A 115343-nucleotide genomic window follows, 5' to 3' on the forward strand; every position below is an offset into this window, starting at 1 on the left:
TGTTGAGAAAACCCGTTCCAAAGGTGCGGATGTGTTGGATCACAAAGAGTTGGCGCAATTGCTGATCGTTCCGTTCCGGATTTCAGCAGAACAGATTGGACCTGCCTTTAGCGAAGAGATGCAGAGTCGCATTTTGACGTTCCGCCAAAGTCATTCTACCCGGCTGATGGCAACGTTGGGCGATCTTTTCGTACCCTTGAGCATTGATCAGTTCGCACCTGGGCTGACGGTTATGGAAAACGCTCTGTTTGGCAAAATCTCTGACCTGGCCGGGGCCAAAGGGGATGAGCTACGCAAACTGGTGGCAGAGCTGTTGGTGGATCAGGGTGTTCGTGATTTGGTGGTTGAACTGATCTTTGATTTACCGATTGCGCTGGGTGGGCAGGGGTTGGCTGCCAGCTTTGCTGAACCGCTGGCCTTCTCGCGTGCCACAGTCAAACGGCCGGATATACTGATCCTAGATTCAGCAATGTCGAGTTATGATCTGGATACCCGCATATCGGTCCACAAGAACCTGCGTCGGTTGTTGCCGGATACCACTCTGATCTATCTTAGCGACAGTTTCGAAAGCCCCGAGGTCTTTGACGTCTACTACGAGTTGCGTCAGGGGCGGTTGGTCACTGATGAGGTCGAGGATGCTGTGGTTGAAGATGGAGCCGCCAGCGCCGATCTGGCGCGCAAGCTCCGGGCATTGGAACAGACCGAGCTGTTTTCAGGCTTGAATCGCCGTCAGCTGCGGTTGCTGGCCTTTAGTGCACGCTGGTATCATGCTGACGTTGGAGAGGTTGTTTTCCTGAAGGACGACGAGGCCAGTGACGGTGCCTATATGATCCTGGAAGGTGAGGCTGGGCTGTACCTGCCTGCTGAAGGGCAGGCGGACCGGTTGATTGCGACGGTTGGTCCCGGACGTTTGGTTGGTGAATTGGGCCTGATCCGTAAAGAACCCCGGTCGTTGAGCATGATCGCCCAAAGCGATTTGACCTGTCTTCGTATCGGAGAAGAGGAATTCTTTGCCGTGGTCGAGAACGACGCGGCCACTGCGTTCAAATTGCTGCAGGTTGTGGCTGGGTATGTATCAAACTGATTGTGGTTTGTGATCGTGGCCCAGCTAGATCTCTACTCAGAGCTGCAGAACAGGCCATATAATAGATTGATCATCTGTTCGGTATTGCCGTCATTTAGTGAGTAAAAGATGGTCTTGCCATCGCGCCGGGTAGCAACCAGCCCATCGTCGCGCAATCGGGCCAACATCTGGCTGACAGCGGCCTGACGAATATCCAGCAGGGCCTCTAACTCTCCAACAGATTTTTCACCTGCGCTCAGGTGGCACAGGATCATCAATCGCCCTTCGTGTGCCAGAGTCTTGAGAAAGGCGGCAGCTTGAGCCGCGCTCTGGGACATGTCTGTTGGCGGATCTGCCGCAATCTGTTCGGGGGGCTGGGAGGTCACGTCACGTTGGTCCTGCTGAGGTTGCTCGCTATATAGTGCCTCAACCGGAATAGGGAAGTCACCCCCCTTGTCATTCCCCTATTCGTCCAATGGTGGAGCGCCTCCAGCGAAACTGTTTGGTCCAACATAACTGCAGGGGGCTTCTTGCATATTGAGATGAAGATCAGCGCCAGTGAAGGGGTGGGCGCGGGCCAATGCCTCGTCCACCTCAATACCCAGTCCCGCCGCCGTGGGCGGGGAAATGAAACCTTCTTCGACTTGGATCGTGCCTTTGATCAGCTCGCTATGAAAGGGTGTTTCGATGCTTTCCGCCATCAGGATGTTGGGGATCGAGGCCGCCAGCTGGATGTTGGCCGCCCATTCAATGGGTCCCGCATAAAGATGAGGGGCGATCTGGGCGTTGTAGACTTCGGCAAGGGTAGCGATTTTCTTGGTTTCCCAGATACCACCAGAACGGCCCAAGGCCGGTTGCAGGATGCTGGCGGCACCTGACCGGAGAACCGGTGCAAACTCGGCTTTTGTTGTCAGCCTTTCGCCGGTTGCAATCGGGATCTTTGTTGCACTCGCAACTTTCGTCATTTCGTTGACATTGTCCGGTGGGACAGGCTCTTCGAACCACAAGGGTGCGTAGGGTTCGATGGCCTGTGCCAGCCGGATGGCACCAGCGGTGGTGAACTGGCCATGGGTGCCAAACAACAGATCGGCGCTGTCCCCGACCGCCTCGCGGATGGCTTTGCAAAAGGCGGTGGACGTCGAGATATCTCTCATCGCAGGCATATGGCCGCCGCGCATTGTATAAGGTCCGGCTGGATCAAATTTTACCGCTGTGTATCCCTGCTCAACTAGTCTGGTTGCGCTCTCTGCGGCCATCTCGGGTGAGGCCCAGAACTCTGACATGCTGTGGTGGGGGAGCGGGTAGAGATAGGTATAGGCGCGGATGCGATCATTCATCCGGCCGCCAATCAGGGCATGCACGGGACGATCCCGGTCCTTGCCCAATATATCCCAGCAAGCGATTTCCAACCCGGAAAAGGCCCCCATCACCGTCAGGTCTGGACGCTGTGTAAATCCCGATGAATAGGTCCGGCGAAACATCAACTCGATGTTTTCAGGGTTCTCGTCTGCCATGTGGCGGTCAAAAACGTCCCGGATGACATGGGTCATGGCCTCTGGCCCAACCGAGGCAGCGTAACACTCGCCCCAGCCGGTGATGCCGGTATCAGTGGTGAGTTTGACCAATATCCAATACCGCCCCCCCCAACCCGGAGCTGGTGGCGCGGTGACGATGACATCGAGATCTTGCAGTTTCATGGGCTGAACTCTCGTTTTGCGTAGGGTGTGTGCTTGCACGCACCACTGCGGGAAAAGGTGCGTGCAAGCACACACCCTACAATGGAAACAGGTTCAGCGATTGAACAGGATGACATTGCGCTTGGCGCTGCCGGTTTTTGTATCCGCAATTGCTTCGTTGATTTGTTCCAGCGACCAACGACCGGAAATCAATTCATCCAGTTTTAGCCGACCTTGTTGATACAGGTCGATCATCCAGGGAATGTCCCGTTGGATAACCACATCCCCCATTTTGGAACCAATCAATCCCTGACCCACGGCAGCCAGCATCACGGGTTCATAGCTTGCCTTGGCGCCGGAATGCGGCATGCCAATCATGATGGCCTTGCCGCCACGAGCAAGATATCGCGGCGCCTGCTCGTAGGCTGGAATCGCGCCAACGGTGATCAGCACCGCGTCTGCGCCGCGCCCGCCAAGCGCCTTGTAGGACGCGCGCCAGGGTTGGTCCTGGGTGGCCAGAACGCCATGGGTCGCACCGAATTCCTTGGCAATCGCCAGCTTGTCTTCGCTCATGTCTACCGCAACAATGCGGCGCGCCCCTGCGATACGGGCCCCCTGAATGGCATTGAGTCCCACACCGCCAGCGCCGATCACCACGACATCCTGACCTGGGCGCAGCTGGGCAGCATTGACCACAGCACCAACCCCCGTGATCACCCCGCACGAAATCAGTGAGGCGACGTCTTTGCCCAGATCATGTGGGATTTTCACGATCTGCCGTTGGTCCACCACGACCTTTTCGGCGAAGGCTCCACAGGCCATGGCCTGCTCCAGCGGTTTACCGTCGGAGGTCTGTAGGGGGCCTTCGCCGTTGTATGATGTTTCGCAGATTGTAGGCTTGCCGCCCGCACAGCTGGGGCAAGTGCCGCAGGAGCGGATCAGGGTGACCACAACGGGATCACCGGCAGAAAAATCCGACACACCAGAGCCAACAGCGCTAATGACCCCGGCGGCTTCATGTCCATAAACTGCGGGCAACTGCCCCCCCCATGCTCCTTCGGCATAGGAAATATCGCTGTGGCAGATCGCAACCGCATCCAGGGTAACCTCGACTTCACCCATGTCAGGTGCCGCCAGTTGCACCTCCTCGACTACCAATGGTGCGCCAAATTCGTGGCAGACTGCGGCCTTGATGGTTTGCATGAAATTCTCCCGTTTGTTGCCAATACGGTGACCCGCAACCGCGGATGCCGCAAGACAGAAAACGTCAAGAACAGGTCGTTATGACGCTACGGAGGTTTTGGTGCGCAGAAAAATAAACAACCCTATTCCCATCAATCCCAATGCAACTAGAAACGGCGCGCCGGGGAGGTAGATGGGGGCACCTTCGCGACTGAACTGAGCAAAGACCGAGGCCATCATCATTGGGGAAATTATCATCGCCAGCGCGTTGACGGCGGTCATAACGCCTTGCAATTCACCCTGTTGATTGTCGTCGACCATTTTCGACATGATCGCCTGTAATGCGGGGGTCACCACGGCACCCATCGCGGTGATTGGGGTCAGGATCAGCGCCAGCACGCCACTGGTGATGAAGGCCAGAAAACTGAAACCGACAAAATCAAAGATCTGACCGTAAATGACGGCATTGCGTTCGCCGAAGCGGCGGATCACATGGCGCAGCAATCCCCCCTGCACAAAGGCCATCATCGAGCCAAAAATGGCTAATGACACTCCGATCATCTGTGGCGACCAGTTAAACCGTTCTTCGGTGAAATAGGACCAGATGGCCGGATAGACATAGATCGAAACGGAATACAGGAAATAGACCCAAAGCAGGCGTTGGATGCCGGGGATACGCGCCATGGAGCGGAACGCACCAAAAGGATGTGCACGACGCCAGTCGAAGGCGCGTCGGGTTTTGTCGGTGACGGTTTCGTTCATCACAAACCAGCCAAGGGTGAAGTTCATGGCGGCCAATATGGCGGCGGCGTAGAAGGGCGCGCGGGTGCCCAATTCGCCCAATAGACCGCCAACCAGTGGACCCAGCACAAAGCCAACACCAAACGCGGCGCCCAACATGCCAAAGTTGGCGGCTTTTTCTTTGGAATCAGAAACATCCGCCATGTAAGCCCCAGCCGTGGCATGGGTGGCCGCCGTGATGCCACCGATCAGACGCCCCAGAAGGAGCAGCCACATGGTATGGGCCAGCGCCATCAGCACATAGTCCAGCACCATGACAAACAGGGACAATAACAGCACAGGTCGACGGCCATAGGCATCAGACAGGTTGCCAAGGATCGGGCTGAACAGGAATTGCATCACCGCAAAAGAGGTGGCCAGAATACCTCCCCATAGGGCTGCATCGGCCAGGCTGCCGCCCTGCACCTCAACAATCAGGCCAGGCATGATTGGCATGATCAGACCAACGCCCATAGCATCGATCATCACGGTGGTCAGGATAAACAGAAAGGGCAGGCGCATCGTTGGTCATTCTCTGGTTAGATTGGACGCAACCGTAGCGGCGGCCTGCAGCAGGGGGAAGGTGTCAGGAGGCGGGATCTGCTAGAGATGCCGCAACGTCGGTGGCAAAACGCCGGGCTTCGGTTGGGGCCTGTCCCAGTTGTTGGCCAGCATCAAAGAGAGCGGCGGAATCCAGTTTTGGATAGTCGCGTTTTACCAGTGTGCGCAGGGGGGTATCCGTAACTGCGGCTTCTTTGCACAGCGTTTTGGTGATGGCCTGCGCCTCGGGGCGAGGCAGGGTTTCGGCCAACGCAAAACTAAGGGCTTCGGCGTGGATCATGTCGAGCCCGGCGTTTAGTGCAGAGTGCATGGCGGCAGAGTTGGGCGTGATACCGGCAGACAGCTCGCGGCTGACCCGTGCTGCGCTTGCTGAAGCAAGAACAATCTGCGGCAGGCACAGCCATTCGCTGAACCATGCGGCGCCATCGCGTTGGTGTTGGTGCATGGAGGCAGAGTGCAGTACAGACATCAAGGCAGTGTTCTGCCTGGCCAAGGCAATCAGAACGGAAGGCGCTACCGGGTTTTGTTTTTGCGGCATGGTCGAAGAGGAACCGGACCCACCCAAAACGAGTTCTCCAATGCCGGTCTGAACCAGAGCGGTGCAATCTTCACCAATTTTGCCAAGCGCCAGATTTACGCGCAGCATCCAGTCCGCAATGCGCAGAACCGGACTGCGGTCAGTGTGCCAACTACGGCCCGGATCCCCCAGTGATAGGGCCTTTGCAAGTTCCGCACGCAGATCTGCGGATTGCGCGCCCAAAGCCGCTGCCGTGCCCGCCGCGCCGGACAATGAAACCAGCAAGCAGGTGTCGCGCAGGCTGGGAAGTTCTTGCAAGAGCGCCAACAAAGGCGCACCCCAACTTGCGGCAACCGCGCCAAAACTGGTGGGTGTCGCATGTTGACCGTAGGTGCGGGCGGGCATCGGTAGGGCGGCGTGAGCGTCGGCCAGCTTAGCCAACGACTGGGTTGTGGATAGAAGATCGGCCTCGATCAGCATCAGCGCCTGACGCAGACGTAACATCAGGCCCGTGTCCATGATGTCCTGTGATGTGGCGCCCCAGTGGACATATTGCGCGTGTTCGGGAGCATTCATTTCTGCACGAAATGCGGAGACCAATCCCGGCACCGGCACGCCGTTTTGACCAGTTGGTTTGTGCAGGTTGGAAGGATCTACCTGCACCTCCATCACGGCGCGTGAAATGGCAGCGGCGCTGTCTGCGGGGATCACCCCGGCGGCCCCTTGAACCTTGGCCAAGGCCCCTTCCACCAGCAACATGGCGCGGACCTCGGCGCTATCGGTGAACAGCCTGCCAGCATCGCCGCTGGTAAAAAGGTCGCCATAAAGCTGGCTGTCAAAAACGGAGGCTGCCATTAGGTGTCCTTTGCAATGTGGCCGGTTTCATCAAGAAACCTGGACAAGAGGGCTGCATATTCAGCAGGCTGTTCAACACAGGGCAGGTGGCCTGCCTTGCGGATCAGAGAGAAGGAGGAGCCGGGGATCAGGTCAATTGTTTCGCGCACCAGATCGGGTGGTGTGGCGCCATCCTCAGATCCAGCGATGCCCAGTGTGGGCAGACGCAAACCGCTGGTTGGGGTGTAGAAATCAGTGCCGGCAACGGCTGAACAACAGCCCGCATACCCAGCGGCGGATTGTTGAACCAACATATTGCGCCACAGGGTGATGTCCGGAGAGGTGCGAAACCCGCGAGCAAACCAGCGCTCCATGATCGCATCGGCCAGCGGCTCTATACCGTTTTGGTTCACAGCCTGGACGCGCTGCTTCCACATATCGGCGGTGCCAATTTTTGCTGCGGTGTTCGACAAAACCAGCGCGCGGATTTGGTCCAGCCGTTTCACGGCCAGGCCCTGTGCGATCATGCCGCCAATGGACAGCCCGACAAACATGCAGTCCCGGATGTTTAGTAAATCCAGCAGTTGCTCGGCATCCCGGATCAGCGCACCCATGGAATAGGGCGCGGGTGGCTCCGAGGAAAGCCCATGGCCGCGCAGGTCATAGCGGATCAGCTTCAACCCGGCTGGCAGCAATGGCAGCACTGCATCCCACAACCTCAGATCGGTCCCCAGCGAGTTGGCAAAGACAACCGGCGCGCCATCCGGATCGCCATCAACCCGATAGTGTAGCTGAACATTTCCCAGATCTGCGATGTGCATGGTTTGCCTCTTTGTATTGTTTGGCGCACATGTAACCGGGGAGGTGCTGGGGGGTAAAGGGCGAAGCCACAGGCTAGATGCGTCAAGTGAAACGTTGAAGCGCCTCGGTGAACATTGCGGGGTCCACATTGCCGCCCGTGGCAACCACCATCACCGTTTCGTTGTTCAGTTTGTCACCGTGAAACAGGGCTGCGGCCAGGGAAACGGCACCGCCGGGTTCCAGCACGATCTTCAACCGCGAAAATGCCAGCGCAGTGGCGTGCAGGGCTTCGTCTTCGCTCACAACCAAGCCAGCGCCGCAGAGCCGCTTTAGGATGGGAAAGGTGATTTGCCCCGGTTCGGGTGTCAGAATGGCGTCGCAGATCGAACCAGCAGTCTGCGTGTTGCGCTCAATTTGACCTGATGCCAGAGAGCGGGTGACGTCATCAAACCCATGTGGTTCACAAGGACGGACCTGCATCTGTGGAGCGCGGGACTCCAGCGCCAGCGCTATGCCCGAGGTCAGACCGCCGCCGCCGCAATTGACCAGAACCTCGCCTTCGGTGACGCCCTGTTCGGCCGCTTGGCTGGCAATTTCTAGTCCAACGGTGCCCTGACCGGCGATCACCAGTGGTTCGTCAAACGGCTTAATCAGCGTCAGGTCCCGTTCGGTTGCAAGGCTTTGACCAATGGCATCACGATCTTCGCTGGCGCGATCATACAGCACGACCTCGGCACCCAAAGCGCGGGTGTTGTCGATTTTCAGCTTTGGCGCATCGGCTGGCATCACAATCACGGAAGGAGCGCCATGCAGGCTGGCGGCATGGGCAATACCCTGTGCGTGGTTACCGCTGGAATAGGCGATGACGCCTTTCTTGCGTGCAGCCTCATCCAGTGCAGACAGGGCTGACCAGGCGCCGCGAAACTTGAACGATCCGGTATATTGCAGGCATTCCGGCTTTACCAGAACGCGACGCCCGGCGATGTCATCCAGAAAGGGAGAGGACAACAGAGGCGTTTTCCGGGCGTGGCCCTTTAGTCGCGCTGCGGCGGCTTCGATCATGGCAATGGATGTCATGGTGCAGACTTTCTTGGGTAGTGTCTTGGAGTTCTTGTTCAGGCTATCTAGCCAGCGGCCAGTTCCGGAATTGTCGTGAGGTCAGACAGAATATGCCGGGGTGTCCAGGGGAGCCTGTCGACGGGTTCGTTTGCGCGATTGGCCCAGGCGGTGATGAACCCATACCCAGTGGCAGCCGCGGCATCCCAACCGTTAGAGGAGACAAACAGCACTTCGTTCTTGGTACAGCCAAAACGAGCGCCGACCAGATCGTAGACCCGTGCATCAGGTTTGAAGATGCCGACACTTTGAACCGAGAGCACATCGTCCAGCACATTGCCGATGTCGGCAGATTGCACCGCGCCGTCCAACATGGCTGGAGACCCATTGGAGAGGATCGCGGTGTTTAGCCCGGCCGCTTTCAGGACCTTTAGCATTGCAGGGACCTCGGGATAGGCTTGCAACTGCCAATAGAGATCCAGCAGCCGTTGTCGCAGTTCGTTGTCACCATTCAACCCGGTGGCCTCGAGCGCCCAATCCAACCCGTTTTGCGTGACCTCCCAAAAATCGGCATGGGCGCCAGTGATTGCACGCAGCCAAGTGTATTGCAGTTGCTTCTGCCGCCAATGGTTGGCCAATTCAATCCAGCTGTCGCGCAGTTGCGGGAAGTCCGGCTCTGCAGCGGCCTGTCGGGCGGCGGCTGAAACGTCAAACAAGGTGCCATAGGCATCAAAAATACAGGTTGTGATTGGCATGTCGTTCTCCCTTGCGGGAACAGTGACACAGGCCTGTGCAGGGGGGAAGCAGGATATTGTATGCCACACAAAGACCTGAACCGCTGTGCTTGGACTTTACATTTTGCGGTCAGGGACTAGGTTAGCGCGCTTTGAAGTTCCAGACAGATTGGACCCCCTATGACCGAGGTCAAAACCGGCGACACCGTACGCATCCACTACACCGGAACCCTGCTGGATGGCAGCGTGTTCGACAGCTCCGAAGGTCGCGATCCGCTGGAATTCACTGTTGGCAGCGGCATGGTCATCGAAGGTATGGATGCAGAAATGCCGGGCATGGTTGCTGGTAGTAAGAAAACGATCCAGATCCCCTGCGCCAAAGCCTATGGCCCGCTGAATCCGGACGCTCGTCAGGCCATCCCACGTGAAGGTATACCGGACGATATCCCGCTGGAAATTGGGACCCAATTGCAGATGCAGTCGCCCGAGGGTCATGCACTGCCGGTGACAGTGGTGGAAGTTGACGAGGCGACTGTTACGCTGGATGCCAACCACCCGCTGGCAGGCAAAGACCTGACATTCGAAATCGAACTGGTCTCGATCAACTGATCTCACGGGGTTGCGCACTCGTTTAATCCGGGTTTTGTTTGCCGTTAACAGGCAGGGAGACGTGGAATGGGTTTGGTGCAAAACGAATTGACCAAGAAGATCGGCCTGCGCTGGCCGATCTTTCAGGCCCCGATGGCTGGGGTGAGCACTCCGGCGATGGCTGCCGCAGTCAGCAATGCTGGTGGATTGGGCGCCGTAGGCATTGGCGTCGCCAGTGTCGATCAAGCCCGTGCAATGATCCACGAAATCCGCGCGGCCACAGATAAACCTTTCCACGTCAATGTGTTCTGTCATCCGCCGGCCCAGGCTGATGCAGAAGTCGAGGGCGCGTGGTTGGCAAAATTGGCACCTCTGTTTGAACGGTTTTCTGCTGCTCCGCCAGTTGAACTGCATGAAATCTATAAAAGTTTCAGCGCAGACACTGATATGCAGGATATGTTGGTGCAAGAACGCCCAGCAGTGGTGAGCTTTCACTTTGGATTGCCACCTGCTGCTGTCATTTCGGCACTGCACAACGCAGGTGTGTTTCTGTTGGCCAGTGCCACCTCCTTGGCTGAGGGTCTGCAGGTTCAGGCTGCGGGCATAGATGGTGTGGTGGCGCAAGGCTGGGAGGCGGGTGGTCATCGTGGTGTGTTTGATCCCGAAGGCGCGGATGACCGACTGCCCGCATTGGAGTTGACGCAGACGCTGGTTGCGGCTTTGGATATCCCAGTGATCGCGGCTGGTGGGTTGATGGATGGGGCTGATATCGCGACGGCGTTATCAGTCGGGGCGTCGTCGGCGCAGTTGGGCACGGCGTTTATTGGTTGCCCTGAGAGCCTGGCCGATGCGGGCTATCGTACTGCCCTACATTCGGATGCGGCTAAGGACACCATGATGCTGGCGCAGATCTCTGGGCGTGCCGCGCGCTGTCTGGCAAATGATTTCACAGTTTGGGCGGCACAAAATGGCGATGTCCAAGTGCCAGACTATCCGATTGCCTATGACGCAGGTAAGGCGCTGAATGCGGCCGCAAAGGCGGCGGGTTCAACAGGGTTTGGCGCGCAGTGGGCTGGGATGGGGGCGCCGCGCGCGCGCAGCATGCCAGCCGCGGATTTGGTTGCGGATTTGGCAGCTGAAATGCAGATTGCGATGGCGGGCTAATCAAATGAAAAGGGCACCCATAGGGTGCCCTGATGTAATGTCTGAGGTCGGTAGTTTACAGGTGATCGGGCTGCGGCATACCCAGCACATGGAATCCACCGTCAACACGGATGATCTCGCCTGTGGTACAAGCACCGGCATCAGAAGCCAGATAGACAGCGGTGCCGCCCACAGCTTCAAGCGTTGCGTTTGACCGCATTGGTGCGTTTTGATCGGTGTGCTTGTAGGTTTTGCGCGCACCACCAATCGCGGCGCCAGCCAGAGTTTTCATCGGGCCGGGGGAGATTGCATTGACGCGGATACCTTCGGGACCGAGATCGTTGGCCAGATAACGGGTGGCGGATTCCAGCGCCGCCTTGGCCACCCCCATCACGTTGTAGCTGGGGCAGACCCGGTTTGAGCCCTGATACGTCAGGGTCAGCAACGTGCCGCCATTATCAACCATCAGCGGATGCGCCCGACGGGCAACTTCGATGAAGGAATAGGCTGAGATATCCAGCGAGTTCTTGAAGTTGGCGCGGCTAGTGTTGAGGAAACGACCTGTCAGCTCATTCTTGTCAGAATATGCAATCGCGTGGACGACAAAGTCGATGGTGAGCCAGCGGCTGCCAAGTTGCTCAAACGCAGTATCCAGCGAGGCATCATCGGTGACATCGACGTCGACCATGAAGTCGCTGCCGACGCTTTCAGCCAGTGGCTGCAGGCGTTTGCCAAAGGCTTCACCCTGATAGGTGAAGGCCAGTTCGGCACCGGCCTCGGCCATAGCTTTGGCGATGCCCCAGGCGATAGAACGCTCGTTGGCAACGCCCATGATCAGGCCGCGCTTGCCCTGTAGTGGTCCAGACATATCCGATTACCCTTTGTACTTGCTCAGGATCATCGATCCGTTGGTACCGCCAAAACCAAAACTGTTGGTCATGACGCTGTCCAGACCGGCGTTTTCTACATAGGCCGTTGCGATCTCACCTTCGTTGATCGCCGGATCCAGCTCGTCGACGTTGATTGATGGCGTAATAAAATCATTGTCCAGCATCAACAGGCAGAAGATGGCTTCCAATGCGCCAGCAGCGCCCTGTGCGTGGCCGGTCATCGACTTGGTAGACGAGATCGGCGGTGTGGAGCCTTCGCCAAAGACACGGCGCACCGCTTCGACTTCGCCGACATCGCCAACTGGGGTCGAGGTGCCGTGGGCGTTGATATAGGACACTGAACGACCTTCTGGCAGGCTTTGCAGGGCCAGACGCATGGCGCGTTCACCGCCTTCACCGGAGGGGGCGACCATGTCGTGGCCGTCGGATGTTGCGGCAAAGCCGGTGACCTCGGCATAGATTTTCGCACCGCGCGCAACGGCGTGCTCCAGATCTTCCAGAACCACGATGCCGCCACCGCCCGAGATGACAAAGCCATCGCGGTTGGCGTCAAAGGCGCGGCTGGCCGCTGCCGGGTCGTCGTTTTTCTTGGACGACATCGCACCCATGGCGTCGAACAGGCAGGACAGGGTCCAGTCCAGCTCTTCACCGCCACCGGCAAACATCACGTCCTGCTTGCCCATCATGATCTGCTCGGCCGCGTTGCCGATGCAGTGCAGCGAGGTCGAACAGGCCGAGGTGATCGAATAGTTGATACCCTTGATCTTGAACGCGGTTGCCAAGTTGGCCGAGATGGTTGAGCTCATGCATTTTGGCACCGCAAAAGGCCCAATGCGTTTGGTGGCGCCAGTTTTGGCAACAACCTGGTGGGCTGTCAGCATGGCGCTGGTTGACGGGCCACCAGACCCGGCCACCAGACCCGTACGGGTGTTGACCACTTGGTCGTCACTCAGGCCTGCATCGGCAATCGCCTGGCTCATGGCGATATGGGCATAGGCCGCGCCGTCGCCCATGAACCGCAGGGTGCGTTTGTCCACCAGTTCCTTGGTGTCGATTTTCAGCGTACCGGCCACCTGGCTGCGAAAGCCGTGTTCGGTCATTGAAGGGCTGGCTTCGATGCCAGATTTACCTGCCTTGAGCGAGGCCAGAACCTCGGCGGCGTTATTCCCGATAGAGGAGACAATTCCCAGTCCGGTGACGACGACACGACGCATACGTGCACTCCCTTGTTTGCTTATGTCTTACTATGCACTGCAGAGGTGAGGTGCAAGATAGGTTGCAGTGGCGTTGGCTTTATGTGTTGTTTGAAAGTTGGGGCAAATGTCGGCTGATAGGGTCGTTTGACCTTCACTTTGATTGCAGCATAGACAAAACAGAGTGGCAACAATGCGCAAATTTAGATTTGCCCTTCGAACCTGTTCAGTACAAGTGGCCTGGCCCAGCTATTGGTGACAAGATGCAGCGGGGACAAACCAGACTTGCGCGGCCAGTTGGGGCGTTCCCCCTAGGCGGCGCCCTCCGAGCCATACTCCAACCATTTGCGGTCCTCAGGAGACAAGTATTCATCCATTATTGCGTCGTAGGCCGCCAATTCATCATTCGTCAGTTTGCCATGCCATTTGCCACTGGTGCCGCTGTGGAAAAACTCAGCATCTGACTTGAAAAAACCCTTGCCGCCGGATGGAGCAAAACGTTCGGCTTTGCCCTTCATGTTGTTGAACGTTGCGGCCTGAATAAGTTGCTCCATGTCTGTTTCGGTGTGGGAAATGCCCAGCAAATCTGACACTCTGGTGAACGTACCTGCCAAATCCCTAGTCATATCCGCGTAGTGAAAAAGTGACACGTTGGGCCGCTCAGCAAGGGCCGAGGCGGTCTTGTAATGCTGAAGGATGTTTGCGAGCGGCATCGCATCTCCATCGAAGCCCTCTGCGCCGCCGTCCAGAAAATGGCGGATTGTGATGCCATCCGCATCATCCTCGGGAAACCATGTATCGAACCATGTCATCGGAATGTTGTGTACGTGTTTGCGATACGAGAAATGCGCGTCAAGAGGGTGGCGAAACACGCAGATGTACTGCGCCCGATCGTCGAACGGCAGCCCGTCCATCGGTGTATGACTTTTCATGCTGCGTCGATGCTGCATGGCTTCGAGCCGCTCAGCAACTTCTGGCATCTCGCGGATACGGATGTCGACTCATGGCATTTTGACAGACAACTCTGTTTCGACCTCAGGATCACCGGAAAAAAGCAGAGACACGATGGTTTGCATCCAAGTGGTTCCACATTTCGGAGGGGATCACGACGAATACATCATCGGCGCGGATGTCGACCTTATCCCAACGTCTGTTGTCGGTTAGAGGCCCGAGGTAGAGCTTTCGGTTCGTCATGTCTGGCTTCTCCTGCTTGCGGTCTTAGTCAGGAAAGTTGGGATGGAAGCAGAACGCAACTAAAAATACGGCTCATCACAAGCAGAGGAGCCTAGAAATTGCTTTCTGCAAGTTTGAAATGGGTCCGTGTTGGGCTTGTAGGTGTCGCTTGAGAAGACGAAATTTAATAGAAAAGAGACGCTAAGGGCTCTTCCCATTCAACGACGTTGGATCGCTTTAGGTCTCGCAGGTGACATTTCGGGCTTAACCTCCGGTATAAGAGACAATCCCGGTGCGGTGATGACGATAAGTCGCAAAGGTGCACTCCCCTGTTTGCTTATGTCTTGCTAGGCATTGGGGAAGGTGCAAAGGGGATTTGGTTTTTGAAGGGGACACCAGGGAAGTCGCGGAAAGAAGGAACGAATGTCTACTAAGGCGCTAATGCGGCTTCTCTATGAAAGTTCCAAGTTCTTGGCTATCATCATTGAGAAATTGTATGTGGTTAGTTTGTTTGGGAAAGGTGTTTTGTCATGGGATGGTTCAATAAACTGAAATCTTTCAAGGCGTTGGCCTTTGGGGTGATCGTAGCTTCGACAGGTCAGGCTGAGGAGTTTGACGCATCGACTGCCAGCTTTGCAGACCGCATGAACTACTACCGAGCGGTTGATGCGGCCGTATGGGCCATGCCACTGATGAACTTCAAGTTCTATCGTGACGCACTTGCCGAAGCCGGGGTCGGTCCAAACGTTGTCGGGTACAACTCGCAGGTTCAGGACTGGCGCTTCCAGACAGCGACGCCGAACAATACAACGCCCTATATCCATGCTTACTGGAACATCAAAGACGGACCGGTGGTTTTTGAAATGCCGCCCTCTGCGGACGGTATTGGCATATTTGGAACGATTATGGACGCGTGGCAGCGCCCACTTGACGATGTTGGGTCCAAGGGGCGCGACCGGGGGCTTGGTGCAAAATACATGATGGTGCCAGCGAATTACGACGGCCCTCTTGTTCCTAACGCATTGGTTTACGAACAAGACACCAACTTCGGCTTTGCGGTGCTGCGCCCAATCCTTGCTGGAGGTGCAACTGAGGAGAACCTGGCCAAAGCTACAGCGTTGACCAAGCAAATCAGGGTCTACGCGCTTTCCGAGGCAGATGGTGAGATTGCAACGGATTACGTCGATGTATACGGTTTGCCGTTAGAGATGACGCCCAAGATGGATGGTGAGATCTACGGACATATTCATGAAATGATCGGTGAAGAGGTGGTGTTTGACCGTGACCTGGCGATGATGGGTGCGCTGGCGCGTATAGGTGTCAAACGTAATGGGCCATTTGAGCCGGATTCCACTATGCAGGCCATATACGATGCTGCGGGCCCCGATGCTTTGGAATACATGATCGATCAATATCACCGTGTGCTGAACCCATTTGTTTTTGAGGGTAGAAAATGGTCGGCGCTTGTACCCGATGGGTCGCGCGAGACGGAGTGGAGCTATGAGTACCCTTCGTATTACGATTACGTGGCGCGGGGTGCTCTCTATTATGCGATCATCACCAGTGTGAAGAACTATGGAACCGCCACTTATTATCTTGATCTGGCGGAAACTCCTGACGGGGAGTGGCTCGACGGTAGCCGGAACTACAAATTGAACGTACCCGCCAATGTTCCGGTTCGAGATTTTTGGTCAATCACGACCTACGATTTGGTCACCGCGTCCTACTTGCGCGACATAAATCCCAGTACCATTGATTCTACGATGCCGGATGTGGTCAAGAACGATGACGGATCGGTCGATATCTACTTCGGTCCAGACGCTCCGGCGGATAAAGAGAGTAACTGGCTGCCAACTGACCCCAAACGCCGTTTCTTCTTACTGGCGCGCTTCTACGGTCCCGAGCCTAGCCTTCTTGATAGCAGCTTTATATTGAATGACATGGAGCGCATGGACTAGGTGGCTTAAGTGCCTGGATATGTCTTCAGGCAGCAACTAGAGATAAGAGAAATCTGCACGAAAAAGAGGCCCTTGGGCCTCTTTCCATCTTTACACAATGAGGTTGCAATCAGCTCTTGCTGAGCGCGATTTTCATGCCTTTGACATCGCACGTGACATTTCCGGCTTAAGCTCCGGTATAGGAGAAAATCCCAGTCTGGTGGTGACGACACGACGCAGAGGTGCACTCCCTTGTTTGCTTGTGTCTTACTAGGCATTGCAGAGGTGAGGTGCAAGGTGGGTTGGGGTTTATGAGATTCCGATGGCTCAATAAAGCGCGGTCGAAAGTCTCACAGAAAAGAAGTAGACCCCGCAATTGTGAATGCACTATGCTGCTCCAATGAGACATGGGAAACTCCACGGAATTGCGCATAACTTTGCTGACTCAATTGCGGGTGGGGCGAGCTTCATTTTTGGCTACTGTTTTGTTCCTATTTTCGAAGAAGCTTCTGCATCAGAAGACCGTTCGCTAGTGGTAGATTTCTTGCGTGGCACTGTTGAAGGAGCCGATTCTGAAAGCGATCTGGCGAAAATAATCCCTATGTTTAAAGAAGGGTTTCCCGAGTTTTGCGCTAAACACGAAGCAGATGTTCAGGATTTTAAGGAATTTATTGTTCGTTACATCGCCGATCACACCGGCATCAGTTTTACCGTAACTATTTTAGACAAGTTTGGAAAAACAACGTCGCGAGAATACCTAGGCAATCCAGGAAAGCGCGTTAAAATTTTAGATGAGTTTGGAAGACGGCGGCGCAAGGTGGTTTTGCACCACCAATGAGACGATGTTCCCCAAATTGAAGGTTCACAGCAGAAGTTCGCACAAGGCCAAAATTACAAAGAAAGAGGCCCGCGGGCCTCTTTCTAGCTCTTCGTTTAAATGACCGATTTAGCTCTCGCTGAGCGCGACCTTCATGCCTTTGACGTCGTAGATCACTTCGCCGTCGGCTTCGACGATGCCATCAGCAACGCCCATGGTCAGGCGGCGGGTTTGGATCGCCTTGGTGAAGTCGATTTTGTAAGTCAGCATCTTGCGCTCGGGGCGGACCATACCGGTCAGTTTGACCTCGCCTACACCCAGCGCATAGCCGCGACCCTGCCAGCCGCGCCAGCCGAGGTTGAAGCCGGTCAACTGCCACAGACCATCAAGGCCCAGACAGCCGGGCATGATCGGGTTGCCGGGGAAGTGGCATTCAAAGAACCACAGCTCGGGATTGATGTCGAACTCGGCCACAATGTGGCCCTTACCGTGGGCACCGCCGTCTCCGCTGACTTCGGTGATACGGTCCATCATCAGCATCGGCGGGGCAGGGAGCTGCGCATTGCCGGGGCCGAATAGCTCGCCACGGGCACATTTCAGCAAGTCGTCTTTGTCAAAGCTGCTGGGGTAATCGGCCATACTGGCGCATCTCCTGCCTGATATATCAAATGGTGTTAAGTCCATGTAGCACCCTGTGAAAGGGTCCTGCAAGTGCAGGTCGAGTGCGTGACACAAGTGGTTCAGCGTAGTTGCGAATGAATTTCATTTGAAATTGGGGGTGACTTTCCCCTATATATGCAGGCAGCAACACGATGCAGGATCTGCTGATGACGCCAAATAGCGTGAATATCGCAACCAACTGGCTGGAAACAGCCAACCTAAGGCCGACTCGGCAACGGGTTGCGTTGGCAGAGCTACTGGTCGGCGATGGCAATCACCGCCATGTCACCGCTGAAAGCCTGTTCGACTCAGCACAGACCGAGGGCGCGGCGGTCTCCCTTGCAACAGTCTACAATACGCTGCGCGCGTTTTGTGAGGCTGGGGTGTTGCAGGAAATTACCGTTGATGGCTCTAAGAGCTATTTTGACACCAACACCCATGATCACCCCCATTTCTACTGGGAAGACGAAGGGCGGCTATCGGATGCTCCGGCAGATCAGCTGGTGATACAGCGTTTGCCCAAGGCCCCAGACGGGGTTGAGATTGCCTCGGTTGATGTGGTGATCCGCTTGCGCAGGGTTTGACGCGAAGCTACCGGGACGCCAGGTATTTTGGCAATTCTTTGGACAAAGCAGACAAAGCGACGCCCAGTGGGCTGCCTTTTGGCATTTGACCGTGGCTGATCAGAACGATGGGTTCACGCGCTTGTGGGTCGGAGATGGGGGTAGCCTTGAGAGGTTTGCCGTCATAGCTGAGTGACCCGGGTGGCAAGCTGTAGCTAATCCCAATGCCCTCGCCGTTGGCAGCAAGGCTTCTGAGCAATTCTAGCGACGCTGCGCGGTGGGCGATTTTTGGCATCAGACCCTGTGCCTTAAACAGGGATAACATATGCTGCACGGATAGCCCTTCATGTGACAGTGTCAGCGGAAACTGGGCCAGTTCAGCCAGTGTGACAGAGGCTTGTGCAGATACTGGGTGGTCCGGTGTCACCAATGCATGTGGTGTGAGACGGCAGAGTTCAGTGCGGTTGAAGCTGGCATCCAGGCCAAGGTCGTAGCTGATAGCCAGATCTATTTCGCTTTTGCCCAATGCCGAGATCAGCGGATCAAAGGGATCAGCCCGAAAATCGATGCGGTGCCCGGGAAGGGCTGCACGCAGGGTTCTGAGCGTTGGGGCTAGTAAAAAGGGCGCTAGGTCGGAGAAGCAACCAAAACAAAGAGGCTGCGCGCTTTTGGGGGGCAACCTCGGGTTTTCCAGCAATGCTGCCTGTTCAAGCAGTGTTTGTGCTCGGGCCGCAAAGTCACGCCCCTGTGGGGTCAATATCAGGGCGGCACCGCGACGGCGTAAAAATAGGGCGTGTCCCAAGTGCTCTTCGATTCGAGCCAGCGCAGTCGACAGAGCAGGCTGGCTGACGTGTAGGGCCTCAGCTGCTGCAGTCAGCCCCCCGTGCTGGGCAACACCTGCAACATATTCATAGTGGCGTAGGGTGAGATATAACATGAGATTAAGGGTATAGTTAAAACATATTATTTGAAAGCATATGTCTGGCGGGGCAGGTTGCAGGCAAGGACATACCAGCTAGTTAAAGGAGCCCACTATGGTTCACCCTCTCATCACTCAGGACCACATCGACCAGTATCAACGTGACGGGGTCGTGTTGATCCGTGGGCTTTTTGCCAATCAGGTGGAGCAGCTCCGCGCTGGCGTGGCGGTTAATATGGAAGATCCTGGTCCCTATGCGTCGAACAACGACAAGGCGGGCGAAAGCGGCAGGTTCTTTGACGACTATTGCAATTGGACCCGGATAAGTGAGTTCAAAGACGCAATAGAAACCTCACCGGTGGCTGAGGTCGCTGCTGATCTGATGGGATCCAAGTCCGTACAGATGTTCCATGATCATGTGTTGGTCAAAGAGCCGGGGACCTCTATGGCGACGCCCTGGCATCAGGATGGGCCGTATTATTTCGTCGAAGGACAACAGACCATCAGTTTCTGGTCGCCGCTCGACGAGGTGACCAATGCGGCGCTGCGCTGTGTTGCCGGGTCACATAGGTGGGAAAAAGAGGTGTTGCCAACGCGTTGGGTGTCAGAGCAGGATTTCTTTGCCGATGATGGGCAGTACATGCCTGTCCCGGATCCTGATGCCGAGGACATGACGGTGCTTGAATACCCAATGCAGCCCGGTGATGCGGTCGCGTTTAATTTTAAAACTCTGCACGGGGCGCGTGGCAATACAAGCACATCCCGTCGTCGCGCATTTTCCCTGCGGTTGGTGGGGGATGATGCGCGCTATGTCGAGCGCCCGGGCCCCACATCGCCGCCTTATCCGGGGCATGAGATGGTACCAGGTCAACGGCTGCGCCAGGATTGGTTTCCGATGTTACTGCAGCGTTGAACAAAACTGGGGGCGCTGCCCCCGCCACCCTTTGGGCGGCTCCCCCGGGATATTTAGGGCTAGATGAAGACCGGATCAGAGAAGTAGTGGTGTTTTAGAACCACTGTCCCGGTTCCATCAATCCCAAATCCAACAATTGGCGTGAGTGCCATTCAAACGGGGTGGAGTTGTGCCAGCGGAAACTGTCGATATCAAACGAAGACCCTGGGTTTCGCTTTAGTGCTTTGGCCGTTCTGAAGGAGCAGACTGCAGCAGTCAGGTTGTGATGCCAGGGGCAGGCGTAGGTGTTGTACTCCTGATCATCAAAGCGGTGATCAGGCAAAAGCTTCAGGTTCGTTTTGGCGCGAAAAAGTGAAATTCGGTCGATCTTGCGGCTGCTCTGGGGGATGTGTTCTTCGTACCGCCAGCGCACGCCCCCAAAAAAATCAAGCTGTCGATCACGGGGGTGACCCGTTTCCGGCTCTGGCCTTGCCTGGGCGTAATAGCCGGACTTGTCCAGATAGGCCTGTTCCAGTGAGACTGCGCTGGGCGTGGCCTGTAGGTCCCCAGCGTAGAGGTCAATCACATAGGTCAACATTGCGTCACGACGTTCTTCGGTGTGAAAACTGAGCATTTCGGCGATGCTGCGTGTCTCGCAGAACGGGTAGAACAGGTATTCGGCGTTGTAACAGTAGTAGAACCAGCACCCGGGCTCTGCGGCGGAGATGACTTTGTTGACCGCGTTGAACACGGCTTGCGGCCGTGTTGCATCATAAGGCACCCGATGCACCTTGGACATGATGTCTTTGGGCAGATCGAAAGCATCCGGCATCAGCGCCAGCACAGTATTGAAGCCCGTTTGTAGATGGTGGCGCAGGGTGGTGGCTATTTCGACTTCATCCTCTACGAAGATCAGAGCCACCGGCCCTTTGACCAGCAGGTCTTTGCTTTGGTCAATAAAATCATCCAGCGAAGTGTACATCATGCCTGCTTGTCCCTGCCGTACTGGCGTTTTGTGTCAAAATCGGTTAATTGCGTCGGCATTGCAAGCGGTCGCTTTTGCCCTTATGGCAGGCGGCTACTTCCCTCCCGTGCTGAAAGGCTGACCTAATGAGCGCCCCGAAGAAGCTGTTTATCAAGACTTATGGCTGCCAGATGAATGTCTATGACAGCGAGCGCATGGCCGAAGCGCTGGGCGAGAAGGGGTATGTGGAAGCCAAAACTGCCGATGATGCGGATATGATCCTGCTGAATACCTGCCACATTCGCGAAAAAGCGGCTGAAAAAATTTACTCAGAATTGGGCCGTTTCAAGGGATTGAAGGCGGCCAAGCCCGATCTGAAAATTGGTGTTGCTGGCTGTGTGGCACAGGCCGAAGGCCAGGAGATCATGCGCCGTCAGCCGATGGTGGATCTGGTGGTTGGTCCGCAAAGCTATCACCGACTGCCGGAAATGGAGACTAAGATCCGGCAGGGAGAAAAGGCGCTCGACACAGATTTTCCGGAAGAAGACAAATTCGAAAAGCTAAAAAGCCGCCCAAAGGCCAAGCGTGGCCCGACCGCTTTTCTGACCGTTCAGGAAGGATGTGACAAGTTCTGTGCTTTCTGCGTGGTGCCGTATACCCGTGGTGCCGAAGTTTCGCGCCCGGCAGATCGTATTTTGACAGAGGCGCGTGATCTGGTTGAGCGGGGCGTGCGCGAGATCACCCTGCTGGGTCAAAACGTCAACGCCTATCACGGCGCCGGTGAAAACGGAGACCTGACGCTGGCGCAGTTGATCTGGCAGTTGGATAAGGTCGACGGGTTGGAGCGGATCCGCTTTACCACCTCACACCCCAACGACATGATGGACGACCTGATCGAGGCGCATGGCACATGTACCAAACTGATGCCCTATTTGCACCTGCCAGTGCAGTCAGGATCTGACAAGATCCTCAAGCGGATGAACCGCAGCCATACAGCCGAGAGCTATCTGCGTGTGGTAGAGAAAATCCGAGCCGCGCGGCCGGATATCTTGTTGTCTGGCGATTTCATCGTTGGCTTCCCCGAAGAGACCGAGGCGGATTTCCAGGCGACGCTGGATTTGATCGAAGAAGTTAATTACGGCACCGCATACTCCTTTAAATACTCTACCCGGCCGGGGACGCCCGCTGCTGAAAGGCCTCAGGTCGATGATGCAGAAGCTTCCGAACGGCTGCAGCGCTTGCAAGCCTTGTTGAGCCGACAGCAGCGTGAGATCCAGGAAAGCATGGTTGGACGCGAAGTTGGTGTCTTGCTCGAGAAGCCTGGCCGTTTGCCGGGGCAGATGGTTGGTAAATCAGACTACCTGCATTCTGTTCATGTGTCTGACTGCAACAGAGAAGTGGGTGATCTGGCACGGGTGCGCATCATGGCCTCTTCGACCAATTCGCTGGCCGGTGAGCTTATCCGTTGAGAGACTCGCCTATGAGATATCAATTGATGGCGCCCCTCCTTTAAGCGGTAATGCCGATTTAGGGGGTTAAATTGAACACAATCCGGCTAAAAACGCTTGAGTGTTCAGTGATCTGGCATAATTTAATTTGTAAAGCATATGAATACGCAGGTTAAATGTCTAAAAGTTGGGTAGAATATATTTATTGTGCGCGTCGCGTTGTGGGGCTTTGCGGCGTTGTGGGGGAACTTAGGTGAAGGATATCTCGTTGTGTTGAATTTCAAAGCGAAGGGTGCACTTGCCACGCTGGCCGCTGTCGCGACCACTCTGGGGCTGCTGACCGCGCCGGTGCAGGCGCAACAAACACGAACTGTTGTAGGGGAACGCTATGTGCCAACAATCTGGGTTGACCCGGATGGTTGTGAGCACTGGGTGATGGATGACGGTGCCGAAGGCTTCATGTCGCCCCATGTGACGCCAGATGGCAAACCTGTGTGCCGCCGTGGTAACATTTGCGGCGTTATGCCCACTGATCAGTTCTTTGCGACTGACCGGCATTCAATTAATGCTGCCGGCAAGCAACGTCTGCAAGAGTTCTTCAAGACGGCCAATGCGCGTACCTTCGTCGTTGTCGGTCATACCGATAGCCGGGCATCCGACGAGTATAACATCCGTCTGTCTGAACGGCGTGCAAATGCAGTTGCGCGGGTTGGTAGCTCAGTCGGAGCGCGTATCGCTGACGTCCGTGCCTATGGTGAACGTGATCCTGCCGTGCCGAACACCAGTGCCGCTAACATGGCGAAGAACCGCCGTGTTGAAATTTATTGCCTGCGCTGAGGGAGATAACTCATGCAAATATTCAAAGCCGCTGCGCTTGTCGCTGCTGTAGCTATGTTGTCCGCTTGTTCCGAAACAGGCAATAAAACTGTTGACCAGCATTTTGGTGATGCCAGTTCTGGCGATCTGTCTCGGATGCAGGCTGGGATCTGGGTTGATCCCCAAGGCTGTGAGCACTGGTTGATCGACGATGGCCTTGAAGGCTACGCCGATCTGCGCCGCACGCCTGATGGCAAACCCGTCTGTAACAGTGAGTTGCCACGTAATACCGCCACTGGCCCATATAAAAGCGGATCCTCTTTCCCCGACTCGCTGTAGTCTTATTTGGCATTGATCTTTAAGCGGCCGCCCCTATGGGCGGCCGTTTTTGTCTCAATTGTGTAAAAATACTGCGCTGGCGCTTGCACCCCGGCTCACGCAGAGTCACAGTATAAAGGTAACGCCCAAAACAGGAGATCAGTTTGGCCCTTGGCATCCTGAACCCAACAGAAGATCAACCCTCAGATCTGGATGTACTGCTGGAATTTCCCGACAATCGCCTGCTGATAGACCTGTGCGGTGAATATGATCGCAATTTGGCTGATATTGAGAAAAAGCTAGAAATACAGATTGTTCGTCGTGGCAATCAGTTGCGACTCATTGGGCCTGCGGACGCCAACGAGCGGGCGGCAGAGATTTTACAGGCGTTATATCAGCGGTTGGAAGGCGGCCGGGTGGTTGAACATGGCGATGTAGATCGCGAATTGCGGATGGCGCCCAGTCAGGAAAAATCTCCCGGTGATCAGCTGGAAATGTTCAAAGGCGGAAACGTCGAGATCAAGACCCGCAAAAAACTGGTTGAGCCCCGCACCGACGCACAAAAGGCTTATGTCCAATCTCTGTTCGCTCATGAACTGGCCTTTGGCATCGGCCCTGCCGGTACTGGCAAAACCTATCTGGCCGTTGCTGTGGGTGTCTCCATGTTCATTACAGGGCATGTGGACAAAATCATTCTGTCGCGGCCGGCAGTCGAGGCGGGCGAAAAGCTGGGCTATTTGCCGGGCGACATGAAAGACAAAGTCGACCCATACATGCAGCCGCTCTACGATGCGCTGAACGATTTTCTACCCGGTAAGCAATTGGCCAAACTGCTGGAAGAAAAGCGGATCGAAATCGCGCCACTGGCATTTATGCGCGGGCGAACCCTTTCAAATGCTTATGTCGTTTTGGATGAGGCACAAAACGCCACCACCATGCAGATGAAGATGTTCCTCACCCGGCTTGGTGAAGGATCACGCATGGTGATCACTGGCGACCGCACCCAGATCGACCTGCCACGAAACGTGCCCTCGGGCCTGCAGGATGCCGAGCGCCTGTTGAAAGTGATCCCAAAAGTCAGTTTCAATTATTTCACCTCACGGGATGTCGTGCGCCACCCACTTGTCGCCGCCATCATCGAAGCCTATGAGGCAGATGACAAAGCCTGAGCCCTTCCCCTGTTCATCTAGCCAGAAATATCCCGGGGGTTTGGGGGCTGGCCCCCAACTTATGCAAGTAGACCATGATCCTTGAAATCAGTATAGAAGACGATCGCTGGCAGCAGGATGGCTTTAACGCTCTGGCTGCCGAGGTCATTGCCACCACTTTAACGCATCTCGGGATCAATCCAGACACCTGCGAACTCTCCCTTCTGGGATGTAACGATGCGCGTATCACAGAGTTGAATGGCGAATTTCGTGATAAACCCAAGGCAACCAACGTACTCAGCTGGCCAGCTGAAGATCTCGCGCCGGAGCTAGCGGGTGAGAAACCCGATAAACCTGAGCCTGATTTTACTGGTGAGATCTCTCTCGGGGATATCGCAATTTCATATGACACCTGCGCTCTCGAAGCGGCAGATGCAGGTAAGCCAATGGAGGATCACGTGTCTCATTTGGTCGTTCACGGGGTCTTACATCTATTGGGTTATGATCACATTCGTGACCCAGATGCCACTCTGATGGAGGCCATAGAGGTCGAGATACTTGGCAAATTGGGTGTGGATAACCCATATACAGAAAATGACAGTCCCTGAACGGGACCTAACGGATAGGAAAAATGGGCGATATAGACGGCAGTTCTAACGCGGCGCAACGCGCGCAGCCGAACGATAACAAGGCGGAACCTGTACAAGATACTGGGTTTCTCGGTCGAATATTTGGATCTTGGACACAGGTTGCTTCCAGCGAAGAGCCTAAAGCCAACGGTCACGTTGTGCAGCGGGTTTCGCTGGCTCAACCACACGGCATAATCAATCTCTCCCGGATGAGGGTTGAAGACGTGGCAATTCCCACGGCTGAAATTATGGCCGTCCCAATCACCATTCCGATGGAAGAGTTGGTGCAGATGTTCCGCGACAGCGGATTGACCCGGATACCGGTCTATGAGGGCACGCTGGATACGCCGCTGGGGTTTGCCCACCTAAAGGACCTTGCGCTGACGCATGGGTTTAGCAGCGACGACCGTGATTTTGATCTCAAGTTGATGTTACGACCGCTGCTGTTTGTGCCGCCGTCTATGCCTATCGGCGTCTTGTTGTCCAAGATGCAGACCGAACGCCGCCATATGGCTCTGGTGATCGATGAATATGGTGGTGTAGACGGGCTTCTGACCATCGAAGATTTGATCGAACAGGTGGTGGGTGAGATCGAAGATGAACATGATACCGGTGAAGATCAGACATGGTTCAAGGAAAAACCGGGCTGTTACATTGCTCAGGCGCGCACGCCGCTGGATGAATTTGAGGCTGAAATTGGCCGTTCCTTGACCAGTCACGAGGACGTAGACGAAGAAGAAATCGACTCACTGGGTGGGTTGGTGTTCATGTTGTCCGGCCGTGTGCCTGCCCGTGGCGAGGTTGTTCTGCACCCGGATGGGCCAGAGTTTGAGGTGATGGATGCAGATCCACGCCGAATTAAGCGGCTTCGGGTGCGCCTGCCGGACAAAACAGGGTGATTGCAGTTCAGCGGCTGGCGAACGGACCGATCCTAATTTGGTCTGCTACAACACTCCTGAGTCTTGGGCTTGGTATTGTATTGGCGCTGGCATTAGCGCCTCTGCAGTATTTATGGGCTGTGCCCTTCGCTTTGGGACTGGTGTCGCTACAGTTCCTTAGGGCCTCTTCAGTTCGCAGTGGAGCATGGATTGGCTGGCTGTTTGGGCTTGGATATTTTGGATTCGGGATGTCCTGGATTGTCGAACCGTTTCAGGTTGATCCGGACCGTCACGCATGGATGGCGCCGTTTGCGTTGTTCTTCTTAGCGGGCGGATTGGCGCTTTTCTGGGCCGTAGCCTTTGGAGTGGCAGCCCGGGTTTCCCTCAGCAGTTTGCGCGTGCTGGCGCTGATTGTGGCGTGGTCGCTGGCCGAGTTTGGCCGGGCCTATCTTTTCAGCGGCTTGCCCTGGGCAGCTTTTGGTCAGTTTTGGATCGATAGCCCCGCTGCCGTTTTATTGCCTTGGATTGGGCCTCACGGGCTGGCATTTTTGACACTGGCAACTGTGCTGCCGCTTGGCTTGCTTCCGCGCAGCCCGGTTTTGACTGGTATTCCACCGCTGCTGGCGCTTTTCGCGATGGTTTTATTGCCGTCGCCAGCTGATCCGGTTCTGACACAGAAAGTGGTGCGTTTGGTGCAGCCAAACGCCCCTCAGGATCAAAAATGGCGCCCGGATTATCGCTGGGGATTTGTACGTCGACAATTGGGGTATACCTCTGCCATGCCGCGTCCGGATCTGGTTGTTTGGCCGGAAACTGCCGTGCCGCAATTATTGAACTATGCTGACGAAACTCTGGCGGCGATTGCGAATGCCGCAGATGGAGTGCCGGTAATTACAGGAATTCAACGCTCTGAGGGGCTACGGTATTTCAACTCGTTGCTGGTGCTGGATGAACAAGGTGCGACGAACCAGATCTACGATAAAACCCATCTGGTGCCCTTTGGAGAATATGTGCCCTTTGGTGACTTTTTGGCACGTTTTGGTATTGCTGGTTTTGCCTCCCAAGCCGGCTCAGGCTATACTTCGGGGCAGGGCGCTCAGATATTAGACCTGACAATTGGGAAAGCTCTGCCACTCATCTGCTATGAAGCAGTGTTTCCCCAGCTTGTGAACAAGGCGCCCGAGCGGCCTGATATGTTGGTTCAGATTACCAACGACGCTTGGTTTGGCATCTATTCCGGTCCCTATCAGCACCTGGTGCAGGCCCAGATGCGCGCAGCGGAACAGGGGTTGCCAATGATCCGTGTGGCAAATACCGGCGTTTCGGCAATGATCGACGGCCACGGTCGGATACGCGAAAGCCTACCACTGGGCGAGGCGGGTTTCGTTGATGCCGTCCTGCCACAGCCGCTACCGCCGACCCTGTACAGCCGCGTTGGCGATCTGCCTGTGTTTTTGTTTCTATTGTTGTTGGCTGGCTTTGTGGGGTGGAGGCATCGGTTTATTGCAATTCGCACATAGCTAATTAACCCTTGCTGCTTATAGATTGACCCTCGCGCGAAAGCCGCGTATTTCCGCCCGATACCCACCACAACGGCTTCCTGACGTGGTAGACGAAACCCAATGGAGCATTTTCATGACCCGTAAAAACTTTACTTTCACCTCGGAATCCGTTTCCGAGGGTCACCCTGACAAGGTTTGTGACCGCATTTCGGATGCAGTTCTGGACGCTTTCTTAGCAGAAGAACCTGAAGCACGTGTTGCAGCTGAAACCTTTGCAACCACCAATAGGGTGGTGATCGGCGGCGAAGTCGGCCTGTCCGATCAGGATAAACTACACGATTATATGGATCGTATCGAAGATATCACGCGTGCGTGTATTAAAGATATTGGCTATGAGCAGGAAAAATTTCACCACGAAACAGTAGAAGTAACCAACCTGCTGCATGAACAGTCCGCGCATATTGCGCAGGGTGTTGATGCTGCGGGTGACAAAGACGAAGGCGCTGGCGATCAGGGTATCATGTTTGGCTATGCCACAACAGAAACGCCGCAGTTGATGCCTGCTCCGATCCAGTATTCGCATGCAATTTTGCGTCGTCTGGCCGAAGTTCGTAAGAACGGCACGGAGCCTGCATTGGGTCCAGACGCCAAGTCGCAGCTTTCCGTGGTTTATGAAAACGGCAAGCCAGTGGGCGTTAGCTCGGTCGTGCTGTCAACACAGCATCTGGACGAAACTCTGACTTCGGGTGACATTCGCGCAATGGTTGCCCCTTATATCACCGAAGTTCTGCCTGAAGGCTGGCTGACCGAAGCCACCCAATGGCACGTCAACCCAACCGGAAAGTTTGTCATCGGTGGCCCCGACGGGGATGCAGGGCTGACAGGACGAAAGATTATCGTTGATACCTACGGTGGTGCTGCGCCTCATGGTGGCGGTGCTTTCTCGGGTAAAGATCCGACCAAGGTTGACCGCTCTGCAGCCTATGCAGCGCGCTACCTGGCTAAGAACGTGGTAGCTGCGGGTATGGCCGAGCGCTGCACCATTCAGTTGTCGTATGCGATTGGCGTATCCAAGCCTCTGTCGATTTACGCCGATACTCATGGTTCAGGCGATGTTGATGCCGCAGCCATCGAAAAGGCGATCGACCAGGTCATGGATCTGACGCCGCGCGGTATTCGAGAGCATCTAGGGCTGAACAAGCCAATCTATCAGCGGACAGCTGCCTATGGTCACTTTGGTCGCGCGCCTGAGGCCGACGGCGGCTTTAGCTGGGAAAAGACAGATCTGGTTGAGGCGCTGAAAAAAGCGGTTTGATCATAGATCTGATGACAGCGAAAAGGCGGGCCTTGTTGCCCGCCTTTTTCTTTGCCCTGAACCAGACAAAATCCGGCCAACAAGGCAGGCCGTAATTGACTCTTGGTTGAAAGCGCGAACATAGGCATAATTAAAATCGTTACTTAGCTTACGATTGGATCCTTCTATGTTTCGAACCCTTCTGGTCTGTTTTTTGATTGCAAGCCCTGTGACCCTCTGGGCCAAGGACACGTTGCCAGAGAAATTTACTCTCGACGGGCATGTACTGATTTATGATACCGAAACCGAAATCAAAGGCAGTGATGCCGAGATGACCAACGACGACATCGAGGCGTTGCGGACCGTGTTGAGCAGCCACCCCGATGTCACCGAACTGCGTCTGAACAGCAGTGGTGGCAGTGTTTACGCTGGCGAGGAAATGGCTTGGATCGTTATCGATTTCGGTCTCGACACGGTTGTGGCTGGTGAATGTGTAAGCGCCTGTATTGATGTCTTCCTTGCGGGAGATCGGCGTCGGATGATGTTGGGGTCAAAAATAGGATTTCACCAACGGAGCTGGTCCTCTAATTCGGTCAAGAAATATTACGACAGCTGGAAGGAAGACGAAGCCTGGGACTCGCCTTTCGACTTTGGCAGCTGGATTTACGCGGATACTCAGTCTGAGATTTATGAACATCTTGCCTATCTGGTGGAACGGGGTGTCGACGCCGGCTTTGCGATCGAAACTCTGCGGGTTGAATCTGGCGGCGAATGGTATCCGTCGCGATTGAAAATGATCGCGGCCGGAGTGCTGCGCGAAAGCCCGGTGGCAAACTGACCACCGTCGGGTGACTTGACCCGGACGGATGGTTGCGGCACAGGAGCTGCCAGTATTGCCGTAGCGCCAAACAGGAAACCGCAGATGTCCGACGATCAGACTTCAAGTGACAAACCTAAGGGCGACGCCCACGTGAGTGGAGCGCCATGGCGCAATTTTTATGGCCGTTTTAAGGGCAAGACGCTGAAGCCCAACCAGAAGGTCTATCTGGACGAGGATCTTGCGCCGCTTAGTCCCGGTGCGGTGGGGTGGGACGAGAACCCCAACCGAGATAATTTGGATCTGCAGGCGCTGTTCGGTGGTCGGGACGTTTGGCTTGAAGTTGGGTTTGGCGGCGGCGAACATCTGGTTCATCAGGCTGCGGCCAACCCGGATGTCGGGATCATTGGCGCCGAACCGTATATCAATGGTGTTGCCACGTTGTTGGGCAAAATCCGTCAGGCCAAATGCGATAACATTGCAGTGCACCCCGGTGATGCGCGGGATCTGATGGATGTATTACCTGAGGCATCAATTTCACGCGCCTTTCTGCTCTACCCTGATCCCTGGCCCAAAAGCCGCCATCACCGCCGCCGTTTTGTGACGCAGGAACATCTGGAACCGTTGGCGCAGGTGTTGAAACCCGGAGCCATTTTTCGGGTTGCCACTGACATCCCTGACTATGTGCGCCAAACGCTTGAGGAAGTGCCCAAAGCAGGATTTGAATGGCTGGCAGAAGGGCCTACAGACTGGCGGGTTTCATGGGATGATTGGCTTTCTACCCGATACGAGCAGAAAGCCCTGCGCGAAGGCCGGACGCCGCACTATCTGACGTTCAAGCGGCTTTGATTCAGTGATCCGGCATGTCATGCTCGCCTGATATTTCAGGAGCTATTTCATGTCGGATATTCGTATCACAAATTGCCATATTCATACCTTTACAGCACAGCATGTACCGCGGAGCTTTCCGTTTCCTGCGATACGGTTTTTGCGCAGTGAGCCAGGGCTTATTTTGGCGCTGGCCAAGTTTCTACGCACAATCGGGCAAGAGCACATCTCGGAACAAGTGGAACGCCTGCACCAGTTTCTATTGCAAGGCTCGCGGCCCTCGCAGGCGCATATTCTGGAGGATGTTGTTCGGCACTACCCTCGGGGGACGCGATTCGTCGTGCTGCCAATGGATATGTCGAAAATTGAACGTGGTCCGGTACCTGTGGGGTTGAAAGACCAGCATGATGAACTGGCCCAGCTTAGGGATGCGGCAGATCCTGCGGGCAGTGTCGTGCCATTTGCAACGGTTGATCCGCGCGACCCTACAAGTGTTGCGGAATGTTTGCGCGCTCTCAATGAACTGGAGTTCAAAGGGCTGAAGATTTACCCAAGGCTTGGCTTTGCACCTGACAACCCTGTTCTGATGCAGCAGATCTATCCACGCGTGTTTGAACTGGGATTGCCAGTGATGACCCATTGTTCTCGTGGCGGGGTGCAAGGGCGTTATGTCTGTGACTACAAAGGTGATGGGTACACCCGACCACATGCGTACCTACCGGTCTTGCGGAAATTCCCTCAGATGCGGCTTTGCTTTGCCCATTTTGGGGGGCAGGTTGACTGGGCGGCTTATTCCAATGCCAAAGACACCCGTGGTAATGAAAATTGGATGGAACAAATCCGCGAGATGATTGGTGGCGGTGAGTTCCCAAACCTTTGGACCGACATTTCCTACACCATGTTCCATTTCGAAGCTTTTGCACCGATCCTGCGCATGTTGCTGAAAGGAGATGATGTCGCGAGCAGGCGGTTGCGCTCCAGAGTTTTGTTTGGCTCAGATTTCTACATGACACGGCAGGAGGAGCTGAGCGAGCGCGCTGTCAGCATCCGGCTGCGCAACACTTTGGGTGAGGATTTGTTCAAGCAAATTGCTCAAACCAACCCAGAAGTCTGGCTGGATGGGGGCAGTGAAGACAAATCGCTCTGGACCGGGCTGGGGTGATTGGGTAGGAAAATGATAACGCTCGCATAAGGAAAGCCATCGTATGTCCGGACACGGCACGCCCACCCCAATGACCTCTCATCGCTGCGGCCCGCTTAGTGGTGTGGCCGAAGTTCCCGGAGATAAATCAATTTCGCACCGCTCGCTGATCTTGGGTGCGATGGCGATTGGCGAGACCAGAATTTCCGGCTTGCTTGAGGGCGAAGATGTGCTGGACACAGCCAAGGCGATGCAGGCCTTTGGCGCCGAAGTGGTGAACCACGGCGGCGGCGAGTGGTCGGTGTTTGGTGTTGGCGTTGGTGGATTTGCAGAACCGGGAAATGTGATCGATTGTGGTAATTCCGGCACTGGCGTGCGGCTGATCATGGGCGCAATGGCGACCCAGCCAATCACTGCGACCTTTACGGGCGATGCCAGTTTGAATGGCCGCCCAATGGCCCGTGTCACTGATCCGCTGGCGCTGTTTGGTGCCCAAACCGTTGGTCGCAAAGGTGGGCGTCTGCCGATGACCATCGTCGGGGCCGCTGATCCCGTGCCCGTGCGGTATGTGGTGCCGGTGCCTTCGGCGCAGGTGAAATCAGCCATGCTGCTTGCTGGCCTGAACGCGCCGGGTAAGACGGTGGTCATTGAGAAAGAGGCCACACGTGATCACTCAGAGCGGATGTTGGCGGGTTTTGGCGCCGAGATCACGGTGGTTGAAATCGACGAAGGGCGCGAGATCACCTTGACTGGTCAGCCTGAGTTGAAGCCGCAGGTGATTGCGGTGCCACGCGATCCGTCTAGTGCTGCGTTCCCAGTTTGCGCTGCAATTATTACACCAGGCTCGGACGTGTTGATCCCCGGTATTGGCCTGAACCCGACCCGTGCCGGTCTGTTTACTACCCTGCGCGACATGGGGGCTGATCTGACATATGAGAATGAGCGCGAAGAAGGCGGCGAACCTGTTGCCGACCTGCGCGCCAAGTACTCGCCTAACATGACGGGCATCGAGGTGCCGCCTGCGCGAGCCGCCTCGATGATCGATGAATACCCGGTCCTGTCGGTTGTGGCCGCCCATGCTACTGGCAAGACCATGATGGCCGGGGTCAAAGAACTGCGGGTCAAGGAAAGTGACCGCATCGACGCCATGGCCAAAGGGCTGCGCGCCTGCGGTGTGACTGTGGACGAGGGCGAGGATTGGTGGCAGGTTACTGGTTTGGGCCCTGAAGGTGTGCCAGGTGGGGCAACATGTGCCAGCCAACTGGATCACCGTATCGCAATGGCCTTTATGGTGCTGGGCATGGCTGCCCAAAATCCGGTCACAGTGGATGATGGCGGCCCGATTTCAACGTCGTTCCCAATATTTGAACCGCTGATGGGTGCATTGGGCGCCAAGTTGAGCCACGGCTGATGCAAGGTCGGCAGATCTACTGGGGAGTTTTCGCTGCTGCTCTGGGCGTTTACGCTGTCATGATCGCTTGGACCTTGCCAAGCATCACGCAATACGCAGACGGTCTGCCACCGTTTGATCTGCGCCCGATGGGCTATAGCGCTGAGGAGGCGCGCGCCTTTCTATCTGCACTGGGGGCCGAGGGACGGGCGCTCTACACCGGTCCTCAACGTCTGTTGGATATGGCCTACCCGGCACTTCTTGGCTTTGTGTTGATCGGCGCGTTGCGACATCTCTATGCTAGGGGCTGGCTGCTGACTGTATTGGTCTTTGTGGTACTGGCCGCTATGGGATCGGACTACTTGGAAAACATGCGGGTGGCCCTGCTGCTGTCAGGCGATACCAGTGATCTGACCATAGCTTCGGCCTCTCGTTCGACGGTAATGAAATCTGTCCTGACATCGGTTGCTATGTTCGCTGTGCTTGCGGGCTTGGTCCGGTCAGGTTGGCGAGGCTGGACAAGCAAATGACTGATACCTTCACTATTGCAATCGACGGGCCCGCTGCTGCGGGCAAGGGCACTATTTCCAAAGCGATTGCCGCTCAGTTTGGTTTTGCTCATTTGGACACTGGTTTGTTGTATCGCGCAGTTGGGGCGCGGGTGTTGGCTGGGGTTGAGCCCATCGAGGCCGCAAAAAACCTGCAAGCCGAGGACCTGGACCGTGACGACCTGCGCACGGCCGAGGTGGCACAAGCAGCTTCCAAAGTAGCCGTGATCGCTGAAGTGCGCGCGGCGCTGGTCGATTTTCAACGCGCTTTTGCTCGCCGCGCTGGTGGCGCGGTGCTGGATGGGCGCGATATTGGTACCGTGATTTGCCCCAATGCCGAGGTGAAGCTGTATGTCACCGCCAGCGCCGAGGTGCGGGCGAGGCGACGGTTTCTGGAACTGACTGGCAAGGGTGAAGTGACCTCTCTGGAAACCGTGCTGGCGGATGTGAAGATGCGGGATGATCGCGATATGAACCGGGCCGAGGCACCGATGAAACCGGCCGCGGATGCGTTGACGATAGACACTAGTGAACTGAGCATCGAGCAGGCGCTGCAGGTTGCTCTGAAAGAGATATCAGCATTAAGAATGCCCTAAATTGTAGTTCTTTTTTTGAGTAGTCGCATGAAATTAGTCACTGCGTTTTTGCTATTGATGGCGTCAGCCTGGCCCGGTTTGGCCCACAGCCCCTATTTTTCAACTTGGTCCTGTCAGTCGGACGAAGGATTTGCCCTGCGATTTCTGTATGGTGACGGTTTGTTTGGCGCTGACCCAGTCAGCGTCGTTGCGCTAAACACCGAGGGCCATTTGCTGGCAATTCAGCCGGTTGGAATTGGCAGCTTCCCTTTGCAAGGTTCAAAGTGCCTAGTTGCGGACCCAAAATCAGATGCCCTCTGGCGACCTGAAACAGAAGACTTCTTCGATGGGGGGCAGATTTTTGGTGAGACAGAAAATGTGCGAGCGGCGCGTTGGGGCTATGAGCCAGGAGTTGTGCACAAAAGTTTTGGGTTCGAACAATCCCCATTGGATGAAGTTCCGTTTGTGAGGCTGGTCGTTACAGAGGCGATGCACAATAAAATTTCTGTTTTTCTTGTGATCTCGGTCTTAGGGGTTCTGCTGTCATGCGCTGCAGTAGTACGGCAATTTTTTCTAAAAGGCAGATTGGCCCGAAGGTTTGTTCTCGGACTTGTGTGTGCGCTTCCTCTTCCGGCAATTGGATTTTATGGTTTCTTGGCCACTGCTATCACAGCGCCGAGTTCCAGATTGTTCTGGTCGTCAGTCATCATAGGAACTATATTGGCAGCCGGAGTGATTTGGGTCTTTAAAAACTGGAGTAGGCGAGCCATCGGGTGACCACCACATGTGTCAAAGGGTGACTGTTACTGCTGCTTCGTTCCATAAAATACACGGTTGCAAACAACGGTTCCGCTTGCACCTGCAAGAGAATCCGAATATATCGCGCGCTGTCAGTATAGAGGCGGCTAACGTCCACACGGCATCATGAGCAGGGCTGGGGTATCCTCCGGCCCTTTGTGTTTGTTTGCTCATACCGTTTGCGCGGCGCCCATATTGACCAAACCCCAAGACCGGCGGAGACAACCGCACGGCCAGAAAACAAATGTAAAAGGAAACATGAGACCTCATGGCTCAAAACGTATCTATGGAGGACTTCGAAGCCCTTCTGAATGAAAGCTTCGAAATGGACACCCCTGATGAGGGTTCCGTTGTAAAAGGCAAAGTCATCTCAATCGAGGCTGGCCAAGCTATCATCGACGTCGGCTACAAGATGGAAGGCCGCGTTGATCTGAAAGAATTCGCTAATCCTGGTGAAGAAGCTGAACTGGCTGTTGGCGACGAGGTAGAAGTCTACCTGCGGTCTGCTGAGAACGCCAAAGGCGAAGCTGTTATCTCGCGTGAGATGGCCCGCCGTGAAGAAGCTTGGGATCGTCTGGAAAAAGCATACGCAAGCGAAGAGCGCGTCGAAGGCGCAATCTTTGGTCGCGTCAAAGGTGGCTTTACTGTCGACCTCGGCGGCGCAGTTGCGTTCTTGCCCGGTTCGCAGGTTGACGTTCGCCCCGTGCGTGACGCTGGCCCACTGATGGGTCTGAAGCAGCCGTTCCAGGTTCTGAAAATGGACCGTCGTCGTGGCAACATCGTTGTATCGCGTCGTGCGATCCTCGAAGAGTCCCGTGCCGAACAGCGCGCTGAAGTTATCGCCAACCTGACCGAAGGCCAGGCTGTTGACGGTGTTGTGAAAAACATCACTGAATACGGTGCGTTTGTTGACCTGGGCGGCGTAGACGGCCTGCTGCACGTCACTGACATGGCATGGCGTCGTGTGAACCACCCATCCGAGATCCTGACAATCGGTGAGACCGTTAAGGTCCAGGTTATCAAGATCAACAAAGAGACCCACCGTATCTCCTTGGGCATGAAACAGCTGCAGGACGATCCTTGGGATCTGGTTGCTGCTAAGTTCCCACTGGAAACTGTGCACACTGGTCGCGTCACCAACATCACCGACTACGGTGCATTTGTTGAGCTGGAGCCAGGTGTTGAAGGTCTGGTTCACGTGTCTGAAATGTCCTGGACTAAGAAGAACATCCACCCCGGCAAGATCGTTTCGACCAGTCAGGAAGTGGAAGTTATGGTTCTGGATATCGACAGCTCCAAGCGTCGCGTATCCCTGGGTCTCAAGCAGACACAGCGCAACCCGTGGGAAGTCTTCGCAGAAGCCAACCCCGAGGGCACCGAAGTCGAAGGCGAAGTCAAGAACATCACCGAATTCGGTCTGTTCATTGGTCTCGAAGGCGACATCGATGGCATGGTTCACCTGTCCGACCTGTCATGGGACGAGCGTGGCGAAGATGCGATCCAGAGCTACCACAAGAACGACATGGTTCAGGCCGTTGTCTCCGAAGTGGACGTTGAAAAAGAGCGTATCTCGCTCTCGATCAAAGCCCTGGGTGGCGACAAGTTCGCTGAAGCTGTTGGCGGCGTGAAGCGCGGTTCGATCGTGACTGTTGAAGTCACCGCGATCGAAGAAGGCGGCATCGAAGTTGCGTATGAAGGTATGAAGTCCTTTATCCGTCGCTCCGATCTGTCGCGTGACCGTGCCGAGCAGCGTCCTGAGCGTTTCAATGTTGGCGACAAAGTTGATGTTCGCATCACCAGCGTCGACTCCAAGACACGTCGTCTGGGTCTGTCGATCAAAGCACGCGAAATTGCTGAAGAAAAAGAAGCAGTGGCGCAGTATGGCTCCTCGGATTCCGGCGCATCGCTGGGCGACATCCTGGGCGCAGCACTGAAGTCTGGCGACTAATCTTCCGCTTTGCTAGCGTACCGAAATTAGAGAGGCCCCGTGTAATAGCGGGGCCTTTTTCCGTGATCCGGAAGGTAACTGAAATCGAGGCGGCATTGGTGGGGTGATTAGTCGGGGTTCCGAATCAACAGTTTCTGGCCTTAGCTGAGGCCTGTCTCTATCGTTCGAGTGCCTGAAAATGAGAGACGACTTGCCCGAATTGGGTTCGATGTCAGCGGAAAAATGCCAAATCTGGTGCGTTTTCATACTGTGGGTGCGCAGTTTCTGTTCCCGATTCCAGATTTATTTCCTATAGTTGTTTCAAATCACACAGCTTTTTGCCGTTGGCTTGGGAGGGCCGAAATTATGATCCGCTCGGAATTGATTCAGAAGATTGCAGACGAAAACCCGCACCTGTATCAACGAGACGTTGAGCGGATCGTTAATACGGTATTCGAGGAAGTCACTGGCGCCATGTCGCGTGGTGATCGGGTCGAACTGCGTGGGTTTGGTGCCTTTTCGGTGAAAAAGCGCGACTCGCGGGTTGGACGCAATCCTCGTACTGGTGAAACGGTCCAAGTTGATGAAAAGCATGTCCCGTTCTTTAAGACCGGCAAGTTGCTGCGGGACCGTTTGAACGGAAAATAAATTGATGCGTTATGTTCGCTATGCCTTCTGGGGCGCTCTCGGGATCATTCTGATTTCGGTGAGTCTGGCCAATCGTGCCATTGTAGATCTAAAGTTGATGCCTGACGCAGTTGCTGAGTTGTTGGGATTTAATCCCTCCATCGGACTTCCCCTGTTTGTCGTGGTTCTGGGCGGGGTGGCTTCGGGATTGATCATTGGGTTCATCTGGGAATGGATTCGTGAGCACAAGCATCGACGCGCAGCTGGTGGGCAAGCCCGCGAAGTGCGTAAGCTGTCGCGGGAAGTGAACAAGCTGAAAAAGCAAAAGAACGAAGGCAAAGACGAAGTTCTGGCCATTCTCGACGACGCCAGCTGAGGCTAATCCAATGAGTGATATCCGGGTTAAGATCTGCGGCTTGCGGACAGCTAACGACATTGAAACCGCAGCCAATGCGGGTGCGGCTTATGTCGGGTTTGTGTTCTTTGCCAAATCCCCACGACATGTATCGTTAGAAGACGCAGCCGAACTTGCAGCTCTGGCTCCGATGGGGTTGTGCAAGGTGGCATTGACGGTGAATGCCAGCAACAGCGAGTTGGACGCCATTACCGCAGCAGTACCACTGGATATGTTGCAGTTACATGGATCCGAAAGTCCCGAACGTGTTACGGAAGTCAAAGCACGGTATGGATTGCCTGTTATGAAGGCCATTGGCATTGCCGACGAGGCGGATCTTCCACAGATCGACATCTATTCTGCTGTAGCTGACCAACTATTGATTGATGCCAAGCCACCCAAGAATGCGGATCTGCCCGGAGGAAACGGGCTGGCGTTTGACTGGCGGCTGCTGGCAGGCCGCAAGTATTGGCAGCGGCCATGGATGCTCGCAGGGGGGCTGACGCCTGAAAACGTAAGCGAGGCGATCCGGATGACTGGTGCGTCCCAGGTTGATGTCTCTTCTGGAGTTGAGAGTGCCCCCGGTGTGAAAGATCAGGCGCTGATCGAAAGATTTACCAGGTCGGCGCTCAACAAGCAGGGCTAATGCCCTTGAAATTCTCTGTTTAAATCGTGGATTCCGCAGTGCCTCTCTTTACCCGTGCAGGTACCCGCGATACTCATGGTCGGCGACGCGAAGAAGGAAGAAACCATGGCCGAAGATCTTTTTAACAGCTTCATGAACGGACCTGATGAACAGGGTCGTTTTGGCATCTTTGGCGGGCGGTTTGTATCTGAAACGCTGATGCCGCTGATCCTGAGCCTTGAGGAAGAATACAACCGGGCCAAGGATGACGATAGTTTCTGGGCTGAAATGAAGGACCTGTGGACCCATTATGTTGGCCGTCCTAGCCCTCTGTACCATGCTGAGCGGCTGACTGAGCATCTGGGTGGTGCCAAGATTTACCTCAAACGTGATGAGTTGAACCACACCGGTGCGCATAAGATCAACAACGTGCTCGGGCAGATCATTCTGGCGCGGCGTATGGGCAAGACCCGGATCATCGCAGAAACCGGTGCCGGGCAGCACGGCGTTGCTACCGCCACTGTCTGCGCCAAGTTTGGTTTGAAATGCATCGTTTACATGGGCGCGCACGATGTACAGCGTCAGGCCCCCAACGTATTCCGCATGCGCCTGTTGGGTGCCGAGGTGATCCCGGTGACCTCAGGCCGCGGTACCTTGAAAGACGCGATGAACGACGCCCTGCGTGATTGGGTGACCAATGTTGCAGATACATTCTACTGTATTGGTACGGCGGCGGGACCACATCCCTATCCCGCGATGGTGCGTGATTTCCAGTCGATCATCGGTAAAGAGGTCCGTTGGCAGTTGGCCGAGCAGGAAGGCGAAGGTCGTCTGCCGGACACTGTGATTGCCGCCATTGGTGGTGGCTCAAATGCCATCGGCCTGTTTCATCCGTTCCTGGACGACAAGTCGGTCCGGATCATTGGTGTTGAGGCTGGCGGCAAGGGGGTGAACGACGACATGCAGCACTGTGCCTCGCTGACTGGCGGTCGTCCCGGAGTGTTGCACGGCAATCGCACCTATTTGCTACAGGACGATGATGGGCAGATCATGGAAGGGTTTTCAATCTCGGCTGGTCTTGATTACCCGGGCATCGGGCCAGAGCATTCCTGGCTGCATGACACCAAACGTGCAGAATATGTGTCGATCACAGACGTTGAAGCGCTAGAGGCGTTTCAGTTGAGCTGTGCGCTGGAGGGCATCATTCCCGCGCTGGAGCCAAGCCATGCTTTGGCGCATGTGATGAAAATCGCACCGGATCTGCCTAAGGACCATATTATTGTCATGAATATGTGTGGTCGCGGCGACAAGGACGTCTTTACTGTTGCTCGCCACCTAGGGTTCGACATGTCCGATACAGAAGGTCGCGATCTGGACTAAAACCTTATTCGCTATCGAATACTGGCACTGAAGTTGGGCAATGCTCTTAAGTTGGAGCGTTGCCCATTTTGTTTGGTACCCCGCCCGTCGGCTTGCATACTTTGAAAAGGTGGAGCTAGGGCCGCAATTGAAAGTGGGAACCGCCCATCCTGATTGTTTTCGCGGGCACTGAGCATTTTTTTCATCGTGACCCACTTTTCCCTCATTACGAGCAAAGTTGAAGTGACTTGGAAAACCGTTAGTGCGATTTACGCACGAACAGGCAGGCGTTTTGTAACGATTTCCTTGCGGCGCGGATCAATTAGATTTGCAACCTTAAGTATAGTTACACGCCGAGCTTACCTCTGTTCCAAGGATTGGCTGTCGTCAATTTCGCCAATTCTGAATTAGCGAAATTTTTATCATTAAAGAAATGGCAGGGTTCTTGAGCGTACCGATTGTGTGACTCTCACATCCGTTGGTGCGGGGGAAATTTTTAGGAGACATTACGAATGCTCAAGGCCCCCAAGTTGTCGCTTACACTTAAGCTGCCGTTGATCATGGTTGCCTTGACCGCAACCTTTTTGGTTACCGTATCATTCCTAGTTTACAGAATGGCCGAGCAGAACATTCGGCAGAATGCGTATTTGTCTCATGAAACGGCAACCAATGCAGGTCAACAGGCGTTGAGTACACTGATAGATGCAGTGCGCCGCGACTTGGTGATGAATGCGGATCAGCCGACGACGTTCCGGGCCATCAGCAATTTTGACCGTGTCTACAAAATGATCGAAGAAGAGCCTGTTGGGTATTTGACGCGTACCTATATCACCAACAACCCAAATGCTGAGGATCAACGGGCCGAGCTGGTAGATCCGGGTGACGGGGAATATTATAGTCAGGCACACAACAGCTATCATCCAACCTTTCTGCGTTCGCTGCGTTTGAACGGGTATGAGGATATCTACCTGCTGAACACCGAGGGTCGCTTGTTGTATACGGTGAACAAACGGGAAGATTTTGCACAGGATTTCTCAACCGGACCAAACGCAGAATCTGGTCTGGGTCAGGTGTTCCAAGCGACACTTCTGGCAGCACCAGGGGATATCACCACGTCTGATTTCGCGGCCTATGATGTGACTGGTGGGGCACCGGGGGCATTCTTAGCCATACAAATCTTGAGCAAACAGAAAGTTGTTGTTGGTGTCTTGGCTGTTCAGCTGTCCAGTGAGCGCGTTGTTAATGCACTGGCTGGGAACCTAGAAAGTGAAGTTCATCAAAACATCTTTTTGATCAGTGAAGATGGGTTAGCGCGTAGTCCTTCGATTACTGAAGGCTTGTTCAATGTATCAGACCCGCTCCCTGAAGCTGCGCATATACAAGCTGCCATCGCTCGGGAGGAGGCACTTTTTGAGAGTGTGACCGGAGCCAATGGGCAAGAAGCGATTGCCTTGGTCAAGCCGTTGGACATTCCCGGTTACTCTTGGTCACTGGTAATGGAAACAGATCGAAGTGCCGCCTTTGCAGTGGTGCGCGAAATGCGCTTGGTCGCCATCGGCATGATTGCTGCCGCAGTTGTCATTGCCACAATCGTATCTTGGGTTGCTGCTAGCCGGGTTACAAAGCCGATCCAGGGCCTTCGCGGTGTTACCAATGCTTTGGCAGAAGGGGACTATGAAATTGAAATATCCGGCCGGGAACGGGGCGACGAGCTTGGCGATCTGTCGCGCAGTATGGCGGATTTTCGTGACCGGCTGAAACAAGCAGATATAGCATCAGAACGCGAGGCCGCGGCCGCCAGAAAAACAGCATATGTTGTTGAGACGATGAGTGGAGCCCTGTCGGAGTTGGAGCGCGGCAATCTGGCCTGCGATATCGAGACCCCGTTTGTGTCGAATTATGAAACCTTGAGAGAAAACTTTAACCACAGTCTGGTCAACCTACGTGAGTCGATGTCGAGCGTTGTGAACGCCTCTCAAAACGTTGACAGCTATTCGGCGGAACAGCGATCTGCTGCGACGGATATGGCGCACCGCACCGAAAGCGCAGCTGTCACATTGGAAGAAACGGCAAATGCGATCCATGATCTTTCTGATGGGGTCAAGGCTACAGCCGATCGTGCCACACGAGTGGATGAGACCATGCAAAGTGCGCGTGCAGAAGCCGAAAAGAGCAATGCGGTGGTGACTTCGGCGGTTGAAGCGATGGACAAAATTCAGGACGCATCCAATGAGATTTCAAAAATCATCAGCATGATCGATGACATTGCCTTTCAGACCAATCTGTTGGCCCTGAACGCAGGTGTAGAAGCGGCCCGGGCTGGGAGTGCCGGCAGTGGCTTTGCGGTGGTGGCGTCCGAAGTACGGGCACTGGCGTTGCGCGCTTCGACGGCAGCGGGTCAGATCAAGGAACTGACAAATGCCAGCGAGGAACATGTCTCGCATGGGGTCGAGATGGTTGGTCGTGCCGGAGAGGCTTTGTCGAGCATCATCACTCAGGTGACCTCCGTTTCGGATCTGGTTACCGAAATTTCGGATGGTGTCCGGTCGCAATCCACGGGGCTAGAGAACATCAACGGTGCGATGCAGCAGTTGGATGCTGTGACACAGCAAAACACTGCAATGGCTGAAGAGGCATCTGCCTCGAGCCAGATGCTTCAGCGGGAGGCGCAGAACTTGTCGGGCATCGTGACCAGGTTTGAGATGGGCGACGAGGGCGCTGCACCAGATCCATTCGTAGAGCCAGAGCATTCTTTGCGACGGGCCTGACTTTAGGTGAACTGAAGGCACCAACAAATAGGATGACCCAACAGGCTCGCAATTTGCGGGCCTGTTGTTTGACTCTGTCCTTATGTGGCCCAGTTGAATTTGTCAGGAGGGCTGTTTCTGCCCGACCTGACAGGAGGCCAGATGACACTCTCTCAACCCACCGAAGCAATGCACCGCAAAGGTACCATAATTTCTGTGTGCAGGATTGGGTTGCACGACCTCCCGGAGGTGCTGAGTTGTGGGTTGCAGGATTTCCTCGAGACGCCGTCGCATTACTTTTTTGCTCTGCTGATCTACCCGGTGATTGGGTTGGCTTTATTTCTATGGGCATCGCAAGGAAACGCATGGCATTTGATCTACCCGCTGTTGGCCGGGTTTGCCTTGCTTGGGCCGGTTGCAGCATTGGGCCTGTATGAAATCAGCCGTCGCCGCGAGCTGGGGTTGGAAATCGAGTGGCAACATTGGTTCAGCGCCCTGCGCTCGCCTGCGTTTCCAACCATTGCAATGCTGGCACTATGGCTGCTGGTGCTGTTCTTTGCTTGGTTGCTGACAGCTGAATGGTTGTATCTATCGCTGTTTGGAAGCAGCAGCACCCCTTCTGGACCACTGGCATTGCTGGTCGACGTAATAGGGACGGGTAGGGGGTGGCGTTTGCTGATCCTCGGTCATTTGACTGGGTTTTGTTTTGCGCTTACTGCGTTGGGGACAACTGTCGTCGCATTCCCGCTGCTGCTGGATCAACACGTGAGCCTTAAAACTGCGGTTGTTGTGTCGCTTCTGGCTACATTGAAGAACCCGTTGCCTGTGCTTGGCTGGGGAGTTTGCGTTGCGCTGATCCTGATACTGGGTAGCCTGCCGGCACTGGCAGGGTTGATTGTGGCCCTACCTGTTTTGGGGCACACGACCTGGCACCTATACCGCCGTTTGGTTCGGATAGACGGTTCTGTAGCCATAGATCCTAAGGACTGAATTCCTCCATCCGGGTCAGCGCCGTGTAGTCGGATTCAAACATCATGATCACCATGAACATCAAAATAGCGATCGGTGGCAGCACAACAGCATAGCTCAGCGCCAAGCGTTCCCAGGCCATATGCATGAACACGGCCACGATCAGCCCGGCTTTTAGCATCATGAAGATCAGGATTAGGCTCCAGCGTAAAAGCCCTTGCAGCTGCACATAATCGACGAAGTAAGATCCCGCGCTTAGGACAAACAGCAAGATCCAACACACGAAATAGACCTTCAACGGATGTTGTTGATGTTCTTCATGATCCTCGGATTGCGACATGTCGGCCCCCTACCACAGATAGAAAAATGCAAAGATGAACACCCAGACCAGATCAACAAAGTGCCAGTACAGGCCCATGATCTCGACCGCTTCGTAGTCGCCCTTGCCGCTGCACATCCAAGTGCGCTCATCACGGTCAAATTCACCTTTCCAGACTTTGCGTGCTACAATCAGCAAGAATATCACCCCGATCGAAACGTGGGTGCCGTGAAAGCCGGTGATCATGAAAAAGCTGGCGCCAAACTGTTCTGCACCAAAGGGATTACCCCAGGGCCGCACGCCTTCATGGATCAGCTTTGACCACTCAAACACCTGCATCCCAACAAAACCCGCGCCCAGTGCGGCGGTCAGAAGCATCAGCAATGCGGTGGGTTTACGCGCGCGGCTGTAAGCGCAGTTCACCGCCATCGCCATGGTGCCTGACGATGTGATCAGCACAAAGGTCATGATAGCAATCAGGATCAAGGGCAGTTCCACCCCGCCAATATGCAGGGCAAAGACCTCGCTGGCGTTGGGCCATTCTGTCACGGTTGAACTGCGCGCAATCATATAGGCGACCAAAAAACAGCCAAAGACAAAGGTATCGCTCAGCAGAAAAATCCACATCATCGCTTTGCCCCAGGACACCTTTTTGAACGCCCGCTGATCCGAGCTCCAGTCCTCAACAAACCCCTGCAGCCCCGGTGTTGGCGGGTTAGAGGGTGGTTTCAGGGGTGCCTCCTGCATCAGGATCTCCTCCTCAGGTCAAAGCGCTGCGGCACAGCGCCAGAAATTCATTTCCAAGCCCCAACAACAGGGCCAAAAGCAGCAGCCAGATCACCAGCAAACCATGCCAGTACAAAGCGCATAATCCGATGGGGGCTTCGCGGTCCGTGCGCTCGTCGGTTTGGGACAGCCTTAGCCAGACCCAACCCAGAGCCACCAACCCGCCTAGTATGTGCAGCCCGTGTAAGCCGGTGATCAGATAGAAAAAGCTGGCAGCGGGCGCGCCAGACAGCTCATAGCCGTTCTGGGTCAGCGTGGTCCAAATTTGGAGCTGTCCCAACAGGAACCCGACTGCGGTCACACTGCCAACAATCAACCAGATCTGTCTGCCTTGGCCGTCATCGCGGGACGCAAAATGCAGGGCCAAGCTGCTAAGCACCAGCAGACCCGTGTTGAGCCAAACCAGATTGGGAAGTGGGGCCAATTGCCAGGGGGTTTCATCGATCTGCATGACAAAGGCGCTGCCAAGCATGGCAAACAATCCGCCGATCACTGCCAACAGCACCGCGGTGCCCAGCCGATACGGTGGCGGGTGCGATGGCTCGGTCTGGGGCAATGGACCAACGGACTCAAGCCAGGGTTTTGACATTAATCCCTGTCGCGATAGCCACCATCCGGCAATCCCGGCAATCATCGCCAGAAAGGTCAGAATAACCGTCATAACGGCCCCGCCGTCGGTGCTTTGGGCCCGGGATCTGTTTGAACGATGTAATCCTCGGGTGCACCGGGCAGGCTGTAATCATAGGCCCAGCGATAAACCAGCGGCAGATCATCGCCCCAGTTGCCATGTTCTGGCGGCACCACAGGGGTTAGCCATTCCAGTGTTGTCGCTTTCCAGGGATTGGACCCTGCCACGCGACCATGGCGACTGCTCCAGTACAGGTTGAACAGGAACACCATCTGCGCTGCGCCAACCGTCAGTGCCGCCACAGTGATAAAGGCGTTCAAACCTTCAACTGGTGTGGTCATAAAGGCAGGCTCGCCAATCTCGTAATACCGCCGCGGCACACCAACCAGCCCAACGTAGTGCATGGGGAAGAAGATGGCATAGGCCCCGATAAAGGTGATCCAGAAATGGAAATGCCCCATAGCCTGGTTCAGCATGCGCCCGGTCATCAGCGGGTACCAGTGATAGATCGCCCCTAGGATCACCATGATCGGCGCGACCCCCATCACCATATGGAAATGCGCCACCACAAACATGGTGTCCGACAGCGGCACATCCACAACCACATTGCCCAGGAACAGACCCGTTAGCCCGCCGTTGACAAAGGTCACGATGAACCCCAGCGCAAACAGCATGGGTAGGGTCAGGTGGATATCCCCCTTCCACAGGGTCAGCACCCAGTTATAAACCTTGATCGCCGTTGGCACCGCAATGATCAGCGTGGTGGTGGCAAAGAAGAACCCGAAATAGGGATGCATGCCGCTGACATACATATGGTGCGCCCAGACGATAAAGCTAAGCGCGCCAATGCCGACAATGGCCCAGACCATCATGCGGTAGCCAAAGACATTCTTGCGCGCATGCACCGCCAACAGATCCGACACAATGCCAAAGGCGGGCAGGGCAACGATGTAAACCTCGGGGTGACCAAAGAACCAGAACAGGTGCTGAAAGGCGATAGGGCTGCCACCACCGTAGCTCAGCGTCTCACCCAGCTCGACCAGGGCCGGCATAAAGAACGAGGTGCCCAGCAACCGATCAAACAGCATCATAATGGCGGCGACCAGCAAGGCTGGAAAGGCCAACAAAGCCATCACGGTTGCGGTGAAAATACCCCAGACCGTCAGTGGCAACCGCATCATGGTCATGCCACGGGTGCGGGCCTGCAGTACAGTGACCACATAGTTCAACCCGCCCATGGTAAAACCGATGATGAACAGGATCAGCGACACCAGCATCAGGATAATCCCCGACTGCGCACCGCCCGGTGTGCCCGACAGGATTGCTTGTGGCGGGTATAGCGTCCAGCCTGCGCCGGTTGGACCACCAGGGGCAAAGAAGCTGGCGACCAGCACCAGCACCGCCAGCAGATAAATCCAGAAGCTCAGCATATTGACGAAGGGAAACACCATGTCGCGGGCGCCTACCATCAATGGGATCAGGTAATTGCCAAACCCGCCCAGAAACACTGCGGTTAGCAGGTACACCACCATGATCATCCCATGCATGGTGATGAACTGGTAATAGGCATCTGGGGTGATGAAGTCGAAAATACCGGGAAACCCCAGTTGCAACCGCATCAGCCAGCTTAGCACCAGTCCAACCAGCCCAATGGCGATCGCAGTACCGGAATATTGGATGGCGATGTATTTGGCATCCTGCGAGAACACATAGTGGCTCCACCAACTGTGCGCGTGGGGCGGCATAACATCCGCAACCTCGGCCGGCGGTAGTTGAGGGTCCGTGTCATGGGGCAGGTCGGCCATTCTGTTCCTCCTGTGTGACCTCACCTGAGGCGGTGATGGTCTTGTGTCCTTATCTGCCCCGCGACTTTAGGGCTGACTATTATGTGCAATTTGGGTGTCCTGTTCGGGTTTGGCGGCTGCAGCATAATCAGCGAAAGTGTCCTGTTCTGACAGCCACTCCTGATACTCTTCGGGGCTCACCACATAGACGTCGCCACGCATAAACCCGTGAGCGGTGCCGCAGAACTCGGCACATAAGACCTCGAACTCTCCGATCCGGGTGGGTGTGAACCAGTAAAAGGTGACCATGCCGGGAACCATGTCCATCTTGGCGCGGAACTCGGGCACGTAATAATTGTGCAGCACGTCAATCGACCGCAGCAGCATCTTCACCGGCTGTCCCTTGGGCAGATACAGTTCTCCGCCTTCGATGATCACGTCATCCTTGCCAAAGCGGTCAAATGGGTTGATGCCCAGCGGGTTTTCGTCACTGATATGTTCCACCGCAGACGTGCCAAGCCGACCGTCCTCGCCGGGAAGCCGATAGTTCCAGCTCCATTGTTGGGCTACGACCTCAACCTCGGTGGCGTTGTCCGGCACGGTGACAAATTGCTTCCAGACGAACAGACCAGGCACCAGCAGGGCTGCGACACCGATGGCGGTGATGACGGTCAACCAGACTTCAAGCCGCTTATTCTCGGGATCGAATACGGCCTTGTGACCTTCGCGATGGCGAAAGGCAAAGACACAGTAGGCCAGAAACAGGACAACCATCACAAAGACAATGCCGGTGATCCAAAAGGTGACGACCAGAGTGGTATCGATATAGCCCCAGTTAGACGCAATAGGGGTCCACCACCACGGGCTGAGCATGTGAAACGCTACCGAACCCACAACTATAAGAACCAGAACAATCGCAATGACCATATCGGAAATATCCCGCCTGTCCGCGTCGACTAGTGGCGATTGAAACGCCTAGGCAATCGACAATTGGAGATAAGGATAGGAGGGGAGGACGCGAAATCCAGTTTTGCCCAATTAATTTATCGTATAAATTCCGATCTTTGTCGCGCAGACCGGGTCATGTGGGTTGGAGCTGATCACTGTTTTGGCTTGTAAGGCATTCCTTCCAACCTGCTTTTTGTAAGCCCGTACATATGTGCTCCAGGTCGACCTCATCTTGGTAATGCAGGGTGGCCTGCAGCTCTTCCATGCCGAAGTTTGGATCTAGATCTAGTAACTGCTCAAGTTGTGCAGCTGCTGATTGTGGATCGCTTAGCCAGCCATGGCAGGCAGCCACAAAGGTATGCTGTGCAGCATCCAGGGATGGCAGATGCTCAAAAGCGGCAAGCGCCGCGCGATAGTCTTTGTTAGTAAAATGCGCTTTGCCCAGATGGCTCCAGAACCGTAGGGGATGATGTGGGTTTAAGCGCATGGCTTTGGTGATCCATTCCACTCCTTTGGCGGCGTTTCCGGTCCAAGTGTGCAGTTCACCCATTTGTACGACCACCAAGTCATAATTTGGATTCAGCTCCAACGCCCGCTCTTGATGGTACTGGGACCGGGTGAACTTGTGATGCATGATGTCGATTGCCGCCAATACGCGGTGAATGTCAGCATCGTTGTCGTCAAATTGGGCGGCGCGTTGGCTGGACTCTTGCACCAAGGCAAAGGTCGCGTCTTTGTCCTTGCACCATCCATAGCCCCAGCCTTGTGCCAGAATACAGGCGCGCCAAACATGGGCATGGGCATATTCTGGATCCAGTGCAATGGCGCGGTTGACCAGATCAAGCGCCTTGGCGTTGTCTTCCTGACAGCTGCGGTGGTGCAGGACCTTGGCCATCAACATGCATTCATAGGCTGCAAGGTTCCCTGGTTTTTTGCGCGCGGCCTGATCCTGCTGCAAGGCTTCGATCCGACCAGGGAGTGTTGCCACAATGGCCGCGGTGATTTCGTCCTGAATGGCAAAAATGTCATCAAGGGTCCGGTCGTATTTCTCGGCCCAGATATGGGCGTCATTTGCAGTGTCTATCAACTGCACTGTCACTCGCAGCCGCTGGCCGGATTTGCGAACACTGCCTTCAACCAAATATTGTGCGCCTAATTTCTCGCCAACATCGCGCAGGTTCACGGCTTGACCTTTGTAGACAAAGGTCGAGTTGCGGGAGATTACAAATAGTTCATGTCGGCGGCTCAGTTCGGTCAGGATATCTTCGGTCAGACCATCAACAAAGAATTCCTGTTCTGGGTCTCCGCTTAGATTGTCAAAGGGCAACACCGCAATTGTTGGTTTGATAGCACTGCTAGTGGCCGTTGACTGTGGCTCCTCGTGAAGAGGGTCATTAGCCTTCTGGATGTCGAGTTTGACCTGATAAGCTTGGACCGGACGCTTCATGTTTTTTAGGTGTTGCTCGCCAAGATCCTGGAAGAAAACCCCAAGTCGACCCGACACTTGATCGTGCACTGCGCCAGATACACAGACTTGGCCTGTCCCGGCCAACTGCTCCAGGCGGGCAGCAATGTTTACGCCGTCGCCAAAAATATCCCCCTCTTCGAAGACAATATCCCCCAGATTGATACCGATACGAAATTCAATGCGTTGGTCCTGCGCCACATCCCGATTTCGACGCTTCATGATGGTTTGGATTTTGACGGCACATTGCACCGCGTCAACGACACTGGGGAACTCAACCAGCATACCATCACCAGTGGTTTTGATAATGTGACCACGGTTTTCGAGGATGGTTGGGTCGACAAGTTCCAGCCTATGTGTGCGCAGTCGGGCAATGGTACCCGCTTCATCGGCCTGCATAAGGCGGCTATAACCAACCATATCGGCAGCAAGAACGGCGGCAAGTCGTTGTGTCATGCGCATCTCCCAAGCCAAAAGCATAGCCGAAAACGGACCGGTTTTCCATTGTTTGAAATTGTGACCTGGCCGCGACTGTCGGAGATACAAAATGGGGCGAGGTTTGCGCTTGAACAGGAGAACTATCAATTCAGCTTGAAAACAGCAGGATCGCACCACTTTCAAGCTCTGCTAATGCAACATTTTGTGGCCTCATAAATGAGCGCGGTCCTGGGCCGAGTTCTGTAGTGTTAGTGTTCATCCTCAAAGTCTGCGTGGGGGTCATTAATAGATTGGGGCCTTCGTTAAGGTTTTTGAACGCCGATTTTGGACCAAATCTGGGCTCAATAGAGGACATGCTGCCCAACTTGGACGTGAAACAGAGGATTCGAATCGCCAATTTGTTACCAAGACCGTGCCAAACCCTAACAATCGGGGGTGGTGGCTTAAGAAATAAGCTCATGTTTTATTAGTATTTTAGAAAAAAAGTTAACGAATGTTACCGAAACCCTGTGTTATTTCCATGTTTTACTGGCATGTTGGGAAACAATAACCTGGGGGGTTAGTAAATTGTTAAGACTGTCACAATCTGTCCATGAATTAGTCCATGCTTTGCAACATTGGGCCTCATTCCAGCCGCACGCCTGAATGACGATGACGACGTGGGAATTTGGAGTGGATGATGAGACTATTTTTTGGAGTGGTCGCGGCTTGCCTAATGCTGGCAATGCCGCAAGGCGCGACGGCGGGTGATCCGTCTGTAAGCGTCAGATCCGTACCCGGATGGGAGGCCGTTGGTCGGTTGAACATTGCCGGGCGAAGTATGTGTACCGGTGCACTAATTGCGCCGAACCTTGTGCTGACAGCGGCGCATTGCCTGTATGATCAGCATTCTGGTCGCGCCATCAAGCCTTCGTCGATCAGATTCGAGGCGGGCCTAAACGGTCGCAGGATAAAAGCTGCTAGAACGGTTACCAAGGTTGCTGTGCACCCTAAGTATCAGTTTCGGCGTCAAGGAGAGTCGCAGATTGGGCATGATATCGCCGTCCTTCGGCTGGACCGGCCAATAAGTCGCAGTGAAATCCAGCCTTTTGCTATGGCTGCTGCTCCTCAGCGGGGCGATGCGGTGGGGGTTCTGTCCTATACTCACCTGCAAGCAACCAGACCGAGCTTGGAACAACCCTGCCACGTGCTTGCACGCCAGAGTGAGACCTTGGTTATGTCTTGCCGGGTTGAATTTGGAGCCTCCGGTGCCCCGGTGCTAGCTGTTACACCTGGACAGGCACCAAGGGTGGTCTCGGTTGTATCAGCAAAGGCCGCGATGGGGAACAGACGAGTATCAATTGGGACGACTCTTGACCAAGCTGTACAGCTGCTGATCCGTCGGGCGGGCTAATCCACCGGGCAACGTTGTCGATCTGCGCTAACACCAACAGCGGCTTGTATCCTGGGGGATGCAAGCCGTTGGTGCTTTTAGGGTTCCCGAAATGCCTCGCGGGATTTGTAAAGCGGTTTGAGCAGGTATTGCAGGATAGTTTTTGAACCGGTCTGAAGTTCAGCCGTCGCTCGCATGCCCGGGCGGATCTCGATGTCCTGCTGTCTCTCGGTCAAACCTGATCTATCAACCCTGACAGTCACGCGGTAATAGGGCGGTGCTCGAGGATTGCGTTCATCTTCAAACGTATCAGCCGATACAAAATCCACTTTGCCTTTGAGGGTGCCGTAGATTGTGTAGTCATAGGCCGACAGTTTTATTGTCGCGTCCTGACCGGGTTCGACACTGGCGATATTTTCAGGTTTTACACGCGCTTCGACAAACAGCTCTTCGCCCATTGGAATGATTTCCAGAATTTCTTCACCCGGGCGAATGACGCCACCAATCGTTGTGATAGCAAGGCTGTTAACGATGCCAGCCATAGGTGAGGTAATTACGGTCCGGTTTAGTTGATCCTCTGCCAGACGAAAATCCTGCCTGCGCGAGGTCAGATCCTGCAGCGTTTGTGAATACTCCTCGGCCAATTCCAAACCAGCCTGAGTTCCGATTTCATTGTACTTCAGGCGCGCGTCGCTGACAGCTTGTTTGGCTTTGTTCACCTCGATCAGGGCGACAATTTTCTTTTGGTATAGCTGTTCCATATTGGTCAGTTCGTCTTGCAACTGATCCATAATCTCGCGGGCACCATCGCGGCGGCCTGCAAAATTGGTTTGGCGTGCGTTTAGCAATGCCCGTTCCGATGACAGTGTCTGGGCGGATCGTTTCGCCAGTTCTTCGGGGACCATAAAATCATATGCGCCCTCCATCTCGGCCTCGAGGCGCAGGCGCCGGATTTCAAGTGCGTCGATCTGGTCTTGCAGGTCGTCTTTCGCAGCCCGAAACTTGGTATCTTGTAGCTTGGCGAGGACCTGACCGGCAGCCACTGAATCACCCTGATGAACATTAAGCTCGGCGAGGATACCACCTTCAAGGTTTTGTACAATCTGAGCACGCGATGAAGAGACAACTTCGCCATCGGCGCGCACGATCTCGTCAACCCAGGCAATCGCAGCCCAAACCAGAAAGAGAACCAGAGCGAGCCCGACAAGATAGATGATCCGGCTGGCACCGCGTGTCGATGCGGCTAGATCCTCTTCGGCTTCGCTCATTTACCTTCCCCGGCGGCGAGGTGAGCCAGGACCTGATCGCGCGGCCCATCCACAACCATACGGCCGGCTTGCAGGATCAAGGTCCGGTTGGTCAGTGACAGGATTGGCATGCGGTGAGTGGCTATCACGGCTGTGCGGCCCTGTAGCCATGTTTCGAGCCGACTGACCAAAGTGCGTTCAAGTGTTTGATCCAACGCGGCGGTGGGTTCGTCGAGAAGTACAACGGATGGGTCTTGCAGCCACAGTCGCGCCCAGCCAATGGATTGTCGTTGCCCAATTGACAACCCTTCGCCGCCATCACTGATCTGCAGGTCGAGCCCTTTGTGGTGGCCTCGCACATAGGCGCCCAGGCCAGCAAAATCCAGCGCGTGCAACAACCGCTCGTCGTTGCGTTCCAGTTGGTTCAAATTCAAGTTGTCACGTAGCGAACCAGTGAACAGTCGAACTTCCTGGCTGAGATACCCGATATTGCGGCGCAAATCGCGGGGGTCGATCTGGGCCATGTCGGTGCCATCGATCATTATCCGGCCGCGGTCGGGGCTATACAGGCCCGAGAGGACCTTAAGCAGTGTCGACTTACCTGAACCATTGGCCCCCAGTACCGCGATGCGCTGGCCTGGCGTAATAGCGATGCCGGCGACATCCAAGGTCGGAGCACCATCCTCTTCATAGCGGTATTCAACTTCGCGCAGGTCAAAGCGGCCCTGTAACGTCTGACGACGTAAATAGGACCGGTTGGCCTCTTTTTCCTGCGGTGCCAGCGCAATGGCGTCCAATGCCTCGAGTGCAGCTTTGACATTGGTCCAGCGGGCCATTGTACCTGCAAATTGGGTCAGCGGTGCCAGAGTGCGGCTGGTCAAGATCCCGGTGGCGATTATGGTTCCTACTGTGAACTCACCGGCAAACACCATGAATGTGCCAAGCACCACCGCAGCAACATAGGTAACCTGCTGAATGCCCTGTGACCAATATGTCAGGGCACTGGACAGGCGACGTTGTTCAGTTGAGGACTGCGATGACAGTGCATTCAGCTCATCCCAAATCCGCAACATGCGCTCTTCACCGCGTTGCGTTTTCAGGGTGTCCAGTTCGCTCACCACCTCGTGCAGCAGACGTCCGGCTTTGGCATTTGCACCCTGGGTTTGGCGGGTTAGGGCAATCATGCGTTTCTGCATGAAATAGGCGGGTAGCAGCATCAGTATGCCGCCCAATACAATGACCCAGACAATTGGCCCGGCAATTGAAGCGACAAGCAGCAAGAATACGGCAACAAAAGGCACGTCAGCCAGGGTGGCGATGGTGGAGGACGTAAAGAACTCGCGCACCGAGCCAAAATCCCGCATCGCGGCAAACAAACCCGAAGGCGGGAGCGGCTTTTTATCCGAACGCATCCCGATGAGACGCTGCATCAGGTTGCGTTGCACCGACAATTCGATCTGTCGACCAGCCGCGTCTGTCAATCGCGCGCGTGCCAGCTTCAGCATCGCCTCTAGACCGATGGCGAGAAGTGCACCCATCGCTAGGACCCACAATGTCGCCTGAGACTGGTGCGGGATCACCCGGTCATAGACCTGCAAGGAGAATAAGGCGACAGAGACCGCCAACAGGTTGGACACCAGTGATCCCAGCATGATTTCACCGACTTGGCGGCGATATTTTGGGAACTCGCCCCAGAACCAGTGATCATTGGCCAGTTTGGGCGTATGGCGTGCTGCCATTTGCTTCAGCGAGGCGCGCCCGGTTAGTGTGGTTCCGCTAAAAACCGGCGCAAATTCACTCACTGGAACTTCAGCGCGGTTGTCAGGGCAGGTGGTGTCAAAGATAGAGAGAGTGTCACCGTTCTGCGACAACACCAAAACACATTGACCTCCGCGCATCATTGTCAGCGCCGGCCATGTCTCAGGACGAACCTGGGCATTGTGGCTGATCTTGGGAAGAATGCCTGTGGTTTCCAGGGCATCGGCCAGCAGATCAAGAGTGACTTCTTCGCCTGGGCTGTGCGTCCACAGATATTCGCTCAAATCGCTGACAGGCACCTCGGTACCCTTGAGACCCGCAAAGGTAGAAATAAGAGTGGCGCGGTGTTCGATGCGGGCGGCTGTGCCCTCGATCAGGGCGTTGACTTCCTGACTGTCATTGGTGCTGTAAGCCGGGGCAGGGGGCTGCACTGAGACCTGCGACTGTGGATTGGCAATAGGTTGGTCGGATGCTGACGGTTTGGAGTGGCCCATAGTCAGGGTCACCGCCTTGGTCATCTTCACAACACCTGCGCTGTTGCTTTTGGCAGGCGGTTTCTGATCCTCAAACTGGGTCAAATTGCATCTCCGTCCGCCAAAATGCCAAGATCCCGGGCAAGTGCGAGTTGGATCAGCACAACTTCGTATTTGGCATCGATATGGGCATGTTCGCGCTGCACCCATTCTTCATAAATTGAGACCACATCCAGAACGGAGCGTTGTCCAGCATCAAACTGTGCTTGGAACAAGTGATAAGTCTCGCGGCTGGTGCGGGCAAGGGAGGCGGCTTCTGCTTCCTGCCGGCGGTAGGACGCCAGTCGCTGGGTCTGGCGGCTATAGTTGCGGCGCGCGTCTTCTTCCGCTTCTGCAACCTGCCGTTGGGCAGTTTCTCGCGCCGATTCAATGGCCTTAAGCAGGGCAGGAGTGCCAAATCCAAGCGGCGTCGGCATATCCAGTGTCAATCCCGCTCCAGAGCCGTCGGTGGTGGCACTTCCTGCAGCCGCCACCTGAGGCAGCAGCCCGGAGCGCTCAACTTTGGTTTGTGCGACGGTACGGGTTGCTTCTGCGCTGGCCTTTAGAACGGTCAAGAAATGAGAACCTTCGGCGGGTGTGCCCAGCGACAAATGTGTTGGCGCGATGTCGAACTCTTGTCCGGTCAGCGCCTTAAGCTCGGCGCGTGAAGTCGTTGCCGCGTCATTTGCTGTTGCACGCGCTGATCGGATGCCGTCAATTTTGCTTTGCACTACCCTCAGGTCTGCCCCGTCCGATACACCGCCTTCGACACGGCCACGGACAACCCGTTCAAACTCTTGCATTCTGCCCAAGGCACGACTGCCCAAAGCTGCTTTCTCGTCACCACGTAGGGCTGAAACATATAGCGCTACTGCGGTTTCAACCCTATTGTTCATGTCGATTGACAGGTTTACGGCCGCGACTTCAACGTCTGCGGCTGCAAATTCACGCTCGGCCTTACGTCGTCCGTTGTCGAACAATACCTGTTCGATCAGAATCCCAGCCACCAGGTCTCCCAGATCGGTCAGACTGACTGAGGGCCCAAGGGTGGGAAGCCAGTTTTTCAAACTGGCTTCAGCCCGGAGTTTTGCGCTTGTCAGTTCTGCTTCGGATGATCGCGCTGAGGCGTCGAGTGCCGCGGTGCCGACAGTATCATAAGAACTTCCTTCTTCCAGCAAGGAACGGCGCTCTAGCAGGGTGGCGATCACCTCGGAGCTTTGATCCCCTTCCGGCTGGGAGAAGTTGCTTTGTTGGGATGCGTCTGTTTCAGCAGTCGAGCTGTTCAAGAACGGCAATGTGTCTGCACAGGCAGACAGGCTGCATAGCAGTGCTATCGCGCTGATACGTCGTCCCAAGTGCATAGTGCCCTCTTGCCCGTTTGTTTTCGGGTTTTTTGTTGGACCCGGCTGCCTGCTATGGGCCGCCGGGTCGGATGATCAGATGATCACGTTGATGTCGTCTTCGATCACCAAAGTCGCGCCGTCACTACCGATGGTGTAGACATCGTAGACTTGACCATTGTGCACCTGTGTCGCGCCAGTGGCGACCGCCCCAGACACATTGACTGTGTCGTCAGTGCCGCCGTGGATTGTGACAGTATCCGAGTTGTTGGACAGAGCTCTGATATCAGCTTCGGTCAGGGTGAGGTTTACGTTCTCAGCATAATCGAGATTCACAGTGTCGACGTTGAATTGCGACAGACCGGTGTGGTCAGTTGATCCGACCTCTGTTGCGTTGTCTTCAAGTACCAACAGGGTGCTCGCGCTGTTGCCCACTGCGTCTGTGCCTGAGATCACCAGATGAGTCCCATCTGAGACTGGCGTGCCAAAGGTGAATTCAGTTTCCGACGGAAGAAGTGGATCTTGCGTTGCAGCTGGGACGCTGACAACGCCCCCAGCTTCCAGGCTATGTACAGTATAGGTGTCGCCAATGCCCTCGGTGCTTATGCGGCGAACATCGCCACTGCCGTTGAATGTCACAGTTGTCACATCTGGGTTGTCGACAAACGTGTCAACAGTCAGAGGCGCCGTAGAGGTCCGAGAGTTGCCGGCCAAATCTGTGGAGGTCACGCTGACTGTTGTGCTGTATTCGCCCGAAGCAATTGCGCCGGATTCAAACAAGGCTGACCAGTTTCCTGAGGCATCCACAGTTGCGGTACGATTGACCCCACCAACCGTCACAATAACTGTGGCTCCAGGCTCAGCAACGCCTGTCAACGTGACGCCGGCCTGTGCTTCGGCCAGACTAACGATGTTGTCACCGCCAGCTTGGTTGCCGTCGATACTGACAAAAGTGCTTGTATCGATCGCAACGTTTCCGGTTGCTGTCGCTGTATTGCCCGCCAGATCGGTTGAAACTGCAGTGATCGTAGCATTGTAGTCGCCAGATGGGATTTCAGCACTGGAAAATGCAGAGGACCAGTTGCCACTGGCATCAGCAGTCACCGTGTGGCTGACCGCGCCCATGGTCACAATCACAGAGGAACCCGCCTCGGCGGTTCCTGTCAGGGTCACACCAGCGCTACGCTCGGATCCATTGATGATGTTGTCCCCAGCAACAGCAGCATCGAGTGTGACACTTGTCTCGGTATCTACGGCAACATTATGCGTGGTAGTCGAACTGTTGCCAGCTGCATCTGTAGTGACGACCGAGACAACACTGCCGTAGGTGCCTGAGGCAACGCTGGATGCCGCATAATTGACTGACCAGCTCCCGTTGGCTGCAACGGTCGTAGACTGTGTTACACCTTGGAATGTCACGTCAATCGACGCACCAGGTTCTCCGGCGCCAGTTAGCAGGACCCCGTTCGAGGCTTCGGCTGCATTAATAACATCGTTGCCTTCGACGGTGTTTACAGTGGCAGTTGGTGCGACTGTATCAACGGCTACTGAACCTGTGGTGGTTGCTGTGTTGCCAGCCAGGTCGGTCGAAACAGCGGTTAAAGTGGACGTATATGTCCCAGTCGGGATCTCGGCACTGGAATATGTCGAGGACCAGTTGCCGCTTGCGTCTGTGGTAACCGTGTGGGTCACCGAACCTAGGGTGACAACTACAGTTGAGCCCGCTTCGGCGGTGCCTGTCACTGTCACGCCACTGCTATGTTCAGCTGCGTTTATGACGTTGTCGCCAGCCAATAGTGAATCTATGGAAACGCTGGTTGTGGTGTCGACTGTGACTGTGTGTGTCGAAGTCGAGCTGTTCCCGGCCGCATCCGTCGACACTACAGTTATGGTGCTGTCGTAGGTGCCCGCAGTGATGGTTGACGCTGCATAACTGGCAGACCAGCTGCCGTCGCTGGCAACAGTGGTTGTCTGAGTTTCACCTTGGAACGTGACTTCAATCGAGGCACCGGCTTCACCTGTGCCCGTCAGAACAACACCATCAGAGGCTTCTACGGCGTTGATAACATCGTCGCCCTCAACTGTGTCTGTTGAGGCGGTAGGAGCAATGGTATCGACTTCCAACACATCAGTTGTGGTGGTGCTGTTGCCGCTTGCGTCAGTTGTGACAATGGTAATGTCGGTGTCATATTCACCGGTTGAAATCTCGCTGGTGTCAAAGCTAACCGACCAGCTCCCATCATCAGCGACCGTTGTGGTTCGTGTGGTGCCGTTTATTTCCAATGAAACCGTTGCGCCGGGCTCGCCGGTGCCGGTGATTGTAGGGTTGTTGGTATGGTCGTCAGCATTCACGACGTGACCAGTGGATTGAGTGCCCGCAGTGACGTCAACTGTAGGCGGTGTTGTATCGGTAGAGCCTCCGCCGCCGCCGCCTCCGCCGCCTAGAACTGCTGCGCCACCAACCACTGCGGCTCCGGCTGCAACGCCGCCACCGAGAAAGGGTGCGGCAATCAGAGGGGCAACAACAGGTTCGATGCGATCAACGTCAAGGAACACCATCTCGTCGTAGGCGCTCCATTTTCCGGTCAGATCAAGCGACTCATAAGATGCAAACAGCATCCCCTCGGCGCGATCCTCCAGAACCACTTCGATAAATTCACCTTCCTGGCTTAAGAACAAGTTCTTGCCGCCAGTTGCCGATGTGTTGAAATAACCGTCCAGAACAAGGCTTTCACCGTTGGCCAGCGTGATGTGCAGATCTTGTCCGCGACGCGCATAGCTTTCAACATCCGAAGGGGCAAGATTCAGGGATATGTCTTTTGACAAACCTGTATCAATGGTGGAGGGAGTGCCTTCGGCGAAATTGCCGTGCTGTTTCGTGCCCGTCATATCACGGACGATGTATCCGACAGTGCTCATAGTTTTACCGCTCGCTAATTTACCTGTTATCCGTAGCTTAGCTACGCAGGTGCCTGATTGTATTGTCGCTCATCGACCGTCTTTTGCGGCCTATTTTGGTGTATCATGCGACAATTTTAAGTCATTTGTCTATAGTTTGAATGGATATTCCTACCCGGAATTAGGCCAGGTAGTGTCTTGTTTGCCTCATCTTCATTGATCTTTGTCGAATGTGTAACTCGTTTGCTTCACAAGTTACCAAGTGGTTAACGCAACCGTCAATTAAGGGAAAATTGTGCCAAGTTTGGGGCCGCTACATATTTACGCGGCTCTGAAACAGCGCAGTGTAAGTGAGTTGGGCTCTGGTGTTGGGTCTGGTAGCCTTCGGCCAATGATGCAGGCCGACCAATAATTGCTGGTTGTTCGCGACGCCGCGCCAGCAATGCTCTCTGTATAGTGAACAATCGTTCTATTAAAACTTTATGGCAATTAAGCAAAACTACACCAGTTTTAGTTAATATGGTCTTCGTAATTGGAGCATGGTTACAGGCAATATCGTGATGACGAAAACCGAATTCGCACGCTGAGCACTGCCATTTTGCGCAACCTTAGGTTCGTCGATTGCCGATACCGGCACCGAATAGTTTCAGACTATAGAACGACTTGGACAGTTTTGCCCTGGCTCGGTGCAATTGTTCGAGAGGGGGTTTCAACCCATACGGGCGGTCGCAATCTAGGAGGCTAGTATCAAATGAAAGACCTTGCCGAACTTTTTGCCGAGCAGTACGGCGAAACACGTGAACAGGAAATGTCACTGCAGGACTATTTGAACGGGTGTCGCGATGACCCTGGCTTATATGCCAGTGTTGCGGAACGGATGCTGAAAGCTATTGGCCAGGAAGAGCTGGTGGACACATCCAAAGACGCCCGGTTGGGTCCGATTTTTCAAAACCGCACTATCAAGCGCTATGCCGCATTCAAAGACTTCTATGGCATGGACGATACCATAGAACGCATCGTGGGTTTTTTTCGCTACGCAGCCCAGGGTTTGGAGGAGCGTAAGCAGATATTGTATCTTCTAGGACCGGTTGGAGGGGGCAAATCCTCTCTGGCTGAACGTCTGAAGCGTCTGGTCGAAGATGAGCCTATTTATGTCCTGAAAGCTGGCGACAAAATCTCGCCGATTTTTGAATCACCACTGGGGCTGTTTGACCCGGTTCGTATGGGCAAAATACTGGAGCAGGAATATGGTGTTGCCCTGCACCGGCTCCCCGGCTTGATGTCACCCTGGGCGGTGCAGCGACTGGATGAATTTGATGGTGATATCAACAGGTTCTCAGTGGTGCGCCTGCATCCCTCGCGGCTGCGTCGGATTTGTGTCGCCAAAGTCGAGCCCGGTGATGAGAACAATCAGGATATTTCGACTTTGGTTGGGAAGGTCGACATCCGCATGCTGGAACACTTTAGCCAGGATAACCCGGACGCTTATAGTTTTTCGGGAGGGCTAAACCGGTCGACGCAGGGGGTGATGGAATTTGTTGAGATGTTCAAGGCGCCGATCAAGATGTTGCATCCATTGCTGACCGCCACTCAGGAAGGCAACTATATGGGCACCGAAAGCTTTGGTGCCATCCCCTTTAACGGATTGGTGTTGGCGCACTCAAACGAAAGTGAATGGCAGAACTTTAAGAACAACAAAAACAACGAGGCCTTTATTGACCGTGTCAGTATCGTCAAAGTGCCCTATTGCCTGCGTGTTACCGAAGAAGCGAAAATATACGCAAAACTCTTGGACAACAGTGAGCTAAAAGTTGCCCCGTGTGCTCCGGAGACGTTGAAAATTCTCAGCCGCTTCTCAGTTTTGTCCCGTTTGAAGCCACATGAAAATTCCAATCTTTATTCCAAGATGAGGGTCTACGATGGCGAAAGCCTGAAAGATACAGACCCCAAAGCCAAGACAGTGCAGGAGTATCAAGATCGGGCTGGCGTTGATGAGGGCATGACAGGGGTTTCTACCCGATTTGCATTTAAGGTCCTAAGCTCGGTGTTTAATTTTGACACTGAAGAGCTGGCTGCGGATCCAGTGCATCTGATGTTTGTTCTGGAACAGATGATCAAGCGTGAGCAATTCCCACAAGAGACCGAGACACTGTATCTGGAGTTCATCAAGACTGAGCTGGCTCCTCGCTATGAAGAGTTCATCGGTAACGAGATCCAAAAAGCCTATCTGGAGAGCTATTCCGAATACGGGCAGAACGTGTTTGATCGCTACATTTCTTATGCGGATGCCTGGATCGAAGAGCAGGATTATAAAGATCCAGATACCGGTCAGTTGTATGATCGCGATGTCCTGGACAGTGAGCTTAGCAAGATCGAGAAGCCCGTGGGCATCGCCAATCCTAAGGATTTCCGGAACGAAGTGGTCAAGTTTGCACTGCGTCATCGCGCGAACAGTGGCAGTAACCCGGCATGGAACTCTTATGAAAAGTTAAGAGACGTAATTGAACGCCACATGTTCTCACAGGTCGAAGAACTGCTGCCGGTGATCAGTTTTGGCAGCAAAAAAGACAGTAAAACAGAAGGCAAGCATCTTGAGTTTGTCGATCGCATGCGAAGCCATGGTTACACCGACCGCCAAGTTCGGCGGCTGGTTGAATGGTACATGCGGGTGAACAAGGCGGGCTAGATGCATCACTTCATTGACAGGCGCCGCAATCCAAAGGGTAAAAGTCTTGGCAACCGGCAACGGTTCCTACGCCGGGCACGCGACAACATCAAAGAGCGTGTTGACCGCTCCGTGCGCGGCAAAACCTTGCAACAGGACAGTGGTGATCCGAATGAGGGTGAAAAAGTCACTATCCCTGCCAAGGGGTTAAAGGAGCCGCGCCTGGCCCATTCTGCCACAGGTGGTCTGCGTCACCATGTGTTGCCGGGCAACAAGGAATTTGTGGTTGGTGACACTATCCCACGACCTCAAGGTGGAGCTGGGCAGGGCGGGAGTAAGGCGTCCGAAGATGGCGAAGGAGAGGATGAGTTCTCCTTTACCCTGTCGCAGGATGAATACCTGGAGATTCTGTTCGATGGGCTGGAGCTTCCGGACCTGGTTGAAAAGAACACCTTTGAAACGCTTACTGTTGGTACACGCCGCGCTGGGCTGACCACGGCCGGATCTCCTAACAATCTGAATCTGGTTCGCACCATGCGCAATTCTTTGGGGCGCCGTATCGCCCTGCAACGGCCAACCATGGCCGCCCAGAAAGAGATAGAGAGCCAGATAGAAGAACTGGAGATGAAAGAGCCTCTGACGACCAAGCAGCAGAAACTGTTGCAAGAGTTGCAGGCGCGCCTGGAAGCCATAGAACGTAAACGCCGGGTGGTTGGATACATCGATCCGTTGGATTTGCGGTTTGATACCTATGTCCCCGAAAAGATACGTAACTCCAAGGCAGTTGTATTCTGCCTGATGGATGTTTCCGGCTCTATGCAAGAGCGTGAAAAAGATCTGGCGAAGCGGTTTTTCCTGCTGCTGCATCTGTTTCTAACACGTGGCTATGAGCAGACTGAGATTGTGTTTATTCGCCATACCCATCACGCGCAGGAAGTAGACGAAGAGGCGTTCTTTTATGCCCGCGAAACCGGGGGGACCATCGTTTCAACAGCGTTGGAGAAAATGAAAGAGGTTATTGCAGACCGCTATCCGACAGATGAGTGGAACATCTATGGTGCCCAGGCGTCGGACGGGGAAAACTTTGGCAATGACTCGCAGCGGTGTAAGACGCTGTTGTTACAAGATCTGCTGCCTGTTTGTCAGTTTTATGCCTATGTCGAAATCGTCGATGAAGACGCCGACATGTTATTAAGCAATGCAGAAGCTGGTGAAGACCTTTGGCAGGCCTACAGACAGGTGAGAAACAAGGTTCAACATTTTGAAATGCAGCGGGTCTCGCTGCCCTCTCATATCTATCCAATATTCCGGGAGTTCTTTCTACCCAAAATAAAAGGGGCGCAGCATGCAGGCAGCTAAAACCACCAGAAAGGTGTTGTTTGACGGGCCAGAGTGGACATTTGAGCTGATGGAGAAGGCGCGCGACGCGATTGAGGATATCGCGCTGAACGATCTGGGACTGGAAATTTATCCAAACCAGATAGAAATTATTTCGTCCGAGCAAATGTTGGATGCTTACTCCTGCGCGGGCCTGCCGCTGATGTATCAACACTGGTCATTCGGCAAACATTTCGTCCGCGATGATACGTTGTACCGGACGGGTCGACAGGGACTGGCTTATGAGATCGTCATAAACTCAAACCCCTGTATCAGTTACAACATGGAAGAAAATACCATGGCGATGCAGACGCTGGTGATGGCACATGCGGCTTTTGGGCATAACCATTTCTTTAAGAACAACTATCTGTTTCTGCAATGGACCGATGCGGCCGGGATCCATGACTATTTGGCCTTTGCAAAAAACTACATTTCTGCATGCGAAGAGCGTTATGGGCTGGATGCAGTTGAAGAAATTTTGGATGCTGCCCATGCGTTGCAGGCGCAAGGGGTGTTTCGGTATGGACGCCCACCGCAGCCCACCGCTGCGGAGAGGCAGGCGATGCAGCGGGTACGTGATGGGTATGAAAGCAGCCAGAGCCTGCTGGATTTGTGGACAGACAGCACGATGCGCCATGAGGGCGAGGACAGCGAGGATGAAGACCCACAGATCAGCGCCCGCCAAAAAGAACTAAACTTGCCGCAGGAAAACATTTTGTATTTCCTTGAGAAAAACAGCCCGATCCTACGGTCGTGGCAGCGTGAAATTCTGCGCATTGTACGTTGCTTGGCGCAGTACCTGTACCCGCAGAAGCAGACCAAAGTGATGAATGAAGGTTGCGCGACTTTTGTGCATTACTACATCATCAATAAGCTCCATGAGCGGAGTCAGCTGACGCAGGGTGCATATATGGAAATGATGCACAGTCATACCAATGTTGTGCTGCAACCGGAGTATGACGATCCAAGATATGGGGGCATCAATCCCTACGCGCTAGGCTTTGCAATGATGATGGATATCAGACGGATATGCCAATCACCAACCGATGAAGATCGCGAATGGTTCTCCGATTTTGCGGGAGACCCTGACTGGAGGGGGGTGCTGCGGCATGCCTGGGCAAACTACAGGGATGAGAGTTTTATCCAGCAATTCCTGTCTCCGCACCTCATCCGCAAATTCAAACTCTTCACCCTTACCAATGATGCCAAACATCCCAATCTACTGGTCAGCCAGATACATAATCGGGCGGGCTATCGGGATATTCGCCGTGATTTAGCCCAATCTTACAACCTGGCCTATCTGGAGCCGGATATTCAGGTGACCGATGTAGATCTTCGTGGTGACAGAGAGCTGAAGCTGACGCATTTGGTGCGCAATGGCATTCAGTTGGATACTGTTAATTGTGAAGAGGTGCTGAAACATGCACGTAAGTTATGGGGCTACGGGGTCAAAATGACAGCCACGAACGAAGGTGACGGCCAAAATTTTTGACCGCGTAACTCGTTCCAATTTGGACGAATTTTCACATGTACTCGTCGTGTGCGATCGGTTGTTTTCGTAAAAAAATCACACGTAGGCTCTACCCCCTTTAGCTCCTAGTTCTGATTGGGTGGAGAATTGACGCTATTGGGCTGGGCCTGCGCTGGCCATTGTTGCCAGGCAAATACTAGCCCGGCCAGCCCCAGTACAGCCAATCCCCAAAGGGAGATCACAATACCATACTGGCTCATCAGCCATCCAGACATTGGGTAGGTCACCAACCAGCAGCCATGAGACAGTGTGAATTGCGCAGCAAAAATGGCCGGCCTGTCTGCAGGTTGGGCCGAACGGCGCAGCAATCGACCTGATGGGGTCAGGATTGCCGAATAGCCAATCCCGATTGCCAACCAGGTGATTAGAACGGCTGTCAATGAGAGCCCGGTCAACTGCGTTTTTAGTGCCAAAAAGCCTAGGGCAACAATTGCCAGAATGGCCCCCGCCGACATGACTGGGCGGTCTGATGCATGTACGAGAAGCCGTGGTAGAACCAAGGCGGCAAGCATCGAGCCTGCACCAAAGCTAGCCAACACCAGTGCGACCATGTTCTCACCAAGGCCGAGTTCGCCACGTATCACCACCACGGTATTGACGATTACCATAGCGCCAGTTGCCGAAGCCACCATGCTGAGCCCAAGCAGTCCACGTAATCTCGGGGTCGTCAGATAGATGCGTATACCTCGGGTTGTCCGGTCATAAATACCGCGGCGGCGGCTTGGTTTTGGCGAGGGCAAAGCAATCGTCAAGACGAGAAGAGCCGAAGCGATGAAGCCAAGGGCTGTGCCAAAAAACATTGTACTAAATGCCATGACTGACAGGAGTGCAGCCGCTAGGGCAGGCGAAATCAGATTTTCCAGGTCATATGCAAGCCGCGACAGTGACAGTGCGTTTGTATAGCCCTCTTCATCTGGCAGCACATCAGGGATCGAGGCCTGAAACGCCGGAGTAAATGCTGCTGAAGAGGCCTGTAGCATGAAGATCAGTACATAGATTTGCCAGATTTGATCGACAAAAGGCAATGCCAAGGCGACAGCGGCGCGAATGACATCCAAACTAACCAACCAGGCCCGTCGAGAGCGGGTTTCGGCCAATGCTGAGGCAATCGGTGCAATAGTCACATAGCTGACCATTTTGATGGTTAGCGCCATGCCAAGGACCAACCCAGCCCGGTTTCCGGCCAGATCATATGCGAGCAGGGCAAGAGCAATAGTCGCTATTCCGGTGCCCATGAGTGCAATCAATTGGGCTGCAAATAAATGTCGGTAGGTTCGGTTTTTAAGAACGCTCAGCATGGGTTACAGATACCTAGTTATGTCTTTGAAGCTTTTTGTGTCGATAGCTTGATCGCTGTCGTTTGGGTCAAGGCAATGGTCAATGTGATCGTGGATCAACGCCCGTTTGGCGTTTGTGATGGCCTTCTCAACGGCCTGTAGTTGCTGCGCGATGTCATTGCATGGGCGGCCATCCGCGATCATGGCAATGACCGCAGACAGGTGACCGTTGGCGCGTTTTAGACGCGCTGAGATTCGCGGGTGTGAGCTGTGCTTATGGGGCTGGGACATATTTCATGTATCCCCCTGGGGGGGATAAGGTCAACCCTTTGCCTACTTCCAGCCGATGGAAATGTTCAAAACCAGGTAGAATGGGATTTTTTCCTTTTAACGCCTGTTTTGAGTGGGGGTCCAAAGGTGAAGGTTGGCGCAAGCGATTGATAATATGCCGTTGCTAGTGATCAGTCCTTCCCAAACGAGCTGCGCAAGATTGGGCTTTGAGCGGATTGACAGTGTAGTTCGCAGATTGGATGCACTATGAACTGGATGCATTGTTAGCTGGGACAAGTTCGGGATGAAATCACCTCGACCTTCAAAGATCTGGCGGTAAAACAAAAAATGCGAGTTGAAAATGAAAGCTAGGTTTTTGATGGCAGTCGGCGCGTTGGCGCTGAGCACCAGCACCGCCTATGCCAGCGCATTGGTTTATTGTTCTGAAGGGGCACCAGAAGGGATCGACCCGGCACTATTTATTTCGGGCATCACTTTTGATGCCCCTTCGCGTCCGATTTATTACCGCCTGCTGGAATTCAAAATCGGCACGATCAATGTTGTCCAAGGGTGGGCAGAAAGTGTTGAAGCCAGCAATGATAGTCCGACGGCCAAGCAGAAAGACGTGGTCATCCGTTATCAGGGGCGTGATAGCTATTGGAAAGACAAGGCCGAGATCGACAATCTGATTTTTGCAATTATCCCTGATGCTTCGGTTTGGTATCAAAAGCTGCGGGCGAGCTGGGTGGCTACCGCGCACTCGTCTGTTTACATGCCGATGTGCAACAAAGTTAGCGGCTGCAAAGTTCACCCACCAGGTGGCCACATTTTCTACGGCCTTTCCGGCGAATTGGATAACCGAACCAGACCGGAGCCCAAATCGGGGCCCGGTTCACATTAATGCTTTCCGGAGACAAGCAATGCCGAATTCTCTAACCGAATACCGCCAGTTGGCCAAAACTTTGGCTGTTGATGCATTAGCACTGGTTCCAGGTCCAAACTTCACCCGCGCCCTGGGTCATACTTTTATGAGCCACGAACGCCCCTTTGTACTGATCATTGCAGCAGACGGTCCTTCCGCCGCTATTGTTCCCAATCTTGAGCTGAGCTCTTGGGATTTGGTTGGATTTGACGGTGAAGTGTTCGATTGGCGCGATCAGGATGGGTATGCGGATGCCTTTGCTGCGCTGGCGCAGCATATGCCAATGCAACGGCTCGCTGTCGAAGGCCAGGTGATGCGGGTTTTTGTGCATCATGCGTTGAAAAAGGCGCAACCCGAGCTGGAGATCATAGATGCCGAAGTTGAAATTTCCGGATTGCGGATGGTCAAGACTGATGCGGATGTCGCCGCGCTAGAGGCTGCGATTGCTCTGTCCGAGCGTGCGTTGCACCGCGTACTTGATGGTGTGCGTGTAGGACAGACCGAAAAAGAAATCGAAAGCGCGCTGATCCAGGCTCTGTTCTCCGAAGGGGCCGACGGAATGGCGTTCTCGCCAATTGTTGTTGCTGGCCCGAATTCCGCGATGCCACATGCCCACGCTGGCGACTACAAGGTGCAGAAAGGCGATCCGCTGCTGTTTGACTTTGGTGGTCGCAAAGATGGATTTGCTGCAGACATTACCCGTACGGTCTTTGTGGGCGAGCCCAGCGACGAAGCGCGCGATGTGTACAACACCGTACTTGCGGCCAATTTGGCTGGTCTGAAAATGACCCGCGCCGGTGTGACTGCACACGATATTGATGATGTTGTCACCGGCGTGCTGGAGGCGTCACCCTATGCGGACCGTATCCGCACGAAGACTGGCCACGGATTGGGACGCGACGTCCACGAAGCGCCGTATATCATGCGTGGCAACCATCAGGTTCTGCCTGCTGGTACCGTTTATACCAATGAACCGGGTCTATATGACGTCGGCAATTTTGGCGTGCGTATCGAAGATGACGTGCTGATTACCGAAACCGGATACCGGTCACTGACCCAGTTCCCCAAAGATCTGATGATTGTGGGCCGCTGATGTTTCGCAACACACTCCCGCCTGCTCAACTTCCTTGGCGTGGTGTTGAATTCTTTTGCTTTCATCCGGCAGGTGAACGGAACATGACCGATTAACGTCACCAAGAAATCAGTCTGGGATGCTTACCACCCTCCACGGCCCAAACTGGAAGGTGATGCGCAACAAGTGGCTTGCTATCATCCGCTATGAGAACAGATCGGGGGCTTCGGCCCCCGTTTCATTTGCTGGACTGCAACTGTTCCTGCAGCGAAACCATGGCGTCATGGATGTGGGTATAGGTGAGCTGCGCGGCTTTCTCGGCGTCACCAACTTCACATGCACTCAGAATGGCCAGATGCTCTTGGTTGCTGCGTTCAATGCCATCCGTCATCACCAATTGTGCCCTCAGGTGCCGGTCGATCCGATCCATTGAGTTTTCGATCACTGAGATATGGTAAGGCATTTCACTTGCGGCATAGAGGGTTGAGTGAAAGAGCCGGTTCAGATTGCCATATTCCATTGGATCCTGAGCGGCCGCAAACTGTTCCAAATGTCCGCGCGCAGTGCTCAATATTTCGGGTGTCATTTTAGGGACTGCAGCGCGAATGACCTCGGGTTCCAAAAGGCAGCGGAAGTCAAAGATCTCGTCGGCCTCTTGCATCGATAAACAGGCCACGACGGCGCCCTTATAACGTACTGCTTTAACCAGCCCTTGTTGTTCCAGCATTGTGATCGCTTCGCGTACTGGAATACGGGACGTGTTGAACGCACGGGCGATTTCATCTTGGCGCAGGGGATCACCATCACTCAGGTCGCCCTCGATGATCGACTTGCGCAGGGCGCGAAAGATTATGGTCGCCGCTGAGGCCGCTTTTCCGATATCAACTGACTGAAACTTCACGGCATTCGGCCTTTCATTGGATTGTTGGTGGTAAGTGTAGCTGGGGCAGGACGCAATGTAACAAGTCTGTGCCTTAAGACCAGTCATCAAATCACAGTGTTGAATGTTTTAGCTCAGAAGGTGCGTAAGCAGCTTCATGTCGAACCGATCAGGAAGATGTAGATATCGGAACGTCTGAAATGCACCTGCCAACAGCAGGGCAGGTGCATCTCTTTTGAGGCGTTGATTTTGGTGGCTTTGCCTAGTCTTGTAGCTCGGCCAACAGTTCGGTGAGAATTTCCATTCCGGATGCCCATCCTTTGTCCATTCCACCAATAGCTGCGGCAAAGCAGGCAAGTTCTGCTGCGCTGGCTTCGTGAGGTTGCCAGGTGAGGCGGAGCTGAGTTTTGCCGTCTTTCTCGGTGAACGTCACAGTGGTGAGCAGCACCAGAGGCCAATCGGGCATCATGGAATTGGCAGAAGCTTCCCATTCAGAATTTGCTGTTGAGTGGAGCCAGACCAAGAGCGCGGGTGGATCGACCTTGGTGTACTCCACGCGTTCGTAGTTGGACTTACCTCCCCATTTCATTTCGTTAAGCCACAGCCCGCCCGGTGTAACATTCAGTTCGTGAATAATGGTTTCTGCGCCAGGGCCATACCAACGGGCTAACAACTCTGGCTCTGTCCAAGTGCGCCATACCATTTCGCGGGGCGCATCAAATTCTCGTTCCAATACATAGGTTGGTAATTCACTCATTCCCTGGCTCCTTTAATTCAGCCTGTTTCAATGTCGTCAAAAGATCATCAAGCTGGTCGAAACTTGACGACCAGAACTCCTTAAATTCTTCCAGCCAGTTTACTGCGGCAGCCATAGGTTTGGCTTTTAGTCGGGCGGGTCTGCGCTGTTTGTCTATCGCGCGCTCAACCAGCCCGGCGCGTTCCAGAACTTTCAGATGTTTGGAAATTGCTGGTTGGCTCATCTCGAATGGCTCGGTCAGTTCGTTCACTCCTGCCTCTCCACTGGCAAGACGGGTTAAAATGGCCCGCCGGGTTGGATCAGCCAGTGCCGCAAAAATTGCGTCGAGATTCTGCGGGGGCATGGAGCTGTGTGTTACTTGCATAACCATCTGGTTATATTTTGAAGAAAAGAAAGTCAAGCTGAGCCTTGACGAAGGAAGGACGAAAAAACGCGGGCTGAATGGCCCGCGTTCTACTAGGTCAAAAGTGGTGTGTTGGGGTTTAGAATTCTATTACTGCACGGATTGATTTTCCATCGTGCATCAGTTGGAACCCTTCGTTGATCTGGTCGAGTGTCAACTTATGCGTAATCATCGGGTCGATTTCGATCTTTCCATCCATGTACCAATCGACGATTTTGGGCACATCGGTACGTCCTGATGCACCGCCAAAGGCAGTTCCGCGCCAGGAACGACCAGTGACCAGCTGGAACGGGCGGGTCGAAATTTCGGCCCCGGCTGGTGCTACACCGATAATGATGCTTTCCCCCCAACCCTTATGGGAGGCCTCTAGCGCAGTGCGCATTACGTTGACATTGCCTGTGGCGTCAAAAGTGTAATCAGCGCCACCGCCGGTCAGTTCAACCAAATGTGCAACCAGGTCGCCACTTACATCCGCAGGATTGACGAAATCGGTCATGCCGAATTTCTTCGCCATTTCGACTTTACCAGCGTTTAGGTCAACGCCAACAATCTGATCCGCCCCGGCCAGACGCAACCCTTGGATCACGTTCAAACCAATGCCGCCAAGGCCAAACACAATGGCGGTTGAGCCGATTTCTACTTTGGCGGTGTTGATTACTGCGCCGATACCCGTGGTGACGCCACAACCGATGTAACAGATTTTGTCAAACGGAGCGTCCTTGCGGACTTTGGCCAGCGCGATTTCAGGCACAACGGTATGGTTCGCAAAAGTGGAGCAGCCCATGTAGTGATGGATTGGGGTGCCATCCAGCATCGAGAACCGTGTTGATCCATCGGGCAACAGTCCTTGTCCCTGGGTGGAGCGGATCGACTGGCACAGATTGGTTTTTGGGTTCAGGCAATAGTCACACTCGCGACATTCTGGCGTATATAGTGGGATTACATGATCACCAACTTCCAGGCTGGTCACGCCTTCGCCAACTTCAATCACTACGCCAGCACCTTCGTGGCCAAGGATCGCGGGGAATATACCTTCGGGGTCGTCACCTGAACGGGTGAATTCATCAGTATGGCACAAGCCTGTGGCCTTGATTTCAACCAGAACCTCACCAGCGCGAGGGCCCTCCAGATTGACCTCCATGACTTGCAATGGCTGACCAGGTGCAACAGCAACAGCGGCGCGCGTTCTCATCATCTTAAATTCCTTTGTTCTGTTGGTGCTGGACCAAGTGTTGTGATGGCGGTTAGCGATCGTTTTGGGGGAAGCAATGTTTGCCCAAAGCGTAACGAAGTGTTTTTCAAGACTTATCCAAGCTCACTATACCACGCAAGTTATCTAGCATTAGCGAGGGGTATCTCAGCTGCTATAATGCGACAAATAGCGATCAGTAGCGGCATCTGGGCCGTTGAATTGAACACAGCACATTATCTTGAATAGGCCGTTTCAAGCTGTCAGCAAGTTTTCTCGCATAGTTGGAAATTTTCTTCAATCGGCCCTTGACCTTCCTGTGACAGGAACCTCCATATGGCATAACATAGGAATGACTGCAGAAGGGTTTCCCATGTCCACCGCCACCCAAATCACATTACAACTGACCGGTCTTAGCTGTGCTAGCTGTGTAGGGCGCGCAGAACGTGCACTCGCCAGTGTCGATGGCGTTGTGTCGGCGTCGGTCAACCTCGCGACTGCCAGTGCGCAGGTCGAGGGAACGGCAGATCTGACACTTGTTGACATGACTCATGCCCTGTCTAAGGCTGGCTATCCAGCTGAAGAAGCACAGGCGGTATTGCAGATTGACGACCTCAGCTGTGCCTCTTGTGTTGGCCGTGCGGAGCGGGCTTTGCTGGCTGTTCCCGGTGTGCTGTCAGCGAATGTGAACCTGACAAGCCAAAGCGCCCAGGTCACCTACCTGACCGGGGTTACCAGAGCCGGTGATTTGGCGCAGGCCGTGACTGCCGTTGGATATCCGGCGCGCACCAATGAGGGAAAAGCTGACGAACAGGTCCAGACTGATCAACGCAGGGACGCCGAGATACGCCGACTTGGTCGCCAGGTTCTTTTGGCTGGGGTGCTGACACTGCCGGTTTTCCTTATCGAAATGGGCGGTCATCTCATCCCGGCGCTGCATCATTGGGTTTTGACTAACATCGGGATGCAAAACAGCTACCTGCTGCAATTTGTGCTGACCACTGCGGTCTTGGCTGGACCCGGTCGAGCGTTTTACACCAAAGGGTTCCCAGCGCTTCTGCGGGGGGCTCCAGACATGAACGCGCTGGTCGCGATTGGCACTGCAGCGGCTTATGGGTTCTCACTCGTCTCGACATTTGTGCCTGAATTGCTGCCCGTTGGGACCGCCAATGTCTACTACGAGGCCGCAGCGGTGATTGTGGTATTGATCCTGTTGGGGCGTTGGCTTGAGGCGCGCGCCAAAGGGCGCACAGGTGCTGCGATACGCAAGCTGGTGGGTTTGCAGGCGCAAACTGCACTCGTTGTCACTGATGGCGAAGTGATTGACACTCTGATCGAGCATATTGTTGTCGGAGACCTAATTCGCAGCCGTCCAGGAGAGCGGATCGCGGTGGACGGTAACGTTGTCTCGGGGAGCTCTTATGTTGATGAAAGCATGATCACAGGGGAACCCGTACCTGTGTCCAAATTCGTGGGAGAATTGGTGACCGGTGGAACTGTGAACGGCAATGGATCGCTTGAGTATCATGCAACGCGGGTCGGAAACGATACCATGCTGGCGCAGATCATTCGCATGGTAGAGCAGGCCCAGGGGGCCAAACTGCCGGTGCAGGGTATGGTTGACCGCATTACTCTGTGGTTTGTGCCGGCGGTGATGGCGGTGGCGGCTCTGACTATTCTGACTTGGCTGGTGTTTGGTCCTGACCCAGCACTCAGTTTTGCATTGGTTGCTGGGGTCTCGGTGCTGATCATTGCCTGTCCTTGTGCAATGGGGTTGGCCACGCCAACCTCGATCATGGTGGGGACGGGGCGCGCTGCTGAAATGGGCGTCCTGTTTCGCAAAGGCGATGCTTTGCAACAGTTGCAAGACGTAAAACTGGTGGCATTGGACAAGACCGGAACCCTGACCGAAGGACGTCCGACACTGACAGGGTTCACTACAGCAACAGGGTTCTCTCGCGCAGAATTATTGCCAATGATTGCTGCTGCCGAGGTTCATTCCGAACACCCCATCGCTCATGCGATTGTTGAGGCTGCGGGTGAGGATCTTCCCAAAGCGGATAGTGTTGAAGCAATCCCAGGTTATGGCCTGAGGGCCAAGGTTGACGGCCAGGAACTGCTGATCGGTGCTGACCGGTTGATGGCGCGTGAGGGTATTGAAACTGGAGTGCTGGCTGAAACTGGAGCTGAGTTGGCGAAGCGCGGTGATACCCCATTATACGCTGCTGTTGATGGTCAGATCGCCGCCGTTATTACGGTGGCCGATCCAGTCAAATCCGGCACGCGTGCCGCCATTTCAGCTTTTCATGATCAGGGGTTGAAGGTGGCGATGATCACTGGCGACAATGCGGTAACCGCTAAAACCATCGCTGCTGATTTGGGGATTGATGTGGTCAAGGCAGAATGCCTGCCGGCCAACAAAGTAGAGGCACTCAATGCGCTGCAATTTGAACACGGGCCGCTCGCCTTTGTCGGAGATGGTATCAACGACGCGCCTGCATTGGCCACGGCCGAGGTAGGCGTTGCCATAGGCACCGGAACAGATGTGGCAATCGAAGCGGCGGATGTCGTGTTGATGTCCGGGGATTTGCGTGGCGTGGTCAATGCACTAACCATCAGCCGCGCCACCATGCGCAATATCCACCAGAACCTGACCTGGGCCTTTGGCTATAACGTACTGTTGATACCTGTGGCTGCGGGAGGGCTATACCCATTTGGAGGGCCACTTCTGTCACCGGCTTTGGCCGCAGGGGCGATGGCCTTGTCCAGCGTCTTTGTCCTTAGCAACGCTCTGCGCCTTCGACGTCTGAAACCGTCATTGAATGAAACCGATGCCACCCAAGAAATCGGGCTGGCCACCAGCCCGGCAGAATAGGACGCACATTATGAATATCGGAGACGTTTCCGCTCGCTCTGGCTTGCCTGCCAAGACTATCCGCTACTATGAGGATATTGGCCTGATCAAGCCCCTGCGTTCGGCCAATGGCTACCGCAGTTTTGTTGCCGCTGATCTGCACAAGTTGGCTTTTCTTGGACGGGCGAGGGCGCTGGGGTTCACGATAGAGGACTGTCGTACGCTGATGGCCCTGTATCACGATGAAAGCCGAGCCAGTGCCGATGTTAAACATCTTGCTCAGGAGCACTTGGCCAAGATTGAAGCCAAAATCAGCGACCTGCAGATGATGCACAATGCCTTGACGGAGTTGGTGGAGTGCTGTGCAGGGGATGATCGTCCCGACTGCCCGATATTAAGCGATCTATCTGGGATCAGTTCCGGGATGACCTGACTGATTGGTACTTTAGGCCGAAGAGTAAATCCAACTTCGGCCGCCAATGATCCATTGGCGGCCGTTTGTCTTAGGCGGCGCGCAGACCAAGGATCTCGCGCGCTTGGCGCCAATTGGCCACTGGGCGCTCATACTTTTCACACAGTTCAGCAGCACGCGCGACCAGTGCGGCGTTCGAAGGTGCCAAGGTTTCGCGGTTCAGGCGCATGTTGTCTTCCAGCCCAGTCCGGGTGTGGCCGCCGGCGGCAATGGCCCACTCGTTGACCTGGATTTGACCCGGCCCAACACCTGCGCCGCACCACTGGGCCTCGGGGGCAAGACGTTGCATGGTCTTGACGTAATAATCGAATACATCCTTATCGACGGGCATGGCGTTTTTAACACCCATGACAAACTGCACGTATAGGGTGCCCGCTATGCGCCCTTCACGGTTCATTTTCACCGCCTGGTGGATATGGGACAGGTCAAAGGCCTCGACCTCTGGCTTGACCTCATAAGTGCGCATCTCCGAGGCAAGCCAGTCCACCAGATCAGGTGAGTTTTCGTAAACCCGTGTAGGGAAATTGTTAGACCCTACTGACAATGACGCCATGTCGGGACGCAGGGACAACATGCCGCCACGGTCCTTGCCTGCACCAGATCGTCCACCAGTAGACAGCTGCACAATCATGCCAGGGCAGTGGGTGTTCAATCCCTCTAGCAAACGGCCAAACTTCTCGGGGTCCGACGTTGGTGTCTCGTCATCGTTGCGCACGTGACAATGCGCAATTGAGGCACCAGCTTCGAAAGCTTCATGAGTGCTTTCGATTTGTTCAGCTACGGTGATCGGCACCGCCGGGTTGTTTTCCTTGCGCGGAACCGAGCCGGTAATCGCGACGCAGATAATGCAGGGGGTACTCATTTAGAAAGTCCTCAGATGTCAAAAAATACGGTTTCATTGTCGCCTTGCAGGCAGATATCAAAACGATAAACGGTAGCACCATCGCGTTCCACGCGTTGTGCGATCAGTGTTTTCCTACGTCGTTCCCATTCAATCAGATTGATCACAGGATCAGCGGAGTTCGCCTCTTCCTCGTCCGAGAAATACAATCGAGTGTTCAGGCCAACATTGATGCCCCGTGCCACAATCCACAAGTTAATATGTGGCGCCATCATCTGCCCGTTGCGACCCATCACAGGGCCGGGTTTGATCGTGTCAAAACCCCATTCACCCGTTTCGAAATTAGTGATCACCCGCCCCCAACCGCGGAACCCGTCTTCGACATCGCCCGGATGTTCGGGGTGGGCATAGGAGCCTGCGGCATTGGCTTGCCAAGCTTCCAGCATCACATCTTTGACGGGCGAACCGATACCGTCGATGACCAGTCCCTCAACCCGGATACGTTCGCCGCTGGCATTGGGGCCAGAAATGTCGGTGCCAAGTTCCTGGTTATAGATATCAAAGCCGGCGGCCCCCGGGGCCAAGCCGATGTGAACAAAAGGCCCAGCGGTTTGCGAAGGCGTTTCTTTCAGGTAGTTCAGTTTCTGTTTCATCAGTTGCCCTCCAAACGGTTTTCAAACAACGTGGAGCGGCGGCCCCGCAATACGATATCGAATTTATAGGCGAGGGTATCCAGCGGGATGCTTGCGTTCATATCCAGCGCTGCAATCAACTGCTGGACAGCGTCGGGATCAGGAATGGTTTTGACAATTGGGCATTGATCAATCAAAGGGTCGCCTTCGAAATATAGCTGTGTGATTAATCTCTGGGCAAAGCCAGTTCCGAATACCGAAATATGAATATGCGCCGGACGCCAGTTGTTAACCCAATTGCGCCAAGGATAGGCGCCGGGTTTGACTGTGCGGAAGTAGTAGTAACCGTCGCTATCCGTCATGGTGCGGCCGCAGCCGCCAAAATTGGGGTCCATCGACCCCAGATAAGCATCCTTTTTGTGGCGGTACTTGCCGCTGGCATTGGCCTGCCAAATCTCAACCAAGGTGTTTGGAACTGGACGCGCGTTTTCATCCAGGACTCGGCCATGCACAATGATACGCTCACCGACTGGGGCCTGCCCGGGTTGAGCGTAATTGGTCAGCAGATCGTTGTCGGTCGGAGCAAAATCGTTGTGACCAAACACCGGGCCAGTAATCTCACTGGCGGTGTTTTCTAAACTGATCAGCGGGTATTGTGGCGAGCGTGCCACCGAAGTCTTATAGTTGCGATCTAATGCTGGCGGATGCCATTCACGGTCGCGTTGATAGAATTCAGCTGGTTTTTTCATCTTGGGGTCTCCTCAGTCGGCGGCTTGCTCAGCTTCCATTTCGGCATAGGTCTGTTTGGCCAGCTTCAGCGCGTGGTTGGCGCGCGGTACGCCTGCGTAAATAGCGACATGCTGGAACGCCTCGATGACGTCCTGTTTGCTTGCGCCAGTTCGGGCTGTGGCGCGAATATGCATTGGGATCTCGTCAAAGTTACCTAGCGCAGCGAGCAGGGCCAGAGTTAGCATTGACCGTTCACGTTGGCTGATACCTTCGCTGGACCAGACTGTGCCCCAGGCACCTTCTGTAATAAGATTTTGAAAATCCTCGTCAAAGGGTGTCTTTGCCGCTTCTGCGCGATCAACGTGTTCGTTGCCCAATACAGCGCGGCGTACTTTCATCCCTTGATCGTAACGAGAATTGCTCATCTGCCATTCCTTTTCCTTTTCCTTAGTATCGCATATCAAAATTGACCTGTATAATGTGAATTATTGGATCTTTTTATATCGGAAATGATATGCGTTTGTCGGATCATCTCAAGCTGCGGCACCTGGAAGTCTTCGTTGAGGTTGCTCGCAAGTCTAGTGTTACCCAAGCAGCTGACGCACTGGGATTGACCCAACCCGCCGTAACCCGCGCCTTACGTGAGCTTGAAATGGTTTGCGGCAAGAAACTGGTCGAAAAACATGGTCGCGGTATCCGATTGTCGGCCTATGGCGAGATGTTTCGCGATCCTGCCGGGCGCAGTCTGGCGCTGGCTCGTGACGGGGTTTCGATGCTGCAGGGACTGAGCGAGGCTGAAGGCCCAAAAGTGGCGATCGGTGCCTTGCCGACGGTATCAGCTACAGTTGTACCTGATGCGTTGGCGCAATTGCGAGAGGAAGGCAGTCATAGTCGGTTCTCTGTGATGAGTGGCGACAATCAATACCTGCTGGATCAGCTTCGGCGGGGTTTTTTGGATGTCGTTGTTGGGCGGCTTCCTGCGCCGGAACATATGGCAGGGGTGGATTTTGATCCCCTATTTCGCGAGCGCGTGGTGGCGGTGGTGGCGGCAGACCATCCGTTAACACAATTCAGCCGATTGCCGGACATGGCGTTTCAGGATTTCCCTGTTTTGATGCCCAATCAAGGATCGATTATTCGACCCTATGTTGATCGGATGCTCTTGGAACAAGGTATCCTACCTCCCCGTTTTCCAATTGAAACGGTGTCCTCGACATTCTGTCGGCGGTTTACGCTGGCGCATAAGGGGGTTTGGATTATCAGTCATGGCGTGGTGCGGGCTGAACTGGAGGCAGGGGTGTTGAGCCACCTACCCATCAACACCGGTAGCACGCTTGGCCCCGTTGGCCTGTGCATTCGAAGTGAACACCAGTTGTCTCCTGCAGCTCAGCGGTTCTGCGATACCTTGCGAGAGCTTTGTGGATGATGGGTTTGGCAAGGTTGCTGCAAATATACGGCTGGTTGTTTCGCTTTACGTAACGTAGCGTAAAAAGAGCTTTGAGTTTTTGGGTAACCGCTGGAAGCTTACAAAAATAACATTGTTTCGATGAATTTACTACGATCTGTTGGATGAAGCGGCTGCAACTGGGTTGGTTTGCCTGAATTTTTGCTCTTGGGTCTTGCACTTATGAAGGGAGCCTAAATTCTAAGCGCGGGGATATTCACCCGGCAAAGCCCAGATGAAATACTGCTTTTGAAAAGTAGGGGAGGGCACATTGGAAGTTTTGCAGCTGCTTGTCAGTGGTCTTGCGAATGGCTGTGTGTATGGTCTGATCGCACTTGGGTTTGTGTTGATTTACAAAGCTACAGAAGCGGTGAACTTTGCTCAGGGCGATTTTATGATGCTGGGGGCATTTGTGACCCTGGGCCTGACCAATGCTGAACATATGAACTTGCCGTTCTGGGTGGCCGCGCCGCTGGCTATCTTGGTCATGGCGGTGCTGGGCTATCTGCTGGATTTCTTTGTGCTGCGGCGGTTGTTTGGGCAGAGCCAGACTGCGGTGGTGATCCTGACAATCGCGCTGGGCTTTGTAATCCGCTTTGTTGCCGGAGTGATCTGGGGGCACGAACCACAGACGTTGGAAAGCCCATTGAGCATTGGAGACATCAACATTGGCGGTGTGGTGCTTGGGATGGCGGATGTCGCAGTGATCGTGGTGACGGTGTTGCTAACACTTTTTTTGTATCAGTTTTTTCAGCGTACCAAGTTGGGTTTGGCGATGCAGGCTGCCAGTCAAAATCAAATGGCGGCTTACTACATGGGTATCCCGGTGAAGCGTGTGCAGGGGCTGATTTGGGGGCTGTCTGGCGCTACGGCAGCAATCGCGGGCATTTTGTTCGCCTCAAAAGGAGCGATCGATCCCAATGCAGGTTTATTGGGGATCAAGGCTTTTGCTGCGGCGGTGATAGGTGGCTTTGGATCGCTGCCCGGGGCGCTTGTTGGGGGGCTAATTGTTGGAGTGATTGAACCCTTTGCCTCGCGCTATTTTGCGGCTGGGTATTCGCAAATCGCGCCTTACGTTTTGTTGTTGCTGGTTCTGGTGTTCCGGCCCAATGGGCTGTTTAGTCAGGTCCGGGTCAAAAAGGTCTGATCCCATGCGTATCCTGTTTAAAACCTCGTACAACGATGACATCCGCCTGTTCCCGGATCGCTGGACCTTGGCAGTTTATGCAGCATTGCTGGCACTGGCTGTTTTGTTGCCGATGCTGCTGGACGAGTTCTACATTGGCGAGGTCACTAATGTGCTGATCTGGGCTGTCGCAGGGCTTGGTCTGATGCTTCTGACTGGCCAGACCGGCCAAGTTAGCTTGGGCCATGCGGCATTTCTGGCGATTGGCTGCTACACAAACACCATTCTGATCGAAGCGGGCCTGCCGTTTATTGTGGCATTTCCACTTGCCGGAGTGATCACCGGTATCGTAGGCGGGATTATCGCTATTCCGGCGCTGAGGCTGCATGGGATCTATTTGGCGATTGCCACCATTGCTCTGTCGATCCTGGCAGATGACATCATTGTACTGTTAGATCCCTGGACTGGCGGTGTGTCTGGTAAATTTCCCGCTGTGATCACCATATTCGGTCTCGAGATTGAGCGTTGGACGATGCCTGTACGATTTTACTACCTCGTGCTGGTGGTGACGATGATTTGCACGCTGTTCTACCGCAACTTGTTGCGGGCACCATTGGGCCGGGCCTTTGCGGCGGTGCGGGACAGCGAGGTTTCAGCGACAGCGATGGGCGTGCATATTGCGCGGACCAAGGTCAAGGCTTTTGGCCTGTCCTGCATGATCACAGGCTGGGCCGGGACATTGATGGGCTATTACGCGGGGGCCTTCAACAACGAGACCTTCTCGCTGGTGATATCAATCACCCTGTTGATGATGATTGTGATTGGCGGGTTGGGGTCTATCCACGGCGCGTTCTTTGGCGCGGTGGTGGTGGCGTTTCTCCCGCAAGCTTTGTCGATTGCGAAAGGTGCCATGATCGGCGGTAGCGTCGCTATTCCGGGGCTTGAGACTGGCGTATTCGGGCTGATTTTGATCCTGTTCATTCTGTTTGAACCGATGGGGCTTTATGGCCGTTGGCTGAAAATCCGCACCTGGTTTGAACTGTTCCCATTTGCTCGCAAGGACATGTTCCGGCGCCAGAAAAGCTATCTGAAAACGGAGCGCCTGCGATGAGTCTGTTGGAGATCAAGGAGGCGACGCTGAAGTTTGGCGGCGTGGTGGCGGTGAACAACTTAAGTCTGTCGGTCGAGGAAGGCGAGGTCTATGCCATCGTCGGGCCAAACGGGGCGGGAAAATCCACAGTATTCAACCTGATCTCGCGATTTTATCAGCCGTTTTCGGGCAGTATCACCTTTGACGGACAGAACCTGCTGGATCGGGCGCCGGATCAGGTGGCGGACTTGGGTATCGCGCGGACGTTTCAGAATATTGAACTGTTTGACCATGCCACTGTGTTACAGAATCTTCTGGTGGGGCGGCACCGGCACCGCAAAACATCGCTGGTTGAAGAACTGTTCTTTGCCCCACGCGTGCGGCGCGAAGAGATCGCACATCGCGAGGCGGTGGAGGAGGTGGTCGACTTTCTGGATCTGCAGCCTTATCGCGATAAGATGATTGCGGGTCTGCCTTACGGGGTGCGCAAGGTGGTTGAGCTGGGGCGTGCATTGGCAACAGGACCGAAACTACTTCTGTTGGATGAGCCCGCCTCGGGGCTTTCGGTTGAGGAAACGCAGGACATGCGCTGGTGGATTGATGATATCCGCAAGCAGATGGGTATCACCGTGCTGATGGTCGAGCATGACATGGGGTTGGTGTCTTCGGTTAGCGATCGGGTTCTTGCACTGGCGGATGGCGCCAAACTGGCCGAAGGCACTCCCGCTGAGGTACAGGCTGACCCTGCCGTGATCGAGGCCTATCTGGGTGTGGGGGCAGTGTGATGGGCGATGCGCTGCTTGAGATCAAAAATCTTGAGAGTTTCTACGGGCCGATTATGGCCATTCGCGGCGTGTCGTTGAAGGTTGAGAAAGGCCAGATCGTGACGGTTCTGGGCGCCAACGGCGCCGGTAAATCGACCCTGTTAAAGACAATATCGGGCATCATGGAACCTGAAAAGGGGCAGGTGCTATTCAAGGGTCGGGAGATCCAGGGGCAGGAGCCGCATCGCATAGTGCAGCATGGGATTGTGCATGTTCCCGAGGGGCGTGAAGTGTTTCCACTGTTGACGGTGGACGAGAACCTGGCACTGGGCGCCTATACTCGCAATGACAAGGTTGGGGTGCAACGCGACCGCGAAATGGTTTTCGACTATTTCCCAATTCTGGCCGAGCGGCGCGGGCAAGAGGCGGGTACGTTGTCGGGGGGGCAGCAACAGATGTTGGCGATTGGCCGTGGGCTGATGCTGAGCCCTGAAATAATGCTGTTAGATGAACCCTCGCTTGGTTTGTCACCGCTGCTTGTGCAGGAAATTTTTGCGATTCTGCGAAGACTGAACGCTGAAGAGAAAGTGACCATGGTGCTGGTCGAGCAAAATGCTCGCATCGCTTTAGATCTGGCTAACGTTGGTTATGTGATGGAGATCGGGCGGATTGTAATGGACGGAACCGCAGAACGATTGATGCAGAGTGAGGACATCAAGGCGTTCTACCTGGGCCACCAAGAAGCGGGTCAGCGTGGTGAGCGACGCTGGAAGCGTAAGAAAACATGGCGGTAGAGAGCGCATGATGGATATGCATAAGGCTCCACATCCTCAGGTAACGCTGAATGGTGTGTCTTATAATGCCACTCCGGGGGTACGCCCCGTTCGGGTGGATGGCTGTGACACCATTGCAAAACTATTCGCGCGGCGCTGCTCTGAGCTGGGTGGCCAGACTGCACACAGGGAAAAGGACATGGGCATTTGGAAGGCCTGTTCCTGGACCGATTACTGGACACATGCCAAATGGCTTGGTCTAGGTCTGCGTGCTCTGGGATTGCAGCGCGGAGAAGTGGTGTCCATTCTGAGCGAAGACCGCAAGGAATGGCTCTATGCTGACATGGGTATTCAAGGTGTGGGTGGGATAGCTTCAGGGGTCTACACCACAGATTCCGCTGCGCAGTTGGCCTATATTTTGAACAACAGTGAAAGCCGTGTCTTATTCGTTGAAGATGACGAACAACTGGATAAGTTTCTGGAAATTCAAGATGAGGTGCCAGGGCTGGCCAGGGTGGTTATCTTTGAACGTGAGGGCTTGCATGACCTGAACCACAGCAAGTGCTTATTTATCGAAGATCTGTATGAAGTTGGTCGGGCCTTTGAAGCTGAAAATCCGGGATGTTTCAGAGATGAGATTGCCAAGTCTCAACCTGATGATACGGCTCTTTTGATCTACACGTCGGGTACCACTGGCCAGCCCAAAGGGGCGATGCTAAGCCATGAAAATATACTGTGCACCATGGAGGCGAGCGCGCGCGCGTTGACTTCCATGCGAAGCGATGAGTTGCTGTGCTTTCTGCCGTTATGCCACATTCTTGAACGAAATGTGTCGGTATATCTGCCGCTTGCCGCCTCTTGTACGGTGAACTTTGCCGAAAGTCCGGAAACGGTATTCGACAACCTGAGTGAAGTCTCTCCTTCGACGTTTTTTGCAGTTCCTCGGGTTTGGGAGAAGATCTATTCCAAGGTGATGGTGCTGACGCAGGAGGCCACTCCGGTAGGGCGCTGGGCATTTAATCAGGCCATCAAAGCGGGTAGGGCGCGTGCTGATTATTTGATGCAAAACCTGCCTGTACCTGGAAGGGTGGCCGCACGCTACTTGTTTTGGGATATGCTGGTTCTTCGGAATCTGCGCAGAATGTTGGGTATGGACCGGATGCGCCGCGGTGGCTCTGGGGCCGCGCCGATTTCACCCGAATTGCTGAAATGGTACTGGTCGATTGGTGTCCGGCTCGTCGAAGGATATGGTATGACTGAGAACGCGGGATTGACAGCGGTCAATACCGTCGAGGCGAACCGTTTGGGCTCGGTTGGACAGCCAGCTCCTGGCATCACAATACGCATTGCTGACGATGGAGAGATCCAAACGCTAGGTTTGAACAATTTTCAGGGCTATTGGCACAACGCTGAAAAGACTGCCGAAACATATACCAGCGGTGATTGGCTGCGGACAGGTGATGTCGGGCAGCTGGATCAAGATGGGTATTTGACGATCACTGGTCGTATCAAGGACATCATTATCACTACTGGGGGCAAGAATATTACCCCCGCCGAGATCGAAAGCCGTTTGAAATTCAGCCACTACATATCTGATGCAGTGGTCATTGGTGATCAGCGCAAATATTTGAGCTGTCTGATTATGATTGATCAGGAAAACGTGGAAAAATTTGCTCAGGATCATAAGATACCATTCAGCGATTTTGCATCGCTCTGTGCCGCGCAGGAAGTTGTAGCGTTGATCGAGGGTGAGGTCGAAACCGTAAACCACGAATTTGCCCGGGTGGAGCAGATTAAACAATTCCGCCTGATCAATGTGCTGCTGACAGCTGAAGACGATGAGCTGACAGCCACCATGAAGTTGAAACGCAATCTGGTGGAGCAGAAACACAAGGCATTGATCGATCAAATGTATTGAGGTGCGGTTTCCCCGCACGAGGACGATATCATAGGGAGAACTTTGAATGACTAAAGTGACATCCGTACTGACGGTAGCGGCACTGGCCGTTGGAGTTGGGTTTTCCGCTTATGCAGATACTCAAGGGGTCAGCGACACCGAGGTGGTTATTGGCTCGGTCAACGATCTGAGTGGCATTTTTGCAGCCGTCGGCGTTCCGGCTGTGAACGGTGCCAATCTGCGTTTTGATGAAATCAATGCGGCCGGTGGTGTGCATGGCCGTCAGATCCGTTTTGTGGTCGAGGACAACGGCTATCAGATCCCACGCGCGATGCAGGGCTATAACAAACTACTGAACCGCGACAAGGTGTTTGCCATGTTGCTGTCGCTGGGCACGCCGATGAACACGGCAGGGTTCAAATTGCTGGACCCCAAGGGCATCCCAAACATCAGCCCATTGTCTGCCTCTGTACAGATGCTGCAGGAACCGGCAAACAACAAGTTCACCGGGTTTTCCAGCTATTGGGATCAGGTGCAGGCAGGGGTTCGCTATCTGGCAGGTGAGTACGACTCTAAAGAGGTCTGTTCGATGTATATCCCATCAGATTTCGGCAAAGAGATTTCGGATAGCACCAAGGCTATTACAAGTTCACTAGGGCTGAGTTTTGCTGCCGAGACGACGCATAAGCCGGATGAGCTGGACTTTGTTGGCTCACTCACCAAGTTGAAGTCTGCGGGCTGCGATATCGTGACCATGGCACTGGGTGTGCGTCAGGGGATCACCGTGGTTGGCACTGCTAAGAAACTCGGCTGGACGGACGTTAAATTCCTCAATACCTCAGCTGGTTTTCTCGGCGTGGTGGCAGCCGTTCCCGGTGGCGTGACAGAGGGGCTCTATGCTTCGGCAGGATGGGTTGATCTGACAGCGCGCGCCGATGACGAGGTCCCTGCCAAGTTCATGGCCGACTACAATGCCAAATTTGACAAACCGGCGAGTGGATTTTCCATGCTGGGATACACTGCCGCTGATACTCTGGTCCGCGCGCTTGAAGCCGCAGGCCCGGACCTGACCCAAGAGGCATTTCTGGCGGGCATGGAAAGTCTAAGCTATTTTGATGCGCTGACCGATACCGACATCACTTATTCGGCGGACGATCACCGTGGCACTGATGATATCGTGATTTCAGTGGTCGAAAATGGCATGTGGAGAGAACTGAGCCGTCAGTAACCGAGAGTACTGATTGGTTGATGGTCGGGCTCAGTGCCCGGCCATTTTTTGTTGGCCTTACTGTCTTATTCATGTATCTGAATGTGAGTTTACATCGGCTAATTGAATACGAAGGGCAGAGGTATGACAGTCACACGGCGCAGATTATTGCAGGGAATGGGGGCCGGTCTGGCCCTTGCGGGATCGCGAAGCTGGGCCAGTACCGAGCTGAACTTTGGGCCAAAGCGTCTGCAGACCCTGTCGGACGGGCATCTGTCGCTGCCGGGCGAGTTTATTTTTGGACCGATGGATAAGCCTGATCTGACCTCTGTTTTGGCTGATTTTGGCATGACATCCAGCGATCAGCTGACCCCTGACATCAACGTAACGCTGATGCAGGATGGCGACAACCTGGTGTTGTTCGATGTCGGCTCCGGGCCTGATTTTCAGTCAGGAGCTGGTCAACTGGTTGAGGCCCTAGAGGCCGCCGGAGTGGCCCCCGAAGATGTGACCCATGTGCTGTTCACACATTGCCACCCTGATCACCTCTGGGGGGTGTTGGACGATTTTGATGACCCTCTGTTTTCTGAGGCTCAGCATTTGATGGGGCAAGGGGAGTGGGACTATTGGTTCGATCCGGAAACGGTTCACACCATTGCTTCCAACCGCACTAGTCAGGCTGTTGGAGCCCGGCGTAGAATGGAAATTATAAAAGAGCAGATAACCCTATTTGGCGACGGTGAGGAAATTTTGCCAGGTGTCGCTGCTCGTGCCAGCTTTGGTCATTCACCTGGGCATATGTCGTTTGAGGTCCGCGATGGCAACAACAGCGTCATGATACTGGGGGATGCGGTAAACAATCACCATATTAGTTTTGCCCGACCGGGGTGGGAAACTGGCGCTGATCAGGATTCTGAAACTGCTGCTAAAACCCGAATGGCGCTCCTAGATCAGATCAGCCATGAGAAAATGACACTGATTGGGTACCACTTGCCCGAGGGTGGTATTGGGTACGCCGAGAACTCAGGCGAAGGATATCGTTTTGTACCCGCTAGCGGGTAGACCTGCGTATCTGCTAAGTGCAAGCGGCGGTAATCGTACTTCTTCAGCAGAGCCATTCTTGGTCGCCAAGTTTCGCTAACTGCCAAGAGAAGTCGCTAACTTGGTGACATTCCATTGAGCTGAAATTTCCTAAGGTTGAACACTTAATACACCTATTGGTGTATTAAGTGTGTTGATCTATCGGTGTGTTTATTATCTACTGGTCGATAACACGACTTTTTACTGTTTTTTTGTCCCGTTGTTTTGGGGAGTAGTTAGTATGAATAAAGTGTTAAAAATAAGCCATTTTGGTGCGTTTGGTGTTTTTCCTTCCAGTGGCGGAGAGATCCCGTTAGGGGCTAAACATCAGGCGCTGATGGCATTATTGTCCAAGGCGGATGGCGGAGTGCGTACCCGGGCATTTCTAGAGCATACGCTGTGGAGCTTGGCGCAGCCAGAACAGGCCAAAGCCAGCCTGCGAACCGCACTAAGTACTTTGCGGCGCCATCTGGGCCCTGAAGTTTCCAAGCTTATTTCTGCCAACCGAGAGCGGGTCGTTTTGGATCTGGATAAGGTGGACTTGATCGGCAGCTCTGAGAACGGCAGCTTTATGGATGGCTTCGAGCTCCCCCACGAAGCGCTTTTTTCTGACTGGTTGCTGCAGGTTCGTGATGAACCCAGCTATTCATCGCCACGTCGTCGGGCTGAGCTGGGGGAGGGCCGGGAATATAGCCGCGCAGTTCTGGATGAGCTATTGCCCAGAATTGCTGTGTTGCCGTTTGTGTACCGGGCTCCCAGTCGTGGAACTACACCTTTGGGGTCAATGCTTTCTGAAGAGCTGGTACGACATTTATCACGTAGTCAGGCATTCTCAGTAACGTCCTATCTGGCGTCTCGCCAATTTGATCCTCAGACGGTAACCCCAACAGAGGTCGCCTCGGTCACTGGGGTGACCTACCTTGTGTCGGGGATGGTGCATGTCAGAGGGCGTGAATTCCGGCTCAAAGTTGATCTCCAGGATGCCTGCCGTGAACGGGTTTTGTGGTCGCGTGAATACGATGGGTCACTAGAAGATTTGATGGCAGGGGAATGTAAGGCCCTGCAGGATGTGTCACAACAGATCGGGCAGACAGCGGTAGGTGAGGCTGTTCGCCTTGTACAGTTCAAGCCATTGGCCAATTTGGAAAGCCATACGTTATTGATGGCGGCTATCTCTTTGATCCAAGATATGCGGCCAAACCAGTTTAATGCTGCCCAGGATTTGCTTGGTGTGTTGTTGCAGCGTGAACCCGGTCATCCATTGGCGCTGACCTGGATGGGATTTTGGCATGTGATGCGGGTGCAAAAAGGGTTGTCGCATGATCGGCAACTCGACACACAATTGGCCACGCATCTGGCTGCAAGTGCTTTGAAAGTGGATCCCGCGTTTTCGTTAGCGCATACACTCAAGGGAATGATCTCCAGCCACCTTCTGTTCCGCTTTGACTTGGCTCAGACCTCGTATGATCTGGCTCTGAAAGACAATCCAAACGAGGCACTGGCGCTTTTGTTGATGGGGGATATGCGGGCCTTTCAGAATGCGCCGGACGAAGCGGTTAGGTTCACAGACGCAGCGCGACGCCTGTCACCGTTGGGACCACAGCGGTACTACTTTGATTCTGTGTCGGCCACTGTGCAACTTTCTGCTGGACATTATGCGCGGGCACTGGCCTTGGCCAATCGTTCATTGCAGGCAAATAGGTTGTTCCCGTCGACATTGCGAACCAAAGCAATTGCTCTGGAGTTGTCTGGTCGCGGCGAGGAGGCCCGGAATGTGGTTCGCGAACTGATGGAGGTGTCTCCTGATTTCACACTCAGCCGCTATCGTTGTGAAGTTCCTGCGACGGCTGTTTCCTCAGGCCGCGAGTGGACACGTGCCCTTCGTGCCGCAGGGGTGCCAGAGTAAATTGCTCTGCAAAACAGCTGTGACCGGTCAGCTTCAATTGTCTTGCTCTAGTCGAGCGCTTATCCTGGGGCCTCTAGCCGGTTGTTAGCTGTTCTTCGCAGCACCGATGATGAATTTGTGCGTTCGGAATAATGCTGGCCAGCAGGGGACATTGTTGTCTTCACTGACAATAGGTTGATACGCGTTAAACCCATTGAGATAGTGGTGCAAAGTGATGGCGCACAGCGTAGCAAAAAAAGAACCGTCTTTTTCTTCAAACCCCCTTGCGCGCCCGCGCAAGTAACATTAGACAGCCGCTCACTGATGGGGTGTGGCCAAGTGGTAAGGCAACAGTTTTTGGTACTGAAGATCGTAGGTTCGAATCCTACCACCCCAGCCAAAAAACCGACGCGCTTAGCGTCGATTTTTTCCTTTATCTTCATATAAACAATAGCTTACGATGTTTGAACTTAGAGCGTAGAACTTTGCTATAGACGATCCCGCAACAAATCCCGCAACATTTGTGATTTTCTACCGGGATTTTTGCCATGGGAATTGCGCGAGATCGAGGGCGCTATTATTGGGTAAAGCGCGTGCCAAAGAGATTCGCGGGACTGGTCCTTGGACGTGATGGCGAAACAGTGAAGCAGGTCCGTCAGGCCCTGAATACTGCTGATCGGGCGGAGGCGCTGCTCAAGGCTGCTCAGATCGAATTGGAGCGTCTTGCGGAGTGGGAAGCCCTGGCCGCCGGGGGTAGTGATAGCGCCAAATTGCACTTTGATGCCGTGCTGAAGCTCGCACAGGCCCGTGGATACGCTTATCGCAGTGTTTCTGACATGACAGAGCAAGATCCGCATGAGTTGGCGTCACGTATCCTTGATGTAACAAATGGCGGTGGCAGCCTTGCCTCCGCTCGTGCACTGGTTGGCACTGTGCCTGAGGTGTTCCCCACATTGGTGGAGATGCGTGATGAATATTTTGAGCTGACCACCACCCGCCACCTCGAGAAATCAGAGCGGCAGTATCATCGTTGGAAACTTCCAAGGAGGCGGGCGATCAAAAACTTTATCGAGGTTGTGTCTGAGCGCGATGGGCTAGGGAGGCCGATTCTGCTGCCGCTCGATCGAATAACTCCTGATCATGCGTTAGCCTTTCGAAACTGGTGGGCGGGTCGCGTGGCAAAAGAAGGTATGGACCTTGAAACGCCAAACAAGGATTTTGGGCACCTTGCAGAGATGTTCAACACCTGGACTAAATTAAAGAAACGGCCCCTCACAAATCCGTTTTCTGGGCTGAGGTTCGACAACAAACGAAACAAGAATAAAACCAAGCATCCGCCGTTTTCGCTCACTTAGGTGAAATCCCAATTGTTGGCCCCGGATGCCTTAGCGGGCATGAATGACGAAGAGCGCGATGTTTTCCTGATGATGGTCAATACTGACGTGCGCCCCAGTGAAATTACCGACGCTCCGGCCTCTGATTTTGTGCTGGATGCCAATATCCCCTACTTGCGCATAGCGCCCCATGGACGAGAGTTGAAGGTTGTCCATACTGAGCGTGATATCCCGCTGCTGGGGGGGTCTCTTGAGGCGGCTAGGCGCATAGTCGCACAGGGTGGCATAAAGCGATATGGACAGAACGCTGGGGCGTGGTCGGCTGCTGCAAACAAGTTTCTTCGCACCAATGGATTGAAGGAGACGCCCAAGCATGTTGCCTATTCCCTGCGGTACTATGTTGAGGATGCGCTGCTAGCTGCAGGCGTGGATGCCCGTATTAGGGCCGATATCCTTGGGCACGAGTATAAGCGCCCTAGCTATGGTAGTGGTGGCGCTCTGTTGGGGCGCAGGGATGCGCTGTCGCTCATCGCGCTGTGATGCCAGCAGCTCGGGCAACTTCCAAGGCGCGCGCCATTGCTGATTTTTGTGACCGGGCCTCTTCGACTTTCTGCTCCATACAGATGAACGCGGGTAAGAACTCGTCGCCATATTTGGCAACCAGTTCTGCAGCCCCAGCGAGCGCCTTGGTATAGAGTTCTAAGTCAGACATCGGTCCTTCCTGGTCTCCGGGGTTAGGTGGATAGATGTGGGTTGATTGCGCGAGTGTGGATCTTGACCGACTTGATTTCGGTGACGAACTCCACATGTGCGTCCTCAGAGTTTTGGGGGCCAAGGGCATCCTGATTTAGGCGAGTAACGGCATTTCTACAGGCCCTGCTGATTTGAAATCCAACAAAGGAGAGTTTTAGAGACTAAGGTCTCTAGCGTTGTACTGCCATCGTTGATAACAAAGCTAAAGAACTGATGGAATGAGCGAGCAGGAGGGATCTCCTCCGGCGAAAATGTGCGACATGCAGAATTATTTTCACTTTGATGCTAACAATATTGGCGACCAGGCTAGCGGGCCGTCTAACTATTTCTTTAGAAGCCTTTGTGAGAAACATAACTTCAAGTCGCCACCCCCCTTGGATGTCATGGTATTGTTCGGGGGCGGGTCCATTTTTCAGCAAATGGAACAAACTATTGCTGCCAACCAAGGCGACTTACATGAAAAATCTCTTGTGGCGTGGGGAGTTGGTCTGCCCCCTAAAGGAAGAAGGGACGTAGCGGTTCATAGTTTGGTCTCTAACTTTGACTTAGTCGGTACACGAAACTTCGATTGGTCTGACGAATACGACTTCGTGCCATGCGCGAGTTGCATGTCGCCACAGTTTGACACACTTCCAGAAGTAACACACGAAGTGGTAGTGTTTAAACATCATCGTAAAACACCAACGCTTCAACTTCCCGATGACATTCCTCAAATGACGAACCGGCTACGGCCTCTAAAGGAAGTAATTGATTTTTTGGCGAGTGGAGAAACTGTTGTAACTAGCTCGTATCATGGCGTTTATTGGGCTCAATTGTTAGGGAAAAAGGTGGTTTGCGTGCCTTTCAATAACAAGTTCTATTCATTCGAATACCCCCCACTTTATTCGTCTGTGGATAACTGTATAAATGACGTTCGCTCAGCAACACAGTATGAGAGTACGTTGACGAGGTATAGAAAATTAAATGTGGCATATTGGGAGAAGGTTGTAACCAACTGGAAAGCCAAGGGTCTACTGTCATGAAAAATGTTATAGTTCACTTAGGTCCCCACAAAACGGGATCCACTTCAATTCAAAAATGTTTAACCGAAAGTAGTACCGACCTGGTTAGTGGTGGGATCTCTTTTCTTCACGATAGTGAGACACTTGAGGCTGCCACTCTTCTTTCGAGAGAACTCTTTGATGAAGCCGAAGAAAAAATGTCGAAGCTGTCGATAGCTATTTCCAACTTGAAAGTAGACACTGTAATTTTGTCTCAAGAAGATTTTTCCGGAAACTTGATAGGCAGAACTAACAAGCGTAGAATATATCCGAAACTCACTAAGAATATGAGGATAATTTCGAGATCCTTAAGGCCTCATAATGTGAGATTTGTCTTTTTTGAAAGAGAAGAATCCGAATGGATGCGGAGTTGTTACCACCAACATCTTAAGTACCGGACTAAATTTTCTAGCCTTCCCGAATTCAAGGAGCATTTTGAAAGCCCTTGGAACTGGACACAGAAACTTGAACGAGCGCACCATGTATTTGGTGAGAAGCTTATAGTCTTTCCCTATAGTGCTACACCCAAGGACGGAGTAAATGCACTCCTATCTTTAGCTACAACTAGCACAAGCGGGAAACTGGAACATCTATTCAGTTTTCAAGAAAACATTTCTCCAAAACGCGACGTAATTGAGAAGTTAGAGCGAGTGAATCGCCTCACGGAGTTTCCCGCCACGGCATGGCTTGCCAAAAAAATGCTTTTGGACGAATGGGCACCCAAAAGGGTTCCTGATTCTGAGATCTGCTATTCAATTTGGCCGCCAGAAGTAGAGCAAAAGCAGAGTGTAGCTCTTCCAAATCTGATGGAGCGTACTAGACACAGAGTTCCTACCCATCAAGTGAGTGATCTTCTGCCAGAATTAGATGTCGATCTTTTGCCAATGCTCACGACAATTCTACCAAATGATGAGTTTCTTACGGATGCCTCCAGGCAACAAATGGAGAACCAGTCAAAGATTTTACGCTATCACCTTCGGGGGAAGTCAGAACTCTCATATTTGAACGGACTGACTATTAGCTATTTGCGAAGAGATACAAAATATACCGATAAGGCCCGGCACCTCTTTCACAGAATTTGGGACGAACATGGGTTGAGTATGATAAATGAATTATCCACAAGGTGGTTGATCTCGTCTCTGCAAACATTTTTTGATCACGGGAAATCAGAAAGTCAGCGCCTAATTGGGTCCGCAGCCTACTTCTATGCCAACATGATTAAGATCTATGAATCTGAGAGGTCTATTGAAGGTTCTCAGCCTGACGCGGTGTATGAAAGCGAAACCCCACAAACCAGTAACATGTTTCGCGGACTGGATAGATTTTCAGTAGGTGGTTCAGATCTCATGCTGAACACCAACGCTTTGGCATTGGAAATCGCTGCAAAAGATGATGTTGCTGGGCTTGTTTTTCAAGAATTTATGTTGCGAGTTAAGTCTTCGAAGAACGTCTTTAGCCGTCAAGACACCACGCGTTTGGAACTTGGGGTGGCAAAAGAAGGGTTCATTGACACCTGGTCATTTTTTGAAGAACCAGAAAAATAGGTGGAGCAAGATTATTACATCTCAAACTTTCGTTGGCCGAATTAGCGTCAGTTCAGGGTGGTTCGAAATGTTGATGATATCGTTACGGTACATTTCACTTAAGAGCTTGCCTTCTTCTTCAGTGAAAATTGGAACTGCTCGGTCTGCAATTGAAGACACTTTTAAATGTTCGCATGAGTTTTCCAAAATCTTTGTTTGCAGGTCTTTCGGAATTTGGTCTGGAGCTAAACCCAAGACGCTCTGAACGAAGGGTAAGGCGAGGGTGTTCGGCAGGGTAAAGTCCCAAATTACAATATTTGCCCCATCGCAGTGCGGCAATAATCGGCAAAAAAATTCGTACCAAGATGGGATTTGGAACGATATTTTTTTCTTTAGTTCAAGTGCGCCGAGCTCATCAAGCAAAGTTCGAAAATAGTTGTATTGGTTAGCGATGGTGAAATGGAATGTGAGCTCATGTTCAGCGAAAATGCTCGTGATCTTGCCAATTTTTTCTTCTGCACCGGGTAAAATTTTGCTGTCATTTAAAATGGACTTTGGGTGCCCGAGAATGGCCTGTTGGCTAAAAATGATTTCTTGGAAATTTTCAAACCTTTGGAGAAGGCCGATCGTTTTTGGGTCGTGCAGGGATTGTCTGAAATCGAGTTCGCTAACTGCATTGATGCTGCTTCTTAGAGAGTTTTTAAATTCTTTGTTTGTAACCAGGTATGAGGATGGGTTGGCTTTTTTGACAATGCTTGCAATGCTACGGTCGTTTAAAATTCCGTCAGTTATTCGAGCTGGGCCAACATGAAAGTGAATTCCTAGTTCAGGTGTCATCAAGCGTCTCGGACCCAAATTGACTTCCAGATGAGACTTCTTCTCGAAGAAGACGAAGGCCAGATGCTGATCGACTTAGAGCCTCACTTAGAGCTGCTTGGTATCTCAAGTCCGCAGAAACCCAACCAATAACTCGCGCCTCAAACTCTTCCTGAGGTAGCTTTTCAACAAGCAGATCACTTTCCAAGACATTACTCAGAATCTCCATAATTTGCTCGATCCTGTTTTGAACCGACTGAAGGTCGGCTGAGTTACCGCCGGTTACAACAAGAGAAACGCTTTCTTCGTCTGACATAATTTTGATATTTGGATGCAAGGCGGACCCCCAAGTCTCAAGCGGTGAGATCAAAGATGTCTAGCAATTAAACTGTGTTGTTATCAACCCGTGCCCTGTCTGACGTCAGCGCTTATGGGTCCAAATAGCCGTATTTGATAAGAGAGAGTTCTTGGCTCATCGTAACCACTGAGGAGTGGACGATGAGAAAGACAACTGGAACACGCAAAAGCCCTGTCGAGAAGATCGTCAAAGACATCAAGCGTGCGACACGCAAGCAGTATTCCTCCGAAGAGAAGATCAGGATTGTCCTGGACGGGCTGCGTGGTGAGGACAGCATTGCTGGGCTATGCCGCCGCGAAGGGATTTCCCAAGGCGTCTACTACAAGTGGTCGAAGGACTTCATGGAGACCGGGAAGAAGCGGTTGGCGGGCGATACCGCCCGTGCTGCTACAACTGACGAGGTCAAAGATGTGCGCCACGAAGCCTGCGACCTGAATGGACTGACGCAGATCAGGAAAGGATCCGGTGGGTCGTTTCCCTGCTGAAGGTGACGGAACAAACGCTGGAACTTCGCTTGCGCAATAAAAGCATGTTCGACGGTGGGGAAGACCATGAATGAGGTATCTGTCACCTGGCAGGCGATTGGCAGCAATCTGCCGGTCAACGGGACATGATCGTTATTTGCAGCGTGGCGAGGCTGGCCTACAGGATCAATCTACAAGCCAAAGCATCCCGACAAACAGCATCAGTGCCAGTTCAGGCCCCACTAGGACCTCTCGCAGGCCTTGCTCAATATTTCAGGCATAAGGTCCCAAGAAATGTCCCTACGCTTAGGTGGTGTAATTCGGCTATCGTAGAGCCTCGCAGTGGGGCACTGGGGATGGTTCTGGCAGTCTGTAGGCTGGAGTCTGCTGCCAGTGCATGAGGGGGCATACGTGAGAAGGAGGGATTCCTAGTTTGCTTTGCGACTTAGGTCAGTTTTGGGCCGCAGCTTTCTCGTACAACTAGATCACCATGAAGAAGTGTCTCATGTGGAATCGGCGCTTCCCCAGAAAGCCCATCCAATAGATATCCCATCGCTATTTCTCCGATTTTTTTTCGAGGTTGTCGTACTGTGGTCAATGCCGGAGTTATGTTGTTGGAAAAGGGAATGTCGTCAAAGCCAATGACTGAGAAATCTTCGGGCACGCGGTAGCCACGTATTTGTAGCGCACTTATGACCCCAATTGCGGTGTCGTCATTGTAACAGAAAAAGGCTGTCGGCAGGGTGTCCTTGATAAACAGCCGTTCAATCGCAGCACGACCACCCTCACTGGAGCCGTCGCCTTCGATCCTCCATTCTGTGATGGGTTCAGCGGCTTCAGCAAGTCCTCTGACATAACCCACTTGCCGCAGATCAGAAATAGGGTTGCTGCTGCCGGACGATACATACGCGATTTTCCGATGGCCTAACGATATCAGGTATTCGGTTGCCATTTTGGATGACCCAACGTCGTCAACTCCGACATAGGACACGTCTTTATGGCTTACGGGGCAGGTTGCTGCGATGATCGGTGGCAAAGTGGAAATTGGGTTTTTGGGATGTCCAACAACTGGCAGGTGGCCAGTAAGCAAGATTAATCCGTCTACCATTCCAGACGATAAAAACCGCATATGGTTTTCTTCAAGAGATACAGTGCCTTCAGTGTTTCCAATGAGGACACCGTAGCCCAACTCATTGGCGGCTTTTTCTAGGCCTATTAGTATTCCGGGAAAATTTGGATCAGCAATCGACTGGGTCAACACCATAACCATACGAGAGCGTTGCATGCGAAGATTTTGTGCCATGGCATTGGCAGTGTAGCCAGTACGAGCAATGGCAGCGGTTACCTTTTTGCGAGTACTTTCAGCAACTTTCCTGGGTGTTCGAATCGCACGGCTTACAGTGGCAATTGACACGCCCGCCAGCTTGGCAACGTCCTCGATTGTAGCTGGCCGGTCTGCTGATCTATTCAAAATCTTTATCCTTGGTCCGGTGATTTGTTGGGCCGGATTCCGTATTTCTTTCCAGACTCTTAGGTCGGTCTATATCGTGAAACGGATCGACTGAGAAGGCTTAGCTGCCACTATGTAAAGGTTTACATTGCGTATGAAAAGGTTTACATAGGTCAAAATGGCACAGCATTTTAATATGTGAATTTGTGTTGGGAAGGGTGACATGCTTGACGGACAATCCAGTACGACATTGGTTCTTGAGGCGGATCGTATCAGCAAGTCATTTGGTGCTGTTCCGGTGCTGTTCAGTGTCAGCATGGGTATTCGGGCGGGCGAAGTTCATGCCTTGATCGGAGAGAATGGCGCAGGGAAATCCACGCTGATGAAGATTCTCTCCGGCTTTCACACGCCTACGTCAGGCCGCATTCTCTTTGATGGTGAGGAGGCCATTTTGCCTCCGGACGGTGGGGCTGAGCGGCTTGGCATTGTCCTCATCCATCAGGAACTGAACTTGGCCGAACAGATGACGGTCGAAGAAAACATATACTTGGGCCGCGAACTGACCCGAAATGGCGTTCTGGATCGCGAAACAATGCGAAGCAAAGTGCGCGGATATCTGGATGACATTGGATTGGATATTTCGACGTCTGCGCGGATATCTGATTTGTCCATAGCTGAAAAGCAGATGGTCGAAATCGTCAAAGCAATCAGCCGAAATGCGCGGGTTCTGATCATGGACGAACCAACTGCAGTCTTGACCGAGGCTGAAACAGCGCTGTTCTTCCGTCAGGTCGAAAAGCTCAAGAAAACCGGTGTTGCCGTTGTTTTTGTTTCGCACAAATTGTCCGAGGTTAAACAGATTGCAGACAGGATAACGATTTTACGTGATGGACAGTGGATTGGCACCAAGGACGCGGATGCCTTGTCGCCGGATGCAATGGCACAAATGATGGTTGGCCGTGAATTGTCGGACCTCTATCCTCCCATGCATGAGGTCGATGTAGATGCTGAGTTAGTACTTGAAGTTCGAAACCTATACTCTAGCAGCGTTAGGGATGTCAGTTTTGACCTCCGCAAGGGTGAAATCCTAGGCTTTTCTGGCTTGATTGGTGCCGGGCGTACTGCCGTGTTTGAGGCGATTTGTGGTTTGGCTCCAATTGAGAGTGGACAAGTGTTCTTTGAGGGTCGTGAAACCCGCTTTGCATCGGTCGCAGCGGCGCGGGATGCTGGTGTCGCCTATCTTACCAAAGATCGCAAAGCCAAGGGCTTGTTGTTGGACAAGCAGATGCGCCCCAACCTGACCTTGTTTGCGTTGCCAAAATTCGTGAGGCGTTTCGGTATCGATACCAAGGCAGAGGATAAGGCAATGGCCCGTGCGATCCGCCGATTTGATATTCGGGCTCGCGATCCTAAGATCAATGTCGGCGACATGTCGGGCGGCAACCAGCAAAAGCTGTTGTTGGCCAAAATTATGGAAACCGACCCGCAAGTTGTCATTATCGACGAACCGACCCGTGGTATCGACGTTGGTACCAAGCAACAGGTTTATCACTTCATTGCTGCACTGGCGGCTGAAGGGGTTTCGGTGGTCGTGATATCATCTGAAATGCCCGAGGTAATTGGGGTCAGCCACCGTGTTGTGGTGATGCGCGACGGCCAGGTCATGGGCGTTCTCACTGGGGACGACATCAACGAAAACGAAATCGTGCGCTATGCCGCCGGTCTGAAACGGGAGGGCAGGGGATGACTGTCTTGGCAAACAGCAGCCTTGGAAAAGGAAAACGGATGAGCTTTGACATCAAAACGGCTGGTCCGGCAATCGCCCTGATCCTGCTTTGTATTATTGGTTTCCTGCTTAACCCTGCTTTCTTGAGCGAGGGCAACCTGACAAACCTGCTAACCCGGTCTGCGTTTATCGGGATTATCGCGGTTGGAGCCACATTCGTCATCACTGCGGGGGGCATCGACCTTTCTGTTGGGTCAATGGCAGCTGCAATTGCTGGTGTTATGATTATCATCATGAACAGCGCTGTGGAAACTTTGGGCCCTGGGCTCGCCACTGTTTTGCTGGGGTGTGGGTGTTCAATTGTTTTGGGTATTGGCGCGGGGTGGATCAACGGAATGCTGACCACCAAAGGCAAGATCGAGGCCTTTATCGTGACGCTTGGCACGATGGGCATTTACCGCTCTCTGGTGACATACTTCGCTGACGGCGGAACCTTGTCGTTGGATTTCGCGATCCGTGGCACATATCGGCCTGTCTACTACGGCAGTTTCCTAGGTCTTCCGATCCCGGTTTGGGTCTTCATTGTGGTTGCGGTTCTTGGGTGGTTCCTTCTAAACCGCACCGCCTTTGGCCGCTATTGTACGGCAATTGGGTCGAACGAAGCTGTCGCGAAGTATTCAGCCATCAAAGTCGATCGGGTCAAAACAATGACCTATGTCATTCAAGGACTTTGTGTATCGCTGGCCACCATCATCTATGTGCCACGCCTAGGGTCGGCATCTTCATCGACCGGTGTGTTATGGGAGCTGGAGGCCATTGCCGCGGTGATCATCGGGGGGACTGTGCTCAAAGGGGGATATGGTCGGATTGGTGGTACGATCCTTGGTGCGCTGATCCTGACCACTATCGGCAATATTCTGAACTTTACCGATCTGATTTCCAACTATCTGAACGGAACCATGCAAGGCCTTATCATCATCATAGCTGTCTGGTTGCAGCGCGGTGACTGGGGCAAGGCAAAGGCCAAAACTAACTAAGACTACCAATTCCTAACCGGGGTCCTGTCCCCATGTTGAAAAAACGAACCGGGCGCCACCGGACAGGAAAGGTGCGTCCAAAATCTCGGGAGGAGATTACGATGAAACGCTTGAATGCAATTGGTGCGATGGCCTTGACAGGCGCGCTAGCGATTACCGCGTCACTAGCCAGTGCAGAAAACATCAAAATCGGTGTCAGCTATCCAACGCCGACCCACGCTTGGGCCGCTGGTATGAACTGGCATGCTGAACAGGCTGAAAAGCGCCTTGAAGCCTTGTACCCTGACGTGGATCTTATCCTCGTGAACTCCCCAGACCCAAGCGCACAGGCGAGTGCCCTAGAGGATCTTGTTTCGGTTCATAAGATCGATGCGCTTGTTGTTCTGCCTTTTGAATCCGAACCGCTGACCGATCCGGTGTTGAACGTCAAAAATTCCGGCGCACGGATTACAGTTGTTGACCGCGGTCTGAGCCAGCCCGGGATCGAAGACATCTATGTTGCTGGCAACAACCCGGAAATGGGCCGTGTTTCGGCGGTTTATATGAAAACCCGCCTGAAATCTGGTGACAACATCGTGGTTCTGCGTGGCATCCCTACGTTGATCGATAATGAGCGCTTTGACGCCTTCATGGATGAAATGGAAGGTTCAGGCGTCAACGTGCTGGATCACAAACATGCCAACTGGAACCGGGATGACGGGTTTGAGGTGATGCAGGATTTCCTGAGCCGTTTCCCCGATATCGATGCGGTTTGGGCGCAGGATGACGACATTGCGATTGGTGTTGTGGCAGCGCTGAAGCAAGCGGGCCGTGATGGCGATGGCATGTTTGTAGTTGGCGGCGCTGGCATGAAAGAAACTATCAAATCTATCATGGATGGTGAAACCTTGGTGCCAGTTGACGTTCTGTATCCACCTTCGATGATCGCTACAGCTATGGATGTCACCGTTGCGTCGTTCAAATCGAATGGCCCAGTTGCGGGTCGCTACATTCTGGGTGCGACACTCATCACCCCTGAAAATGCGGCTTCGTTCTACTTCCCCGATTCTCCATTCTGAGGTCTGAACACTCAACACAGAAAGGGGCATTCGTGCCCTTTTCTCGCAACCGGAGGATAGGACGATGAAGACGCTAAAAGGCCCCGCATTATTTCTGGCGCAATTCGCAGGCGATGATGCGCCGTTTAACAGTTGGGACAGCATTACCAAATGGGCGGCAGATTGTGGCTACAAGGGTGTCCAAGTTCCCAGTTGGGATGGTCGTATTTTTGATCTTCTCAAAGCCGCAAGTTCACGCTCATACTGCGAGGAACTGGTTGGTGTTGCCCGTGAAAACGGCGTGGAAATCACCGAGCTGTCGACACATTTGCAAGGTCAATTGGTGGCGGTTCATCCCGCATATGACACCGCATTTGATGGCTTTGCGGTCCCCGAAGTGCGCGGAAATCCTAAGGCGCGGCAATCCTGGGCGGTAGAGCAGGTGAAGCTGGCGATCACCGCAAGTCACAACCTGGGGATCTCGGAGCACGCAACTTTTTCTGGGGCTTTGGCATGGCCCTATGTTTATCCATGGCCGCAGCGACCTGCGGGTTTAGTGGAAACCGCATTTGATGAATTGGCCCGCCGTTGGAAACCAATATTGGACCATGCAGAAACAATGGGTGTGGATGTTTGCTATGAAATTCATCCGGGCGAGGATCTGCATGATGGTGTGACGTTTGAGATGTTTCTAGACCGAGTTGGCAACCATGCTCGCGCCAATATGCTGTACGACCCATCACATTACGTCCTGCAGTGTCTCGACTATCTGGACAATATCGACATCTATAAAGACCGTATTAAAATGTTCCACGTCAAAGATGCTGAATTCAATCCAACGGGTCGCCAGGGTGTCTACTCGGGTTATCAAAGTTGGACTGACCGCGCCGGACGTTTTAGGTCGCTGGGGGATGGTCAGGTAGATTTTGGAGCAGTGTTTTCCAAGATGGCTGCCAACAATTTCGACGGGTGGGCTGTAGTGGAATGGGAATGCTGTCTGAAGCATCCTGAGGACGGTGCCCGAGAAGGTGCGCAGTTCGTCAAAGATCATATCATTCGTGTTACTGAGAAAGCTTTTGATGATTTTGCCGATGGCGGAACAGACGAAGCAGCAAACCGGCGCATGCTGGGGTTGGGTGATTAAAATGATGAGCAAAAAACCAATTCGTCTGGGGATGGTTGGCGGGGGCAATGATGCCTTTATCGGTGCTGTTCATCGGGTTGCGGCGCGTGTCGATGGCGAATATGAGCTCATCGCTGGGGCCCTGTCATCCACACCTGAAAAAGCAAGGGCCTCGGGTGCCGCGCTTGGGTTGGCAGCAGACCGAACCTATGATGACTTCAAATCCATGGCAATCCGCGAGGCAAAGCTGAAAGAGGGGATCGAGGCGGTTGCCATCGTCACCCCAAACCATATGCACGCGCCGGTCGCACGAGAGTTTTTACGTCGCGGTATTCATGTGATCTGTGATAAGCCACTGACCTCAACTCTTGCAGACGCGCGTAAGCTGGTGAAGGTCGCCGAAGCATCGGACGCACTGTTTGTTCTGACGCACAACTACACGGGTTACCCGATGATACGGCAAGCGCGTGACATGATCACCTCAGGTACATTGGGTGACATCCGCGTGGTTCAGGCTGAGTATCCGCAGGACTGGCTGACCGAGGCGGAGGAAGTCAACGCCAACAAACAGGCTGAATGGCGCACCGATCCGGCGCGATCTGGAGCTGGCGGTTGTATTGGCGATATAGGTACCCATGCGTTCAATTTATTGAGCTTTGTCACTGGACTGGATGCAGAAAGCCTGTCGGCAGATCTGCAAAGCTTTGTTTCGGGTCGTCAACTCGATGACAACGCACATGTAATGCTGCGGTTTAAGGGCGGCGCGCGCGGCATGCTATGGTCCAGTCAGGTTGCGCCAGGCAATGAAAATGCCCTGAAAATTCGTGTCTATGGATCGAAGGGCGGCCTTGAGTGGGCGCAAGAGGATCCAAACTATCTGTGGTACACCCCATTTGGTGAACCAAAGCGCCTGTTGACCAGAGGTGGCGCCGGGGCGACCCCTTCGGCTAACCGAATGACGCGAACGCCGGGCGGACATCCAGAGGGGTACCTGGAGGCATTTGCCAATATTTACACCGAAGCCGCCGCAGCTATCCGTTCTTACGTTGCTGGAGAACCAATTCCCTCAGACGTTCAGTTTCCAACTATCCAGGATGGCCTTAGAGGGGTCCAGTTCATCGATGCCTGTGTGAAGTCATCTCAGAGAAATGCCGCCTGGGTGGTGGTCTGACATGATATCGTAGACCGTATTTAGGTATTGATTTGGGGCCTAAAGGACCCGGCTGACTAGGTTGCAGCAGTGGAAATCGTTGACGATCGGGTGTTGCCTGCTGCTGTTGCCCAAAGAGGACCTAGGTCTCCGGCTCACAGGTGAATATGTTTCGGACATGTCTGATGCGACTGGTGCCGGTTGGTTCGGCGCAGGCTGGACAGTGTGGAGTATTTAGTTGTTGTCCGCCACAGGTCTGATAGTGATACCGATATCAGAGACCGGACCTGGCTTTCTTGTTGTGCGCTTCACGCGAGATCTGGATACTTTGGTGCGAAGGCGCCAAGCTTCCTTTTCAGAGCCGTCGTTTAGCGGGAATGTGAACCAGCCTTAATCGGCTAACTCAAGATGGAAAGCCGATGGACCTGCTACAGATCGCATCAATACTGATCGTCCTCGCGGCACTTTTTGGGGTTCTCAATTATCATTTCTTGAAGCTCCCTCAGGCCATCGGAATTCTCGTTGTTGCTCTCTTGGCTTCGCTTGGCATCTTGGGTTTCGATACCTTGTTTCCCGCGCTGCAAATTGGCGATGAAGTGCGCAAAATTGTGGGCGAGTTTGAATTTTCCGAAGCACTCCTTGAAGGCATGCTGGGGTTATTGCTTTTCGCCGGAGCGCTTCATGTGTCTATCAGCGAGCTGCGCAGCCAGGCAGGCGTTGTTTTTCTTATGGCTACTCTCGGCGTCGCTCTCTCTACCGCCATTGTTGGATTTGGGTTTTCATGGATCACTGGCATGCCCCTGCTGGTAGCAATGGTCTTTGGTGCCTTGATTTCACCCACCGATCCGGTTGCGGTTCTGGGGGTTCTTCGCGAGGCGAACCTGCGTAAATCACTTGAAACAAAAATTGCCGGCGAAAGCCTCTTCAACGACGGTGTTGCCTATGTGATCTACCTGGTTTTGGTCGCGATGGCATTCCCGGTTGTTGGCAGCCATGTCACGGAAGTCTCTGATGGTGCCATTCTGTTTGTTCAGGAAGCTCTCGGTGGTGCTGCAATGGGGGCTGCCCTTGGTTGGGGCACCTTCCAGATCATGAAGCGCATTGACGACTACGCTCTGGAGGTGCTGATCACTCTGGCACTGGCCTTTGGCGGATACATCCTGTCGATATACCTACACATCTCAGCCCCGATCATGGCGGTCGTGGCTGGCCTGTTCATTGGCCATGTTGGCATGCGCGACGGAATGAGCGAGGAAACGCGCGGTTACGTAGATGCTTTTTGGAAGTTGGTCGACGAAATTCTCAACGCAATCCTTTTTGTAATGATTGGTTTCGAGATCTTTGTGATTACCGATGACTATTTGCTGCAGGGTATCTATGCGATCGCATTGGCGCTGTTCGGGCGCTTGACAGCGGTTGCGGTTCCCAGCGTCATGATGAGCGGCCCAGGCGTCATCAAAGGCGATATCATCCCGTTGATGACCTGGGGTGGGCTCAAGGGCGGTATCTCGATCGCGCTGGCACTGGCGTTGCCAGACAGCGAATGGAAGCCAATGATCCTGAGCGTCACCTATATGGTGGTGATCTTCTCGATCCTTATCCAAGGTCTCACGATTGCACCAATGGCGCGCAAGATGGCGCGCGGTTAACTGCGGTCTACAGCACCGACAGCTTCAGGGACGGAGTGTTTTGATCGTGCCTGCTGGTGGTCAGATTTGGGTTAGTAGCTGATAGCCTGGCGTGGTTATTGCGCGGACGGTCGTAATTGGGGAAAGATTGATCCAGGTCGTCCGCTCCATCACAAAAAGCGCTGACCCTAAGGGCGCGTCAAGCTGTCGGGCCGTGTACTCATCAGCCTGCACTGCGTAGAATCTTAGATCGCAACGGCTGTAAGGCTTGTTGTGAACCAGCCATTCATTTGCGCTCTGTTCGACTAAGTCTACGTTCAGGACTTCCGGCACCGTTTCGGTGCAGATCCAACGATCTTCGAGAATATAGGGCCGCTGGTCAGCGAGATGTAGCGCTTCGACGTGCAGCATCTGTTTGGATTGACGCAAAGAAAACTTCGACATCACGGCCAGTGGGATCTCATCAATGACCCGGGTCAATAACTGATACCCATATACGCTGCCGCGTTGTTCTACTTCGTTGCGGGTAACTGGTATGTCGAGTGTGGCGCGCGTGACCGGGTGGGCACGAACCTGCGTCCCGCCTTTGCGCTTGCGTTCGACAATGCCTGCGTCGGACAAATCACGCATCGCCCGTTGCACAGTGCTTCGTGCACATCCAAGTTCTTTTGCTATATCCTCGTCTCTGGGTAGCTTGTCACCGGGCCTGTAGGTTCTGTCTAGAATCCGCGCGTGAACCCAATTTCTGATATCTACCCAGGAATGACGAACTTCAGCGCTCAAAACCCTGCTCCAGTTTCTCAATGTTTAAATGGAAAAAACGGACTATCCGATCTCGAACAAAATGACGACCATCATTTGCGACTGAAATTTTCATTCCTGTCTTCCTTCCCAAAACTACGGTTACATGAATGGCATTGCTTATCTGTCGCACACAACTCCGTTGACATTATTATGTAGGTACTTATTCATAATAAGCACGAACTTTTAAATGGAGCAACCCATGTCGAAGGTGGTGAACTTGCCAAGGTCTCGACACCTGCTGTTCAGTCGCGGCAGATTGGAAACATCATTGCTGCAAGATGCAGTGAAACACCCCGACAGGGTCAGGCGACGTTAATTGACGTGGGTCGAACGCGACCGGAACAGTTGGAATACAAGATCAACATGGAGGAAAGACCAATGGAAAGACGCAAGTTTTTGAAAGCTGGCGTATTGGGTGTTGCAACCACGGCTCTGGCCAGCCCGGCCGTTGCACAGGGCAAACGCCAGTGGAAAATGGTTACAGCATGGCCAAAGAACCTGCCTGGTCCGGGTGTAGCTGCTCAAAACTTGGCTGATCGGATCGGTACGCTGTCCGGCGGTCGCATCGAGGTGAAGCTGTATGCGGCTGGTGAGATTGTACCGGGTCGCGGTGTGTTTGATGCGGTCAGTGAAGGCACAGCAGAGATGTACCACGCTGTGCCTGCTTATTGGGGTTCAAAATCCAAGGGTATTTTACTGTTCGGTTCGCAGCCTTTTGGTCTGCGTGCGGATGAACAGTTTGGCTGGCTGTACCATGGTGGCGGTCAAGCGCTGTATGACGAAATGTATGGCCGGTTTGGTATCAAACCCTTCCTGTGTGGCAACTCGGGCCCGCAGTGGGGCGGTTGGTTCCGCAACGACATCAACTCGGCCGAAGACCTGAAAGGTCTGAAGTTCCGGACCACCGGACTTGCCTCGGAGATGGCGACTAAGCTCGGAATGGCAGCTGAAGCGATGAGCGGCCCGGCAATGTTCCAGGCACTGCAAACCGGTGCATTGGATGCGGGTGAATTTATCGGTCCGTGGACTGACAGCGCACTGGGGTATTATCAGGTCGCCAAGAACTACTATTGGCCAGGTGTGGGCGAGCCATCGTCGGCTGAAGAATGCGGTGTAAACGGCGATGTTTACAACGAACTGCCAGATGACCTGAAGCAGGCGGTCAGCTTTGCTTGCGAAAGTCTCTACAACCCGGTCTGGACCGAATACACAACCAAACACGCACTTTCGCTGAAGAAGCTGGTCGAAGAGCATGGTGTGATGGTCAAGATGTTCCCCGAGGATGTCATCAAGGCGATGGGTAAAGCCGCGGGTGAAGTGATTGATGAGTTGCGTCAGGATGATGACGAACTGGTCAAGCGGATCACCGAGAGCTTTGTCGCTTATCGTGACTCGGTTGGTGGGTATATGACCTATGCTGACAACGGTCAGATGAATGCCCGCGCGGGCATCATGGGATACTGACCCTTATCTATCGGGCGCGCGTGAAAACATGCGCGCCCATTAGTTCCAATTCAGGGAGAAGCCATTGGAACGCATTGCGACTATAATCGACAGGATCAACACAACCACCGCGCATTTGGTGCGCTGGCTGGCTTTGTTCATGGTGCTGACACAGTTTGCCATCGTGATGGGACGATACGTGTTTGGTGTGAATTCGATCGCTGCTCAGGAAAGTGTGCTTTATCTACATGCGGCCCTGTTCATGCTGGCGGCGGGATATACGCTGTTGGTCGACAAGCACGTTCGCGTGGATGTGTTTTATGCCAAGGCAAGTCCGGCTACCCGGCGCCGCATCGACATTTTTGGCCACCTCTTCCTGCTGCTGCCCTCGATGGGGGCCTTGCTTTACTGGTCCTGGCCCTCTGTGCGCAATTCCTGGAAAATCCTTGAAGGCCCGCTTTCGGTTGGAGGGATCGAGGCCGTGTTTCTGATGAAAACACTCATCCCCGCATTTTGTATCCTCGTTATGCTGCAATCGGTCTCGGTACTGATCCGGCTCTTGTCCAAAAGGGCACCCTCGTGACCGAATATCTTGATCTAATTATGTTTGCAGCCCTCATGGTTGCGATCCTCAGTGGCTTTCCTGTGTCGTTCAGCATTGCTGGTGTTGGCATCCTGTTTGCCTATCTTGGCTGGATGCTTGGCGTGATGGATATCACGCTGTTGGGGGCCATGGGCCAGCGGGTATTTGGGCTGCTCAGCAATCAGGTGCTGATTGCCATTCCGCTGTTTGTACTTATGGGCGCTATGCTGGAGAAAAGCCGCATCGCAGAGGACTTGCTCGACACCATGGGCCGGTTGTTTGGTCAGCTGCGCGGTGGACTTGGAATATCTGTGGTTCTGGTTGGCGCGCTTTTGGCGGCGTCCACAGGGATTGTTGGGGCCACAGTTGTTGCCATGGGCATGATCGCACTGCCAACCATGCTTCGCTCGGGCTATGATCCAAGGGTCGCAAGCGGCATTGTTTGCACGGCCGGCACACTGGGCCAGATCATTCCACCCTCAACCCTGCTGATCATTCTGGCTGATGTGATGTCCAATTCCTATCAGCAGGCGCAGTACGAACAGGGCAAATTCTCGGTTGAGGCTTTGTCAGTCGGCCAGTTCTTTGCGGCTGCAATTATCCCCGGATTGTTGCTCGTTGGTCTGTATCTGATCTACATTCTGGTACTTGGGGTCATCCGTCCGCACTATATGCCACCAGCGCCCTCAGATTTGGCAAAACCAGACCGCGGCGAAGTGATCCGCGCGATTGTACCGCCAGTTCTACTCATCTTCGCCGTACTTGGCGCCATTCTTGGCGGTATCGCCACCCCAACTGAGGCCGCATCTGTTGGGGCCATCGGAGCCATCTTGATGGCTGGAATTAGGCTGGGCATTAACCCACGCCTGATCCTGATCGGAACCGCTGCCTTGGTGGCCGTCGGAGTTCTTGCTGGTCTGTTTCCGGTTCGTCTGCAACGCAATGATCTGGGGTTTGGATCCTATGTTGGCGGCGCGGTCTATGCGGTGATGACTTTGGTTGGCATTATCTCAATCGCGTATGCGCTGAACGCAGCACTTCGCCAAAAGGTTCTGCATGAAGCGGTCAATTCGACACTGACGATGACCTCGATGATTTTCGCCACAATACTTGCAGCAGGCATCTTCTCTTTGGTCTTTATCGGGCTTGGTGGTGAAGAACGAGTGGCTGCATTACTGTCGAACATGCCGGGCGGTGCCAACGGCGCGCTCCTATTCTGCATGATATTCATCTTCTTCTTGGGGTTCTTTCTGGATTTCGTCGAAATCTCGGTCATTGTTCTACCTTTGGTGACTCCGACACTTATCCTGATGGGGCACGACCCGATTTGGTTGGGCGTTTTGATTGCCATCAACCTGCAAACCAGTTTCCTTACGCCTCCGTTTGGGTTTTCACTGTTCTATCTGCGTGGCGCGGCCCCCAAAGAAGTGACCACCGGCCATATCTACGCAGGTGTTGCACCCTTCATTGGCCTGCAGGCCATTGGCGTACTGTTGGTCTGGGCCTTACCCGCGCTCGCAACCTGGCTTCCCGCGGCAATTTTCTGAGCACAATGAAACTGGATTTGCCCCGACCATATTGCAGGCGTGTTCGCGCAAGTGTCGCAAAAGATACGAGGTCACAGACGGCGTTCTGATGATCCGTACCCTTGGCATGGTTTTGCCAAGGGGCGCAATTTTTTATAGGCGCGGATCTTTGCACTTCTGAGGGAACAGCTTGGGGCGCTTCAACAGGCAATGCTCCAGTGTGTAAATGGGCTCCGAAACTGGCAAGGAACGCGAGGAAGCACATTGGCATTCTGCTCTGACGAGAAATCTCCTTTGCGACAGGTGCTCACAGACCGCTTCTTGATTTTATCTATCGGTAAAAGAGGGCGTTCTTAAGGGATCGTTATTTTTGACCCACGATACTGGCGTTGAAACGCGGTGAGCGGCCTTGACCCTGCTGCACTAGACATAAACGAACCACATATCGGAATAGTAAGGACCAAGAGTGACATGGCGCAGAGCAAATTTAACCGCCCCCTAGGCTTCGAAGGTGTGCAGACCGATCCAGAGGAAAGCTATCGTGCCGGTTATCAGCATGGAACACGTGAGATGTTGCGCTTCCTAGAAGCCAGCAACACACCTGGTTTGGAACGTGTAAAAGCATGGATTAACAATGATTTGGCCACCTGGCGTCACGATGTTCAGGCCGAACCAAATCCACCAAAATTGTCAAGTTAAGAACGGCCCATTCTACGGTTCACAAATAGGCATACGCCTTTGTTGTGAACCGTAACGAGATAGACGCAAAGAATTGGTATCGGTCACGCGCATGGTTGACTTTTACTTGGTTCTGCTTCCGTGGAGAGGTGAAGCTTGCTTCGACTGGCTGCTTGGAAACGCAGAGCTGTCGGTTCGATCAAGCGGGTGCTGGTGGCGCAGACTGAGGGCAGGTCCAGGGCGACCAGTGACATCACTGATTGGTGCGGTATTCGCAGACATATTTGTGCAATTTGAAGCAGTTTCTTGCCTACATATAGAATGCTTCCGAAATTACCTTCATCCGCGAAGCTCTGCCAAGGTCCGAATTGATGAAACCTGCGTCATAGCTTGTCAATTCAAAGAGCAACGACCTTAAACTCGGGATGTTGTCGTGAGCGGATTGCGGTCTCGCGTCATCAGCTCAAGACCTGAGTGTCTCATTGGGCCGGTGTGCAACTCTTGGTGCGCAGCCGGTCGAGATCAATGCTACGAACCTTCGGCTATGTTCTATTTTGCCCCACTAGGAGCAGGGCAGACCAATATCTCAAGCTCTGTGAAGCGTGGTACATTGTGCTGCAAACCCATCACCGATGGCATCTGCATCCAACAGGCGAGTTCTGTACCGGAATACGGATCTTACGGGAAGATACCTTTCGCCAGTCACTTTTGCTATTGGTTCTATGAATCATGAGACAGCCGTGGGGAAATTCAGGCGTATGCTAATGGCGGAACTCCGACGTTGTAATGTTGTTTGGGGGTGCTACCTGTTTGCATTACTTATTGCAGCAGTAAGCCCGGCAGACGCTCGTGAGCTGCGGATTTTGACGTCCATGCCCTCCAGCCTGTTCAAGCCTTTTGCTGAGTTGTTTGAGCACCGCAACCCCGGCGTAGCGGTGAATGTGTTGAACAAAAATACAAATGCGGGTGTCGAAGAAATTGTGCGTGGTAATCCGCGCAACTTTGACCTTTTTTGGGTGTCATCGGCTGAGGCATTTGCAGTGTTGAATGCCCATGGTGCGTTTCGCCCCGACGCAGAAGCAATGACTGACTGGCAGTCGGACCAAACGGGCAACGCTGCATTCTATCCGTTTGCGTTTTCCTCCATTGGTTGGGCGCAAAACCGCAATTCATCTCTGCCGCGGCCCAACGAATGGGATGATTTGTTACGCCCGGAATATGTCGGGCAAATTGCTATGACGCGCCCGTCGCGATCGGGGACAGCGCATATGTTCGTTGAGCGATTTCTTCAGGTTCGTGGTTGGGACGGTGGGTGGGCGTATTTACTGGCTTTGTCAGGTAATCTCTCAACGCTCACATCGCGCAGTTTCGGGGTCATCGATGGTATTGAAAAACAACGTTTTGAGATAGGCATCAGCATCGATTTTCTCACTCTATCAAGGGCAGAAAATGGACTGATGTTTCGGTATGGGCGACCAGTTATGGTGATGCCAGCGCAGATCGGTGTTCTTCGAGGTGGACAATCTCCGGATTTGGCGACCGAATTTGTTGACATGCTTTTGTCAGTTGAGGGACAGGAACTATTATTGCGTCCTGATATTAGACGAGTGCCGATAAACGCTGAAATACGCGCCAGAGCTGGCCTTGCAGCCCAGGAAATTGTGGCTGCTCTTCGGGTCAACTGGTTGCCTTATGATGCACTTTTAGCCCGCGACAGGTATTGGGCCGTGAATACCTTGTTTGACGAGTTTGTGACGTTCCAACTTTCGGAGCGACAAGAGGCTTGGCGACGGATGCGCCGTTTGGAGCAGGTTGCGGATGCGGAAATTCTAGCGCAATTGCCCGAAGTGGAAAGACTGTTGGTGCAGATCCCAGTGACAGAAGCAGAGGCGATGACCCAGGATGTTAACGCTGTGCCAACTCGCTTAACTGCCTTCTCAGCACCGACGACTTTGCAGCAAGATGTGCTTGAGCACTGGCGCAAGCGCGCGACGACGACCATTGGCAGTGCATTGTTGCTATTGGACGAACTGGAACGGTTGGCGGGCTCTCCAGAATGATCCTGAATTTTGCCAACCGCTGGATGCCAAGTATTTGGGCTAGGCTGATGGTCGTGGTGCTAGCCATTGTGACAATCGTTTGGGCAGTGCTGGCAGTCGCGATCTGGTTCTTTAATCAAGTCAACAAAGATTATGCGACGCTGGCCGGCGAGCATATTCCCCGTATAGCGTTGGCCAGTGAACTGGCGGAAAACTCCGCCAAACTGGCATACATCACTGCCGCGATTGTCGGGCGGCAAGATGGTGAACATGCTATGCAGTTTCAGGCGTCTCTTGAAGAGGTCGTGCTTGCAATCTCGGCTCAGGTTGATCGTGCGGGCCCGGCACGCGGTAAACCTCTCGGAGGCGGATTGCGGGCTATGCTGGAACAAGTTCTGGAAGTGCTGGATGAACGCCACGAACTGGCACGTCGCATCACAGCGCGAGTCGGCGATCTGCGTTGGTTGAACGTCGACATACAGGACGAAGTGGATCCCTTATTGAGTGACTTCACCTTTAATATTGCGGTGGCGACCGACAGCCTGGCTAAGAGTGCTGATCGGGCTTTTCGCACAGGTCTTGCAGAACGGATAACCGCTGAACGGGACGCCCGCGATCTGGTTCAAGAGCTCGGCGGTGAGGCGGCGACGTTGGTTACGCTGATTGTGCAAAGTTCAGTAGCAACAGAGCCTACGCAGCTTATCCAGTTTCGCAACCTAGCCGAGGATTCCATGACTAGGCTCAGCATTATGGCGGCTGCTCTACCAGATGCATCTGAATACCTGACACTGCGTCAGTCGGTTCAAGCGCTCGGGCCGTTAGCGCAGGGGAGCAATGGAATGTTTGCGTTGCGTGGCAGGTGGTTCGACAGTCAGCTGCAACTTTTGGACCTGTTGAACTCCGTGCAAACACGTTTGGCGGGGTTGCAGTCAGAACTCGCTGGAATTGGGGCCAAACAACGGGTTCAGGTCCTGGCAGTGACCCAGGCCTCGGCTGCACGATCGCAGTTGGCAATACGTGTTCTCATCGGGCTAACGGTATTGGCTGGACTGATTGGGGGGGGGGCACTGTTTGGTTACGTACGGCAAGGCATTATTCGGCCCTTAGGTGAAATGTCGGCAGCGATGCTGGCCATCGCCCGTGGTGAGCCACCGGAGAAACTGCCGCCCATTGGTGAAGATGAGATCGGGCAGATGGCACATGCCGTTGGTGTGTTTCAGCAGTCCGTACATGCGCGTGATGAGGCCAACAGTCGTCTGATGACCGAAGTGGCTGAACGGCGCCGCGCTGTGGAAACACTAAAGCGCACTCAGGAAGACTTGGTCCAAGCTGGTAAGTTGGCTGCGTTGGGCCAAATGTCATCTGGAATCAGCCATGAACTGAATCAACCGCTGGCGGCGATGAAGCATCGCATTCATCTGTTGAAGGAAGGCCACGACAAAGGGGCAGAAGAGATGGTCCAACGTCAGATTGAGCGGATGGATGGGCTCACAAACCGGATGGAAGCGACCATCACTCATCTGAAACGCTTCGCCCGCCGATCCACATATCGTTCAGACGTTTTGTCGCTTGGCCCACTGATCCGCGAAAGTGCGTTGCTGCTGAAGGGGCGGATTGACGCGCCGGGCATTGAACTTGCGGTTTGCCCGGATCTTGAACAGGCCCAAGTCCAGGGTGATCAGATCCTGATTGAGCAGGTACTGGTCAACCTGTTGTCCAACGCATTGGATGCGATCAATTCGACTGCTAGAGGGACTGGAAAGATAGGCCTGAGCGGAACTTCTGAGGATGGTCAGTTTTCTCTGGTCGTGGCTGATGACGGAATTGGGCTTGGTGATTTGTCGCCTGAATCAGTTTTTGATCCTTTTGTTACGACAAAGGAAGTGGGAAAGGGGCTTGGGCTGGGTTTGTCAATTTCCTACAACATTGTTAAGGGAATGGGAGGGGATCTGAAGTTGGTAGATAATGCGCCTCACGGTACCCGTGCTGTTCTGATCCTTCCCGCTGGAGATCCTAATTCGTGACCGAACCGCTAGTCTATATCGTCGATGATGATGATGACCTTCGTGAAGCGGTTCTCGATACATTGGAAGATGCTGGCCTGCCTGCAATAGGTTTTTGTTCCGCCAACCTGGCTCTGCCCCAGCTCAACCCTGAATGGCCCGGAGTGGTGGTTTCAGATATTCGTATGCCCGGCATGGGTGGGATGGAGTTTCTTCATGCTGCACAAGATCAATACCCTGAAGTGCCATTTGTCATGATCACCGGCCATGGAGATGTGCAAACTGCAATTAGTGCAATGAAGGCCGGTGCGTTTGATTTTTTAGAGAAGCCGACTAGACCAGAATATCTGGTCGATGTTGTGCGCCGGGCGCTGGAGATGCGCCGCCTTCAGATAGAAAACTATAACCTCAAAAATATCGTCGCCGATGGCGGGGCACTGAAAACCCGGCTCATCGGTCGGTCAAAAGTCATGCGGGCCTTACGCAAAGAAATTCTGGCTGTGGCTCCTCTCAAGGTCGATATACTGCTGTTGGGTGAAACCGGCACTGGAAAAGAATTGGCGGCCCAGTGCATTCATGATCTGTCGCCGGGCGCAGAAACGCAGTTTCAAACCGTAAATTGCGGAACACTGACAGAAGACAAGTGGCTAACCGAAATAGAGGCTAGGCTCGCTGGCGCAGATGGTGGTGTCTTGTTTCTTGATGAACTGGAAGCTTTGCCTGAACCGCAACAGCTTCGTCTTCTGGTATTGATTGAAGTACGAGGTATAGATGGTCCGCGCATCATTGCTTCGTTACAAACCGATCCATCGCAATTGATTGCTGATGGTCGTTTGCGCGCCGATCTTTACTACCGCATCAATGTTGCTCAGATTTCTCTTCCACCACTGACCGAACGCGAGAATGATCTTTTCGTCTTGCTAGAGTTTTTTATTCGCGACGCTGTGGCGCGCCACCGGCTAAAACTGCCAGAAATCACGCAGGAAATGCTAAAGCCATTGCGGGCTCACACTTGGCCCGGGAATATCCGCGAGTTGCGTAATGTCGCAGAAAAAATGGTGATTGGTCTACCACTGTCTTTGTCCGCTGGAACATCGGATACAAAGGCCCCGTTTGGAACCGAAGACAGTTACGATGATGCCATGGCCCGGTTCGAAAAGGCCATGCTACGGCACGCTCTCATGCAGGCTGGTGGACGCAAGGGTATTGCCGCCGAGTCGTTGGGTATTCCAAGGAAACGCTTGTATCTGAGGCTGAAGACTTTGGGACTGGACTGATAAATGGGTCGAAATTGACCCAATTTACGGGTCAATATTGACCCGAAATTTGAAATTACTTCAAATATATCAATTGTTTGACAAAATATTGGCGGGTGACATCCTTTATGCAGCCCGGTTTTCGTTTTCGCCTGCCGGGATTCATTCTGGGAGGAATACAATGAAATCTTATGTGCGTGCCACAATTGCAGCTGCACTTCTTACCACCACGTCGACCATGGCCATGGCTTCGGACAAAGTGGTGGTTATCACTTCGTTCCCGAACTCGATGACGGGCCCGATTGAGGCTGCTTTTGAAGCTGCAAATCCTGGCGTCGATCTTGAGATCCTGAACAAGAAAACATCCGCTGGTGTAAAGTACATCCAGGAACTGGCCGGCGCCAACACTGCCGACATTTTCTGGGCCTCTGCCCCTGATGCCTTCGAAGTTCTGAAAGGCGACAACCTTCTTGCATCCGCCAGTGTAACTTCAACCGGTATTCCTGACACAATCGGTTCTTACCCGATCAACGATCCGGACGGAAAATACATCGGTTTTGCGGCTGCTGGTTACGGCATCATGTGGAACGAGCGTTACCTGAAGGGCAACGATCTTGAGCCCGCCAAAGAGTGGTCCGAGCTGAAGAACCCCGAATACCACGGCCACGTTGGCATGTCTGCGCCATCGCGTTCCGGCACCACTCACCTGACTGTTGAAACCCTGCTGCAGGGCGAAGGCTGGGACAAAGGCTGGGCCGAATGGAAATGGATCGCTGGTAACTTTGCCACCGTAACCGAGCGCAGCTTTGGTGTTCCAGATGGCGTCAACACTGGTAACTTCGGCCTTGGCATCGTGATCGACTTCTTTGGCTTCTCGTCCAAAGCCTCGGGCTTCCCGGTTGATTTTGCTTACCCAACCGTGACTGCTCTGGTCCCGGCCAACATCGCTGTGGTCAACGAAGCTCCAAACGGTGACGGCGCACGCGCATTCATCGAATACCTGCTGACCCCAGCGGGTCAAGAGGTTCTGCTGGACCCAGCCATCATGCGTCTGCCTGTTAACCCGGCAACATATGAAGCTGCTCCTGAAGGCTTCCCTAACCCTTTCGCAGAAGGTTCGACCATTGGTGCTGCAGTTGAATTTGACGTGTTCAAATCCAAGGCACGTTACAACCTCGTAAACTCGATGTTCGACGTAATGATCACCTACCGTTTGGAT

General features: G+C 53.8%; 104 protein-coding genes, 1 tRNA gene, 1 pseudogene and 1 riboswitch (2 of these 107 running past the window's edge). Of the genes and pseudogenes, 66 read left to right on the forward strand and 40 right to left on the reverse strand.

Features of this window, described 5'->3' with window-relative positions:
* On the forward strand, positions 1-1084 hold the 3' portion of the coding sequence (locus FEE96_RS03080) for an ABC transporter transmembrane domain-containing protein (protein ID WP_171021590.1). 1961 nt of this gene lie to the left of the window's left edge; only the last 1084 of its 3045 coding nucleotides appear in the window; the start codon falls outside the window, past its left edge; it ends in the stop codon at positions 1082-1084.
* Between the two features lie 32 nt (positions 1085-1116).
* Here the strand turns inward: FEE96_RS03080 and FEE96_RS03085 are convergent, their stop codons facing one another.
* From FEE96_RS03085 to FEE96_RS03120, 8 genes are all read right to left on the reverse strand, one after another.
* On the reverse strand, positions 1117-1401 hold the full coding sequence (locus tag FEE96_RS03085) for an ArsR/SmtB family transcription factor (protein ID WP_138161664.1): 285 nt from the start codon (positions 1399-1401) through the stop codon (positions 1117-1119).
* A 126-nt stretch (positions 1402-1527) separates the two neighbouring features.
* Positions 1528-2760 (reverse strand): mandelate racemase/muconate lactonizing enzyme family protein, encoded by a 1233-nt coding sequence (locus FEE96_RS03090; RefSeq protein ID WP_138161520.1) that lies wholly within the window; start codon positions 2758-2760, stop codon positions 1528-1530.
* A 93-nt stretch (positions 2761-2853) separates the two neighbouring features.
* Positions 2854-3942 carry a Zn-dependent alcohol dehydrogenase gene (locus FEE96_RS03095; protein ID WP_138161521.1) on the reverse strand — a complete coding sequence of 363 codons (1089 nt, stop codon included), beginning with the start codon at positions 3940-3942 and terminating at the stop codon, positions 2854-2856.
* 78 nt (positions 3943-4020) lie between these two features.
* Positions 4021-5223, reverse strand: a complete 1203-nt coding sequence (locus FEE96_RS03100) for a TCR/Tet family MFS transporter (protein WP_138161522.1) — start codon at positions 5221-5223, stop codon at positions 4021-4023.
* 64 nt (positions 5224-5287) lie between these two features.
* Complete coding sequence (locus FEE96_RS03105) at positions 5288-6634, reverse strand: lyase family protein (protein ID WP_138161523.1); 1347 nt, start codon at positions 6632-6634, stop codon at positions 5288-5290.
* Entirely contained in the window at positions 6634-7434 is an 801-nt protein-coding gene (gene pcaD / locus FEE96_RS03110) for a 3-oxoadipate enol-lactonase (protein ID WP_138161524.1), read from the reverse strand. Before pcaD ends, FEE96_RS03105 begins: the two co-directional genes overlap by 1 nt.
* A gap of 82 nt (positions 7435-7516) precedes the next feature.
* Positions 7517-8491, reverse strand: a complete 975-nt coding sequence (locus FEE96_RS03115; RefSeq protein WP_138161525.1) for a threonine ammonia-lyase — start codon at positions 8489-8491, stop codon at positions 7517-7519.
* 47 nt (positions 8492-8538) lie between these two features.
* Entirely contained in the window at positions 8539-9225 is a 687-nt protein-coding gene (locus tag FEE96_RS03120; protein WP_138161526.1) for a haloacid dehalogenase type II, read from the reverse strand.
* A gap of 159 nt (positions 9226-9384) precedes the next feature.
* Between FEE96_RS03120 and FEE96_RS03125 the strand changes: the two genes are divergently transcribed.
* On the forward strand, positions 9385-9813 hold the full coding sequence (locus tag FEE96_RS03125) for an FKBP-type peptidyl-prolyl cis-trans isomerase (RefSeq protein WP_138161527.1): 429 nt from the start codon (positions 9385-9387) through the stop codon (positions 9811-9813).
* A 66-nt stretch (positions 9814-9879) separates the two neighbouring features.
* On the forward strand, positions 9880-10956 hold the full coding sequence (locus FEE96_RS03130; RefSeq protein ID WP_138161528.1) for an NAD(P)H-dependent flavin oxidoreductase: 1077 nt from the start codon (positions 9880-9882) through the stop codon (positions 10954-10956).
* A 55-nt stretch (positions 10957-11011) separates the two neighbouring features.
* Here FEE96_RS03130 and FEE96_RS03135 read toward each other — a convergent pair whose 3' ends face one another.
* From FEE96_RS03135 to FEE96_RS23405, 4 genes are all read right to left on the reverse strand, one after another.
* On the reverse strand, positions 11012-11803 hold the full coding sequence (locus FEE96_RS03135) for an enoyl-ACP reductase FabI (protein ID WP_138161529.1): 792 nt from the start codon (positions 11801-11803) through the stop codon (positions 11012-11014).
* Between the two features lie 6 nt (positions 11804-11809).
* Positions 11810-13039 (reverse strand): beta-ketoacyl-ACP synthase I, encoded by a 1230-nt coding sequence (fabB, locus tag FEE96_RS03140; protein WP_138161530.1) that lies wholly within the window; start codon positions 13037-13039, stop codon positions 11810-11812.
* A 290-nt stretch (positions 13040-13329) separates the two neighbouring features.
* Positions 13330-13998, reverse strand: coding sequence for a sulfotransferase domain-containing protein (locus tag FEE96_RS03145; RefSeq protein WP_138161531.1), 669 nt, complete (start codon positions 13996-13998; stop codon positions 13330-13332).
* A gap of 61 nt (positions 13999-14059) precedes the next feature.
* Complete coding sequence (locus FEE96_RS23405; protein WP_171021591.1) at positions 14060-14212, reverse strand: hypothetical protein; 153 nt, start codon at positions 14210-14212, stop codon at positions 14060-14062.
* Between the two features lie 509 nt (positions 14213-14721).
* Between FEE96_RS23405 and FEE96_RS03150 the strand changes: the two genes are divergently transcribed.
* Together FEE96_RS03150 and FEE96_RS03155 are read left to right on the forward strand one after the other, a co-directional pair.
* On the forward strand, positions 14722-16149 hold the full coding sequence (locus FEE96_RS03150) for a DUF1214 domain-containing protein (protein WP_138161532.1): 1428 nt from the start codon (positions 14722-14724) through the stop codon (positions 16147-16149).
* A gap of 361 nt (positions 16150-16510) precedes the next feature.
* Positions 16511-16966, forward strand: a complete 456-nt coding sequence (locus tag FEE96_RS03155; protein ID WP_138161533.1) for a hypothetical protein — start codon at positions 16511-16513, stop codon at positions 16964-16966.
* Positions 16967-17074: 108 nt separating this feature from the next.
* On the opposite strand, the gene fabA is transcribed toward FEE96_RS03155, so the two are convergent.
* Positions 17075-17584 carry a bifunctional 3-hydroxydecanoyl-ACP dehydratase/trans-2-decenoyl-ACP isomerase gene (gene fabA / locus FEE96_RS03160; RefSeq protein ID WP_127749963.1) on the reverse strand — a complete coding sequence of 170 codons (510 nt, stop codon included), beginning with the start codon at positions 17582-17584 and terminating at the stop codon, positions 17075-17077.
* A gap of 188 nt (positions 17585-17772) precedes the next feature.
* Here fabA and irrA point away from each other — a divergent pair, with 188 nt between their 5' ends.
* A complete protein-coding gene (gene irrA, locus FEE96_RS03165; RefSeq protein ID WP_138161534.1) occupies positions 17773-18189 on the forward strand; it encodes an iron response transcriptional regulator IrrA in 417 nt (138 codons plus the stop codon).
* Positions 18190-18196: 7 nt separating this feature from the next.
* Here irrA and FEE96_RS03170 read toward each other — a convergent pair whose 3' ends face one another.
* Complete coding sequence (locus FEE96_RS03170; RefSeq protein WP_138161535.1) at positions 18197-19105, reverse strand: LysR family transcriptional regulator; 909 nt, start codon at positions 19103-19105, stop codon at positions 18197-18199.
* Positions 19106-19202: 97 nt separating this feature from the next.
* Here FEE96_RS03170 and FEE96_RS03175 point away from each other — a divergent pair, with 97 nt between their 5' ends.
* Positions 19203-20000, forward strand: a complete 798-nt coding sequence (locus tag FEE96_RS03175) for a phytanoyl-CoA dioxygenase family protein (RefSeq protein WP_138161536.1) — start codon at positions 19203-19205, stop codon at positions 19998-20000.
* 94 nt (positions 20001-20094) lie between these two features.
* Here FEE96_RS03175 and FEE96_RS03180 read toward each other — a convergent pair whose 3' ends face one another.
* Positions 20095-20964 carry a glycosyltransferase family 2 protein gene (locus FEE96_RS03180; protein WP_138161537.1) on the reverse strand — a complete coding sequence of 290 codons (870 nt, stop codon included), beginning with the start codon at positions 20962-20964 and terminating at the stop codon, positions 20095-20097.
* A 125-nt stretch (positions 20965-21089) separates the two neighbouring features.
* Between FEE96_RS03180 and miaB the strand changes: the two genes are divergently transcribed.
* The 22 genes from miaB to FEE96_RS03290 all read left to right on the forward strand — a co-directional run bounded on the left by miaB (position 21090) and on the right by FEE96_RS03290 (position 43742).
* Positions 21090-22412, forward strand: a complete 1323-nt coding sequence (gene miaB / locus FEE96_RS03185) for a tRNA (N6-isopentenyl adenosine(37)-C2)-methylthiotransferase MiaB (protein WP_138161538.1) — start codon at positions 21090-21092, stop codon at positions 22410-22412.
* A 252-nt stretch (positions 22413-22664) separates the two neighbouring features.
* Complete coding sequence (locus tag FEE96_RS03190; protein WP_171021600.1) at positions 22665-23228, forward strand: OmpA family protein; 564 nt, start codon at positions 22665-22667, stop codon at positions 23226-23228.
* A gap of 12 nt (positions 23229-23240) precedes the next feature.
* Positions 23241-23546 (forward strand): hypothetical protein, encoded by a 306-nt coding sequence (locus FEE96_RS03195; protein ID WP_138161539.1) that lies wholly within the window; start codon positions 23241-23243, stop codon positions 23544-23546.
* A 143-nt stretch (positions 23547-23689) separates the two neighbouring features.
* Positions 23690-24694, forward strand: a complete 1005-nt coding sequence (locus FEE96_RS03200) for a PhoH family protein (protein WP_138161540.1) — start codon at positions 23690-23692, stop codon at positions 24692-24694.
* Between the two features lie 74 nt (positions 24695-24768).
* Positions 24769-25281 (forward strand): rRNA maturation RNase YbeY, encoded by a 513-nt coding sequence (ybeY, locus tag FEE96_RS03205; RefSeq protein ID WP_138161541.1) that lies wholly within the window; start codon positions 24769-24771, stop codon positions 25279-25281.
* 23 nt (positions 25282-25304) lie between these two features.
* The gene (locus tag FEE96_RS03210) at positions 25305-26201 is read left to right on the forward strand and encodes a hemolysin family protein (RefSeq protein WP_138161542.1); all 897 of its coding nucleotides are present in this window, start codon (positions 25305-25307) and stop codon (positions 26199-26201) included.
* Positions 26198-27700, forward strand: a complete 1503-nt coding sequence (lnt, locus tag FEE96_RS03215; protein ID WP_342770943.1) for an apolipoprotein N-acyltransferase — start codon at positions 26198-26200, stop codon at positions 27698-27700. The genes FEE96_RS03210 and lnt overlap by 4 nt, the downstream gene beginning before the upstream one ends.
* Before the next feature lie 61 nt (positions 27701-27761).
* Positions 27762-27810: riboswitch (SAM-SAH riboswitch) on the forward strand.
* A gap of 5 nt (positions 27811-27815) precedes the next feature.
* On the forward strand, positions 27816-28997 hold the full coding sequence (metK, locus tag FEE96_RS03220; RefSeq protein WP_138161543.1) for a methionine adenosyltransferase: 1182 nt from the start codon (positions 27816-27818) through the stop codon (positions 28995-28997).
* Positions 28998-29163: 166 nt separating this feature from the next.
* Entirely contained in the window at positions 29164-29814 is a 651-nt protein-coding gene (locus tag FEE96_RS03225) for a COG3904 family protein (protein ID WP_246079261.1), read from the forward strand.
* A gap of 84 nt (positions 29815-29898) precedes the next feature.
* A complete protein-coding gene (gene trmB, locus FEE96_RS03230) occupies positions 29899-30642 on the forward strand; it encodes a tRNA (guanine(46)-N(7))-methyltransferase TrmB (RefSeq protein WP_138161544.1) in 744 nt (247 codons plus the stop codon).
* Between the two features lie 49 nt (positions 30643-30691).
* The gene (locus FEE96_RS03235) at positions 30692-31783 is read left to right on the forward strand and encodes an amidohydrolase family protein (RefSeq protein WP_138161545.1); all 1092 of its coding nucleotides are present in this window, start codon (positions 30692-30694) and stop codon (positions 31781-31783) included.
* A 43-nt stretch (positions 31784-31826) separates the two neighbouring features.
* Positions 31827-33173, forward strand: a complete 1347-nt coding sequence (gene aroA, locus FEE96_RS03240; RefSeq protein WP_138161546.1) for a 3-phosphoshikimate 1-carboxyvinyltransferase — start codon at positions 31827-31829, stop codon at positions 33171-33173.
* Complete coding sequence (locus FEE96_RS03245; RefSeq protein ID WP_138161547.1) at positions 33173-33682, forward strand: hypothetical protein; 510 nt, start codon at positions 33173-33175, stop codon at positions 33680-33682. Before aroA ends, FEE96_RS03245 begins: the two co-directional genes overlap by 1 nt.
* A complete protein-coding gene (cmk, locus tag FEE96_RS03250; protein WP_138161548.1) occupies positions 33679-34296 on the forward strand; it encodes a (d)CMP kinase in 618 nt (205 codons plus the stop codon). The genes FEE96_RS03245 and cmk overlap by 4 nt, the downstream gene beginning before the upstream one ends.
* A 159-nt stretch (positions 34297-34455) precedes the next feature.
* Positions 34456-35052, forward strand: a complete 597-nt coding sequence (locus FEE96_RS03255) for a hypothetical protein (RefSeq protein ID WP_138161549.1) — start codon at positions 34456-34458, stop codon at positions 35050-35052.
* A 289-nt stretch (positions 35053-35341) separates the two neighbouring features.
* Positions 35342-37021, forward strand: coding sequence for a 30S ribosomal protein S1 (gene rpsA, locus FEE96_RS03260; protein WP_171021592.1), 1680 nt, complete (start codon positions 35342-35344; stop codon positions 37019-37021).
* Positions 37022-37366: 345 nt separating this feature from the next.
* Positions 37367-37648, forward strand: a complete 282-nt coding sequence (gene ihfB / locus FEE96_RS03265) for an integration host factor subunit beta (protein WP_127749944.1) — start codon at positions 37367-37369, stop codon at positions 37646-37648.
* A 4-nt stretch (positions 37649-37652) separates the two neighbouring features.
* Positions 37653-38003, forward strand: coding sequence for a LapA family protein (locus tag FEE96_RS03270; RefSeq protein WP_138161550.1), 351 nt, complete (start codon positions 37653-37655; stop codon positions 38001-38003).
* A gap of 10 nt (positions 38004-38013) precedes the next feature.
* Positions 38014-38667 carry a phosphoribosylanthranilate isomerase gene (locus FEE96_RS03275; protein WP_138161551.1) on the forward strand — a complete coding sequence of 218 codons (654 nt, stop codon included), beginning with the start codon at positions 38014-38016 and terminating at the stop codon, positions 38665-38667.
* A 105-nt stretch (positions 38668-38772) separates the two neighbouring features.
* On the forward strand, positions 38773-40026 hold the full coding sequence (trpB, locus tag FEE96_RS03280) for a tryptophan synthase subunit beta (protein WP_138161552.1): 1254 nt from the start codon (positions 38773-38775) through the stop codon (positions 40024-40026).
* A 491-nt stretch (positions 40027-40517) separates the two neighbouring features.
* Entirely contained in the window at positions 40518-42773 is a 2256-nt protein-coding gene (locus tag FEE96_RS03285; RefSeq protein ID WP_138161553.1) for a methyl-accepting chemotaxis protein, read from the forward strand.
* A 141-nt stretch (positions 42774-42914) separates the two neighbouring features.
* Positions 42915-43742, forward strand: coding sequence for a DUF2189 domain-containing protein (locus tag FEE96_RS03290; RefSeq protein ID WP_138161554.1), 828 nt, complete (start codon positions 42915-42917; stop codon positions 43740-43742).
* Here FEE96_RS03290 and FEE96_RS03295 read toward each other — a convergent pair.
* From FEE96_RS03295 to FEE96_RS03320, 6 genes are all read right to left on the reverse strand, one after another.
* A complete protein-coding gene (locus tag FEE96_RS03295; protein WP_138161555.1) occupies positions 43732-44061 on the reverse strand; it encodes a cytochrome C oxidase subunit IV family protein in 330 nt (109 codons plus the stop codon). The genes FEE96_RS03290 and FEE96_RS03295 overlap by 11 nt on opposite strands.
* A 9-nt stretch (positions 44062-44070) precedes the next feature.
* Positions 44071-44787, reverse strand: a complete 717-nt coding sequence (locus FEE96_RS03300; RefSeq protein ID WP_138161556.1) for a heme-copper oxidase subunit III family protein — start codon at positions 44785-44787, stop codon at positions 44071-44073.
* 13 nt (positions 44788-44800) lie between these two features.
* Positions 44801-45487 carry a cytochrome c oxidase subunit 3 gene (locus tag FEE96_RS03305; RefSeq protein WP_138161557.1) on the reverse strand — a complete coding sequence of 229 codons (687 nt, stop codon included), beginning with the start codon at positions 45485-45487 and terminating at the stop codon, positions 44801-44803.
* Positions 45484-47259 (reverse strand): cbb3-type cytochrome c oxidase subunit I, encoded by a 1776-nt coding sequence (locus tag FEE96_RS03310; RefSeq protein WP_138161558.1) that lies wholly within the window; start codon positions 47257-47259, stop codon positions 45484-45486. Before FEE96_RS03310 ends, FEE96_RS03305 begins: the two co-directional genes overlap by 4 nt.
* 66 nt (positions 47260-47325) lie before the next feature.
* Positions 47326-48165, reverse strand: a complete 840-nt coding sequence (locus tag FEE96_RS03315) for a cytochrome c oxidase subunit II (protein ID WP_138161559.1) — start codon at positions 48163-48165, stop codon at positions 47326-47328.
* Positions 48166-48319: 154 nt separating this feature from the next.
* Positions 48320-50107 carry an adenylate/guanylate cyclase domain-containing protein gene (locus tag FEE96_RS03320; RefSeq protein ID WP_138161560.1) on the reverse strand — a complete coding sequence of 596 codons (1788 nt, stop codon included), beginning with the start codon at positions 50105-50107 and terminating at the stop codon, positions 48320-48322.
* A 661-nt stretch (positions 50108-50768) separates the two neighbouring features.
* Between FEE96_RS03320 and FEE96_RS03325 the strand changes: the two genes are divergently transcribed.
* Positions 50769-51482 (forward strand): trypsin-like serine peptidase, encoded by a 714-nt coding sequence (locus FEE96_RS03325; RefSeq protein WP_138161561.1) that lies wholly within the window; start codon positions 50769-50771, stop codon positions 51480-51482.
* 77 nt (positions 51483-51559) lie between these two features.
* On the opposite strand, the gene FEE96_RS03330 is transcribed toward FEE96_RS03325, so the two are convergent.
* From FEE96_RS03330 to FEE96_RS03345, 4 genes are all read right to left on the reverse strand, one after another.
* Positions 51560-52729 carry an HlyD family type I secretion periplasmic adaptor subunit gene (locus FEE96_RS03330; protein WP_138161562.1) on the reverse strand — a complete coding sequence of 390 codons (1170 nt, stop codon included), beginning with the start codon at positions 52727-52729 and terminating at the stop codon, positions 51560-51562.
* Positions 52726-54984 (reverse strand): ATP-binding cassette domain-containing protein, encoded by a 2259-nt coding sequence (locus FEE96_RS03335; protein ID WP_138161669.1) that lies wholly within the window; start codon positions 54982-54984, stop codon positions 52726-52728. Before FEE96_RS03335 ends, FEE96_RS03330 begins: the two co-directional genes overlap by 4 nt.
* A 56-nt stretch (positions 54985-55040) precedes the next feature.
* Positions 55041-56339, reverse strand: coding sequence for a TolC family protein (locus FEE96_RS03340; protein WP_138161563.1), 1299 nt, complete (start codon positions 56337-56339; stop codon positions 55041-55043).
* A gap of 75 nt (positions 56340-56414) precedes the next feature.
* The gene (locus FEE96_RS03345) at positions 56415-59237 is read right to left on the reverse strand and encodes an Ig-like domain-containing protein (protein ID WP_138161564.1); all 2823 of its coding nucleotides are present in this window, start codon (positions 59235-59237) and stop codon (positions 56415-56417) included.
* Between the two features lie 730 nt (positions 59238-59967).
* On the opposite strand from FEE96_RS03345, the gene FEE96_RS03350 reads away from it, so the two are divergent.
* From FEE96_RS03350 to FEE96_RS03360, 3 genes are read left to right on the forward strand one after another with little or no spacing between them, the layout of a single operon-like run.
* On the forward strand, positions 59968-61902 hold the full coding sequence (locus FEE96_RS03350; protein WP_138161565.1) for a PrkA family serine protein kinase: 1935 nt from the start codon (positions 59968-59970) through the stop codon (positions 61900-61902).
* On the forward strand, positions 61903-63240 hold the full coding sequence (locus FEE96_RS03355; protein WP_138161566.1) for a YeaH/YhbH family protein: 1338 nt from the start codon (positions 61903-61905) through the stop codon (positions 63238-63240).
* Positions 63227-64750 carry a SpoVR family protein gene (locus FEE96_RS03360; protein WP_138161567.1) on the forward strand — a complete coding sequence of 508 codons (1524 nt, stop codon included), beginning with the start codon at positions 63227-63229 and terminating at the stop codon, positions 64748-64750. The genes FEE96_RS03355 and FEE96_RS03360 overlap by 14 nt, the downstream gene beginning before the upstream one ends.
* Positions 64751-64854: 104 nt before the next feature.
* On the opposite strand, the gene FEE96_RS03365 is transcribed toward FEE96_RS03360, so the two are convergent.
* Both FEE96_RS03365 and FEE96_RS03370 read right to left on the reverse strand, forming a co-directional pair.
* On the reverse strand, positions 64855-66087 hold the full coding sequence (locus tag FEE96_RS03365; RefSeq protein ID WP_138161568.1) for an MFS transporter: 1233 nt from the start codon (positions 66085-66087) through the stop codon (positions 64855-64857).
* Positions 66088-66090: 3 nt separating this feature from the next.
* The gene (locus FEE96_RS03370) at positions 66091-66357 is read right to left on the reverse strand and encodes a metal-sensing transcriptional repressor (RefSeq protein WP_138161569.1); all 267 of its coding nucleotides are present in this window, start codon (positions 66355-66357) and stop codon (positions 66091-66093) included.
* A gap of 340 nt (positions 66358-66697) precedes the next feature.
* Here FEE96_RS03370 and FEE96_RS03375 point away from each other — a divergent pair, with 340 nt between their 5' ends.
* Both FEE96_RS03375 and FEE96_RS03380 read left to right on the forward strand, forming a co-directional pair.
* Positions 66698-67237, forward strand: coding sequence for a periplasmic substrate-binding domain-containing protein (locus tag FEE96_RS03375; RefSeq protein WP_138161570.1), 540 nt, complete (start codon positions 66698-66700; stop codon positions 67235-67237).
* Between the two features lie 19 nt (positions 67238-67256).
* Positions 67257-68351, forward strand: coding sequence for a M24 family metallopeptidase (locus FEE96_RS03380; RefSeq protein ID WP_138161571.1), 1095 nt, complete (start codon positions 67257-67259; stop codon positions 68349-68351).
* Positions 68352-68568: 217 nt separating this feature from the next.
* On the opposite strand, the gene FEE96_RS03385 is transcribed toward FEE96_RS03380, so the two are convergent.
* The 4 genes from FEE96_RS03385 to FEE96_RS03400 form a co-directional block, all read right to left on the reverse strand.
* Positions 68569-69231 carry a GntR family transcriptional regulator gene (locus tag FEE96_RS03385; protein WP_138161572.1) on the reverse strand — a complete coding sequence of 221 codons (663 nt, stop codon included), beginning with the start codon at positions 69229-69231 and terminating at the stop codon, positions 68569-68571.
* 241 nt (positions 69232-69472) lie between these two features.
* The gene (locus FEE96_RS03390) at positions 69473-69967 is read right to left on the reverse strand and encodes an SRPBCC family protein (protein ID WP_138161573.1); all 495 of its coding nucleotides are present in this window, start codon (positions 69965-69967) and stop codon (positions 69473-69475) included.
* Positions 69960-70367, reverse strand: coding sequence for an ArsR/SmtB family transcription factor (locus tag FEE96_RS03395; protein ID WP_246079263.1), 408 nt, complete (start codon positions 70365-70367; stop codon positions 69960-69962). Before FEE96_RS03395 ends, FEE96_RS03390 begins: the two co-directional genes overlap by 8 nt.
* Before the next feature lie 82 nt (positions 70368-70449).
* Positions 70450-71562: an S-(hydroxymethyl)glutathione dehydrogenase/class III alcohol dehydrogenase gene (locus FEE96_RS03400; protein ID WP_138161671.1), complete on the reverse strand. Its 1113-nt coding sequence runs from the start codon at positions 71560-71562 to the stop codon at positions 70450-70452.
* A 370-nt stretch (positions 71563-71932) separates the two neighbouring features.
* On the opposite strand from FEE96_RS03400, the gene FEE96_RS03405 reads away from it, so the two are divergent.
* Together FEE96_RS03405 and cueR are read left to right on the forward strand one after the other, a co-directional pair.
* Positions 71933-74434 carry a heavy metal translocating P-type ATPase gene (locus FEE96_RS03405; protein WP_138161574.1) on the forward strand — a complete coding sequence of 834 codons (2502 nt, stop codon included), beginning with the start codon at positions 71933-71935 and terminating at the stop codon, positions 74432-74434.
* 10 nt (positions 74435-74444) lie between these two features.
* A complete protein-coding gene (cueR, locus tag FEE96_RS03410; RefSeq protein WP_138161575.1) occupies positions 74445-74846 on the forward strand; it encodes a Cu(I)-responsive transcriptional regulator in 402 nt (133 codons plus the stop codon).
* Between the two features lie 70 nt (positions 74847-74916).
* Here cueR and FEE96_RS03415 read toward each other — a convergent pair whose 3' ends face one another.
* Genes FEE96_RS03415 through pcaC form a run of 4 tightly spaced genes read right to left on the reverse strand, consistent with a single transcriptional unit; the run spans position 74917 to position 77512 of the window.
* A complete protein-coding gene (locus FEE96_RS03415; RefSeq protein ID WP_138161576.1) occupies positions 74917-75747 on the reverse strand; it encodes a 3-oxoadipate:acetyl-CoA acetyltransferase in 831 nt (276 codons plus the stop codon).
* 11 nt (positions 75748-75758) lie between these two features.
* The gene (pcaG, locus tag FEE96_RS03420; protein ID WP_138161577.1) at positions 75759-76379 is read right to left on the reverse strand and encodes a protocatechuate 3,4-dioxygenase subunit alpha; all 621 of its coding nucleotides are present in this window, start codon (positions 76377-76379) and stop codon (positions 75759-75761) included.
* Positions 76379-77107 carry a protocatechuate 3,4-dioxygenase subunit beta gene (gene pcaH, locus FEE96_RS03425; protein ID WP_138161578.1) on the reverse strand — a complete coding sequence of 243 codons (729 nt, stop codon included), beginning with the start codon at positions 77105-77107 and terminating at the stop codon, positions 76379-76381. The genes pcaG and pcaH overlap by 1 nt, the downstream gene beginning before the upstream one ends.
* 12 nt (positions 77108-77119) lie before the next feature.
* Positions 77120-77512 (reverse strand): 4-carboxymuconolactone decarboxylase, encoded by a 393-nt coding sequence (gene pcaC, locus FEE96_RS03430; protein ID WP_138161579.1) that lies wholly within the window; start codon positions 77510-77512, stop codon positions 77120-77122.
* Between the two features lie 89 nt (positions 77513-77601).
* Here pcaC and pcaQ point away from each other — a divergent pair, with 89 nt between their 5' ends.
* The 12 genes from pcaQ to FEE96_RS03490 all read left to right on the forward strand — a co-directional run bounded on the left by pcaQ (position 77602) and on the right by FEE96_RS03490 (position 90227).
* A complete protein-coding gene (pcaQ, locus tag FEE96_RS03435) occupies positions 77602-78513 on the forward strand; it encodes a pca operon transcription factor PcaQ (RefSeq protein WP_138161580.1) in 912 nt (303 codons plus the stop codon).
* 289 nt (positions 78514-78802) lie between these two features.
* Positions 78803-79678: a branched-chain amino acid ABC transporter permease gene (locus FEE96_RS03440; RefSeq protein WP_138161581.1), complete on the forward strand. Its 876-nt coding sequence runs from the start codon at positions 78803-78805 to the stop codon at positions 79676-79678.
* A 4-nt stretch (positions 79679-79682) separates the two neighbouring features.
* The gene (locus tag FEE96_RS03445; protein WP_138161582.1) at positions 79683-80768 is read left to right on the forward strand and encodes a branched-chain amino acid ABC transporter permease; all 1086 of its coding nucleotides are present in this window, start codon (positions 79683-79685) and stop codon (positions 80766-80768) included.
* The gene (locus FEE96_RS03450; protein ID WP_138161583.1) at positions 80765-81532 is read left to right on the forward strand and encodes an ABC transporter ATP-binding protein; all 768 of its coding nucleotides are present in this window, start codon (positions 80765-80767) and stop codon (positions 81530-81532) included. The genes FEE96_RS03445 and FEE96_RS03450 overlap by 4 nt, the downstream gene beginning before the upstream one ends.
* A complete protein-coding gene (locus FEE96_RS03455) occupies positions 81532-82305 on the forward strand; it encodes an ABC transporter ATP-binding protein (RefSeq protein ID WP_138161584.1) in 774 nt (257 codons plus the stop codon). Before FEE96_RS03450 ends, FEE96_RS03455 begins: the two co-directional genes overlap by 1 nt.
* A gap of 10 nt (positions 82306-82315) precedes the next feature.
* Positions 82316-84202 carry an AMP-dependent synthetase/ligase gene (locus tag FEE96_RS03460; protein ID WP_138161672.1) on the forward strand — a complete coding sequence of 629 codons (1887 nt, stop codon included), beginning with the start codon at positions 82316-82318 and terminating at the stop codon, positions 84200-84202.
* A gap of 46 nt (positions 84203-84248) precedes the next feature.
* Complete coding sequence (locus tag FEE96_RS03465) at positions 84249-85409, forward strand: ABC transporter substrate-binding protein (protein ID WP_138161585.1); 1161 nt, start codon at positions 84249-84251, stop codon at positions 85407-85409.
* 123 nt (positions 85410-85532) lie between these two features.
* Complete coding sequence (locus FEE96_RS03470; RefSeq protein ID WP_138161586.1) at positions 85533-86450, forward strand: MBL fold metallo-hydrolase; 918 nt, start codon at positions 85533-85535, stop codon at positions 86448-86450.
* A 259-nt stretch (positions 86451-86709) separates the two neighbouring features.
* Complete coding sequence (locus FEE96_RS03475) at positions 86710-88374, forward strand: transcriptional regulator (RefSeq protein ID WP_138161587.1); 1665 nt, start codon at positions 86710-86712, stop codon at positions 88372-88374.
* A 304-nt stretch (positions 88375-88678) separates the two neighbouring features.
* Positions 88679-88753 (forward strand) — tRNA-Gln (locus FEE96_RS03480).
* Between the two features lie 148 nt (positions 88754-88901).
* A complete protein-coding gene (locus tag FEE96_RS03485; RefSeq protein ID WP_342770945.1) occupies positions 88902-89708 on the forward strand; it encodes a DUF6538 domain-containing protein in 807 nt (268 codons plus the stop codon).
* 12 nt (positions 89709-89720) lie between these two features.
* Positions 89721-90227: a site-specific integrase gene (locus FEE96_RS03490; protein WP_138161589.1), complete on the forward strand. Its 507-nt coding sequence runs from the start codon at positions 89721-89723 to the stop codon at positions 90225-90227.
* Here the strand turns inward: FEE96_RS03490 and FEE96_RS03495 are convergent.
* Positions 90214-90399 (reverse strand): hypothetical protein, encoded by a 186-nt coding sequence (locus FEE96_RS03495; RefSeq protein WP_138161590.1) that lies wholly within the window; start codon positions 90397-90399, stop codon positions 90214-90216. The genes FEE96_RS03490 and FEE96_RS03495 overlap by 14 nt on opposite strands.
* A 259-nt stretch (positions 90400-90658) precedes the next feature.
* Here FEE96_RS03495 and FEE96_RS03500 point away from each other — a divergent pair, with 259 nt between their 5' ends.
* Entirely contained in the window at positions 90659-91462 is an 804-nt protein-coding gene (locus FEE96_RS03500; protein WP_138161591.1) for a glycosyltransferase family protein, read from the forward strand.
* On the forward strand, positions 91459-93024 hold the full coding sequence (locus FEE96_RS03505; protein WP_138161592.1) for a hypothetical protein: 1566 nt from the start codon (positions 91459-91461) through the stop codon (positions 93022-93024). The genes FEE96_RS03500 and FEE96_RS03505 overlap by 4 nt, the downstream gene beginning before the upstream one ends.
* Positions 93025-93045: 21 nt before the next feature.
* On the opposite strand, the gene FEE96_RS03510 is transcribed toward FEE96_RS03505, so the two are convergent.
* Positions 93046-93840, reverse strand: a complete 795-nt coding sequence (locus FEE96_RS03510) for a hypothetical protein (protein ID WP_138161593.1) — start codon at positions 93838-93840, stop codon at positions 93046-93048.
* Positions 93830-94156, reverse strand: a complete 327-nt coding sequence (locus FEE96_RS03515) for a hypothetical protein (protein ID WP_138161594.1) — start codon at positions 94154-94156, stop codon at positions 93830-93832. The genes FEE96_RS03510 and FEE96_RS03515 overlap by 11 nt, the downstream gene beginning before the upstream one ends.
* 161 nt (positions 94157-94317) lie before the next feature.
* Here FEE96_RS03515 and FEE96_RS03520 point away from each other — a divergent pair.
* Positions 94318-94602: pseudogene (locus tag FEE96_RS03520) on the forward strand (transposase); the annotation flags it as partial.
* A gap of 484 nt (positions 94603-95086) precedes the next feature.
* Here FEE96_RS03520 and FEE96_RS03525 read toward each other — a convergent pair.
* Positions 95087-96112 (reverse strand): LacI family DNA-binding transcriptional regulator, encoded by a 1026-nt coding sequence (locus tag FEE96_RS03525; protein ID WP_138161595.1) that lies wholly within the window; start codon positions 96110-96112, stop codon positions 95087-95089.
* Between the two features lie 202 nt (positions 96113-96314).
* Between FEE96_RS03525 and FEE96_RS03530 the strand changes: the two genes are divergently transcribed.
* The 6 genes from FEE96_RS03530 to FEE96_RS03555 all read left to right on the forward strand — a co-directional run bounded on the left by FEE96_RS03530 (position 96315) and on the right by FEE96_RS03555 (position 103813).
* Positions 96315-97838 (forward strand): sugar ABC transporter ATP-binding protein, encoded by a 1524-nt coding sequence (locus tag FEE96_RS03530; RefSeq protein WP_138161596.1) that lies wholly within the window; start codon positions 96315-96317, stop codon positions 97836-97838.
* 38 nt (positions 97839-97876) lie between these two features.
* Positions 97877-98854, forward strand: a complete 978-nt coding sequence (locus tag FEE96_RS03535; RefSeq protein ID WP_245227297.1) for an ABC transporter permease — start codon at positions 97877-97879, stop codon at positions 98852-98854.
* Positions 98855-98955: 101 nt separating this feature from the next.
* Entirely contained in the window at positions 98956-99912 is a 957-nt protein-coding gene (locus tag FEE96_RS03540; protein ID WP_138161598.1) for a substrate-binding domain-containing protein, read from the forward strand.
* A 64-nt stretch (positions 99913-99976) separates the two neighbouring features.
* A complete protein-coding gene (locus tag FEE96_RS03545) occupies positions 99977-101035 on the forward strand; it encodes a sugar phosphate isomerase/epimerase family protein (protein ID WP_138161599.1) in 1059 nt (352 codons plus the stop codon).
* Position 101036: 1 nt separating this feature from the next.
* Positions 101037-102185 (forward strand): Gfo/Idh/MocA family protein, encoded by a 1149-nt coding sequence (locus FEE96_RS03550; RefSeq protein ID WP_425467292.1) that lies wholly within the window; start codon positions 101037-101039, stop codon positions 102183-102185.
* Positions 102186-102583: 398 nt separating this feature from the next.
* A complete protein-coding gene (locus FEE96_RS03555) occupies positions 102584-103813 on the forward strand; it encodes a cation:proton antiporter (RefSeq protein ID WP_138161601.1) in 1230 nt (409 codons plus the stop codon).
* 60 nt (positions 103814-103873) lie between these two features.
* Here the strand turns inward: FEE96_RS03555 and FEE96_RS03560 are convergent, their stop codons facing one another.
* Positions 103874-104596, reverse strand: a complete 723-nt coding sequence (locus FEE96_RS03560; RefSeq protein ID WP_342770946.1) for a GntR family transcriptional regulator — start codon at positions 104594-104596, stop codon at positions 103874-103876.
* Positions 104597-104974: 378 nt separating this feature from the next.
* On the opposite strand from FEE96_RS03560, the gene FEE96_RS03565 reads away from it, so the two are divergent.
* The 8 genes from FEE96_RS03565 to FEE96_RS03600 all read left to right on the forward strand — a co-directional run.
* The gene (locus tag FEE96_RS03565; protein ID WP_138161603.1) at positions 104975-106060 is read left to right on the forward strand and encodes a TRAP transporter substrate-binding protein; all 1086 of its coding nucleotides are present in this window, start codon (positions 104975-104977) and stop codon (positions 106058-106060) included.
* A gap of 64 nt (positions 106061-106124) precedes the next feature.
* Entirely contained in the window at positions 106125-106622 is a 498-nt protein-coding gene (locus FEE96_RS03570) for a TRAP transporter small permease subunit (RefSeq protein WP_246079265.1), read from the forward strand.
* Entirely contained in the window at positions 106619-108169 is a 1551-nt protein-coding gene (locus FEE96_RS03575) for a TRAP transporter large permease (RefSeq protein ID WP_171021595.1), read from the forward strand. Before FEE96_RS03570 ends, FEE96_RS03575 begins: the two co-directional genes overlap by 4 nt.
* Before the next feature lie 450 nt (positions 108170-108619).
* Complete coding sequence (locus FEE96_RS03580; protein ID WP_138161604.1) at positions 108620-108847, forward strand: hypothetical protein; 228 nt, start codon at positions 108620-108622, stop codon at positions 108845-108847.
* A gap of 743 nt (positions 108848-109590) precedes the next feature.
* Positions 109591-110886, forward strand: coding sequence for an ABC transporter substrate-binding protein (locus FEE96_RS03585; protein ID WP_171021596.1), 1296 nt, complete (start codon positions 109591-109593; stop codon positions 110884-110886).
* Positions 110883-112889, forward strand: coding sequence for an ATP-binding protein (locus FEE96_RS03590; protein ID WP_138161606.1), 2007 nt, complete (start codon positions 110883-110885; stop codon positions 112887-112889). Before FEE96_RS03585 ends, FEE96_RS03590 begins: the two co-directional genes overlap by 4 nt.
* Positions 112886-114145 carry a sigma-54-dependent transcriptional regulator gene (locus FEE96_RS03595; RefSeq protein WP_138161607.1) on the forward strand — a complete coding sequence of 420 codons (1260 nt, stop codon included), beginning with the start codon at positions 112886-112888 and terminating at the stop codon, positions 114143-114145. The genes FEE96_RS03590 and FEE96_RS03595 overlap by 4 nt, the downstream gene beginning before the upstream one ends.
* A 160-nt stretch (positions 114146-114305) precedes the next feature.
* Positions 114306-115343, forward strand: partial view of an ABC transporter substrate-binding protein gene (locus tag FEE96_RS03600; protein WP_138161608.1) — the 5' portion only. 294 nt of this gene lie beyond the right edge of the window; only the first 1038 of its 1332 coding nucleotides appear in the window; it begins with the start codon at positions 114306-114308; the stop codon falls past the right edge of the window.

Origin of the sequence: Parasedimentitalea maritima (genome assembly GCF_005771405.1) — a bacterium.
Taxonomy (GTDB): domain Bacteria; phylum Pseudomonadota; class Alphaproteobacteria; order Rhodobacterales; family Rhodobacteraceae; genus Parasedimentitalea; species Parasedimentitalea maritima.

What these genes read in the sequence shown, in the direction of transcription:
- trmB (WP_138161544.1), top strand. Translation starts at nt 29,899, where the DNA reads ATGTCCGACGATCAGACTTCAAGTGACAAACCTAAGGGCGACGCCCAC.
- trpB (WP_138161552.1), top strand. Translation starts at nt 38,773, where the DNA reads ATGGCCGAAGATCTTTTTAACAGCTTCATGAACGGACCTGATGAACAG.
- FEE96_RS03125 (WP_138161527.1), top strand. Translation starts at nt 9,385, where the DNA reads ATGACCGAGGTCAAAACCGGCGACACCGTACGCATCCACTACACCGGA.
- FEE96_RS03315 (WP_138161559.1), bottom strand. Translation starts at nt 48,165, where the DNA reads ATGGTCATTGCGATTGTTCTGGTTCTTATAGTTGTGGGTTCGGTAGCG.
- aroA (WP_138161546.1), top strand. Translation starts at nt 31,827, where the DNA reads ATGTCCGGACACGGCACGCCCACCCCAATGACCTCTCATCGCTGCGGC.
- FEE96_RS03320 (WP_138161560.1), bottom strand. Translation starts at nt 50,107, where the DNA reads ATGACACAACGACTTGCCGCCGTTCTTGCTGCCGATATGGTTGGTTAT.
- FEE96_RS03235 (WP_138161545.1), top strand. Translation starts at nt 30,692, where the DNA reads ATGTCGGATATTCGTATCACAAATTGCCATATTCATACCTTTACAGCA.
- FEE96_RS03120 (WP_138161526.1), bottom strand. Translation starts at nt 9,225, where the DNA reads ATGCCAATCACAACCTGTATTTTTGATGCCTATGGCACCTTGTTTGAC.
- FEE96_RS03130 (WP_138161528.1), top strand. Translation starts at nt 9,880, where the DNA reads ATGGGTTTGGTGCAAAACGAATTGACCAAGAAGATCGGCCTGCGCTGG.
- pcaQ (WP_138161580.1), top strand. Translation starts at nt 77,602, where the DNA reads ATGCGTTTGTCGGATCATCTCAAGCTGCGGCACCTGGAAGTCTTCGTT.
- FEE96_RS03360 (WP_138161567.1), top strand. Translation starts at nt 63,227, where the DNA reads ATGCAGGCAGCTAAAACCACCAGAAAGGTGTTGTTTGACGGGCCAGAG.
- fabB (WP_138161530.1), bottom strand. Translation starts at nt 13,039, where the DNA reads ATGCGTCGTGTCGTCGTCACCGGACTGGGAATTGTCTCCTCTATCGGG.
- FEE96_RS03400 (WP_138161671.1), bottom strand. Translation starts at nt 71,562, where the DNA reads ATGAGAACGCGCGCCGCTGTTGCTGTTGCACCTGGTCAGCCATTGCAA.
- fabA (WP_127749963.1), bottom strand. Translation starts at nt 17,584, where the DNA reads ATGGCCGATTACCCCAGCAGCTTTGACAAAGACGACTTGCTGAAATGT.
- FEE96_RS03590 (WP_138161606.1), top strand. Translation starts at nt 110,883, where the DNA reads ATGATCCTGAATTTTGCCAACCGCTGGATGCCAAGTATTTGGGCTAGG.
- FEE96_RS03555 (WP_138161601.1), top strand. Translation starts at nt 102,584, where the DNA reads ATGGACCTGCTACAGATCGCATCAATACTGATCGTCCTCGCGGCACTT.
- FEE96_RS03540 (WP_138161598.1), top strand. Translation starts at nt 98,956, where the DNA reads ATGAAACGCTTGAATGCAATTGGTGCGATGGCCTTGACAGGCGCGCTA.
- FEE96_RS03530 (WP_138161596.1), top strand. Translation starts at nt 96,315, where the DNA reads ATGCTTGACGGACAATCCAGTACGACATTGGTTCTTGAGGCGGATCGT.
- FEE96_RS03415 (WP_138161576.1), bottom strand. Translation starts at nt 75,747, where the DNA reads ATGAGTACCCCCTGCATTATCTGCGTCGCGATTACCGGCTCGGTTCCG.
- ihfB (WP_127749944.1), top strand. Translation starts at nt 37,367, where the DNA reads ATGATCCGCTCGGAATTGATTCAGAAGATTGCAGACGAAAACCCGCAC.
- FEE96_RS03195 (WP_138161539.1), top strand. Translation starts at nt 23,241, where the DNA reads ATGCAAATATTCAAAGCCGCTGCGCTTGTCGCTGCTGTAGCTATGTTG.
- FEE96_RS03135 (WP_138161529.1), bottom strand. Translation starts at nt 11,803, where the DNA reads ATGTCTGGACCACTACAGGGCAAGCGCGGCCTGATCATGGGCGTTGCC.
- irrA (WP_138161534.1), top strand. Translation starts at nt 17,773, where the DNA reads ATGACGCCAAATAGCGTGAATATCGCAACCAACTGGCTGGAAACAGCC.
- pcaG (WP_138161577.1), bottom strand. Translation starts at nt 76,379, where the DNA reads ATGAAACAGAAACTGAACTACCTGAAAGAAACGCCTTCGCAAACCGCT.
- FEE96_RS03550 (WP_425467292.1), top strand. Translation starts at nt 101,037, where the DNA reads ATGATGAGCAAAAAACCAATTCGTCTGGGGATGGTTGGCGGGGGCAAT.
- FEE96_RS03465 (WP_138161585.1), top strand. Translation starts at nt 84,249, where the DNA reads ATGACTAAAGTGACATCCGTACTGACGGTAGCGGCACTGGCCGTTGGA.
- FEE96_RS03330 (WP_138161562.1), bottom strand. Translation starts at nt 52,729, where the DNA reads ATGAGCGAAGCCGAAGAGGATCTAGCCGCATCGACACGCGGTGCCAGC.
- FEE96_RS03275 (WP_138161551.1), top strand. Translation starts at nt 38,014, where the DNA reads ATGAGTGATATCCGGGTTAAGATCTGCGGCTTGCGGACAGCTAACGAC.
- FEE96_RS03390 (WP_138161573.1), bottom strand. Translation starts at nt 69,967, where the DNA reads ATGAGTGAATTACCAACCTATGTATTGGAACGAGAATTTGATGCGCCC.
- FEE96_RS03310 (WP_138161558.1), bottom strand. Translation starts at nt 47,259, where the DNA reads ATGGCCGACCTGCCCCATGACACGGACCCTCAACTACCGCCGGCCGAG.
- FEE96_RS03565 (WP_138161603.1), top strand. Translation starts at nt 104,975, where the DNA reads ATGGAAAGACGCAAGTTTTTGAAAGCTGGCGTATTGGGTGTTGCAACC.
- FEE96_RS03495 (WP_138161590.1), bottom strand. Translation starts at nt 90,399, where the DNA reads ATGTCTGACTTAGAACTCTATACCAAGGCGCTCGCTGGGGCTGCAGAA.
- FEE96_RS03100 (WP_138161522.1), bottom strand. Translation starts at nt 5,223, where the DNA reads ATGCGCCTGCCCTTTCTGTTTATCCTGACCACCGTGATGATCGATGCT.
- FEE96_RS03175 (WP_138161536.1), top strand. Translation starts at nt 19,203, where the DNA reads ATGGTTCACCCTCTCATCACTCAGGACCACATCGACCAGTATCAACGT.
- FEE96_RS03370 (WP_138161569.1), bottom strand. Translation starts at nt 66,357, where the DNA reads ATGTCCCAGCCCCATAAGCACAGCTCACACCCGCGAATCTCAGCGCGT.
- FEE96_RS03325 (WP_138161561.1), top strand. Translation starts at nt 50,769, where the DNA reads ATGAGACTATTTTTTGGAGTGGTCGCGGCTTGCCTAATGCTGGCAATG.
- cmk (WP_138161548.1), top strand. Translation starts at nt 33,679, where the DNA reads ATGACTGATACCTTCACTATTGCAATCGACGGGCCCGCTGCTGCGGGC.
- FEE96_RS03180 (WP_138161537.1), bottom strand. Translation starts at nt 20,964, where the DNA reads ATGATGTACACTTCGCTGGATGATTTTATTGACCAAAGCAAAGACCTG.
- FEE96_RS03090 (WP_138161520.1), bottom strand. Translation starts at nt 2,760, where the DNA reads ATGAAACTGCAAGATCTCGATGTCATCGTCACCGCGCCACCAGCTCCG.
- FEE96_RS03085 (WP_138161664.1), bottom strand. Translation starts at nt 1,401, where the DNA reads ATGTCCCAGAGCGCGGCTCAAGCTGCCGCCTTTCTCAAGACTCTGGCA.
- FEE96_RS03535 (WP_245227297.1), top strand. Translation starts at nt 97,877, where the DNA reads ATGAGCTTTGACATCAAAACGGCTGGTCCGGCAATCGCCCTGATCCTG.
- FEE96_RS03305 (WP_138161557.1), bottom strand. Translation starts at nt 45,487, where the DNA reads ATGACGGTTATTCTGACCTTTCTGGCGATGATTGCCGGGATTGCCGGA.
- FEE96_RS03290 (WP_138161554.1), top strand. Translation starts at nt 42,915, where the DNA reads ATGACACTCTCTCAACCCACCGAAGCAATGCACCGCAAAGGTACCATA.
- FEE96_RS03545 (WP_138161599.1), top strand. Translation starts at nt 99,977, where the DNA reads ATGAAGACGCTAAAAGGCCCCGCATTATTTCTGGCGCAATTCGCAGGC.
- FEE96_RS03115 (WP_138161525.1), bottom strand. Translation starts at nt 8,491, where the DNA reads ATGACATCCATTGCCATGATCGAAGCCGCCGCAGCGCGACTAAAGGGC.
- FEE96_RS03210 (WP_138161542.1), top strand. Translation starts at nt 25,305, where the DNA reads ATGGGCGATATAGACGGCAGTTCTAACGCGGCGCAACGCGCGCAGCCG.
- FEE96_RS03295 (WP_138161555.1), bottom strand. Translation starts at nt 44,061, where the DNA reads ATGTCGCAATCCGAGGATCATGAAGAACATCAACAACATCCGTTGAAG.
- FEE96_RS03150 (WP_138161532.1), top strand. Translation starts at nt 14,722, where the DNA reads ATGGGATGGTTCAATAAACTGAAATCTTTCAAGGCGTTGGCCTTTGGG.
- FEE96_RS03475 (WP_138161587.1), top strand. Translation starts at nt 86,710, where the DNA reads ATGAATAAAGTGTTAAAAATAAGCCATTTTGGTGCGTTTGGTGTTTTT.
- FEE96_RS03350 (WP_138161565.1), top strand. Translation starts at nt 59,968, where the DNA reads ATGAAAGACCTTGCCGAACTTTTTGCCGAGCAGTACGGCGAAACACGT.
- FEE96_RS03355 (WP_138161566.1), top strand. Translation starts at nt 61,903, where the DNA reads ATGCATCACTTCATTGACAGGCGCCGCAATCCAAAGGGTAAAAGTCTT.
- FEE96_RS03335 (WP_138161669.1), bottom strand. Translation starts at nt 54,984, where the DNA reads ATGACCAAGGCGGTGACCCTGACTATGGGCCACTCCAAACCGTCAGCA.
- FEE96_RS03455 (WP_138161584.1), top strand. Translation starts at nt 81,532, where the DNA reads ATGGGCGATGCGCTGCTTGAGATCAAAAATCTTGAGAGTTTCTACGGG.
- miaB (WP_138161538.1), top strand. Translation starts at nt 21,090, where the DNA reads ATGAGCGCCCCGAAGAAGCTGTTTATCAAGACTTATGGCTGCCAGATG.
- FEE96_RS03345 (WP_138161564.1), bottom strand. Translation starts at nt 59,237, where the DNA reads ATGAGCACTGTCGGATACATCGTCCGTGATATGACGGGCACGAAACAG.
- FEE96_RS03485 (WP_342770945.1), top strand. Translation starts at nt 88,902, where the DNA reads ATGGGAATTGCGCGAGATCGAGGGCGCTATTATTGGGTAAAGCGCGTG.
- FEE96_RS03450 (WP_138161583.1), top strand. Translation starts at nt 80,765, where the DNA reads ATGAGTCTGTTGGAGATCAAGGAGGCGACGCTGAAGTTTGGCGGCGTG.
- rpsA (WP_171021592.1), top strand. Translation starts at nt 35,342, where the DNA reads ATGGCTCAAAACGTATCTATGGAGGACTTCGAAGCCCTTCTGAATGAA.
- pcaH (WP_138161578.1), bottom strand. Translation starts at nt 77,107, where the DNA reads ATGAAAAAACCAGCTGAATTCTATCAACGCGACCGTGAATGGCATCCG.
- FEE96_RS03500 (WP_138161591.1), top strand. Translation starts at nt 90,659, where the DNA reads ATGAGCGAGCAGGAGGGATCTCCTCCGGCGAAAATGTGCGACATGCAG.
- FEE96_RS03225 (WP_246079261.1), top strand. Translation starts at nt 29,164, where the DNA reads ATGTTTCGAACCCTTCTGGTCTGTTTTTTGATTGCAAGCCCTGTGACC.
- pcaD (WP_138161524.1), bottom strand. Translation starts at nt 7,434, where the DNA reads ATGCACATCGCAGATCTGGGAAATGTTCAGCTACACTATCGGGTTGAT.
- FEE96_RS03095 (WP_138161521.1), bottom strand. Translation starts at nt 3,942, where the DNA reads ATGCAAACCATCAAGGCCGCAGTCTGCCACGAATTTGGCGCACCATTG.
- FEE96_RS03470 (WP_138161586.1), top strand. Translation starts at nt 85,533, where the DNA reads ATGACAGTCACACGGCGCAGATTATTGCAGGGAATGGGGGCCGGTCTG.
- FEE96_RS03155 (WP_138161533.1), top strand. Translation starts at nt 16,511, where the DNA reads ATGCACTATGCTGCTCCAATGAGACATGGGAAACTCCACGGAATTGCG.
- FEE96_RS03445 (WP_138161582.1), top strand. Translation starts at nt 79,683, where the DNA reads ATGCGTATCCTGTTTAAAACCTCGTACAACGATGACATCCGCCTGTTC.
- FEE96_RS03375 (WP_138161570.1), top strand. Translation starts at nt 66,698, where the DNA reads ATGAAAGCTAGGTTTTTGATGGCAGTCGGCGCGTTGGCGCTGAGCACC.
- FEE96_RS03300 (WP_138161556.1), bottom strand. Translation starts at nt 44,787, where the DNA reads ATGCAGGAGGCACCCCTGAAACCACCCTCTAACCCGCCAACACCGGGG.
- FEE96_RS03245 (WP_138161547.1), top strand. Translation starts at nt 33,173, where the DNA reads ATGCAAGGTCGGCAGATCTACTGGGGAGTTTTCGCTGCTGCTCTGGGC.
- FEE96_RS03270 (WP_138161550.1), top strand. Translation starts at nt 37,653, where the DNA reads ATGCGTTATGTTCGCTATGCCTTCTGGGGCGCTCTCGGGATCATTCTG.
- FEE96_RS03380 (WP_138161571.1), top strand. Translation starts at nt 67,257, where the DNA reads ATGCCGAATTCTCTAACCGAATACCGCCAGTTGGCCAAAACTTTGGCT.
- FEE96_RS03340 (WP_138161563.1), bottom strand. Translation starts at nt 56,339, where the DNA reads ATGCACTTGGGACGACGTATCAGCGCGATAGCACTGCTATGCAGCCTG.
- pcaC (WP_138161579.1), bottom strand. Translation starts at nt 77,512, where the DNA reads ATGAGCAATTCTCGTTACGATCAAGGGATGAAAGTACGCCGCGCTGTA.
- ybeY (WP_138161541.1), top strand. Translation starts at nt 24,769, where the DNA reads ATGATCCTTGAAATCAGTATAGAAGACGATCGCTGGCAGCAGGATGGC.
- cueR (WP_138161575.1), top strand. Translation starts at nt 74,445, where the DNA reads ATGAATATCGGAGACGTTTCCGCTCGCTCTGGCTTGCCTGCCAAGACT.
- metK (WP_138161543.1), top strand. Translation starts at nt 27,816, where the DNA reads ATGACCCGTAAAAACTTTACTTTCACCTCGGAATCCGTTTCCGAGGGT.
- FEE96_RS03580 (WP_138161604.1), top strand. Translation starts at nt 108,620, where the DNA reads ATGGCGCAGAGCAAATTTAACCGCCCCCTAGGCTTCGAAGGTGTGCAG.
- FEE96_RS03105 (WP_138161523.1), bottom strand. Translation starts at nt 6,634, where the DNA reads ATGGCAGCCTCCGTTTTTGACAGCCAGCTTTATGGCGACCTTTTTACC.
- FEE96_RS03365 (WP_138161568.1), bottom strand. Translation starts at nt 66,087, where the DNA reads ATGCTGAGCGTTCTTAAAAACCGAACCTACCGACATTTATTTGCAGCC.
- FEE96_RS03170 (WP_138161535.1), bottom strand. Translation starts at nt 19,105, where the DNA reads ATGTTATATCTCACCCTACGCCACTATGAATATGTTGCAGGTGTTGCC.
- FEE96_RS03145 (WP_138161531.1), bottom strand. Translation starts at nt 13,998, where the DNA reads ATGCCAGAAGTTGCTGAGCGGCTCGAAGCCATGCAGCATCGACGCAGC.
- FEE96_RS03510 (WP_138161593.1), bottom strand. Translation starts at nt 93,840, where the DNA reads ATGACACCTGAACTAGGAATTCACTTTCATGTTGGCCCAGCTCGAATA.
- FEE96_RS03460 (WP_138161672.1), top strand. Translation starts at nt 82,316, where the DNA reads ATGGATATGCATAAGGCTCCACATCCTCAGGTAACGCTGAATGGTGTG.
- FEE96_RS03285 (WP_138161553.1), top strand. Translation starts at nt 40,518, where the DNA reads ATGCTCAAGGCCCCCAAGTTGTCGCTTACACTTAAGCTGCCGTTGATC.
- FEE96_RS03585 (WP_171021596.1), top strand. Translation starts at nt 109,591, where the DNA reads ATGGCGGAACTCCGACGTTGTAATGTTGTTTGGGGGTGCTACCTGTTT.
- FEE96_RS03405 (WP_138161574.1), top strand. Translation starts at nt 71,933, where the DNA reads ATGTCCACCGCCACCCAAATCACATTACAACTGACCGGTCTTAGCTGT.
- FEE96_RS03505 (WP_138161592.1), top strand. Translation starts at nt 91,459, where the DNA reads ATGAAAAATGTTATAGTTCACTTAGGTCCCCACAAAACGGGATCCACT.
- FEE96_RS23405 (WP_171021591.1), bottom strand. Translation starts at nt 14,212, where the DNA reads ATGACGAACCGAAAGCTCTACCTCGGGCCTCTAACCGACAACAGACGT.